Genomic DNA, 114,285 nt, shown 5'->3' on the forward strand with positions numbered 1-114,285 from the left:
GCTCGTCGCCGGAGGCAAGGCGATCGACGGCCCCGGCTCCTTCTTCGAGCCCACCGTGCTCGACGGCGTCGACGCCGAGATGGCCGTGTCGATCGAGGAGATCTTCGGCCCGGTCGTCGCCATCCAGCGCTTCAGCAACGAGGAGGACGCCGTCCGCCTCGCCAACGCCACCGAGTACGGCCTGGTCGGCTACGTCTTCACCGAGGACACCAAGCGCGGCCAGCGCATGATCGAGCTGATCGACACCGGCATGATGGGCCTCAACGTGGGCGTGGTCTCGAACGCGGCCGGCCCCTTCGGCGGCGTGAAGCAGTCGGGCCTGGGCCGCGAGGGCGGCGCCGAGGGCATCCACGAGTACCTCGAGACGAAGTACACGCTGATGCCGAACCCCTTCGCCTGAGCGGTGGAGCTCGAGAGCGACGGCCCTCTCGGGCCGTCGCCGCGACCCCAGCGCAGGGGCCCGTCCCGGGCCCCTGCTTCGAGGAGCTCGTAGGCGCAGGGCGTGTCAGGCGAGGTCGATGACGAGCTTGCCCCGCACGTGGCCGTCCATCAGGTGCTCGTAGGCCTCGCGGAACCGCTCGAGCGGGTAGCGCGCCTCGACCGGCACGAGCAGGTCACCGGATGCGGCCAGTCGCGCGAGCTCGTCGAGGGCGCCGGTGCGCTCCAGGTCGCCGGCGACACCGCGGGCGCCGTGCGCGCCCTTCGCAGCGATCGCGATGCAGCGCTCGATGGGCACGCCGACCTCCAGCGCGGCGGCGATGCCGTCGGCCCCGTGGCAGTCGAAGCACGCGTCGACCGGCAGCATCGCCTCGAGCCGCTCCGCGAGACCGTCGCCGTAGGCCACCGGCTCCGCGCCGAGCGAGCGCAGGAAGTCGGCGTTGCGCTCGCTCGCCGAGCCGATCACGCGTGCGCCCTTCCGCTCGGCGAGCTGCACGGCGAGCTGGCCGACGCCGCCGGCCGCGCCATTGATGAAGATCGTCTCGCCGCCGCGATCGAGCAGCTGCTCGACGCCGTCCCAGGCGGTGCGGCCGGCGACGACGAGGCTCGCGGCCACGCCCGCATCGAGGCCGTCAGGGATGCGAGCGAGCCGCTCGCGACCGGGCGCGACCGTGGTGAAGTCCTGCAGCGCCCGCGTGCGGGCCGAGCCGAACACGCGGTCACCCACGACCCATCCGTCGACCCCGTCGCCGACCTCGTCGATCGTGCCCGCGATGTCGTTGCCGACGCCCATGGGCGGCACGAGGCCGCGGCGCTCGGCGCCGGGGCCGGTGAAGATCTTCCAGTCGACGGGGTTGAGCGCCGCCGACTCGACGCGGATGCGCACCTCGCCCGGGCCGGCGTGGGGCTCCTCCGCCTCGCGCAGCTCGAGCACCTCTGGCCCGCCGAACCGATCCTGCATGATGCGCCGCATGCGGCCACGCTACCGAGCCGCGGCGGCGCGGCGGCTGCGCCGCCTGCTCGACGGTCGGCGGCCCGGCCGCGTCTCGATGCGTCGGCTGCGCCGCCTACTCGACGACGGTGGGGCGCTCCGGCGCGAGCAGCTGGTGGGCGGCGAGCTCGCGGTAGAGCGGGGACGACTCCAGCAGCTCCTCGTGCGTACCGGTCGCGAGCACCTGCCCACCGTCGAGCACCACGATCTGGTCGGCGTCGACGACGGTGGCGAGCCGGTGCGCGATCACGAGCGTCGTACGGCCCTCGCTCGCCACGTCCAGCGCCGCCTTCAGGGCGGCCTCGTTGCGGGCGTCGAGGTTGGCGGTCGACTCGTCCAGCAGCAGGATCGGCGTCGCCGCGAGCAGCGCACGGGCGATCGCCAGCCGCTGCCGCTCGCCGCCTGAGAGCAGCACCCCGCCCTCGCCGACCTCGGCGCCGAGCCCCGTGGAGGAGCGGCTGACGAGCGAGCCGAGGTTGACCGCGTCGAGCGCGGCCAGCAGCTGCTCGTCGCTCGCCTCTGGGGCACCCAGGCGCAGGTTCTCCCGCAGCGTGCCGGCCAGCACCGGCGCATCCTGCTCGACGTAGCCGATGCGCTCGCGCAGGCTGTCGCGGTCGACCTCGCGCACGTCGACGCCACCCACCATCACGCGGCCGCCGGTGACGTCGTAGAAGCGCTCGACCAGCGCGAAGGTGGTCGACTTGCCGGCGCCGGACGGGCCGACGAGGGCCGTGCGGGAGCCCGCCGGCACCTCGAACGAGATGCCCTCGAGCACGACGCGCTCGTCGTCGGCGGCGGGGTAGGCGAACGACACGTCCTCGAACGCGACCATGGGCGCGCCCGGCCGCACGGTCAGCGCCGTGACGGCATCCGCATCCGCTTCGCTCGGCAGTCGCGCGATCTCCTGAATGCGGCCGAGCGCGCCGAGCGCGACGCTGACCGCCGCGAGGGCGCCGGCGAGCTGGCCCAGCGGCATCACCATCAGGAACAGGAAGAGCAGGAAGCCCACCAGCTGCGAGATCACGATCTCGCCGGTGGCGACGCGCAGGCCGCCGACGCCCAGCACGACCAGGAACGACACGTTCACTGCGACGCCGAGGATCGGCACGACGAACGCAGAGATGCGCGCGACCCGCACGCCCGCGTGGAAGGCGTCGCCGGCGCGCGCGCCGATGCCCTCGACCTCGCGCTCGGTGGCGCCCGCGGCGCGCACGGTGCGCACGGCGCTGATCGCGCGCTCGAGCGCGCTGGTGAGGTGGCCGACCTGCTCCTGCGCCTTGCCGGAGGCGCGGCTGAGCAGCGGCATGACGACCAGCATCGCCGCGATCGCGACCGCCAGCACCAGCACCGTCAGCCCGAGCAGCAGCGGGTCGATGAGGAGCATCGCGACGATCGCGCCGACGAGCGTGAGGACGCCGCCGATCGACTCCACCAGGCCCTGCGTCAGCACCGCGCGCAGCAGCGTCGTGTCGCTGCCGACGCGGCTGACGAGGTCGCCGACGCGGCGGGCGTCGAACTCGCTGATGGGCAGCCGCAGCATCCGCGCCACCAGCGTGCGCCGCGTGAGCAGCACCACGTGCTCGCCCAGCACCTGCAGCAGGAAGTGCTGGAACCCGTCGCTCAGCGCACCGACGATCACTATCACCACGAGCAGCCACGGCAGCCACTCGAGCGGCTGCGTGTCCTCGACCCGGGCGATGACCTCCTGCACCAGCACCGGCTGCGCCAGTGCGAAGGCCGCGCCGAGCACCGACAGCACGATCGCCGCCGTCAGCAGCCCCTTCTTCGGGAAGAGGTAGGGCAGCAGCTCCCGCACACTCGCCCGCGGGCCGTCGTCGCCGCGCCGTCTGCCGAACATCCCTCGTCGCTCGCTCATCCCGCGCTTCCTCGGCGCATCCGCCGCGTCGTCCGTTGCGTCCACCGGCTATCGCTTGCCGTGCTTCTTGTGGACCGCCTGGCGCGAGACGCCGAGCGCGTCGGCGATCGCCTGCCAGGCGAACCCCTCCATTCTTGCGCGTCTGACGAGCGCCGATTCCTCCCGCTCGATCTCGCGGCGTGCCTCGGCGGCCACCGCCAGCTGTTCGAGGCTGCCGATGGGCCGCTCGCCCGACGCGGTGCGCTTCTCCATGTGTCAATGATGGTTGACAACGACGGATGCGTCAACCGTGGTTGACAGCACAGGGTGCGTCAGGAGACGACGACAGCCGGCCCTCTGCTGGTGGCACGGCCGCGATCGGCGACGCGATCGCGCCGGGTGCCGATCGCCCGCAGCGCCCACAGGATCGCGACGAGGTCGACGACCTCCTGCGAGAGCGCGCCCACGGTCGCGGGGATCACGCCGACCGCTGCCACCAGCATGAGTCCGACACTGATGACGATGCCGATCCAGATGCTCTGCAGCGCGATGCGCCTCGTGTCGCGCCCGATGCGCACCGCGCGTGCGGTGCGCGAGATGTCGTCGAGGGTGATGACGACGTCGGCCGACTCGCTCGCCGCGGTCGCGCCCTTCGCGCCCATGGCGACGCCGACATCCGCGGATGCGAGCACCGGAGCGTCGTTCACGCCGTCACCGACCATGATGACGGGTCGTCGCTCGACCGCCCGCACCGCGCGCACCTTGTCGGCGGGCAGGCACTCGGCCTGCACGTGCTCGATGCCGAGCTCGGCAGCGACGTGCCGCGCGGTCGGCCAGGCATCGCCGGTGAGCATCATCGTGTCGCCGACGCCGAGCTGCTCGAGCTCAGCGATCGTCTCGGCGGCGTTCTCGCGCACGCTGTCGCGCGCCACGATGCTGCCCGCGAAGCTGCCATCGATCGCCAGGTAGATCGCGAGCTCGCCCGCGGCCAGCTCGGTCGGCTCGGCCGAGGGCGCGCGTGCCCGAACGAACGCGAGCTTGCCGACGATCACCTCGCGCCCGTCGATCTGCGCCACGACGCCGGAGGTGGCGTGCTCGGATGCGGTGCTCGCGTCGCGCAGCGCCAGGCGGCGCTCGCGCGCGGCGCGCATGATCGATGCGGCGAGCACGTGCGAGGAGTACTGCTCGGCGGAGGCCGCGAGCGCGAGCAGCTCGTCGGCGTCGAAGCCGCCGGTCGGCCGCACCTGCTCGACGGTCGGGGTACCGGTGGTGAGCGTGCCGGTCTTGTCGAACACGATCGTGCGAGCGGCCGCGAGCTGCTCGAGCACGCCGCCGCCCTTCACGATGATGCCGCCGCGCGCGGCTCGACTCATGCCGCCCATGAACGCGACGGGCGCGGCGATCAGCAGCGGGCACGGGGTCGCGACGACGAGCACCTCGGCGAATCGCACCGGATCGCCCGAGGCCGCCCACGCGATGCCGGCGATGAGCAGCGCGACGACCGTGAAGGGAACCGCGTAGCGGTCGGCGAGCCGCACGACCGGGGCCTTGCTCTCAGCCGCCTCCGCGACGAGCGCGACGATGCGCTGGTACTGGCTGTCGGCCGCTGTCGCGGTCGCGCGGATGCGCACGGCCGTCTCGGCGTTCACCGAGCCGCTCAGCAGATCGTCGCCGGCGCGCAGCTCGACCGGCAAGCTCTCGCCGGTGAGGGAGGACTGATCGACGACGGCGACCGGGCTCAGCAGCTGAGCGTCGACCGGCACGAGCTCGGCCGGGCGCAGCAGCAGCAGGTCGCCCGCACGCACCTCCGAGACCGCGATGTCCTCGATCCCTCCGTCGTCGCCCAGGCGATGGGCGAGCTGCGGGGCGCGCTCGAGCAGCGCGGTGAGCTCGCGCCGCGCGCGCCCGGCCGCGTAGTCCTCCAGCGCCTCGCCGCCGGTGAGCATCAGCACGATGATGATCGTGGCGACGTACTCGCCCACCAGGATCGTGGCGACGATGGCGGTGACAGCGAGGATGTCGAGGCCCCAGTGGCCGCGCATGATGTCGCGGATCATGCCGACGGCCTGCATGGCGGCGACGATCACGCCCCAGCCGATGCACAGCCACTGGCTGACGGCCGGCGAGCCGGCGAGCCCGGCGGCCGCGGCGATCGCGGCGACGAGCAGCGTGATGGCGACGAGCGGATAGCGCCGGGTGGAGTCGCGTAGCCACTGCATGCTGTCATCCTCGCCCACGTCGTGCGCGAGCGACAATGACGTGCGTCAGGTATCGGCCGCTTCGGGGTTCGCGCGCGTGGGCGGCACGGTCTAGCGTGGTGTCTCGTGCCAGCACCTGTCATCGAAGCCACGGGCCTCACCAAGCGCTACGGCGACTTCACCGCCGTCGACGGCATCGACTTCGCGATCCAGCCGGGCGAGGCGTTCGGCTTCCTGGGTCCCAACGGCGCTGGCAAGTCGACCACCATGCGCATGATCGCAGCGACCTCGACGCGCACCTCCGGCGACCTGTCGGTGCTCGGCTTCGACCCCGCCGACCATGGGCCCGAGATCCGCGCGCAGCTGGGCATTGTGCCGCAGGCCGACCAGCTCGACGAAGAGCTGCGGGTGATCGACAACCTGATCATCTACGGCCGCTACTTCGGCCTGCCGGTGCCCTACGTGAAGCGCCGCGCCGAGGAGCTGCTGGAGTTCGCGCAGCTGACCGAGAAGCGCAGGTCCCGCGTCGACGGCCTCTCGGGCGGCATGAAGCGACGGCTGACGATCGCGCGCGGGCTCATCAACAGCCCGAAGGCGATGCTGCTCGACGAGCCGACCACGGGGCTCGATCCGCAGGCGCGGCACGTGCTGTGGGATCGCCTGTTCCGGCTGAAGGAGGAGGGCACGACGCTCGTGCTCACCACGCACTACATGGATGAGGCGGAGCAGCTCTGCGACAGGCTCGTGGTGGTCGACAAGGGCACCATCGTCGCCGAGGGCAGCCCCTCCTCGCTCATCAGGCAGTACTCCACCCGCGAGGTGCTCGAGGTGCGCTTCGGCTCGGCGCACAACGAGGCCGCATCGCAGGCCATCGAGGGCATCGGCTCGCGCGTCGAGGTGCTGCCCGACCGGGTGCTGGTCTACGCGGACGACGGCGAGGCGGCGATGTCGGCCGTGCACGAGCGGGGGCTGCGCCCCATCACGAGCCTGGTGCGCCGCTCGAGCCTGGAGGACGTGTTCCTGCGACTGACCGGAAGGTCGCTGATCGAATGAGCACGCTCGAGCAGCCGGTTGCCGACGTCGGCGGCGTCGATCACGCGCTGATCGCCAGCCGCGCGCGCGGCTGGGGCTGGTGGTTCGTCGCCGAGCACCGCATCCGCGCGATGCGCTCCTACGTCGCCTCCTGGATCGCGATCAGTGTCGGGTCCCCGTTCCTGTTCCTGCTCGGGCTCGGGCTGGGCCTCGGCCTGCTGGTGGACGCCAACCAGGGCGCCCAGGGCGTCGACGGTGTGCCCTACCTGGTGTTCATCGCGCCGGCGCTCTCGATGGCGACCGCGATGCAGACGGCCGCGCAGGAGAACACCTACGGGGTGTTCGGCGGCTTCAAGTGGTTCCCGATGTTCTTCGCCATGAACGGCACGCCGATCAGCGCAGCCCACATCGTGGTCGGCTTCCAGGTCTCCGTGCTCGTGCGGGTGCTGCTGCCGCTCGTGGCGTTCTCGCTCGTGATGGTCGTCTTCGGCATCGGCAGCCCGCTCGGGGCGCTGCTCCTGCTGCCGATCGGGCTGCTGCTCGCCGCCGCCGTCGGCTTCGCCGTGATGGCGTGGGTGTCGACCCAGACCGAGGACCGCGGGCAGCTCTCGTTCGTCGAGCGCTTCGTGGTCGTGCCGCTGACGCTCTTCTCGGGCACCTACTTCCCGCTCGAGACGCTGCCGGCCTTCCTCCACTGGATCGGCTGGATCTCGCCGCTGTGGCATGCTGCCGAGCTCGGCAGGGGAGCGCTGTACGGCGCCGAGCTGGCGCCGGTGATGGTGCTCGTGCACGTCGGCTATCTCGTGCTGCTCGCCGGCCTCACGTGCTGGCTCTCGATCCGCACCTTCCGGCGGAGGCTCGACAAGTGACCGGGCAGCGCGCGACCCAGCTCCACGCGACCGAGCTGCTCGAGGCGCCCGCACCGACGGTCCGCGGTCCGCTGCGCGGCATCTACGCGGGCAACACCCGCTCGGTGGTGGTGCGCGGGCTGCAGGTGATGGCGCGCACGAACTGGGTGGTCGTGCTGACGGGCTTCTTCGAGCCGGTCTTCTACCTGCTCTCGATGGGCGCCGGGCTCGGCGCGCTGATCGGCACCGTCGAGTTCTACGGCGTCGACGTGGAGTACGCCGCCTACATCGCGCCGGCGCTGATGGCGGTCAGCGCCATGAACGGCGCGGTCTACGACTCGACGATGAACGTCTTCTTCAAGATGAACTTCGCGAAGCTCTACCAGCAGATGCTCTCGACCTCGCTCGGCCCGCTCGACGTCGCGCTCGGCGAGATCCTGCTGGCGCTGTTCCGCGGCCTGCTCTACGCCTGCGGCTTCATGGTGGTGACGACCCTGATGGGTCTGAACCTCTCGTGGACGGCCGTGCTGGCGATCCCGGCCGCGCTGATCGTCGCCTTCGGCTTCGCCTCGTTCGGCATGGCGATCACGAGCTACATGAAGACGTTCCAGCACCTCGACTACGTCTTCTTCCTGATGATGCCGATGTTCCTGCTCTCGGCCACCTTCTTCCCCATCGAGGTGTACCCGCAGGGGTTCCAGTGGGTGATCCAGGCGATGCCGCTGTGGCACGGCGTCGACATGATCCGGCAGCTCACCACCGGCCTGATCCAGCCCTCGATCCTGATGCATCTGCTGTACTTCGCGGTGATGATCGTGCTCGGCCTGTGGTTCACGACCGCGCGCCTGCGCGCCCTGTTCCTGCGCTGACATTCCTGCGCTGACGCCCAGCCGGCGCGCCTAGGGTGGGCGCCATGGCGCGCGTCGTGATCTTCACCCCGGCTCCGATGCTGACCGTGACGGTCGAGGAGCACCGCGGTGAGCCCGACGTGCACTTCCACGTCGGCGGGCAGGGCGTCTGGCAGGCGCGCATGCTGGTGGCCCTCGGGGCCGAGGTCGTGCTGGTGTGCACGGTGGCGGGCGAAGCGGGGAGCATCACGCAGCACCTGCTGGCCGCTGAGGGCTTCCAGGTGGTCGCCATCGAGCGCGACGGCGTCAGCCCGGCCTACATCCATGACCGCCGCGGCGGCGAGCGGGAGGCGATCGTCGAGGCGCGCGGGGAGCCGCTCTCGCGCCACGCGCTCGACTCCCTGTACTCGGCGACCCTCCGCGAGGCGGCGGAGGCCGAGCTCGTGATCCTCTCCGGCCCGGACGGCGACGAGATGCTCGAGGCGGACGTCTACCGCAGGCTCGCCAGCGACATGCGCCAGCTCGGCCGGCCCGTGCTGATCGACCTCGCGGGCGATCGCCTGGAGTCCGCCCTCGAGGGCGGCGTGGACGTGCTGAAGGTGAGTCACGAGGAGCTGGTCGCCGACGGCCGCGTCAAGGACGGCGACGACGAGCAGCAGCTGCTCGCCGCCGCACGGGAGCTCGCCGAGGACATCGCGCTGGTCGCCGTGACGCGCGCCGAGGCGGGATCGATCGTGGTGGGCGAGGAGGGCGCGTGGCGCGTCGTCGCCCCCGAGCTGGAGCCGGTCGACACCCACGGCGCCGGGGACTCCTACACGGCCGGCATCGCCGCGGTGCTGGCCGCCGGCGGCAGCCACGCCGAGGCGGTGCGACTGGGTGCGGCAGCCGGCGCCGTCAACGCCACCAGACGGGGGCTCGGCACCGGTGACGCGGAGGCGATCCGCGCGATCGCCGAGCAGGTACAGCTGCAGCAGCTGGACAGCGACGAGCAGGGCGAGGACGACTGATGCGGGCACTGATCACCAACGACGACGGCATCGACTCCCCGGGGCTGGTGGCGCTGGCGGGCACCGCCGCGGCAGCGGGGCTCGAGGTGGTGATCGCGGCGCCGGCGCATGAGCACTCCGGCGCGAGTGCATCCATCATCGCCACGCAGGGCACCGCCGTCACCGCGGCCGGCGGCAAGGGCACGGTGCGCTCCGAGCGCCGCACGCTGCCCGGCGTCGACGGCGACGCCTACGCGGTGCACGCGGCGCCCGCCCTCATCACGCTGCTGGCCCTGCACGGCTCGTTCGGCGACGTGCCCGACGTGGTGCTCAGCGGCATCAACCGGGGCGCCAACGTCGGCGGTGCCATCATGCACTCCGGCACCGTCGGCGCCGCGCTCACCGCCGGGCAGGGCGGCGTGCGGGCGCTCGCCGTCTCGCTCGACGTGGGGCTGGTCGAGCAGGACGAGCAGCACTGGGGGACCGCCGCGACGGTCGCCGGCAGCGCACTCGCGCGGCTGCTGGGCGCGCCCGCCGGCACCGTGCTGAACCTCAACGTGCCCAACGTCGCGGACGCGGCCGCGCTGGAGCTGGTCGAGACGCGACTGGCGCCGTTCGGGATCGTGCAGACCACGCTGACGGAGATGGCCGGCGACGAGGTGCGGCTGTCGATCCGCGAGCACCGGGCCGACGACGCGCCGGGCAGCGACATGGAGCGGCTGGCAGCCGGGCTCGCGACGATTACGGCGGTGCAGACGATCGCGGAGCGCGGGATCTGACCCTCACGGGACCACCGGGACCACCGGGGCCACCGACCTCATCGGCCGACGACGCGCGGCCGGCCGCCCTTCTCGGGCGACCGGCCGCATCCGTCGTCGGTGTGAGCGCTGCGCTCAGCGCTCCATGTCGACGTCCTTCGTCTCCTTCGAGATGAGCAGCGCGATGAGCGTCAGCGCGCCCGCCGCCGAGAGGTAGACGCCCACCCAGAACGGGCTGCCGCCGCCGGCCGTCCAGAGTGCCACCGCGATGAACGGAGCGACTGCCGCGCCGATGATCGACGAGACGTTGTAGCTCACGCCCGAGCCGGTGTAGCGCACATTGGTGGGGAACAGCTCCGGCAGCAGCGCGCCCATCGGGCCGAACGTGAAGCCCATCAGCGACATGCCGATGATCAGCCACATGATGACGCCGAAGAACCCGCCGCCGGTCAGCGGCACCCAGAGCAGGCCGAAGGCGATGATCGCGAGCGTCACCCAGATGAGCAGCGTCCGGCGGCCGAAGCGGTCGGCGAGCGGGCCGGAGACGAGCGTGAAGATGCCGAAGAACACCACGCCCACGATGAGCATCAGCACGAAGGTGTTGTACGAGTAGCCCAGGCCCGGCACCTCGGCGTCCACCGGCGCGCGGCCGTAGGTGAGCGAGAACGCGGTCATCAGGTAGAAGAGCACGTAGGTCGCGAGCATGAAGAAGGTGCCCAGGACGAGCTCCTTCCAGTGGTCGCGGAACACGGTCGCCAGCGGCAGGCGCTGGATGGTGCCGGTGGTCTTCGCCTTCTCGAACGAGGTCGACTCGACGAGCTTCAGGCGCACCCACAGTCCGACGATCACCATCACGGCCGAGAACAGGAAGGGGATGCGCCAGCCCCACTCGAGGAACGCCTCGGAGGGCATGGAGGGGTCGTCGCTGGGCAGCGCCGCCGCGATGATGAGGAAGAGCCCATTGGCGATGATGAAGCCGATCGGGGCGCCCAGCTGCGGGAAGGTGCCGTACCAGGCACGCTTGCCGGCGGGCGCGTTCTCGGTCGCGACCAGCGCCGCGCCCGACCACTCGCCGCCGAGGGCGAAGCCCTGCGCGAGGCGCATCAGCACGAGCAGTGCCGCGGCGAACCAGCCGATCTGCCCGTAGGTCGGCAGCACGCCGATCAGGAAGGTGGCGATGCCCATCGTCAGCAGCGCGCCGACCAGGGTGAGCTTGCGGCCGTGCTTGTCGCCCAGGTGGCCGAAGACGACCGAGCCGATAGGGCGGGCGACCATCGCGGCGCCGAACGCGGCGAAGGAGGCCAGCAGCGCCGTGGTGTCGTCGCCGGTGGGGAAGAACAGGTGCGGGAAGACAAGCACGGCCGCGGTCGCGTAGACGTAGAAGTCGTAGAACTCGATCGTGGTGCCGATGAGGCTGGCGAAGATGACGCGGCCGCGGGAGTTGGCCGGCTGCTGCTGCGACGACGCGGCGGTCGCCTGAGATGCGGAGATGGACATGCGTGCTTCCTGAATGCGGTTCGCGCGCGATCGTGTGCGGGTGTGCTGCGCGCAGGGGAGCGGTCCGCTTGTGGCGGGCCGGCCGCGTCGGAGGCACCTTCGGCTCCGGTGGGACGACACTCCAGTGTAAGGGGTGTAGCACCCGACGGGCGCGGTCCAGTGCGGCCGGCCCGACGCATCCGCCCGCCTGGATCGGACGAGCGGATGCGTCGGGTCGGCTCAGCCGCGGAGCGAGCGGAGCGCCAGCGCCGCCTCGACGACCGCCTCGGCGGCCTCGCGCCCCTTGTCCTCCTTGGAGCCGGGGAGCCCTGCACGATCGATGCCCTGCCGCTCGTCGTCGAGCGTGAGCACGCCGAAGCCGACCGGCTTGCCCGTGCGCACGGCGACCTCGGTCAGCCCCATCGTCGCCGCCTGGGAGACGTACTCGAAGTGGGGCGTGCCGCCGCGGATGATGACGCCGAGCGCCACCGCCCCGTCGAAACCGTGCTCCAGCGCGGCCTGCGCCACCACGGGGAGCTCGAACGAGCCCGGCACCGGCAGCTCGGTCACGTCGGCGCCCATCTCGGCGAGCGCGCGCCGCGAGCCCTCGAGCAGGCCCGTGGCGATCTGCTCGTGCCAGCGGCCGTGCACGATCGCGATCCGCAGCCCGGTCGCATCCAGTCCGGCACCGTCGGGACGTCCTTCTCCAGCCATGGCTCAGCCCTCTCCCTGCTCGTCGTTCTGCATGATGACCTCTGGCAGCCGGTGACCCATGCGGTCGCGCTTGGCCTCGAGGTAGTGCTCGTTGTGCGCGCCGACGCCCACCAGCAGCGGCACCAGCTCCTGCACCTCGACGCCGTGGTTCTCGAGCGCCTCGCGCTTGAGCGGGTTGTTCGAGAGCAGTCGCACCGACTGCACGCCCTGCTGCCGGATGATCGCCGCGGCCGCGCCGTACTCCCGCGCATCGGCGGGCAGGCCGAGGGCCAGGTTGGCGTCGAGCGTGTCGAGGCCCTCCTCCTGCAGCTTGTAGGCGCGCAGCTTGTTGATCAGGCCGATCCCGCGCCCCTCCTGACCGCGCAGGTAGACGACCATGCCGCCGCCGTTCTGCTGGATCTGCTGCAAGGCGTCGTCGAGCTGCGGCCCGCACTCGCACTTGAGCGAGTGCAGCGCTTCGCCGGTGAGGCACTCGGAGTGCACGCGCACGAGCGCGCCGTCGCCGAGCTGGTCGCCGGAGATGATCGCCAGGTGGTCGGCGCCCGTCTGCCGGTCGCGGTAGGCGGCGACGCGGAAGGTGCCGAAGCGGGTCGGTACGTTCGTCTCCACCTCGAAGGAGACGCGCGCCGACTCCTCGTTCGCGCCGCCGCAGGCGGTGGGGATGCCGCCGGTGTCGAGGTAGTCGATCAGGTCGGCGATCGTGATCACCGGCAGGTCGTGCTCCTCCCCGAACGCGATCAGCGACGGCAGCCGGCGCATCTCGCCGGCATCCTCCACGAGCTCGCCGATCACGCCCACGGGAGAGAGGCCGGCGAGCTGCATCAGCTCGACCGCCGCCTCGGTGTGGCCGGGCCGCGAGCGCACGCCGCCCTCGACGGCGCGCAGCGGCACGATGTGGCCGGGGCGGCGCAGGCTCGTCGTATCGGAGTCGGGGTCAGCGAGCACGCGCAGGGTGTGCGCGCGGTCGTCGGCCGAGATGCCGGTCGACGAGCGGTCGGCGGCGTCGACGGTGATCGTGTACGCGGTCTGCCGCTCGTCCTCGTTCTCGAGCACCATCAGCGGCAGCCCCAGCTCGTCGGCGCGCTCGGCCGTGAGCGGCGCGCACAGGTAGCCGGAGGTGTGGCGCACCATGAAGGCGATCCACTCGGCGGTCGCCAGCTGCGCCGACATGATCAGGTCGCCCTCGTTCTCGCGGCCCTCGTCGTCGACGACGATGACGGGCCTGCGTTCGCGGAGCGCCTTCAGCGCGACGTCGATGGTGGTGATGCTCATCGGTTGCCCTCCAGCTGCAGCATGCGCTCGACGTGCCGAGCGACGATGTCGGTCTCGATGTTGACGCGCTCGCCCACGGCCCGGAAGCCGAGCGTGGTCGAGGCGAGCGTCTCGGGGATGAGCGAGACCTCGAACCACTGCTCGACCTCGTGTGCATCGCTGATGCCGGAGACCGTCAGCGAGATGCCGTCGACCGCGATCGAGCCCTTGGTGGTCACCAGCCGTGCGTGCTCGCCGTCGAGCGAGAAGCGCACGGTGCGCTGCCCATCGCCCTCGGTGATCGCGAGCACGGTGGCGGTGCCGTCGATGTGGCCCTGCACGATGTGGCCGCCGAGGCGGTCGCCCACCGCGGCCGCCCGCTCCAGGTTGACGCGGTCGCCGGGCCTGCGGTCGCCCAGTGTGGACATGTCGACCGAGACCTGCATGACGTCGGCGGTGAACGCATCCGCCGTCTGGTCGACGACCGTGAGGCACAGGCCGTTCACCGCGATCGAGTCGCCGTGGGATGCGTCGCTGACGGCCAGCGGGCCGCGCACGGTGAGGCGCCAGGCCGCTCCGTTGGGCTCGAACGAGACGATCTCGCCGAGCTCCTCGATGATGCCGGTGAACATCAGTGCTCGCCTTCTGTCGTGGCCTCGACCAGGAGGTCGCGGCCGAGCTGATCGAGCCGCGTGACCGTGAGGCGGCGCTGCTCGTCGATGGTGTCGACGCCGAGGGCGTCGATGGCGGTGCGCGGGCCCCCGAGGAGGGTCGGCGCGATGTAGACGGTGAGCCGGTCGGCGAGCCCGGCGCGGATGAAGGCGCTCGCGAGCGTCGGCCCGCCCTCGACGTAGAGGGACTGGATGCCGTCGGCGGCGAGGGCGGTGAGCTCGCGCTCGAGGTCGTGCCCGGCCGTGCGCAGCTGCCGGGGGTGCCGACGGAGCGCCGCCGCCTCGGGCACGACGCGATCGCCGAACACGACCGGGATCGGCTGCGGGGCGTCGTCGACGCCCTCGATGCGGGCGGTGAGCTTCGGGTCGTCGGCGAGCACCGTGCCGGTGCCGACGGCGATCGCGTCGTGGGCGCTGCGCTCGCGGTGCACGTGCGCGCGCGCCTCGGGGCCGGTGATCCACTGGCTGGTGCCGTCGGCGGCTGCGGCGCGGCCATCGAGCGACTGCGCCCACTTGACCGTCACGCGCGGGCGGCCGGTGTGCTGCACGAACAGCCAGTCGGCGATGAGCGCGTCGGCCTCCGGCACGTCGAGCCGGTCGACCTCGACGCCTGCCTCGCGCAGGCGGGTGGCACCGTGGCTCGACTCGTCGCCGGGGTCGGATGCGCCGTAGACGACGCGACCGATGCCGGCGTCGATGAGCGCGAGGGCGCACGGGCCGGTGCGGCCGGTGTGGTTGCAGGGCTCGAGGGTGACGACCGCCGTCGCACCCGTCGCCTCGCCGGCGGCGAGCCGCGAGAGCGCATCGACCTCGGCGTGCGGGCTGCCGGTGCCCCGGTGGAAGCCCTCGGCGAGCGTGCGGCCGTCGGTGGCGAGGATGACGGCGCCCACCTGCGGGTTGGTGCTGCGCGGTCCCTGCAGCGCGAGCTCGCGCGCGCGAGCCATCGCGCGGCGCTCTGCTGCGGTGATCCCCGACATCCGTCCCTTTCCGAACGAGCACGGGGAACGGAGGGTCGCCGGCGGACCCTGCGTGCGCCTCCCCTCCGGACTCTCACCGTCGGTGCTGGAATTCCACCAGCTCAGCCGATCGCCCTGCTCGTCCTGACGCAGGTCGCTCGGGTCGCGGACTCTCACCGCCGGTTCAGACTTGCACTGACCCCGGGCACGTTGCACTGCCACCCTACAACTCGGATGCGGGCACACCCATTCCCGGCCGGCGTGCGTCAGTCGAGCGGTGGCCAGGGGCGCGCGCCGGCCGGCGTGCCGCTCGCGACGCGCACAGCCCGGTGCTGCAGCACCGGCTCGCCCCGTTGCGTGCCCTCGCGAGTGCCGAGGTAGGTGAAGCCGGCGGCCTTCGCCACCCGCATCGAGCCGACGTTGCCGTCGTAGCAGCTCCAGTGCACCTCCGGCCACGTCAGGCAGCCCTCGGCGTGCCCGACCACGGTGCGCAGCGCATCCGCCATCAGGCCCCTGCCCTGCGCGGCCGGGTGCAGCCAGAAGCCCACTTCGCCCTCGAGGGTGCGCAGGCCGACGACGCCCGCGAGCGGGCCGCGCAGCGATTCGCGGATCGCCCAGACGCGCTCCTCGTGCTCGCCCCGCCAGCCGGCCGGCGCGAACTCGCGCACGAAGCCCTCGGCATCGGCGCGCGCATACGGCCAGGGCGTCTCGAGCCAGCGCCGCGCCTGCTCGGTCGTGCAGGCCTCGAGCACGCGGTCGATGTCGTCCTCGCGCAGCGCGGTGAGCACGACCTTGCCGCCCATCACCGGCAGCATCGGGCCCGCCAGGCGGGAATCAGCCGGCGCGGTCATCGCAGCCCCATGGCCTCCAGCGCGCGGCCGAGGGTCGCGTCGGCCACCTCGGCGGCGCGGTCGGCGTTGACGGCCAGCAGCCGGTCGAGCTCGGCCGGGTCTGCCAGCAGCTCGAGCGTGCGCTCGCGCACCGGTGCGAGCTCGGCGACCACCGCATCCGCCACCGCCGTCTTGAACACGCCGTAGCCCTGGCCGGAGAACTCCGCCTCGAGCGATGCCACCGGCGCGCCTGTCATGGCGCTGAGGATGTCGAGCAGGTTCGTCACGCCCGGCTTGGCAGCCTTGTCGGCGCGGATCGAGCCCTCGGTGTCGGTCACCGCCGAGCGGATCTTCTTCGCCGTCTTCGCCGGGTCGTCGAGCAGCCAGACGATGCCCTTGTCGTTGTCGGCCGACTTCGACATCTTCGACTCCGGGCTCTGGAGGTCGTAGATGCGGGCGCCGTCAGCGAGGATCTGCGGCTTCGGCACCGTGAAGGTCGTCCCGAAGCGCTTGTTGAAGCGCTCGGCGAGGTCGCGGGTGAGCTCGACGTGCTGCTTCTGGTCGTCGCCCACCGGCACCAGGTCGGCGTCGTAGAGCAGGATGTCGGCCGCCATCAGGATCGGGTAGGTGAACAGTCCCACCGACGCCGCCTCCTGCCCTCCCCTGGCGGTCTTGTCCTTGAACTGCGTCATCCGGCTGGCCTCGCCGAAGCCGGTGATCGTGCCCAGCAGCCAGGCCAGCTGCGCGTGCGCGGCGACGTGCGACTGCACGTAGAGGCACGAGCTGTCCGGGTCGATGCCGCCGGCGATGTACTGCGCGGCGAGCGTGCGCACCTGCTCGCGGAGCACCGCAGGCGACTGCGGCACCGTGATCGCGTGCAGGTCGACGATCGAGAAGAAGGCGTCGTAGCCCTCCTGCATCTGCCGCCACTGCTGCAGCGCGCCGATGTAGTTGCCGAGGTGGAGCGAGCCCGAGGAGGGCTGCATCCCCGAGTAGAGACGGGGCTGTGCCATGAGGTTCCTAGAGGTTGTAGTCGACGACGACGGGGGCGTGGTCCGACCAGCGGGTGTCGTATGAGGGGTAGCGGTCGACGCGGTACTCGCTCGCGACGGCCGCGAGCGCGGGCGATGCCATCTGGTAGTCGATGCGCCAGCCGGTGTCGGTGTCGAAGGCCTTGCCGCGCTGCGACCACCAGGTGTAGGGGCCGTCGACCTCCGGATGCGCGGCGCGGCCGACGTCGACCCAGCCGTGACCGCGACCGCGCACGCCGTCGACGCCGGTCACCATGCCGGTGCCGAAGAAGCGGTCGAAGTAGGAGCGCTCCTGGGGCAGGAAGCCGGCGCTCTTCTGGTTGCCGCGCCAGTTCTTGATGTCGAGCGGCGTGTGGCCGACGTTGAGGTCGCCCATCACCACGACGTGCTCGCTGTGCGCGCGCAGCTGCGGCAGCCGCTTGGCCATCGAGTCGAGGAAGCGGTACTTGTCGTCCTGCTTCGGCGTGCCCACCGCGCCCGAGTGCACGTAGGCCGAGACCACCGTCAGCAGCGTCTCGCCGATCAGGAAGTCGGCCTCGAGCCAGCGGCCCTTGGTGTCGAAGGTCTTCAGGCCGATGTCGGTGCGGTGCGCGATCGAGGGCTCGCGCGAGAGCACCGCGACGCCGGCACGGCCCTTCGCGGTGGCGGGGTCGTGCAGCATGTGCCAGCCGGGCACGAGCGGCAGCAGATCCTCATCCTGCGCGCGCACCTCCTGCAGCGCGACGATGTCGAATCCGCCGGACTCGAGCCACTCGCCCATGCCCTTGCGGAACGCGGCGCGGACGCCGTTGACGTTGACGGAGGCGATGCGGACCATGTCTTCGAGCCTACCGACCGCGGCCGACACCCTCGCGCGCTGCGGACGGCGACGGATGCGCGTGCCGGGGACGCTGCGCGCTGCCGGTCCCGTCAGCGGGCGCGCTTCGCGAGCCGCTTGTGCATCTTCACGGGATCGTCGCCGTCCTTGCGGCTCTCCTGCAGCTCGTCGAGCAGCTCGCGCGCGCGCTCGGGGGTGAGCCGGGCATCGATGCCGCCGCTCTGCACGAGCCGCGTGTAGGCGCGGCCGGTCGCCCCGACCGCGACGAAGGCGAGCACGAGCAGGAGGATCTGCATGATGAAGCCGAGCCAGATGAGGATGATGACGGGAGCGGCGATGCCGGCGAGCAGCGGGTTGTTCTCGACTGCGCCGAACAGCAGCGTGGCGACCAGCTTGAGCCCGAAGAACGCGACGGCGCAGACGACGGCGGCGGGAACGATCTGCTTGGCAGGCAGCCGCAGGCGCCCGCCGAAGCGGAACAGCAGCAGCACGATCGAGGTGTCGAGCACGAGCTGGACGGCGATGCCGACGAGCTGTGTCGCCCACCCGAAGCCGAGCGCCTCCACGAGCGCGGTCGCGAGCACCTGCACGCCGGCCGAGACGATCACCAGCACGCCGATCCCGACGCCGACGCCGAGGTCGCCGAGCTTCAGCAGCACGAAGTTCGCCGGCGGGTCGTCGAGGTCGAACATGGCGCGGAATCCCTCGCGGCTCACGGCGACCCACGCGATCGCTGTGAACAGGATCGACGCGGCCGCGATCGCGCCGGCCCAACCGACGATGCTCGACCCGGTCAGCGCCTCGACGTCGAGCGCGCCGCCCTCGCCCTCGCCGCCGATCAGGCCGGGGATCGAGCGCGAGATGGACTCGATCACCGCGGTGCGCAGCTCGACGTTGCCGCCCAGCACCGCCATGAAGATCGCGAACGCGACGAAGAGCGCGGCGAACAGCGACAGGAATGCCTGCAGCGTCATGCCCTGCGCGAGCACCGGCCCGCGCGTCGCGCTGTATCGCTGCCAGGCGCGCATCGGCCTGGAGTGCATGATCCGCTCGATCAGCTGCTTCATGACGGCCCCTCCGCTTCTTTCGCGATGGTCGGGTGGCCAGCGTAGTGTGGCCGCATGAGTGCGCTCTCAGGAGTCGGAGTCGGTCGCGGCATCGCCGTCGCGAAGGTGCTGAGGATGCCCGAGCCGCTGGCTCCGCCCAGCGACGAGCCGCTGGCGGCGGACGCCGACGGCGAGCACCAGCGGGTGCAGACGGCGCTGGCCGAGGTCGCCGCCGATCTGAGCGCGCGCGCCGCAGCCGCCGGGGGCGACGCCCAGCAGGTGCTGGAGGCGGCAGCGCTGATGGCGCAGGACCCGGCGATCCTCGACGATGTGCGCGCCCGCCTGGGCGGCGGCGCGAACGCCGAGAAGGCGACGTGGGATGCGTACGCGGCGTTCCGCGACATGCTCACCGAGATGGGCGGCTACATGGCCGAACGCGCCACCGACCTCGACGACGTCGCCCAGCGTGTCGTCGCGCAGCTGCGCGGGGTGCCCGCGCCCGGCGTTCCCGCCTCGGACGAGCCCTTCATCCTCGTCGCGCGCGATCTCGCCCCGGCCGACACGGCCACGCTCGACCTGGAGAAGACGCTCGCGCTCGTCACGCAGGACGGCGGGCCCACCTCGCACACCGCGATCCTCGCCCGCTCCAAGTCGCTGCCGGCGGTCGTGGGCGTCGTGGGTGCGCTCGACGCGATGGCCGACGGCCAGCTCGTGATCGTGGACGCGAAGGCCGGCACCGTCGTGCTCGACCCCGACGACGCATCCGTCACCGCAGCTCGTGCCGAGCGCGAGACCCGACTGGCGGCCGCCACGGCGCCCATCACCGAGGGCGCGCTGGCCGACGGCACGACGGTGCCGCTGATGGCGAACGTCGGCTCGGCGAAGGATGCGCCCGGCGCGGTGGCGCTGGGCGCGGAGGGCGTGGGGCTGTTCCGCACCGAGTTCCTCTTCCTGGGCGCCACCTCCGCCCCGACGGTGGAGGAGCAGACGAAGGCGTACACCGACGTGCTGCAGGCCTTCCCCGGGAAGAAGGTGGTCGTGCGCGTGCTCGACGCGGGCGCCGACAAGCCGCTGTCCTTCCTGAACGACGCGCACGAGGAGAACCCGGCGCTCGGCCTGCGCGGCATCCGTGCGCTGCGGGCGAGCGAGCAGATCCTGCGCGACCAGCTCACGGCCCTCGCCGCGGCGCAGGCGGCGACCGAGGCCGAGCTGTACGTGATGGCGCCGATGATCGCCGACCGCGAGGAGACCGAGTACTTCGTCTCGCTCGGCAAGGAGCTCGGGCTCGAGCGGGTGGGCGCGATGGCCGAGGTGCCGTCGATCGCGGTGCTCGCCGACCAGGTGCTCGAGGTGGCCGACTTCGTCTCCATCGGCACGAACGACCTGACCCAGTACACGATGGCTGCCGACCGCCAGCTCGGCAGCGTCTCCGCCATGCAGGACCCCTGGCACCCGGCGGTGCTGCGGCTGGTGAAGATGCTGGGGGATGCGGGCAGCTCGGCGGGCAAGCCGGTGGGCGTGTGCGGCGAGGCCGCCGCCGACCCCGGCCTGGCGGTCGTGCTCGTGGGGCTGGGCGTGACCTCGCTGTCGATGAGCGCGTCAGCGATCGCCGACGTGCGGGCGGAGCTGCTGACGGTCACACTGGACGAGGCCAAGGCGCGGGCGGCACGGGCGCTCGCCGCCACCTCTGCGGCCGCCGCCCGGCAGGCCGCCACGGTCTGATCCTCGGAGCCGCGTGACCTTCGGCACCACCTGACGCTCGGCGCCGCGTGACCTCAGCGCCGCCTGACCCTCAGCGCCGCCTGACCCTCAGCGCTTGCGGCCGCTCGCGCGCGCGAGCGCGACCGCGAACTGGCGCGCCCGCTCGCGCTCGCCCTCGATCGGCAGCACGACGCTCTCGAGCGCGACTGCGCCGACCTGCTTGCGCAGCCGCCGCCGCGCCCGCGCGCGGCGTGCGGCGCCCACGGCACCGCCGATGGCCGCGCCGATCAAGCCCAGCAGGATGCCCACCAGCACGCCGCCCAGCAGCCCGACGAGCGGGATCGGCCAGCCGTCGAGCCAGGTCTCCGTCCCCTCGAACTGCGGGATCGCCGGCGCCACCATGCCCCACAGCGGCAGCACGATCGGCAGCAGCAGCCACACACCCCCGATGACCGCGACGAGCAGCGCGAGCCACTGGATGGCAGCGAGCAGCGGCCACCACCAGGAGCCGCGCGCGCCGAGGTCGGTGCGGGCGACCGCTCGGTCGAGCTCCGACGGCAGCGCCTCGAGCGCATCCGCCGCATGCTCGTGGATCGCAGCGGCCCAGCCGTCGCCGAGCCCCGCAGCGGCTGCATCCGCATAGGCGCGCACCGCGAGCCCCGCCTGCGCGCGCTGCGCGGCGTTCATCGGCGGCATGCCGGTCCGGTGCACCTCGGCGTCTCGGCCACGGTCGCGGCCGAGCGCCAGGTGCAGCCGGCGCAGCGGATCGGGAGCCAGCCGCAGCAGCCACGCGGTCAGCGGCCAGCCGGTGACCTGCCCGGCGCGCTTGCGGTACGAGTCCGCCACCGCCTGCGCGACCGCGTCGACGTTCGCGGCGCGCGAGAGGCCGCGCTCGAGCTGCTGCACATCGGCGCCACGCATCTTGCCCGGCACGCCTGCGGCCTCGAGGCGCCCGGCGATGGACCGCACGTCTGCCGAGAGCCGCTGCGACGCCGCCTTGCGCTCCGCGGCGAAGCGCGCGATCAGTGCGCGCAGCGCGTCGACGCCGGTGCCCTCGGTCGCCGAGACCGGCAGCACCTGCACCCGCTCGAGCCCGTCGCGCCGCAGCAGTCCGCGCAGCGAGTCGACGACCTGCTCGACCTCGCCGGGCGGCAGGCGGTCGACCTGGTTGAGCACGGCGGCGGTGACGGATGCGTGCGTGGCCAGCGGCGCGATGAAGTCGCGGTGGATGACGGCGTCGGCGTACTTCTGCGGGTCGACCACCCAGACCAGCACGTCGACCTGTCCGGCGAGCCGCTCGGCGATCGCCCGGTGATCGAGGGCGACGGAGTCGAAGTCGGGCAGGTCGAGCAGGATGAGCGAGAGGTCCTGGCCTGCGGCGAACGGCACCTCCATCACGCGCCGGTCGCCGACCTGCAGCCAGTCGAGCAGAGCGGATGCGCCGCGCGGGTTCCACACGGCCGCGAGCGGCACCGAGGTGGTCGGCCTCCCCACGTGCGTGCGGGCGATCGGCTCGCCCGCCAGCGCGTTCATCAGCGAGGACTTGCCGGAGCCGGTGGCGCCGAAGAACCCCACCACGGTGTGCTCGCTCGAGAGCGCCCGCCGCTCTCCCGCGCGCTCGGCGATGCGCCGCACCTGCTCGAGCTCGTCGGTCGGCACGCGGCCGGCGCCCAGCTCCGCAGCCTCGGAGAGCGCCCCGAGCAGCTGGTCGACGCTCGGCTCGCTCATCGGTCGGCCTCGCCCGGGCCCAGCTCGCGGTGCTCCGTCGTCTCGCCCGGCGCCAGCTCGCGGATCTCCGTCGCCTCACCGTCGATGGCCGACTCGCCCTCGTCGTCGAGCGCCTCCGCCTCGACCAAGTCGCTCGGCAGCAGCGAGCGCGAGTGCTCGCCGGTGGACGTGCCGACGCCGGCCATCGCGGTCTGCAGCTCGATCGCGGCATCGCGCAGCGCGTCGCCGTCGGCGCCCGCCTCCACCGGCGCCAGCAGCGCATCCCAGCGGGCCGCCTCCGCATCCATCAGCACGTGCACGCGTGCTTCGAGATCCTGGCGAGCCTGCGCGGCCAGGCGACGCACCGCATCCTCCCCGAAGATCGTCTCGAGCAGCTTCTGGCCGACGACGGCCGAGCCGCCGGCGATGGCGAGCTCACCGCCGGTGAGGCCGCCGGTCGAGGCGAACACGACCACCATGAGCGCGACCGTGATGACGTTGAGCCCGAGCGACATCACGCGGGCCTTGGTGCGCTTGCCGGCGGCCTGCTCGGTGATTAGCTCGATGAGCCCCTGCTGCCACCCGCGCACGAGCCGCGAAGCCCGCTCGGGCAGCTCCGGCGACGGATGCGCGAGGTCGGCGCCGCTGGTGAGCTGCCTGCCGACCGCGCTCTGCCGCACTCGGCTCCATGCCTCGGACGCCGCGCGCCCGGCCTCGTCGACCATGACGGCGTGGAGCCCCGACTCGATCTCGTGCTCCACCTCGATCGCCGGTGCCGGCCGGCCCTGGAACCAGGCGGTGACCCTGTCGCGCGTCCGGGAGAACCAGGACTCGAGCGTGCGGAAGACGTCGGAGGTGCCGACGAAGTCCTGCCAGCGCGCGAGCACCTCGCCGCGCAGCAGCACGCCGTCGCGGGTCGCGTCGGCGACGCGCTCCGCCGCATCGCCGTGGACCGTCGAGATGGTCTCGCGCAGGTCGTCCGCGACCACGATCTGCTCGTCCCTCGCCTCGGCGACGGCGCGCGCGGTGACGCAGAGCCGCTCGACGGTGCCGGCGAGCGTGCGCCCGGCGATGCGGGCCCGCTCGGCGCGATCGCCGGCGATGGCGGTGAGCCAGCCGCGGATGCCCGCGACGGCCTGCTCGGGCAGCATGCCGCGGTCGTCGAGCTGTGACTCGGTGACGACGAACACCGGTGCGGTGCCGAGCCCGCGCAGCCCCAGCATCTGGCGGAGGTCGGCCTCGACCTCGGCCTCGGCTCCCGCCGGCACGCGGTTCAGCACCACCCCGACGGTGATGTCGCGCGCGGCGGCGTCGTCGAGCAGCTTCCATGGCACGGCGTCGGCGTAGCGGTTGGCGGTGGTGCCGAACAGCCACAGGTCGGCTGCCGCGAGCAGCTGGGCGGCCAACTCGCGGTTCTCGTCTGCGATCGAGTCGACGTCGGGCGCGTCGAGGATCGCCACGTCCCGCGGCACCCGCTCGTCGGCGACCAGCACCACCGAGCCGATCTGCGCGGCATCGGGCTCCTCGCCCGCCAGGTTCGAGGGCGCCTCGCGCACTGTGCCGGTCACGCGGGCAAGGCCGGGCAGGATGCGCGTGGAGGCGAACCAGGCGGCGTCGGCGGGGGAGTGCAGCAGGATCGGCTGCCGGGTGGTCGGGCGGATGACCCCGGTGCGAGTGACGGGGATGCCGACGAGCGCGTTCACGAGGGTCGACTTGCCCGCACCGGTGGAGCCGCCGACCACCGCCAGCAGCGGCGCCTCGAGGTTGCTCAGCCGCGGCTGGATGTAGTCGTCGATCTGCCGCACCGCGGATCTGCGCGCATCCCGCGCGGCATCGGCGCCCGCGACCGACAGCGGCAGCGCGACGCCGTCGAGCGCGCTCCGCAGGGCGTCGAGCCGGTCGAGCGCGGCGATCGTGGTGTCGTTCACGCGGCTAGTCTGCCGCACCGGCCGGAGCGGCCCCTCCGGCGTCGCCCTACCGCAGCGCGAGCAGCTCGACGCCGCCGAGCGCCAGCAGACCGAAGGCCACACCCCACACGACGATCGAGATGCACTGCCAGAGGATGACGGCGTTGCGCGAGGCACCGAAGGAGACCATCGCGCCGGAGGTGATCTGGCTGGGCAGCACCGTCTGGCCCAGCAGGCTCACGCCCGGCACGCCGAAGCGATCGAACATGCGCTTGAGGCGCGCGCGCCGGGGCGAGAGCTCGGCCCGCGCTTCGCCGCGCCCATGCAGCACCTTGGCGCGCGCAGCATCTGCCGCGAAGACGAAGCCGAGCATCGACACGGCATTGCCGGCGATCGCGGCGACGATCGCGACGACGGGGTGCAGGCCGACGAGGACGCCGATCGCTGCGCCGAAGTAGCTCTCGACGAAGGGGATCGCGCTGATGAGCATGATGCCGATCCACTGTGCCCAGGCGGGTAGGCCGGCGGCGAAGTCGGAGAGGGCTTCGAGCATGAGGGGATCCTTCGGTCGAGGTGGTGGCGTGCGGCGCGGAGATGACAAGTGCGCTTGACATGTCAAGTCTGCTTGTCATCCACGCATGTGTCAAGTACGCTTTCCACACATGGAGAGTCGTGTCCGCGCACTGCGGATGGAGCGGGAGCTGTCGCAGCAGGCGCTCGCGACGGCCATGGGCGTCTCGCGCCAGACGATCAACGCGATCGAGACCGGCCGCTACGACCCCTCACTCACCCTCGCCGTGCATCTGGCGCGGCACTTCGGGACCACCGTGGAGGAGCTGTTCGATGTCGACGCGTAAGCGATTCGGGATGTCGTGGTGGAACGTCGTGATGGCGGCCGTGACGCTCATCGCCGGTGTCATCATGGCGGTGCTCGGGCGATGGGTCGCCGCCGGCATCTTCCTGGTCGTGGCGCTCGCCATCGCGGGCAGCGCCGTCTACGCGCGATCGGGCCGGGCGAGCGACCTCACGCGGCTCAACGCGGCGGAGTACGTCGATGAGCGCGACCGCGCTGTCGGCACGCGGGCCCTTGCCATCGTCGGCGTCGTCGCGCTCCTGCTCACGATGACCGTCTTCGTCATCGGCATGGTGCTGCTCGAGCCCGGCAGCCCGATGTTCGTGGTGCTCACCGGGCAGGTGCTCGCGCTGGCGGTCGCGTGGGCGATCGCGAATGTCGTCGCTCTGCGGCGCTCGTAGTCGCCGCTGCTGACGAACAAGGCCGGATCCCCGAGAGGTCCGGCCTTCTTCGATGCGGCTCAGCTCAGAGCTTCACGCCCGAGATCATGGCCTGCTTGACCTCTGCGATGGCCTTGGTGACCTGGATGCCGCGCGGGCATGCATCCGTGCAGTTGAACGTCGTGCGGCAGCGCCACACGCCCTCCTGGTCGTTCAGGATGTCGAGGCGCACCTGGCTCGCCTCGTCGCGCGAGTCGAAGATGAAGCGGTGCGCGTTCACGATCGCTGCCGGGCCGAAGTACTGGCCGTCCGTCCAGAACACCGGGCACGAGGTGGTGCAGGCGGCGCAGAGGATGCACTTGGTCGTGTCGTCGAAGCGCTCGCGCTGCGCGATGGTCTGGTGGCGCTCCTTGTCGGGCTTGCCGGTGGCCTGCAGGAAGGGCTGGATCTCGCGGAAGGAGTCGAAGAACGGCTCCATGTCGACGATCAGGTCCTTCTCGAGCGGCAGGCCCTTGATCGCCTCGACGTAGATGGGCTTCGAGGTGTCGAAGTCCTTCACGAGCGCCTTGCAGGCGAGCCGGTTCTTGCCGTTGATGCGCATGGCGTCCGAGCCGCACACGCCGTGGGCGCACGAGCGGCGGAAGGCGAGCGAGGGGTCCTGCTCCCACTTGATGCGGTGCAGGGCGTCGAGGATGCGCTCGGTCGCGAACATCTGCACGTCGTAGTCGACCCAGCGCGGCTCCTCGTCGACCTCGGGGTCGTAGCGGCGCACGATGATCGTGACGGGGAAGCTCTGCGGCTCCTCGACCGGCTCGGGCTCGACCTGGCGCGCGGTGCCCTCGGCGGCGGAGTCGGCGGGGCTCGGGGTCGTACCGCCTGCGCTCACGGCCTGCGCGTCGGCAGTCGTCGCGTCGACCGCTGCCTCAGCCTGTGCACTCGGGTCGCCGGCCTCCGATGCGCCCTCGCTGCCGAGGCTGTGCTCGTTCTTCTGCTCGCTCTGGCTCATCAGTACTTCCTCTCCTGCGGCTCGTAGTGCGTGAAGCGCACGGGCTTCCAGTCCAGCCGGATCTCCTGCGGCAGGCCGATGTCGCCCGCGACTCGGTACGCCATCGTGTGCTGCATGTAGTTCTCGTCGTCGCGCTTGGGGTAGTCGTCGCGCATGTGGGCGCCGCGCGACTCCTTGCGGTTGAGGGCCGAGACGACCAGGATCTCGGCCAGGTCGAGCAGGAAGCCCAGCTCGACCGCCTCGAGCAGATCGGTGTTGAACCGGCGGCCGCGGTCGTGGATGCGCACGTTCGGGTAGCGCGTCCGGAGCTCGGCGATGTCGGCGAGGGCCCGCTGCAGCGTCTCGTCGGTGCGGAACACCTGGGCGTTGCGGTCCATCGTCTCCTGCAGCGCCTTGCGGATCTCGGCGACGTTCTCGGTGCCGGTGCCCTCGCGCAGCTGCGCGAGCAGCTTCACGACGCCGTCGGCGGCGTCTGCGGGCAGGTCGACGAAGTCGGCGGTCTGCGCGTACGCGACCGCGTTGTTGCCGGCGCGCTTGCCGAAGACGTTGATGTCGAGCAGCGAGTTGGTGCCCAGGCGGTTGGCGCCGTGCACCGAGACGCACGCGCACTCGCCGGCGGCGTACAGGCCCGGCACCACGGTCTCGTTGTCGGCGAGCACCTCGGCGTCGTTGTTCGTCGGGATGCCGCCCATCGCGTAGTGCGCGGTGGGGTAGACCGGCACGCGCTCGGTGACCGGGTCGACACCCAGGTAGGTGCGGGCGAACTCGGTGATGTCGGGCAGCTTCGTCTCGAGCACCTCGGCGCCCAGGTGGGTGCAGTCGAGGTAGACGTAGTCCTTGTGCGGCCCGGCGCCGCGGCCGTCGAGCACTTCCTGCACCATCGAGCGGGCGACGATGTCGCGCGGGGCGAGGTCCTTGATGGTGGGCGCGTAGCGCTCCATGAAGCGCTCGCCGGAGGCGTTGCGCAGGATCGCGCCCTCGCCGCGGGCGCCCTCGGTGAGGAGGATGCCGAGGCCGGCGAGGCCCGTCGGGTGGAACTGGTAGAACTCCATGTCCTCGAGCGGAAGGCCCTTGCGCCAGACGATGCCGACGCCGTCGCCCGTGAGCGTGTGCGCGTTCGAGGTGGTCTTGAAGATCTTGCCGAAGCCGCCGGTCGCGAAGATGACGGACTTGCCCTGGAAGACGTGGATCTCGCCGGTCGCGAGCTCGTACGCGACGACGCCGGAGACGCGCTTGGCCCCGTCGACCTCCGCCATCACGAGGTCGAGCACGTAGAACTCGTTGAAGAACTGCACGCCGTGCTTGACGCAGTTCTGGTAGAGCGTCTGCAGGATCATGTGCCCGGTGCGGTCGGCCGCGTAGCAGGCGCGGCGCACGGGAGCCTTGCCGTGGTCGCGCGTGTGCCCGCCGAAGCGGCGCTGGTCGATCTTGCCCTCAGCCGTGCGGTTGAACGGCAGGCCCATGTTCTCGAGGTCGTAGACCGCGTCGATCGCCTCGCGGGTCAGGATCTCAGCGGAGTCCTGGTCGGTGAGGTAGTCGCCGCCCTTGACGGTGTCGTACGTGTGCCACTCGTTGCTGTCCTCCTCCACGTTGGCGAGCGCGGCGGCCATGCCGCCCTGCGCCGCACCGGTGTGGGAGCGCGTGGGGTAGAGCTTCGTGATGACCGCGGTCGAGGCCTTCGGAGCCGACTCGATCGCGGCACGCATGCCGGCGCCGCCGGCGCCCACGATGACGACGTCGTGCTGGTGGTAGTGGATGCCGTCGGTGACGGAACTCTGATCAGCCATGTACTGGGGATCTCCGAATCGTGCTTAGAGCTCTGCGCAGAACGACGGCAGCAGCGAGAGGTCCGCGCCCTCGGGGCACGGGTTGAACGTGAACGTGATGAGCGTGCCGAGGATGATGAGGACCGCGGCCGCGATGCCGATCGCCCACAGGGCGACGGTGCGGATCGTGGGCTTGTGCACGTAGTCGTTGACGATGGTGCGCATGCCGTTCGAGCCGTGCAGGATCGCCAGCCACAGCATCAGCACATCCCACCACTGCCAGAACGGCTGGGCGAGCTTGCCGCCCACGAAGCCGAAGTCGACGGCGTGGATGCCGCCGGGGGTCCAGAGCAGGTTGAACGCCAGGTGGCCGAAGATCAGCACGACCAGCACGACGCCGGAGGCGCGCATGAAGATCCAGCCGGCCTTCTCGAGGTTCGGGCCGCGGCGGCCGGCGGAGCGGGCCGGGTAGGCGTAGTTCGGGTTCTCGATCGTCGCGGTCATCAGTGGCCCCCGTCCATCGGCGAGAACACGTTGATGAGGTGCGTCGGCGTGAAGTACAGCATCAGCACGGCGACGAGGCCCATCACGATCCAGAACAGCAGGCGCTGGTGCTTGGTCGCCCACGGCCACGCGTCGACCAGGATGATGCGCAGGCCGTTCATGGCGTGCAGCACGACGGCCCCGACCAGCACGACCTCGCCGAGGCCCATGATCGGGTTCTTGTACGTCGCCATCACCGCGTTGTACGCCTCTGGACTCACGCGGATCAGCGCGGTGTCGAGCACGTGCACAAGCAGGAAGAAGTAGATCGCCACACCGGTGATGCGGTGGAGCACCCACGACCACATGCCCTCATTGCCGCGATACAGCGTGCCGCTGAACGTGGTCCTCCGAGGACTGGGGTCGGGGAGGGTGAGGCTGCTCGATGTCTCAGACACGCGCGTTCCCTCCGTTGTTGGACCGGGCAAGGTCCCTCCATCCTATGCCCGCCGCGAACGCGGCCGGAGACCGCCGGTGACCCCGGCCCGGGACGGGCCGGGCAGCTGGTGCCGCGGCGGAGACCCGAGAGCGTCTCCGCTCCGAGCTCCAGCGCTCAGGCGCCGACGAGGCCGTCCGCGCCGCGGAGCGAGCGCCGCGCCGCAGCCTCGTAGTGGCCGAGCAGCTGGTCGATCACCGCTGGCCACGACCGGCCGAGCACGCGGCGGCGGCCGGCCTCACCCATCCGCGACCGCATGCCTGCATCGGCGACCAGACGCCCGACGGCGGTGCGCAGCGCGGATGCGTCGTCGGGCTCGAAGAGGAACCCGGTCGTGCCGTGGTCCACGAGGTCGATGGGGCCGCCGGCGCGGGGCGCGACGACCGGGAGGCCGCCGGCCGCCGCCTCCTGCAGCGTCTGGCCGAAGGTCTCCTCGGCGCCGGTGTGCACGAACAGATCCATCGCGGCGTAGGCGGCGCGCAGCGCGGTGCCCGAGAGCTGCCCGAGGAACACCGGTGCGAGCGGCGCCAGCTGCCGTCGCGTGTCGTGCATGCCGGGGCCGTCGCCGACGATCGCGAGCCGGATGCCGGGCAGGCCCGCGAGCGCGTGCAGCCGGTCGAGCCCCTTCTCGGGAGCGATCCTGCCGACGTAGCCGACGATCGTCTCCCCGCCTGGAGCGATCCGGCGGCGCAGGTTCGCCGCTGCTGGCCCTCTGCGGTTGTCGGGGTGGAAGCCGTCGAGGTCGACCCCGCGCGCCCAGCGGTGCACGCGCTTCACGCCCGCTGCTGCGAGATCGTCGAGTGCGGCGCTCGATGGGGCGAGCGTGCGGTCGGCGCTGTTGTGGATCAGCCGGATGATCTGCCAGGCGAAGGCTGCGCCGGCGCCGAGCCGGTTGCGGCGGGCGAAGCCGGCGACATCGGTCTGGTAGATCGCGACGCTCGGCAGCCCGATGCGCGCCGCTTCGGCGATGGCCTGGCCGCCGAGCATGAACGGGCTCGCGGCGTGCAGGATGTCGGGCTGGAACCGCGCCAGCAGGGCTGCGACCTGCGGGCTCGGCAGGCCGACGGGGAAGCGCCGGTAGGCGAAGGAGGGGACCTCGTGCACGGGCACGCCGCGGTAGTGCACCGGGGCACCGCAGCGGGGCGTGATGACGACGGCCTCGCGACCGGTGTCGACCAGATGGTCGAGCACGCGGCAGACGGAGGTGGTCACGCCGTTGACGGTCGGGAGGAAGCTCTCGGTCACGATCGCGACTCGCTCGATGCTCACGGACCCACGGTAGGACTGCCGCGTGGACGCAGCCGGGAGCAGCCGGTGAACGGCCGGTGAACGGGCGGTGAGGATCGGCTGGCTAGGCTCGCACCGTGGCGACCCTCGACGACTTCTACAGCATCATCCCTGCGGGTGGCACCGGCTCGCGACTCTGGCCGCTGTCGCGCGCGGACGCACCGAAGTTCCTGCACGACCTCACCGGCAGCGGCAAGACGCTGCTGCGGGCGACCTACGACCGGCTGACCCCGCTGTCGGGCACTGGCCGCACGATGGTGGTCACCGGGCGCGCGCATCGGGCGGCCGTCGAGGCGCAGATCCCCGAGCTCGAGGATGCCAACATCGTGCTCGAGGCCGATCCGCGCGACTCGACCGTGGCGGTGGCGCTCGCGGCAGCGATCCTGCGCCGGCGCGAGCCGGACGTGATCGTCGGCTCGTTCGCCGCCGACCACGTGATCGCCGACGAGCGCGCGTTCCGCCGGGTGACGGCCGAGGCCGTGGCCGCCGCGCGCGCGGGCTACATCGCCACGATCGGCATCACGCCGACCGAGCCGGCCATCGGCTTCGGCTACATCCGTGCCGGGGACAGCGTCGGCGTCGCGGACGCGCCGCGCGCGGCGATCGTGCGGGAGTTCGTCGAGAAGCCCTCGGCCCAGGTCGCGCAGCGGTATCTCGACGAGGGCGACTACCTCTGGAACGCGGGCATGTTCATCGCCCGTGCCGATGTGCTGCTCGCCGAGCTCGCGGCGGAGGAGCCGGAGCTCGCCGCGCAGATCGAGGAGCTGGCCGAGGCCTGGGACGAGCCGGCACGACGCGGTCCGGCGGTCGACCGCATCTGGCCGCAGCTGCAGAAGATCGCGATCGACTACTCGGTGGCCGAGCCCGCGGCCGCCCGCGGCCGCATGGTGGTCGTGCCGGGCGACTTCGACTGGGACGACGTGGGCGACTTCTCGGCCGTCGCGAAGCTGCACAACAACGGCCGCCGCGGGCGGCTCGCGATCCTCGGCAGCGAGGGCACGGTGCTGGCCGACTCGGCGAGCGGCATCGTGGTCTCGCAGTCGAAGCGCATCGTCTCGGTGGTGGGCATCCACGACGTGGTGGTGGTGGACACCCCGGATGCGCTGCTGGTCACCACGACCGACAATGCGCAGCGGGTGAAGCAGGTCGTCGACGCGGTGCGCCGCTCGGGCAACACCGACGCGCTCTGACGACCGCAGCGCACCGCCGCAGGGGCCGTGCGCCACGCGCGCACCCAGGGCCGGTTACGATTGCGCCACCGCACGAAGGAGTCGCCCTTGTCCCGCACGCTCGCTGTCCCCGCGCTCGCCGCCCTCGTCCTGCTCGCCGGCTGCGCCGCGCCTCCGCCCGCCGAATCCGGCGCTCCCGGCGATCCCGGTGCCGAGCAGTCGCTCGAGTGCGCGCAGATGGTCACGAACTCGGGCGGCCTGAACGACCGCTCGTTCAACGAGACCAGCTGGGCGGGCATGGAGCGCGCGCAGGAGGAGCTCGGCGTCGAGGTCAACGCGCTCGTCTCGACCACCGAGAGCGACCTCGCCCCGAACGTGGCAGCGGCAGTCGGCACCGGCTGCGGCTTCGTGCTGACCGTCGGCTACGAGCTTGTCGCCGCGACCGAGGAGCAGGCGGCAGCGAATCCCGACGTGCAGTTCGCGATCGTCGACGAGATCGTCGAGGCGCCGAACGTGCGCTCCATCGTCTTCGACACCGCGCAGGCGGCCTACCTCGCCGGCTACACCGCCGCATCCGTCACCGAGACCGGCATCGTCGCCACGTTCGGCGGCGGCAACCAGCCGCCGGTGACGCTGTTCATGGATGGCTTCGCCGCCGGCATCGACGCCTACAACGAGGCGAAGGGCACCCAGGTCGAGCTGCTCGGCTGGGACCCGGAGTCGCAGGACGGCACCTTCACCGGCGACTTCGAGAACGTCAGCCTCGGCCAGTCGCAGACGCAGGCGTTCATCTCGCAGGGCGCCGACGTGATCCTGCCGGTCGCGGGGCAGGTCGGCGAGGGCGCCTTCCGCGCCTCGCTCGACGCCGGCGGCGAGGCGCTCGTGATCTGGGTCGACAACGACGGCTATGACACGCTGCCGGCCGAGTTCCACCCGCTGCTGCTGACCAGCATCCTGAAGAACACGGAGGACGCCGTGGTCGGCGCCGTCGAGGACGCCGTCGACGGCACGATCTCGAACGAGCCCATCATCGGCACCCTCGACAACGGCGGTGTCGACATCGCGCCGTTCCACGACCTCGACTCGCGCGTCAGCGACGAGACGAAGGCCGAGCTGGATGCGCTGCGGCAGCAGATCATCGCCGGCGAGATCACGGTGGAGTCGCCCTCGAGCCCCTGAGCGGGACTCAGCAATTGCAACGATTGCATTGCGGTGTAACCGGCACGGCGCCCACGGGGCGGATGCGGCTCTATGCTCGACCCAACATGCGCTACGCCGCGCCGCGGCGAGCATCCTTTGCACTGGAGGAATCCCTTGAGGAAGACCACTCGATCCGCCCTCCGCGGCGGCGCGATCGCGCTCGGCGCGTCGCTGCTGCTCGCCGGTTGTGCCGCTGCGCCGGAGGCGCCCGCTGAGTCCGAGCCGACCGGCTCGGAGCCCGCGGCCACGGCCGACATCACGCCCTGCATCGTCTCCGACTCGGGCGGCTTCGACGACCGCTCGTTCAACCAGCTCGGCCTCGAGGGCCTCACCGCCGCGGCAGAGTCGCTCGGCGTCGAGCCCATCTCGGTCGAGTCGCAGTCCGCTGCCGACTACGCGCCCAACCTCTCGAGCGTCATCGACCAGGGCTGCAACATGATCGTCTCGGTCGGCTTCTCGCTCGCCGAGGCGACCGCAGCGTCGGCTGAGGCCAACCCCGACCTCAACTACGCGATCATCGACGACAGCTCGATCGATCTGCCCAACGTGCAGCCCATCGTGTACGACACCGCGCAGGCGGCCTTCCTGGCCGGCTACGCAGCCGCCTCCTACACCGAGACGGGCATCATCGCCACCTGGGGCGGCCTGCCGATCCCGCCGGTGACGATCTTCATGGATGGCTTCTACGAGGGCGCCATGTACTTCAACGAGCAGAACGGCACGGACGTGCAGGTGCTCGGCTGGGACCCCGAGGCGCAGGACGGCTCGTTCACGGGCGGCTTCGAGGCCGGCGTCGAGGCGAAGTCGATGGCTCAGACCTTCATCGGCCAGAACGCTGACGTGCTGCTGCCCGTCGGCGGCCCGATCTTCCTGTCGGCCGCAGAGGCGATCCGCGACCAGGGCGACGACTCGGGCATCGCGCTGGTGGGCGTCGACGCCGACCTGTACGAGACGTCGACCGAGAACGCCGACCTCTTCCTGACCTCGATCCTCAAGGGCATGGCGACCGGTGTGGAGACGGTCGTGAACCAGGCCGCTGCCGGCGAGTTCTCGAGCGAGCCGTACGTCGGAACGCTCGAGAACGAGGGCGTCGCGCTTGCGCCGTTCCACGACTTCGAAGACGTTGTCGACCCGGAGCTGCAGGCTCAGCTCGACGAGATCACGGCCGGCATCATCGCCGGTGACATCGTGGTCGAGTCTCCGTCCAGCCCGCAGCAGTAAGCACACATCGCGCGTGGGGGTCGGCGCCTGCCGGCCCCCACACGCGTGAGCGGCACCGGAGCGCGCGCTCGCGCGCATACCCACTAGATTCACTTGCGTCGTCACCGTCGTCGAAGGAAGGGCACATGACCCTCGAGCTCAAGGGCATCACGAAGCGCTTCGGCGCCCTCACCGCCAACGATCACATCGACCTCGAGGTGAACGCGGGCGAGATCCACTGCCTGCTGGGTGAGAACGGCGCCGGCAAGTCGACCCTCATGAACGTGCTCTACGGGCTCTATCAGGCCGATGAGGGCCAGATCCTGCTCGATGGCGAGGTGCAGCACTTCTCCGGTCCCGGGGACGCCATGCGCGCCGGCATCGGCATGGTGCACCAGCACTTCATGCTGATCCCGGTCTTCACCGTCGCCGAGAACGTGCTGCTCGGGCACGAGAAGGCGCTCGGCGGGCTCTCCGGCGCCAAGCAGAAGGTGCGCGAGATCTCCGACCGCTTCGGCTTCCACATCGATCCGGACGCGAAGATCGAGGACCTGCCCGTCGGTGTGCAGCAGCGGGTCGAGATCATCAAGGCGCTGTCGCAGGATGCGAAGGTGCTCGTGTTCGACGAGCCCACCGCCGTGCTGACGCCGCGGGAGACCGACGAGCTGATGGCGATCATGCAGCAGCTCCGCGACGAGGGCACTGCCATCGTCTTCATCACCCACAAGCTGCGCGAGGTGCGCGCGATCGCCGACCGCATCACGGTCATCCGCCTGGGCAAGGTGGTCGGCGAGGCGAGCCGCGAGGACTCCAGCAACGAGCTCGCCTCGATGATGGTCGGCCGTGCGGTCGAGCTGACCGTGCAGAAGAGCCCGCCGGTGCTCACGGACAACATCGTCGAGATCCGTGGGCTCACCGTGCTGGACGCCATCGGCCAGAAGGTCGTCAACGACGTCTCCTTCGATGTCCGCGGCGGCGAGGTGCTGTGCATCGCCGGTGTGCAGGGCAACGGTCAGACCGAGCTGACCGAGGCGATCATCGGCATGCAGCCGCGCACGACGGGTTCCATCAAGCTCAACGGTCTCGAGCTGCAGGGGAAGTCGGTGCGCGAGGTGCTCGATTCGGGCGTCGGCTTCGTGCCGGAGGACAGGACGGTCGACGGCCTCGTCGGCGACTTCACGATCGCCGAGAACCTCATGCTCGACCGCTACCGGGGCGAGCCCTTCGTCAGGGTCGGATCGATCGACCGAGCCGTGCGCGATGAGTTCGCGACGGAGAAGCTGGATGCCTTCGACATCCGAGCCCAGGGCATCGACACGCATGTCGGCACCCTCTCCGGCGGCAACCAGCAGAAGGTGGTGCTCGCCCGCGAGCTCGGCCGCCCGCTGTCACTGTTCGTCGCCTCGCAGCCCACCCGCGGTCTGGATGTCGGCTCGATCGAGTTCGTGCACAGCCAGGTCATCGCGAGCCGCGACGCGGGCATCCCCGTCATCGTCGTCTCGACAGAGCTCGACGAGGTGGTCGGTCTGGCCGACCGCATCGCGGTGATGTACCGCGGCGGCGTGGTGGGCGTCGTGCCGGCCGACACCAGCCGTGACACGCTCGGCCTGATGATGGCCGGCGAGCCTCCCGCGGCTGCACCCGCAGATCCGACCGACCCGAGCGAAGGAGCGGCAGCGTGAACGACACGCCTCGTGACGCCGACGATCCCATCGAGCCCGTCGAGCGAGACCGACCCGGCGGCTCGCCTGATTCCGGCGAGCAGCCCACGGTGGTGCACGCCCCGCAGGCGACTGCGGTCACCCCGGTGGCGACGGCGCCCGGCGCGACGGACGACCGCACCGTCGAGGACGACGACCCCTGGGGCAGCGCCTTCCGGCGCATCATGGGCGGCAACCTGGTCATGGCACTGCTGGCGATCTTCGCCTCGCTCGTCGTCGGCGGCATCCTGATCGCCGCGACCGACGAGCGCGTGCAGGCCGCCAGCGGCTACTTCTTCGCTCGCCCCGGCGACATGCTGGGGGCGATCTGGGATGCTGTCTTCGGCGCCTACTCGGCACTCTTCCAGGGCTCGATCCTCAACTTCTCGCGCCCTGAAGCCGGCTTCGCCACCATGATCAAGCCGCTCACGGACACGCTGAACTTCGCCACCCCGCTGATCGCCGCCGGCCTGGGCGTCGCGATCGCCTTCCGCGTCGGACTGTTCAACATCGGTGGCCGCGGCCAGATGCTGTGGGCCGCTGCCGCTGCCGGCTGGGTCGGCTTCAGCTTCCAGCTGCCTCCCGTGCTGCACGTGCTGGTCGCCATCGCGGTCGGCATCGTCGCCGGCGCGATCTGGGGCGCCGTAGCGGGTGCGCTCAAGGCGTTCACCGGCGCGCACGAGGTGATCGTGACGATCATGCTCAACTTCGTCGCGCTCTGGTTCATCACCTGGATGCTGCGCACCCCCGGGCTGCTGCAGAACCCCGCGAGCAACAACCCGATCTCTCCACCGATGCCGGATTCGGCGACCCTGCCGTCGATCTTCGGACCTCCGTTCATCCTGCACTGGGGCTTCGTGCTGTCGGTCGCGGCAGTGATCTTCTGCTCCTGGCTGATCAACCGCTCGAGCCTCGGCTTCCAGTTCCGGGCCGTCGGCTACAACAAGAGCGCCGCGCTGAACGCCGGCATGGACGTCAAGCGGCTGACCGTGCTCGCGATGGCCTTCGCAGGCGGCTTCATGGGCCTCGCCGGTGCGCAGCAGGTGACCGGGGCGGTCACCACCGGCTTCACCTCCGGCATCGACGCCGGCATCGGCTTCGACGGCATCACCGTGGCGCTGCTGGGCGGCTCCACCCCGTGGGGCACCTTCTTCGCCGGGCTGCTGTTCGGCGCGTTCAAGGCCGGCGGCTTCCGCATGCAGGCGGCCGAGGGCGTGCCGATCGACATCATCCTCGTCGTGCAGTCGTTCATCGTGCTGTTCATCGCTGCGCCCCCGCTGGTGCGCGCGATGTTCGGCCTGCCGCAGCCGGGCAAGAAGTCGCGCCGGCAGCGTCGTGACGAGGCCGCGCTGAAGGCGATGACGCAGCAGAAGGGAGCGCAGTCGTGACCACGCAGCAGCCCGCAGAGGTGCAGCCGGCGGCCGACGAGCGCATCGAGCTCGAGCGCGCCGTCGTCAAGCACTGGAAGGCGCCGATCTCCTACGCCGTGCTGACGGCCGTCTCGTTCATCCTGATGGTCCTGCTCGCCCGTGATGGCCTGGCGCGGCTGCGGCTGGCCTCCGGCGGCGACTTCTTCCAGATCCCGGATGCGCTGCTGCCGGTGCGCGCCACCGGCGTCGTCGTCGTCGTGCTGCTGGCGCTGCTGACGGCGTTCTCCTTCTGGGCGGCCGCGACGGTGCGGAAGGTCGGCGCCTGGCTGCCGGTCGTCTTCGGCATCGTGTTCGTGGTGGGCTTCCTCGTCTGGGCCGGCGCCGGCGCGATGATCCCGATCCCGGGGCTGCTGTTCGCCACCGTCGGGCTCTCCGTGCCGCTGATCTTCGGCGCCATGGGCGGCGTGATCTCCGAGCGCGCCGGTGTCGTGAACATCGCCATCGAGGCGCAGCTGCTCGGCGGCGCCTTCACCGGCGCCGTGGTCGCCTCGGCGACCGGCTCCACGATCGTCGGCGTGTTCGCGGCCATGGTCGCGTCGGTGCTCGTGTCGATGGTGCTGGCCGTGTTCGCGATCCGCTACTTCGTCGAGCAGATCATCGTGGGCGTGGTGCTCAACGTGCTGATCGCCGGTCTGACCAACTTCTTCTACTCCTCGGTGCTCACCGACAATCCCGCGCTCAACTCGCCCGATCGGCTGCCGCGGCTCAACATCCCGCTGCTCGAGAACATCCCGCTGATCGGTCCGGCGCTGTTCAACCAGACGGCGATCGTCTACGCGATGTACCTCATCGTGCCGCTCATCGCCTGGGGCCTGTTCAAGACCACGTGGGGCCTGCGGCTGCGCGCGATCGGCGAGCACCCGCTGGCGGCGGACACGGTCGGCATCAACGTGCCGCGGCTGCGGTTCTGGAACGTGTCGCTGGCCGGCGCTGTCGCCGGCCTCGGCGGCGCCTACTTCACGCTCGACTCGAACGGCGCCTTCACGCGAGAGATGACGGCGGGTCTGGGCTACATCGCCCTCGCGGCGGTCATCTTCGGGCAGTGGCACCCGATCAAGGCGACCGCGGCAGCGCTGCTGTTCGGCTTCGCCTCCGCGCTGCAGCAGACGCTCGGCGCGATCGGCTCGCCGGTCCCGAGCGAGTTCATGCTGATGCTCCCGTACGTGATCACCATCCTCGCGGTGGCCGGCTTCATCGGGCAGTCGAGGCCGCCCGCGGCGAGCGGCAAGCCGTACAGGAAGCAATGACGACGATCGACTGGGAGTCGCTGCACGCCCGCGCGGTGGAGGCGAGCGCGAAGGCCTACGTGCCCTACTCGCGCTTCCCCGTCGGGGCGGCCGCGCTCGTCGACGACGGTCGCGTCGTTGCCGGCGCGAACATCGAGAACGCCGCCTACGGCGTCACCCTGTGCGCGGAGTGCTCGCTCGTGAGCGAGATGGTGATGGGCGGCGGCGGCAAGCTCGTCGCCTTCGCGTGCGTGAACGGCTCCGGTGAGCGGCTGATGCCGTGCGGCCGCTGCCGGCAGCTGCTCTTCGAGCACGCGGCGCCGGGCATGCTGCTCGACACCGTCAGCGGCATCCGCACGATCGACGAGGTGCTGCCGGATGCCTTCGGTCCCCGGCAGCTGGACGAGTACGCAGAGCAGAGGGAGGCCGAGCACCGTGGCTGAGGCATTCGACGCGGTCGACATCATCCGCACGAAGCGCGACAGGGGCACGCTCTCGACCGAGCAGATCGACTGGCTCGTCGATGCCTACACGCGCAACTACGTCGACGACCCGCAGATGGCGGCGCTGGCGATGGCGATCCTGCTCAACGGCATGGACCGCCGCGAGATCCACGACCTGACGATGGCGATGATCGCCTCCGGCGAGCGGATGGACTTCTCCTCGCTCGAGGCGCCGACGGTCGACAAGCACTCCACCGGCGGCGTCGGTGACAAGATCACGCTGCCGCTCATGCCCCTGGTGGCGGCATTCGGCGCCGCCGTGCCGCAGCTCTCGGGCCGCGGCCTCGGCCACACCGGCGGCACGCTCGACAAGCTCGAGTCGATCCCCGGCTGGCGCGCCGAGCTCACGAACGACGAGATGCTCGAGCAGCTGCGCACCGTCGGCGGCGTGGTCTGCGCCGCGGGCGCGGGCCTGGCGCCGGCCGACAAGCGGCTCTACGCGCTGCGCGACATCACCGGCACCGTCGAGGCCATCCCACTCATCGCATCCTCGATCATGTCGAAGAAGATCGCCGAGGGCACCGGCGCGCTCGTGCTCGATGTGAAGTTCGGCTCCGGCGCCTTCATGCAGGAGTTCGAGCGGGCGCGCGAGCTGGCCATGACGATGGTCGAGCTGGGCCGCGACGCCGGCGTCGAGACCCGCGCGCTGCTGACCACCATGGACACGCCGCTCGGCCTCGCGATCGGCAACGCCAACGAGGTGCGCGAGTCGGTCGAGGTGCTCGCCGGCGGCGGCCCCGCCGACGTGGTGGAGCTGACCGTCGCCCTGGCGCGGGAGATGCTGGATGCGGTGGGCCAGCCCGACGCGGACGTCGAGGCGGCGCTCGCCGATGGCCGGGCGATGGACGTGTGGCGGAAGTTCGTCATCGCGCAGGACGGCGACCCCGATGCGGCGCTGCCGCAGCCGAACGAGACGCACACCGTGGTGGCGGAGGCCGACGGCGTGCTTGCCCGGCAGGACGCCCTGCCGTTCGGCATCGCCGCGTGGCGCCTCGGCGCCGGCCGCGCGCGGGCGAGCGACCCGGTCGTGCACGCGGCGGGCATCGACCTGCACGTGAAGCCCGGCGACGCCGTGCGCAAGGGCGACCCGCTGTGGACGATCGCTGCCGACGACGCCACGCGCATCCCGCGTGCGCTGGAGGCGCTCGAGGGTGCCTGGGAGCTCGCCGCGCCAGGCTCCTCGGTGGAGGTGCCGCCGATCGTCCGCGAGCGCATCGCCTGAGCCCCTGGGCGCACGATGAGGATTCGCCCAACCACGGCGAGCGCGCAGGTGGTTCGATGGTGCCATCGATGGAGGAGCAGGTCATGAGCGAGCACCAGTCGTACACGCCGCAGCCGAGCGAGCCCGCGCGATCCGTGCCGGCGGGCGCAGCCGGGAGCGGCGACGGCAGCGCGGAGCCGAAGACGCTGTCGATCGTGAGCCTCGTGCTGGGCCTCGCGTCGATCTTCCTCGGCATCTCGATCCTCGTGCCGATCGCCGGCATCGTCGTCGGCGTGATGGCGCGCAAGCGCGAGCCCGCCGGCCGGACGATGGCGCTGTGGGGCATCGGGCTCTCGATCGCCACGCTCGTCATCGGTGCGCTGCTGTGGATCATCGCGGGCGGCTTCATCATCGCCGCGCTCGGCCTGGCGGCCTCCGGCGCCTGAGCCGCGCCCGACGCCGCCGCTGCGGCATCCCGCCGTCCTCCGCGCGGCCACTCGTGCGCGGCAGCGGACCCGACACGCCTGCAGGTCGTCCGACCGATACGATCGAATCCCAAGGCATCCCGACGACGGAGGCGAGATGAGCCGGTACGAGGTCGACGGCGTCGACATCCAGACGCTGCCCAAGGTCAGCCTCCACGACCATCTCGACGGCGGGCTGCGTCCCCAGACCATCCTCGAGCTCGGCGAGGAGATCGGGCTGGAGCTGCCCGCCGACGACGCCGAGTCGCTGCGCGCGTGGTTCGCCGCGCAGTCGGACTCGGGCTCGTTGCCCGAGTACCTGAAGACCTTCGACCTCACGACGGCCGTCATGCAGACCGAGCACGGCCTGCGCCGGGTCGCGAAGGAGTTCGTGCTCGACCTCGCAGAGGACGGCGTCGTCTACGGCGAGATCCGCTGGGCGCCCGAGCAGCACCTGCAGCGCGGGCTCACGCTCGACCAGGCGGTCGAGGCCGTGCAGGCGGGGATCGAGGAGGCCATCGGCCTGGTCGCCAGCCACGGCGGGCGCATCCGCGTGGGCCAGCTCGTCAGCGCCATGCGGCACCTCGACCGCGCCGACGAGATCGCGCAGCTCGCCCTGCGCCACCGCCATGCGGGTGCGGTCGGCTTCGACATCGCCGGGCCGGAGGACGGCTTCCCGGCGTCGCGGCTGCAGTCCGCCTTCGACACGCTCGCCAAGGCGCATTTCCCAGCCACCGTGCACGCCGGCGAAGGGGCCGGCATCGACTCGATCGCCGACGCGCTCTTCAGCGGCCGCGCGCTGCGGCTCGGCCACGGCACGCGCATCGCCGAGGACATCGTGGTCGAGGAGGAGACCGACGACGCCATCGTCGTGCGGCTGGGCGAGATCGCCGAATGGGTGAAGGATCGCCAGATCGCGCTCGAGGTGAGCCCCTCCTCCAACCTGCAGACCGGCACGATCGCGCAGTGGGGCTCGGCGCTGACCGACCACCCGATCGACCTTCTGCACCAGCTGGGCTTCTGCGTCACCGTCAATCCCGACAACCGGCTGCAGTCGGGGACGACGCTCACGCGCGAGCTGGGCCTGCTGGTGGATGCGTTCGACTGGAGCCTCGACGACCTCGAGCAGGTGACGCAGAATGCCGCGGCCAGCGCCTTCTGCAGCTTCGAGGACTACGAGCAGCTCGCCGACGAGATCGCCGACGGGTACGACGCAGCACGATGACGCTTCCGCTCGATCAGGCGACCTTCTCGTCTGGGGTCCACGCCGCCGACTGGCGTGCCGCCGTGCGCGCCGCGGGGGTTGATCTGGTGACCGCCGGCGCGGTCGGCCGCGCGTACGTGGACGAGCTCGTGCAGCAAATCGAGCAGGCCGGCCCCTACTGCGTGGTCGCGCCGGGCGTCGCGGTGCCGCACGCGAAGGCCAGCGCCGTGGTGCGCCGCGATGCGCTCGCGGTGGTCGTGCTCGACGAGCCGGTCGCCTTCGGGCACACGCATCACGACCCCGTGCGCGTCGTCATCGGCCTCGCGGCCACGAGCTCCAAGCGCCACCTGCAGATCCTGTCCGAGCTCGCCAACGCCCTGGACGCATCCGGGGTCATCGACCGCCTCGCGGCGGCGGCCACCCGGGACGAGGCGATCGCCGCGCTGCGCGCCTGACGGCGTCGGGCCGCGCGCGCCTGATGAAGCGGGATGCGCCCCTCGGCGAGCCTGGGCCGAGCGCTCAGCCGGCCAGCGGCCGGGCAGCGGTGCGCAGCGCGCTGCCCTCCGGCGCGCTGCCCGGGTCGTGCCCCGTCTCGACCACGCGGTTGGCGTCGTCGACGAACACCACCGAGGGCGTGAAGGCGCGCGCCTCGGACGTCTCGAGCTGCGCGTAGGCGATCACGATCACCGTGTCGCCGACGTGCACCAGGCGCGCGGCCGCGCCGTTGATGCACAGGGTGCCGCTGCCGCGCTCGCCGGCCAGCGCGTACGTCGTCAGCCGTGCGCCGTTGTCGACGTCGACCACGTCGACCTGCTGGCCGGGGAGGATGTCGGCGGCCTCCAGCAGCTCCTCGTCGATGGTGATCGAGCCGACGTAGTGCAGCTCGGCCTGGGTGACCCGCGCCCGGTGGATCTTGCCCTGCAGCATCGTGCGCAGCATCCGCATCCCTCCTCGCGCCGGCGGCGCTCCGCCGACCAGTCTGTCGCACGCGGCGGCCGCCGCTGCACGGGCTACGCGAGCAGCGGTCGCATCGCCTCGGACAGCGCCTCGACGCGCTCACGGGCCGAGCGGATGCGCTGCGCGGGAGGGCCGTCGGCGCTCGTCGCGTCGATGTAGACCTTCACCTTCGGCTCGGTGCCACTGGGCCGCACCATCACGCGCGAACCGTCGTCGAGCGTGAAGCGCAGGATGTCGCCGATCTCGCCGTGCTCGGGCAGGGCGAGGTCGTCGGCGGCGGTCACCCGGGCACCGGCGAGCTCGGTCGGCGGCTGCGCGCGCAGCGCCGCCATGATCGCCGGGATGCGCGCGAGGTCGGTCACGCGCACGCTCACCTGACCGGACTCGAAGGCGCCGAACTCGCCGGCGAGCGCCAGCAGCTCCTCCGAGAGCGACGAGCCGCGCTCGTGCAGCTCGCTCGCGAGCGTCAGCAGGCGCACGAGCGCCGAGATGCCGTCCTTGTCGCGCACCGTGCCGGGGTTGACGAGGTAGCCGAGCGCCTCCTCGTAGCCGTAGGTCAGGCCAGGCACGCGCGAGACCCACTTGAAGCCGGTGAGCGTCTGCACGAACTCGAGCCCGTGCGCGTCGGCGATCACCCCCAGGCCGGGGGACGAGACGATGGAGGCTGCGAGCACGCCCTGCCCGCGCGCGGAGCGCGCGGCGTCCCAGCCCAGCAGCAGCCCGACCTCGTTGCCGGTGAGCATGCGCCAGCCGGTCGCGCCGTCGTCGGGCACCGCCACCGCGAGCCGGTCGGCGTCGGGGTCGTTGGCGACGATGAGCTCCGCCTGCTCTGCGGTGGCGAGCGCCATCGCGAGGTCGAGCGCGCCGGGCTCCTCCGGATTGGGGAAGTCGACCGTGGGGAAGGCGCCGTCCGGCCGCGCCTGCTCGGGCACCGGGATGACCGGCGGGAAGCCGGCCTCTGCGAGCACCGCCTCGACCGTCTCGAGACCCACGCCGTGCATCGGCGTGTAGACCACCCTGGGCCCGGTGGCCCCCTGCATGCCCTGATCCGCCTGGCCGACAGCGGCCGTGGCCTCGACGTAGGCCCGCCAGACGCCGTCGCCCGCCACCTCCGCCTCGCCGCGCGGGTAGTCGGCCACGGGCGTCGCGGCGGCCTGCTCGATCCGGGCGGCGATCTCGCCGTCCACCGGCGGCACGATCTGGCTGCCCTCGTCATCGCCGCCCAGGTAGACCTTGTAGCCGTTGTCGGCGGGCGGGTTGTGGCTCGCGGTCACCATCACGCCCGCGCTGGCACCCAGGTGCCGCACCGCGAACGCGGCGACCGGGGTCGGCAGCAGCCGCGGCAGCAGGATCGCCCGCACCCCGCGGCCGGCGAACACCTCGGCGGCGTCGCGCGCGAACGCCTGCGAGCCGAGCCGGCCGTCCCAGCCGATGACGACGGACGGATGCGGCTCCCGGTCCACGAGGAAGTCGGCGAGGCCCGCGGAGGCCTGCTGCACGACGACGCGGTTCATGCGATTCGGCCCCGGGCCCATCCGGCCCCGCAGCCCGGCCGTGCCGAACTGCAGTCGCCCGCTGAACGCATCCGCCACCTCGGCCCGGGCGGCCTGGTCGCCCGCCTCGGCGGCCGCGATGGTCGCCTCCAGCGCCGCGCGGGTCTCGCCGTCGGGGTCGCCTGCCGCCCAGGCGCGGGCCTGCTCGAGCGCGCTGCTCATGCCTCGTCGCCGATCGCCGCGACCACGTCGGCCAGCAGCCGGCCCAGGCGCCCCTCTGCCTCGCGGCCCGCCTCGATGACCTCCTGGTGCGACAGCGGCGTCGTCTGGATGCCGGCGGCGAGGTTGGTGATCAGGCTCAGTCCCAGCACCTCCATGCCGGCCTCGCGGGCGGCGATCGCCTCGAGCGCGGTCGACATGCCGCAGATGTGGCCGCCGATCGCCTTCGCCATCTGCACCTCGGCGGGCGTCTCGTAGTGGGGGCCGCGGAACTGCACGTACACGCCCTCGTCGAGCGACGCATCCACCGTGCGCGCCACGTCGCGCAGCCGCGGCGAGTAGAGGTCGGTGAGGTCGACGAAGGTGGCGCCCTCGAGCGGGGAGTCGGCGGTGAGGTTGAGGTGATCGCTGATGAGCACCGGCTGGCCGGGCTTCCAGTGCGGCTTGATGCCCCCGGCGCCGTTCGTGAGCACCATGACGGATGCGCCTGCCGCGGCCGCGGTGCGCACCGAGTGCACCACGCGGCGCACCCCGTGGCCCTCGTAGTAGTGGGTGCGGGCGCCGATCACGAGCGCGCGCCGGCCGTCGTCGGTGAGCACCGACCGGATGGTGCCGACGTGACCCTCGAGGGCGGGCTTCGAGAAGCCCGTCACCTCGGTGGCGGGGATCGTGTGCGTGGTCTCGCCGATCAGGTCGGCGGCCTTCGCCCAGCCCGAGCCCAAGGTGAGGGCGATGTCGTGCTGGTCGACGCCGGTGATGCGGCGGATGTCGGCGGCGGCCTGCTGGGCCACCTCGCGCGGGTCTGCTGGCGGGTCGAGCGGGTGCGTCATGGCGCCCACTCTAGGGCGCTTACGCTGAGGGGCATGGCTATGGGCGCGACCATCCACACCTTCGACGTGCAGCTCTCGGACGTCGATCGCGGCGTGTACGAGCAGCTGTCGCTGCGGGTCGCGCAGCACCCGTCGGAGACGACGGCCTTCATGGCCACGCGCCTGCTCGCGCTGTGCCTCGAGCACGAGGAGGGCATCGCGTTCGGCGAGGGCATCTCCGGTGCGGATGAGCCGGCGGTGCTGGCGCGCGACCTCACCGGCGCGCTGACCGCGTGGATCGAGGTGGGCGCGCCGGAGGCCGAGCGCGTGCATCGCGGCAGCATGGCCGCCGAGCGCACCGCCGTCTACACGCACCGCGACCCCGAGAAGGTCGCCGCCCGCTGGTCGGGCAAGCGCATCCACCAGGCCGAGGAGGTGCGGCTGGTCTGGTTCGACGAGGGGTTCATCGACGCCGTCGCCGGCGCGATCGCGCGGCGGACGACCATGTCGGTCTCGGTGATGGAGCGCGAGCTGTACCTCGAGGTGAACGGCACGAGCCTGTCGTCGACCGTCCACGAGCGGCGCGCCGGCTGACGAGGAACGCCTGCTGAATACCGGGACCCGGGACGGGTCCCGGCGCTGGGGTCGCGGCGGAGGGCCGAAAGGCCCTCCGCCTTGGAGCTCCACCGCGCGCGGATGCGGGATGATGGAGCGCGTGAGTGCATTCGAGCGCAAGCAGCGCGTAGTGATCATCGGCGGCGGACCCGGCGGCTATGAGGCGGCCCTGGCGGGCGCGCAGCTGGGGGCGCAGGTGACGCTCATCGAGCGCACCGGCGTGGGCGGCAGCGCCATCCTCACCGACGTGGTGCCCTCCAAGTCGCTCATCGCTACCGCGGAGTCGGCCGCGGCGATCCGCGACGCCAGCCAGCTGGGCGTGCAGTTCTCGGTGCGCGGCGACGCCGGCAGGCCGCAGAAGCCGGAGGTGGTCGTCAACCTGCGGGCCGTGAACCGCCGGCTGCTCTCGCTCGCCGCGAAGCAGTCGCTCGACATGAAGGCCGATCTCGAGAAGGCCGGCGTCACCATCGTGCAGGGCGAGGGGCGCCTGGACGGCCCCGGTCGCGTGGTCGTCTCGACCGGCAGGCAGGGCGACGACTTCGACGAGTTCGAGGCCGACACGATCGTCGTCTCGGTCGGCGCGACGCCGCGCCAGCTGCCCTCGGCGATGCCCGACGGCGAGCGCATCCTCACCTGGACGCAGCTGTACTCGCTCGAGGAGGTGCCCGAGCACCTGATCGTCGTCGGCTCCGGCGTCACCGGTGCCGAGTTCGCGAGCGCCTACAGCCACATCGGCGCAGAGGTCTCGCTGGTCTCCAGCCGCGACCAGGTGCTGCCCGGCGAGGACGCCGACGCGGCGCAGGTCATCGAGGACGTCTTCCGCCGGCAGGGCATGCGGGTGCTGTCGAAGTCGCGCGCCGAGAAGGTCGAGCGCACGGAGACGGGCGTCGTGGTGACGCTCACCGACGGCCGCACGGTGGAGGGCTCGCACTGCCTGATGGCGGTCGGCTCGGTGCCGAACACCGCCGGCATCGGCCTCGAGGAGGCCGGCCTGGAGATGGCAGAGTCCGGCCACATCCTGGTGAACCGGGTCGCCCGCACGAACCTGCCGAACGTCTACGCCGTCGGCGACTGCGCCGATGCCATGCCGCTGGCCTCGGTGGCCTCGATGCAGGGCCGCACCGCGATGTTCCACGCGCTCGGCGACGCCGTCACCCCGATCTCGATGCGCACGGTCGCGTCGAACATCTTCACGCAGCCCGAGATCGCCACCGTCGGCTGGACGCAGAAGCAGATCGAGGACGGCGTCGCGCAGGGCGAGGTCTACCGCATCGACCTCTCGACCAACGCGCGCGCCAAGATGATGGGCGTCGAGGACGGCTTCGTGAAGCTCTTCGCCCGCACCGGCTCCGGCACGGTCATCGGCGGCGTCATCGTGGCGCCGAAGGCCTCGGAGCTGATCTTCCCGGTCACGATGGCGATGGAGCACCGCCTGACCGTCGACCAGCTCGCACGGGTCTTCCCGGTGTTCCCGTCGCTGGCGGGCTCGATCAGCGACGCCGCGCGGGCGATGCACCGCTTCGACGCGGACTGACAGCAGCGCGCTGCGCCGCCCGCCGTCGGCACTCGGCGCGGGGGTGCGCCGAGCCCGCGCGCCGGCCTACGCGTCGGGCGCGATCGTCACCAGGTGGTGGCCGGAGGGCACCGTCTTGCCGACCGGTGCATCGATGGCAGCGACGGTGCCGTCGATGGGGGAGGACAGCGGCTGCTCCATCTTCATCGCCTCGAGCACGACGAGCAGGTCGCCGGCGACCACCCGGTCGCCCACCTGCACGGGAGCCTTGACGACTGTCGCCTGCATCGGCGAGACGATCGAGCCGGAGCCCGCTCCGCCGTCGAGGGCGCGGCGGGTGCGGCGCGGCGCCGGGCCCTTCGCGTCCTTCGTGTCGGAGAAGAGCCGCTTCGGCATCGACACGGCGATGCGCTTGCCGTCGCTCTCGACCACCACGGTGCGGCGCGCTTCCGGGCCGCCCAGCTCGCCCGGCTCGCCGCCCCACGCGGGGATGTCGTTGTCGAACTCGGTCTCGATCCACGACGTGTAGATCGAGAAGGGCGTGTTTCCCTCGGGGGCGAAGGCGGGGTCGTCGACGATCGCCCGGTGGAACGGCAGCACGGTCGGCAGCCCCTCCACCTCGAACTCCGCCAGCGCCCGGCGCGAGCGCTCGAGCGCCTCGGCGCGGTCGCGCCCGGTGACGATGAGCTTCGCGAGCATGGAGTCGAAGTTGCCGCCGATCACATCGCCGGCGACGACGCCGGTGTCGACGCGCACGCCGGGGCCGGTGGGCGCGCGGAAGATGCGCACCGGGCCGGGCTGCGGCATGAAGCCGGCGCCGGCGTCCTCGCCGTTGATGCGGAACTCGATCGAGTGGCCGCGCACCTCGGGGTCGTCGTAGCCGAGCTCCTCGCCCTCGGCGATGCGGAACTGCTCGCGCACCAGGTCGATGCCGGAGACCTCCTCGGTCACCGGGTGCTCGACCTGCAGGCGGGTGTTCACCTCGAGGAATGAGATGGTGCCGTCGGCGCCGATCAGGAACTCGCAGGTGCCGGCACCGACGTACTTCGCGGCGCGCAGGATCTCCTTCGACGCCCGGCGCAGCTCGGCGTCCTGCTCGGCGGTGATGAAGGGCGCGGGCGCCTCCTCGACGAGCTTCTGGTGGCGCCGCTGCAACGAGCAGTCGCGGGTGGAGACGACGACCACGTTGCCGTGCGCGTCGGCGAGGCACTGCGTCTCGACGTGGCGCGGCTTGTCGAGGTACTTCTCGACGAAGCACTCACCGCGACCGAAGGCGGCGACCGCCTCGCGGGTGGCGGAATCGAACTGCTGCGCGACCTCGTCGCGCGTGAAGGCCACCTTGAGGCCGCGCCCGCCGCCACCGAAGGCCGCCTTGATGGCCACCGGCAGGCCGAACTCGTCGACGAACTCGAGCACCTCCGCGGCGCCGGAGACCGGCTCGATGGTGCCCGGCGCGAGCGGTGCGCCGACCGACTCGGCGATGTGTCGCGCCGAGACCTTGTCGCCCAGTTGCTCGATCGCCTCGGGGCTCGGCCCGATCCAGATCAGGCCCGCCTCGATCACCGCGCGCGCGAACTCCGCGTTCTCTGCCAGGAACCCGTAGCCGGGGTGCACCGCATCCGCCCCCGAGCGCCGTGCGACGGAGAGGATCTTGTCGATCACGAGGTAGCTCTCGGCGCTGGTGGAGCCGTTGAGCGCGTAGGCCTCGTCGGCCAGCTGCGCGTGCTGGGCGTCGCGATCGGGGTCGGCGTAGACGGCGACCGACCCGAGGCCGGCGTCGCGCGCGGCTCGGATGATGCGGACAGCGATCTCACCGCGGTTGGCGATCAGGACCTTCGTGATGCGGGGCATGGTTCCTCAGCCTAGGCGTCCAAGCATGACGGATGCGTGCGGTCGGCACACAGAAGTCGCGGGTTCCGTTGCCGAATCCCACAGTCGCGCGGCATCGGGGGCGCATGCCGGCCTGGCCGGTCGCGGCGCGTGCGCTCTAGCATGAGCGGGTGGACGCGATGCTGGTGCTGCTCGCGGACTGGTGGTGGGTCGCCCCTGCCGGGGCTGGCGCGGGCGGTCTCGGCTGGGCCGTGCAGCGCGTGCGGGAGCCCGCCGGGCGTCGACTGGCGGTCGATGCGGCGCGCCATGATCTCCGTCAGGCGCAGCGCGCCGTCGTCCGCACGCGCGCGCAGGTGAAGGTGGCGAGCGCGGAGGTGCTGCGCACCCAGGCCGACCGCGAGAGCGGCCACGGCGGTGCCGGGGCGGTGCCGGAGGCGAAGCGGCGCCTGCAGCAGGCCCAGCGGCAGGGCAAGGCGGCGGTCGCCGAGCTGCGCGCGCGCCGCGCGTCGCTGGCGGCCGCCCGGGCGACGATCCCCGCCAGCTCGGCGCCGCTGGAGGCCATGCCGCTCGCGCGGCTGCGGGCGGAGCACGACGCGCTGACGCAGCGCTGGATCGCGTACGAGACCGACCCCGCGCAGGCGATCGAGTACCCGGCGATGAGCGATCCGTCGTCGCCCGTGCTGCGGGAGTTCCTGCGCCTGCAGCGGCAGGCGATCGAGCTGCGGCCCGCGACCACCCGCGTGCGCATGGCGCCGGCCGAGTTCGCGGCGTATCGCGACGCCGTGCGCGCGGCGGCGCGTGCGTTCGAGACCGCCGAGCGCAGCGCGCGCTCCGCGCAGAGCGGTACGGCCTTTCGCCGGGACGGCACCGACTGGAGCGCGCTCGTGCAGGATCTGCTCGAGACCGCGCAGGACGTGATCGAGCGCTCCGTCGACGGCTGGCAGCACGGCGGCCGTCGTCGTCGCCATCCCGACGCCTGACCCTCACGGGAATGCCCGCGGCGGCTCGACATCGCGATACCGCGGCGCAGCATGCCGTCCCCAGTTGGTGAGTGAGCGCTCACTCATCTATAGTCATCGACGTGAATCCCATCCCTCGGCTGAGCGCCGACGACCGGCGCGCCCAGATCATCGAGGCGGTGACGCCCGCCGTGCTCGAGCACGGGGCGGCGATCACGACCCGTCAGCTCTCCGACGCAGCAGGGGTCGCCGAGGGCACCCTGTTCAAGGCGTTCGGCGACAAGGAGTCGCTGCTGCTGGCGCTCGCGGAGTTCCACCTCTCGGTGCGCGAGACCGGCGAGTCCGGTCTGCCCGCGCTCGACTCGCTCGAGGAGGTGGTCGAGTGGACGCTGCGGGTGCTCGTCGACCGCATGCAGTTCGTCTTCCGGCTCGTGATGGCGCTCGGCCCGATCGGGCAGCGCGCCGCCGCCGGCGCCAAGGGCGAGTTCGAGGCGTCCAAGCATCGCCTGGCCGAGCGCTTCGTGCCCTTCCGCGACGAACTTCGGGTGCCGCCGGTGGTGGCGGCGGAGGTCGTGCGCACGCTGGCGTGGGCGGCCGCCTCCAACTGGGGTGAGCAGACCCCCGTGTCATCGGTCGATGACATCCTGCAGGTGCTCCTGCACGGCATCGTCCGCACCCAGACCGCGCCGAGCGCGGCCGCAGATCCGCTCCCCGCCGGCACCCCGGCATCCGCTCTCGAGGACCAGAAGGCCTGACCCATGCTCTGGAAGCTCATCGTCCGCTACGTGAAGCCATCCTGGCTTCCCCTCATCCTCGTCGTCGTGTTCCAGTTCGCGCAGTCGGTGCTGTCGCTCATGCTGCCGACGATCAACGCCGATATCATCAACGACGGCGTGCTCAAGGGCGACACCGACACCATCTGGCGCCTGGGCTTCCTGATGCTCGGCCTCAGCTTCGGCCAGGTCGCCGCCAACATCCTCGCCATCCTGTTCGGCTCGCGCCTCGCGATGCGCGCGGGCCGCGACCTGCGCTCGGACATCTTCCGCTCGGTGGGCGACTACAGCGAGCAGGATGTGCAGCGGTTCGGCGCGGCGAGCCTCATCACCCGCAACACGAACGACGTGCAGCAGGTGCAGATGCTCATCCTGATGAGCTGCACGATGCTGCTCTCGGCGCCGATGCTCGCGATCGGCGGCGTCATCATGGCGGTGCGCGCCGACGCGACGCTGGCGTGGCTGATCGCCGTCGCGGTGCCGCTGATGGTGATCGTGCTGGTCGTCCTGGTCACGCGGCTGGTGCCGATCTTCCGTCAGCTGCAGGAGCGCATCGACGCCATCAACAAGGTGCTGCGCGAGCAGCTCACCGGCATCCGGGTCATCCGCGCGTTCGTGCAGGAGCGGCGCGAGAAGCAGCGCTTCGCGGTCGCCAACGACGGCGTCACCGACGCGATGCTGCGCACCGGCAACATCTTCGTGCTGATGTTCCCGATCATCATGCTGATCGTCGAGTTCTCGTCGGTCTCGGTGCTCTGGTTCGGCGCCGGGCTGGTCGACTCGGGCGAGCTTGAGATCGGCACCATGATGGCCTTCCTGCAGTACCTCATGCAGATCCTGATGGGCGTCATGATGGCCACCTTCATGACGATCATGATCCCGCGCGCGGCGGTGTCCGCGAAGCGCATCGGCGAGGTGCTCGAGACCGAGTCGAGCATCGTCCGGGTCGCGCACGGCGAGGCGATGCCGACCCCCGGCACCGTCGAGCTGCGCGACGTGGTCTTCGAGTACCCGGGCGCTGACACGCCGGTGCTCGACGGCGTCTCGCTCAGCGCCGCACCCGGCGAGACGGTCGCGATCATCGGGTCCACCGGCTCCGGCAAGAGCACGCTGGTGAACCTGATACCTCGGCTGTTCGACGCCACCGGCGGCCAGGTGCTGGTGGGCGGCGCCGACGTGAAGGCGCTCGACGCCGAGACGCTGTGGCGCGGCATCGCGATCGTGCCGCAGCGGCCCTACCTGTTCGGCGGCACGGTCGCTTCGAACCTGCGCTACGGCAACGAGCAGGCCACCGACGAGCAGCTCTGGCGCGCGCTCGAGATCGCCCAGGCGGCGGGCTTCGTGCAGCAGATGGACGGCCAGCTCGGCGCCCGCATCGCGCAGGGCGGCACCAACGTCTCCGGCGGCCAACGGCAGCGGCTCTCGATCGCGAGGGCGCTCGTGGCCGAGCCCGACGTGCTGGTGTTCGACGACTCGTTCTCCGCCCTCGACCTCACGACGGATGCGCGCCTGCGGGCGGCGCTGACCGAGTCGGTCGGGCAGATCACCCAGATCGTCGTCGCCCAGCGCGTCTCGACGATCGTCGACGCCGACCGCATCGTCGTGCTCGAGGCCGGCAGGGTCGTCGCCACCGGCACCCATGACGAGCTGCTCTCGAGCAGCGAGACGTATCGCGAGATCGTCGACTCCCAGATGGCTGTGGAGGCCTGAGATGGCACGCGAGCAGCGGGACGACGCCGGCACGGACAGGGCTGAGAGGGATGGCGCAGTGAAGCAGAAGCTGACGCGCGAGGAGAAGATCGCGGCACGCAGGGCGCGGTTCGCGAAGCCGGAGCCGGAGCTCACCGAGGAGGAGCGCCTCGAGGAGGAGCTCGCCGAGGCCGCCCGCCGCGGCGCCGACGACTGGGGCCCGCCCCCGGGCAAGGCCAAGTCGTTCTGGTCCTCGGGCAGGCGGCTGCTCGGCCTCCTGCACCCCTACCGGTGGTGGCTGGCGCTGGTGTTCGCGCTGGGCTCGATCGGGGTCTTCCTGGTGGTGCTGGGGCCGAAGATCCTCGGCGAGGCGACGAACATCATCGTGCAGGGCTTCATCCAGCGGCAGATGCCCGCCGGCGCCACCCAGGCGCAGATCGTCGAGGGCCTGCGGCAGCAGGGCCAGGACGACTTCGCCAACATGATCGAGCGCATGCCCGATCTGCAGCCCGGCCAGGGCATCGACTTCGAAGCGCTCGGCGGCATCCTGCTGATCGTGCTCGGCATCTACCTGGTGGGCAGCCTCTTCCAGTGGCTGCAGGGCTACGTCATCAACCGCATCGTGCAGCGCACCGTGCAGGGCCTGCGGCGCGACGTGGAGCACAAGATCCACCGCCTGCCGCTGTCGTACTACGACCGCATGCAGCGCGGCGACCTGCTCTCGCGCGTCACGAACGACCTCGACAACGTCTCGCAGTCGATGTCGCAGTCGATGTCGCAGGTCGTCACCGGGCTCCTGACGGTGGTCGGCGTGCTCGTGATGATGCTCTCGATCAACGTCTGGCTCGCGCTCATCGCGCTCATCGCCGTGCCGCTGACCGGCATCATCCTGGGCGTCGTCATGGGTCCGGCGCAGGGGCTGTTCAAGGAGCAGTGGAAGCGCACCGGCAAGCTGAACGCGATCGTCGAGGAGGCGTTCGCCGGCCACGCGCTCGTCAAGGTGTTCGGCCGCGAGCAGGCCGTGCGCGCCCGCTTCGCCGAGCAGAACGACGCGGTCTTCGACGCCTCCTTCAAGGCGCAGTTCATCTCCGGGCTGGTGTTCCCGCTGATGACCTTCGTCGGCAACATCGGCTACGTGCTGGTCGCCGTCGCCGGCGGGCTGTTCGTCGCGGCCGGCCAGATCCTGGTCGGGGACGTGCAGGCCTTCATCCAGTACTCGCAGCAGTTCTCGCAGAACCTGGGCCAGATCGGCCAGACCATCACCATGGTGCAGTCGGGCGTGGCGAGCGCCGAGCGGGTGTTCGAGCTGCTCGACGCCGATGACGAGGCGTCGGATGCGGGCGGTGCCGTGCCCGAGGAGGGCTCGGGTCGCGTGACCTTCGAGCACGTGCGCTTCTCGTACTCGCCCGACAGGCCGCTCATCGAGGATCTCTCGCTCGAGGTCGAGCCGGGTCAGACGGTCGCGATCGTCGGGCCCACCGGTGCCGGCAAGACGACGCTGGTGAACCTGCTGATGCGCTTCTACGAGCTGGATGGCGGGCGCATCACGCTCGACGGCGTCGACACGGCGACGATGACGAGGGATGCGCTGCGCGCGCAGACCGGCATGGTGCTGCAGGACACGTGGCTGTTCGGGGGCACGATCCGCGAGAACATCGCCTACGCCCGGCCCGACGCGACCGAGGAGGAGATCCGCGCGGCCGCCGAGGCGACTTACGTCGACCGGTTCGTGCACTCGCTGCCCGACGGCTACGACACCGTCATCGACGAGGAGGCCTCCAACCTCTCCGCGGGCGAGAAGCAGCTCGTCACGATCGCCCGCGCCTTCCTGGCGCGGCCGAGCGTGCTCATCCTCGACGAGGCCACCTCGTCGGTCGACACCCGCACCGAGCTGCTGCTGCAGCACGCGATGGCGGCGCTGCGCACCGACCGCACCTCCTTCGTGATCGCGCACCGGCTCTCGACCATCCGCGACGCCGACCTCATCCTGGTGATGGAGGCCGGCCGCATCGTCGAGCAGGGCGACCACGACTCGCTCGTCGCTGCGCAGGGCGCCTACTGGCGACTGCTGAACGCGCAGTTCGAGCAGGCCGCCACCGACCTCGATCTGGAGGAGGAGCTCGCCGAGACCGGCGCGGTCCCGACGCAGCAGACCACCTGAGTTGAGGTTCTGCGTCCGAGTTGAGGCTCGCTCGGACGCAGAACCTCAACTCGCCGTCGGTGCGGGTCTACGCCGGCAGACGCATCCACGCGGCGAAGTCGTGCACGGCGACCCCCGCGAACGTCTCGCCGCGGTCGAGCGCGTCGACCGCGGCGGCGAGCTCCCGCTCGAGCACGGCGCGGCCGTCGTCGGCGAACGTCACGTGCGAGGGCAGCCCCGCCGTGGTCTCCACGCCGAGTCGCCACCGCGTGCCCTGCTCGGCCAGCAGCGCGCGCGCAGCAGCGCTGAGCGCCAGGATCGCCGGCGCCCGGTCGCGGTAGGCCATCAGCGTCACGCCGTCGGCCGCGCGGGCGATCGCCGCGAACGCGCTCGGGTGCTCAGCGGCGATCCAGGGCGCCATGTCGACCTCGACCGGCATTCTGGTCGCGATGGTCACGTCGCGCACGGCGCGCGCGAGTCCCGACAGCAGTCGCTCCTCACCGCCGACCCAGTCGTCGCGATCCCACGGCTCGATGTCCAGGTGCACGGCATCGAACATGCCATCGGCGGTGGCGCGGCGCATCCAGCCGACGGCATCGTCGCCGGGCCGAGCAGGCGGCTCGGCCCACGACGGGTCGCCGCCGAGCGCGGCAACGCGCACCCCGTGCTCTCGCAGCGCCGCCGCGCACGCGCGGGTCACGGGGTCCGGACCGGCCAACGGCACGCTCACGAACGCCTCGGTGACGCGCTCGCGCGCCGCGAACGCGCCGAGCGCGCCGGGGTCTGGGGGAGCATCCGCATGCACCCACACCCACATGGCGCGCGTCATCGCGTGAGCGCGGGCCAGGGGACGCCGAGCTCGCGAGCGAGCCGGCGCACAGCGGGGATGCTCATCCCGACCACCGTCGACGGGTCGCCCTGGATGCGATCGATGAAGGCGGCGCCGCGGCCGTCGATCGTGAAGGCGCCGGCGACCTCCAGCGGCTCGCCGGTGGCGATGTAGGCGTCGATCTCGGCATCGTCGATGTCGGGGGAGAAGTCGAGGTGCGTCGCGGTGGTGGTGCCCGCGGAATCCTGGATCCGCCCACCGTGCACCCGCAGCATCCAGTGCCCGGAGTGCAGCGTCGCCGAGCGGCCGCGCTGCGCCAGCCAGCGCTCGCGGGCGCGCTCGGGCGTGTGCGGCTTGCCGAGCATCGCGCCGCCGAGCTCGAGCGATGAGTCGCCGCCGAGCACCAGGCCGTCGAAGCCGGTGAGCGGGTCCTGGTCGAGCAGCGCCTCCGCCTTCGCGCGGGCGAGCAGCAGCACGTAGTCAGCGGGGGAGAGCGGTCCGTGCTCAGCCTCATGCGAGGCGATCAGGAAGTCCTCGTCGAGGTCGGTGGGGGTGACGATCGGCTCGATGCCCGCCTGGCGCAGGAGCGCGAGTCGGGCGGGCGAGGCGGAGGCGAGGATGAGCTGCACTCGACGATCCTCGCATCCGTCGGGTCAGCCCTGTGTCCCGAGATCTCAACGTGCGAGGTGTCCGTTCGCTGCACACCGTGCGCCGAGCACGCACCTCGCACGTCGAGATCGGCTCAGCGCTCGGCGACCACCTGCGGCACGTGCGGCGCGAGGTCGGCCAGCATCGTCAGCACCGCCTCGAGATCGGCGCGCGTCGCCACGGTCGACGCGCTCGCGCCGATGACCGCCAGCAGCGGCACGAGCGCCGCGGTGCGCGCATGCGCGCCCGGCACGGCCCGCCGCCACAGCGCCTGGAGCATCGCCAGCCGGGCAGCATCGACGCGCTGCTGCACGGCGCTCGCGGCATCGTCGTTCGCGGCCCACGCCCGCACGGCCCGCTCGAGTCCGTCCTCCGGCACCTGCGCGATGAGCGCGCCGAGCCGCGCGATCGCGGCGGATGCGTCCAGGCCGTCGACCCCGGCCGTGACAGCGTCGACGAGCTCGAGCTGGGCGCGCTCGTGCGCCTCCAGCACGGCCAGCCGCAGGTCGCCCGCGCCGCGGAAGTGGTGGTGGAAGGAGCCCTTCGTCACGCCGAGACCCGTGGCGAGCGGGTCGATGCGCACCGCTCGCTCGCCGCCGCTCGCCAGCGCAGCCAATCCCGCGCTGATCCAGTCGTCCCTGCTGGGCATGCCGACTCCCTTCCCCGAGGTGCGTGACCGGTAGCCACGCCCGCCGGCCGCGTCTCTCTGCACCCTCTTGCCATACCGTACCGTATGGTACGGTCGCGCCATGTCGTTGCTCCCCGATCCCATCTGGCCGGTCGTCGTGCTGGCGGCGATCAGTCTGTTCGACGCCGCGATCAGCTGGAGGCCCGTCGCGTTCATCGCCCGGTGCTGGGAGGACGTGCGCTTCCCGAAGCGCTGGTGGCGCTTGCTCGCCTGGCTGAAGGTCGCCGCCGGCGCCGGTCTGATCGCGGGCATCTGGGTGCCGTACCTGGGTCTGCTGACCGCCGCCTGCCTGGTCGCGTACTTCATCGTCGCGATCGCCGTCCACATCCGTGCGCGCGACTTCGGCCGCAACCTGTTCGTCAACGCCACCGGCATGCTGCTCATCTGCGTGGCCGTGCTGCTCTGGTCGTTCCTGCTCTGAGCGAGCGGCGGATGCGGGAGGATGGGCGCATGCCTGCACACCCCGCCTCCCTCGAGAACGGCCAGATCGTCGAGCTCACCATCGACAACGTCGCCCACGGAGGCCGCTTCGTCGGCCGCCACGGCGCCGTCGACGGCGAGCGCGGGCGCGTCGTGTTCGTGCCCGACACCATGCCGGGCGAGACCGTCAGGGCGCAGATCGTGGAGGTGAAGAAGTCGTTCGCCGTCGCCGTCGCGCTCGAGGTGGTCGACGCATCCGCCGACCGCGTCGAGCACGTCTGGCCCGAGGCCGCCATCGATCGCTCGCCCGCCGAGCGCGCCGGCGGTGCCGAGTTCGGCCACATCCGGCTCGCCCGCCAGCGCGAGCTCAAGCAGCGCGTGATCGAGGACGCGCTGCAGCGCACCGGCGGTATCACTCGCGACGTGACGGTGAAGGCCGCCCCCGGCGACGTCGAGCGCGGCGGGCTCGGCTGGCGCACGCGCGTGCGCCTGCACGTCGACGACCGCGGGCGCCAGGGCCCCTTCGCACCCCGCAGCCACGAGGTCGTGCCCGTCACGAGCCTGCCGCTGGCGACCGAGGGCATCCAGCTCTCCGCCCAGCTCGACCAGCGCCTCGGCGGCGTCACCGCGGTCGACTACGTCGAGTGGAGCGACGGCGAGGTCGACGTGATCGCGATGGAGGGCGCGCCCGAGCGCGGTCGCACCGACACGATCGTCGAGACGGTCGGCGAGCGCGAGTTCCAGCTCGACCGCTCGGGCTTCTGGCAGGTGCACCGCAAGGCGCCGCAGGTGCTGACGGATGCGCTGCGGCGCGTCATCGACGTCGACCGCGTCGACCCGGCGGGCTGGTCGCTCGACCTGTACGGCGGCGTCGGCCTGTTCGCCGCCACCATGGCTGAGACGCTCGGCGAGCGCACCCGCGTGACGAGCGTCGAGGGCGACGAGGTCGCGACCGACCACGCCAGCGAGAACCTCGCCGAGTGGCTGGGCGCGACCGCCGAGACCGGCCGCGTCGACCGCTGGCTGCGCGAGCTCGCGAAGCGCGCGAGCAGCGCGGAGCGCGAGCGCCTCGCGAACGGCCTGATCGTGCTCGACCCGCCGCGCGCCGGCGCCGGCCTCGATGTGATCGGGCAGATCGCCGACCTCGAGCCGGCGCAGATCGTCTACGTCGCCTGCGACCCGGTGGCGCTCGCGCGCGACGCGAAGCTGCTCGGCGAGCGCGGCTGGGAGATCGCCTCGCTGGAGGCGTTCGATCTGTTCCCGCACACCCATCACGTCGAAGCGGTGGCGGCCTTCCGCCGCAGCTGATCCCGGCGGCCCTCCGCCGCAGCTGATGTGACATCCGTCCTGTCGGAGACAGGACAGCTCACCCTGGGGCGCCGCCCGCGCCGTTCCTAGCGTCGAAGTCGACCCAATGGAACAGCCCAGGGAGGCACCGGATGACCATCGACATCGACACCACCGCAGAGACCGCACCGGGCGTGTTCGCCTCACGGGAGGCCCGCCGCCGCCGCCGGCTCCGGCGTCTCGGCACCATCGTGCTGGCAGCACTGCTCGCCACGGCGATCTGGGCAGTCGCCGTGCCGATCGCGGGCGTCACGCTCGTCGTCGGCTCCGGGCAGAGCGCCCAGCACGTCGGCCCGGCCAGCGTCGCGATCGTGTCGTTCGCCCTGGGCCTCGTCGCGTGGGCGCTGCTTGCACTGCTCGAGCGACTCGGGCCCGCCGGTCGGCGGACCTGGCAGGTCGCGGGCCTGCTCGTGCTCATCGTCTCGCTCGCCGGCCCGCTCGCCATGGGCGGCGCGCTGCCGGTGCTGCTGACGCTCGAGGCGATGCACCTCGTGGTCGGGGTCACCGTGATCCTCGGCCTCGCGCACCGCCCGGCCGATGCGTAGCGTGGGCGCGACGGAGGTGCCCATGCAGCACGACGCGACCCGCGTCCTGCCCCATCAGCAGCGCGTCCCTGGCCTCGAGCGCATCGCTCGCTGGCCGGGGGCGTGGTTCCCGACGCTCTGGCTGCCGATCCTGCTCGCGGGGCCCGTGATCCAGGCAGCGATCGACCTCGACTGGCCGCGGGCCCTCGCGCTGCTCGGCTTCGGGGCCGCCTACGCCGTGACGGTGCAGCTGCCGTTCCGGGACCGGTGGCGCTGGCATGCGGAGCTCGCCTTCGCGGGACTGATCGTGCTGTTCATCGCCTACTTCGCGATCTGGCAGCGCGACAGCGCCTTCCTCCACCCGCTGCTGGCGATCGGTGCGGCCGTCGCCATGCGGCCCCGGGTGGCGCTCGGGGTGGTCGTCGGCCTCACCGTCAGCGGTGCATCCGCGCTCGGCATCGAGCGGGGCTCGCTCGAGGACGGCATGCTGCTCGGCTTCGCCACGCTGATGGCGGGCGTGACGAGCTTCCTGGTGCGGCAGCTGATCGAGCTCGCCCGCCGGCTGCGCGGGCTGCAGCAGCGGCTGGCGGACTCCGCGGTCGCGCGGGAGCGCCTGCGCTTCTCGCGCGATCTGCACGACCTGCTCGGCCACACCCTCTCGGTCATCGTGGTCAAGGCGGAGGCGGTGCGCCGCCTGGCGCAGCGCGACCCGCGCGCAGCCGCCGGGCATGCCGCCGAGATCGAGACCGTCGGGCGCCACGCCCTCGCCGAGGTGCGGCAGGTGGTCGCCGGCTACCGGGCCGCCGGGCTCGCAGACGCCGTCGACACCGCGCGCTCCGCCCTCGCCACCCGCGGCATCGCGCTGCGGGCCGAGCTGCCGCAGACCCGGTTGGAGGACGAGGTGGATGCGCTGCTCGGCTGGATCGTGCGGGAGGGCACGACGAACGTCCTCCGGCATGCCCGCGGCGCGGGCAGCTGCCGGATCGAGGTGACCGCGCAGGGCGAGGTCGTGCGCATCGAGATCCGGGACGACGGCGAGGCCGCCGGCAGCACCGGCCGCGGGGACGGCAGCGGCCTCGACGGCCTGCGCGAGCGGGTCGACCGGTTCGGCGGCGTGCTCACGGCAGGCCCGACGCCGGATGGATTCCGCCTTGCCGTGACGGTGCCCGGCCGACCGGGGCCGAGCGATGCCGGCCCGACGCATCCGGAGCGTGCGTCGTGACCGCGCGGATCTCCATCCTGATCGCCGAGGACCAGGGGATGATGCGCTCGGCGCTCGCGAGCCTGCTCGAGCTCGAGGACGACCTGCGGGTGGTGGCGCAGGTCGCACGCGGCGACGGGGTGATCGCCGCCGCGCAGCGGGTGCGGCCCGACGTCGTGCTGCTCGACATCGAGCTGCCCGGCCGCAGCGGCCTCGACGTGATCGATGAGCTGCTGCGGGCGGTGCCCGGCGTGCGGGTGGTGATGGTCACCACCTTCGGCCGCCCCGGCTACCTGCGGCGCGCGATGGCGGCGGGAGCCAGCGGCTTCCTCGTCAAGGACGACCCGGTCGAGCAGCTCGCCGCCGCGATCCGGGAGGTGATGCGCGGCGGCATCGTCGTCGATCCGGCGCTGTCGGCGCAGGCGCTCGCGGCGGGGCCGGACCCGCTCAGCGAGCGTGAGCGGCAGGTGCTGGTGCGCGGTGCCGACGGTGCGACGATCGCCGACATCGCCGTCGGGCTGCACCTGTCAGAGAGCACCGTGCGCAACTACCTCTCGGCCGCGATCGGCAAGCTCGGCGCCCGCAACCGCAGCGAGGCGCTCGGCATCGCCCGCCGCAGCGGCTGGGTGTAGCCACGGTCGGCGCGGGCGGCGCGGGCGGCGAGGGCCGCGCAGGGTCAGCGCGCCTTCGTGACGCCGCCGGCGGCCTTCGCGACCAGCTGCGCCACGCCCGGCATCGCCGCCGCCTTCCAGATCGCTCGCTGCGCCTCGAGCTCGAGCCGCGTGTGCGGGGCGAACGTCGCCTGCGCTCGCCGCCCGCGCGCCTGCTCGCGCTCGACGATCGGCCGCCAGTCGCGCTCGAAGGCTGCCAGGCCCGCGGTGACGTCGCTCGGGTGCCTGGCGAACGCGAGCTCCTCCGCGAGCCGCTCGGCTCCGGCGATCGCGAGCGACGCGCCCTGGCCGGCCAGCAGCGACACCGCCGCGCACGCGTCGCCCAGCAGCACCGTGCGTCCTCGCACCCACGGCGCGACCACCGTCTGCGCCACCTCGTCGATGTACGGGTCGCGCACGGCGCGCACCGCGCGCCGGCCCAGCACGCCGAGCTCGGCGACCGCACGCCGGGCGTCCGCCGCGCCAACGCCCCGCAGCACCGCGAAGCCGGTCACGCCCTCCTCGCCGAGCGGCGCCACCACCAGCTGCCGATCGAGTTCGAGCTGCATCGCCACCTTGCCCTCGAGGTCGGCGTTCAGGGCTGCGTCGTCACCGATCCACGCCACCGCGAGCAGGTCGCCGACCGGCCGCACGAAGCCGCCCGCGGTGCCCCACACCAGCTGCCGCACGCGCGAACCCACCCCGTCGGCGCCCACCAGCAGATCGGCCTCCACGCGATCGCCGTCCGAGAGCAGCACCTGCACGTGCGCGCCGTCGTCGTGCACCGCCTCGACCTGCGTGCCCCAGCGCATCCGCACCCCGTCCGGCACGGCCTCGGCGAGCGCGGCGACGATCTGCGGCCGCAGGATGGTCATGTACCTGCCGGCGACCGCCTGCTCGACGAGCGCGATGGGCAGCCGCCCGCGCACGCGCCCCGACGCATCCACGCTCCGCAGCTCGTCGAAGTGCTCGGCGCGCGAGCGCAGCCGCGGCAGCAGCCCCAGCCGCTCGGCCGCGTCGTAGCCGGGCCCGAAGAAGTCGATGAGGTACCCGGATGCGCGGGGGCCGGGAGCGCGCTCGACGATCTCGACGGTCCAGCCGTCGAGCGCCAGCCGGCCGGCGAGCGCGAGGCCGGCGACCCCGGCTCCGGAGACGATCGCGTGCATCCGCCGACCGTACTCCTTTCGCCCTGGGCGCCGCTCAGCGCAGCAGGTCGAGCAGCGCCCGCTCGCGCGAGCCCCGCAGGCCGATGGTGGCGCCGGCCTCGAAGCGCTCGAAGACTTCCGGGTCGATGTAGCTCGAGCGGGCGACGGCGGGCGTGTTGCCGAGCGTCTCGGCGACCTCGTCGACGGCCGCCTTCACCGCGCGCCGCCGCGCCGCCTGCGTGCCGACGTCGCGCGCGCGGGCGAGCGCGACCGCGGCGACGATCGTGCCGTGCAGCGTGCGGAAGTCCTTCGCGGTGAACTCGCCGCCGGTCGCGTTCCGCACCGCCTGGTTGAGGTCGACGTCGCGCAGTGGGTGCGAGCCGCGCTCGTCGCGCCACGCCAGCAGCCGCGAGCGCCCAGAGCGCCCGGCCCGCAGCGCCTCGATGCAGCGCGCGAGCTCGCCGTCCTCGATCGTGACGTCGAAGCGCTGCCCCGACTTCGCGGGAAACCGCAGGCGCACCGCGTCGTCCGCGACGCGCGCGTGCCTGCACAGCAGGGTCATGAGCCCGTGCGAGCCGTTCTGCTCGGCGTAGGCGTCGCCGCCGGCGCGGATCGCGACCGCATCGAGCAGTCGCAGCGCCGCGGCCAGCACCCGCTCGCGCGGGAGCCCGTCGAGCGCGAGCTCTCGCGTGACGCGCCGCCGCATCGCGGGCAGCGCCTCGGCCAGGTCGAGCGCGCGCTCATGCTTCGCGCGGTCGCGGCGCTCGCGCCACTGCGGGTGGTAGAGATACTGCGTGCGCCCCGCGTCGTCGACGCCGATCGCCTGGATGTGCGCGAGCGGGTCGGCGGCGATCCACACGTCCTTCCAGGCAGGCGGCACCACGAGCGACTCGGCCCGCTCCCGGTCGGCAGCCGAGACGCGGCGCCCGCTGTCGTGCCGGTAGGCCCAGCCGCGCCCCGATCTGCGGCGCCGGATGCCCGCATCCGACCCCGGTTGCGCCCTCCGCAGCCTCGCCATGGCGCGATGCTATGCCGGTCGTCTGGATCCGAGCGGTGAGCCGGTGGCGAGGACGGCGGGGTGCCTCAGTCGCGCTTCCAGCGCACGCCGGTCTCGGTGCGCGACTTCGCCTGCCACTCGCTCTCGACGTCGAGCACGCGCCGGTGCTTGGTCTCTGCCCACTCCTCGGCCATGCCCGTCAGCACCGCCTCGACCGCGGCCGCCTCCTCCGCGGTCGGCGAGCCGCTGACGACGCGCATCATGGGCTCGTCGGATGCGTCGGCGTGCGTCGCGCTCATCGCGTCGTCCCGTTCGTGTCCACGGTCATCACATCGGGATGTTGCCGTGCTTGCGCTCGGGGCGCTGCACGCGCTTCGTGCGCAGGGCGCGGAAGGCGCGCGTGATCATCACGCGCGTCTCGGCGGGCTCGATGATGCCGTCGAGCTCGCCGCGCTCGGCGGCCAGGAACGGCGAGGCGACGTTGTAGGTGTACTCGCTCGCGAGTCGCTGGCGCACCTCGGCGACGTCGTGGCCGTCGGCCTCCGCCTGCTTGATCTCGTTGCGGTAGAGGATGTTCACCGCGCCCTGGCCGCCCATCACCGCGATCTCCGCGCTCGGCCAGGCGATGTTGATGTCGGCGCCGAGCTGCTTCGAGCCCATCACGATGTAGGCGCCGCCGTAGGCCTTGCGCGTGATGACCGTCACCATCGGCACGGTCGCCTCGGCGTAGGCGTAGAGCAGCTTGGCGCCGCGGCGGATGACGCCCGACCACTCCTGATCAGTGCCGGGCAGGTAGCCGGGCACGTCGACGACCGTGAGGATCGGGATGGAGAACGCGTCGCAGAAGCGCACGAAGCGCGCGGCCTTCTCGCCCGCCTCGATGTTGAGCGTGCCGGCCATGGCGTTGGGCTGGTTGGCGATCACGCCGACCGTGCGGCCCTCCAGGCGGCCGAAGCCGATCACGATGTTGGGTGCGTAGAGCGGCTGCACCTCGAGGAACTCGCGGTCGTCCATGAGCGTCTCGATGATCGCCAGCACGTCGTAGGGCTGGTTCGGCGAGTCGGGGATGATCGTGTTGAGGCGCCGGTCGGCGTCGCTGACGACCCGCTCGGCGGTGTGGTCGTAGGCGGGCACCTCCGACTGGTTGTTGTCGGGCAGGTAGGCCAGCAGCGCCCGCACGTAGTCGAGCGCGTCATCCTCGTCGGCGGCCAGGTAGTGGCTGACGCCAGAGACGGTGTTGTGGGCGCGGCCGCCGCCGAGCTCCTCGAAGCCGACCTCCTCGCCCGTGACGGTCTTGATGACGTCGGGCCCCGTGACGAACATGTGGCTCGACTTGTCGACCATGATCACGAAGTCGGTGAGGGCGGGGGAGTAGACGGCGCCGCCGGCGGCCGGGCCCATGATGATCGAGATCTGCGGGATGACGCCGGATGCGGCGGTGTTGCGGCGGAAGATCTCGCCGTACTTGCCCAGCGCGACCACGCCCTCCTGGATGCGCGCGCCGCCAGAGTCGAGCATGCCGACGATGGGCACGCCCACCTTCATCGCGTAGTCCTGGATCTTGATGATCTTCTCGCCCGCGACCTCGCCGAGCGAGCCGCCGAAGGTGGTGAAGTCCTGTGCGTACACGGCCACGCGCCGACCGTGCACCGTGCCGATGCCGGTGACCACCGCATCCCCGTACGGCCGGTTCGCCTCCATGCCGAAGGCGGTGGTGCGGTGCCGCACGTAGGCATCGAACTCGACGAAGGAGCCCTGGTCGACGAACTCCTCGATGCGCTCGCGAGCGGTCTTCTTGCCCTTGGCGCCCTGGCGCTCCTGGGCCCGGGCTTCCTTGTCGGTCACCGCTTCGCGGTGGCGCACGCGCAAGTCGGCGATGCGGTCGGCGGTGGAGGAGAGGGGAACTGCGGCCTCGGATGCTGGGGTCACGGTGTCGTCGGTCACGGATGCCACTCTAGAGGTCGCCGCATGCGCAGCCTTTGTGGACTCCCACAGCGTCTGCGGCCGAACCGCTGGCGATCCCCTCCATCCGATGCGCCTCCGGGGCTGTGCCGAGGCCTAGCCTTGAGCCATGCTCTTCCCCGGCGCCGCCCGCATCGCGAAGGTCGTCGAGCTCGATTCGATCGGTTCGACCTTCGATGCCGTCGACGAGCGCGCCGCGCACCTGACGACGTGGGCGACGCTCGACCAGCGCGCCGGGCGCGGCAGGCTGGGCCGCGAATGGGTCAGCCCCGCCGGCAAGTGCCTGTCGGCGACGGTGCTCGTGCACACCAGGCGGATGCGCGACGACGCCATCGCCTGGATGCCCCTCGCGGCGGGACTCGCGCTCGCGGACGCGCTCGACACCCTCGTGGGCGATCGGGCGGGGATCAAGTGGCCCAACGACGTGCTGATCGAGGGCAGGAAGATCGCCGGTGTGCTGTGCGAGCGGCGCAAGCACGCGGTCGCGGTCGGCTTCGGCGTGAACCTGACCCTCGAGCGCGACGAGCTGCCGACGCCGCAGGCCACGTCGCTGACGCTCGAGGGCGCGGAGGGCACGGCGCCGGTGCTCGCCGACGCGGTGCTGTGGCACATGCTGCGCTCGCTCGATGCGCTGCTGCCGGCCCTGGGCGGGGAGGGGCTGCACGCAGCGGTGGCCGCATCGCTCACCACCATCGGCCGCGAGGTGCGCGTCGAGCTGCCCGACGGCGAGCTGCTCGGCACCGCTGTGGGCCTCGGCAGCGCCGGCGAGCTGCAGGTGGCGTGCGGGGACGAAATCGTCGACGTGCGGGCCGGTGACGTCATCCACGTGCGCTGATGCGAGAGAATCGTCGGGTGCCAGCCGGCGAGGAGCGAATCATCGCGCGCATGCGACCGCATGGGCGTGCCCTCGTGGTGCCCGTGCTCGTGCTGTGGTTGTGCGTCGGCCTGGCGATGCTGCTGCTCGATCGGGTCGACTGGCCGTTCTGGAACATCGCCGTGCTCACCGTCGCCGCCATCGTCGTCGTGCTGCTGACCGTCGTGCCGACGCTCGCGTGGCTCTCGCGCGGCTTCACGTTCACCACCGAGCGCGTCATCATCCGCACGGGCTTCGGCGGCACCCGACGCGAGACCATGCTCGCCCGCGTGCATGACGTGACCGTGCGGCGGCGCGGGCTGCAGGCGCTGTTCGGTGCCGGCGACGTGCTGCTCTCGACCGGCGGGGACCGCGCCGTCATCCTCTCCGACGTGCCCGCCGCCCCGCTCGTGCAGCGGATGCTCTCCGAGCTGCTGGGCGCGCGCGGCATCGTCACCCCCGACGCCGGCGTCGGCGCCTGAAATACTCTCCGCATCGGCTGGTGCGGCACGCAGAAGGAGCTCAGATGAAGATCGCCGTGATCGGATGCGGTTACTTGGGTGCAGTGCACGCTGCCGCCATGGCGTCGCTCGGCTACGAGACCGTGGGCGTCGATGTCGACGAGGCGAAGATCGAGCGACTGCGCCGCGGCGAGCCGCCCTTCTACGAGCCGGGCCTGCCCGAGCTGCTCAAGGACGGGGTGGATGCGGGCACGCTGCGCTTCACGACCGACATCGGCGAGGCCGCCGGCAGCGACGTGGTCTTCATCGCTGTCGGCACGCCGCAGCGCGCCGGCTCCGATGCCGCCGACCTCACCTACGTCGACGCGGCGGTCGCGTCGCTCCTGCCGCACATCGGCCCCGGCACGCTGGTGGCGGGCAAGTCGACCGTGCCCGTCGGCACCGCGCAGCGGCTCTCCGAGCTGGTGACGGCGACGGGTGCTGCGCTCGCCTGGAACCCGGAGTTCCTCCGCGAGGGCTTCGCCGTCCAGGACACGCTCACCCCCGACCGACTGGTCTACGGCGTGGCCGACGGCGACGAGGCCGCCGTCGCACGGCTCGACGAGGTCTACGCCGGTATCCTCGCCAGCGGCACCGAGCGGCTGGTGATGAACTTCGCCACCGCCGAGCTCGTGAAGGTGAGCGCCAACGCCTTCCTCGCCACGAAGATCTCCTTCATCAACGCGATGGCCGAGCTGTCGGAGACCGTCGGTGCCGACGTGACCCAGCTCGCCGATGCGATCGGCCTCGACGCGCGCATCGGCCGGCGCTTCCTGAACGCCGGCCTCGGCTTCGGAGGCGGCTGCCTCCCGAAGGACATCCGGGCGTTCCAGGCTCGCGCCGACGAGCTCGGCCACGGCCGGTCGCTCGGCTTCCTGCGCGAGATCGACCAGATCAACCTGCGACGCCGAGACCGCATGGTCGAGCTCATCGAGGGCCAGCTCGCCGCGGTCGGCGGCGATCGGGTGGGCATGCTCGGCCTGGCCTTCAAGCCGAACAGCGATGACGTGCGCGACTCCCCGGCGCTGGACGTGGCGCGCACGCTGCAGGAGAACGGCCGCGTGGTGAAGGCGTTCGACCCGGAGGCGGCGGAGACCGCGCGCCGCTCGGTGCCGACGCTCGAGATCGTCGACTCGATCGACGAGGCGATCGCGGGGGCGGACGTGCTCGCACTCGGCACCGAGTGGCAGCACTTCCGCGACCTCGTGCCGGCGGAGGTCGCCGGCGCGACCACCGCGCGCGTGATCGTCGACGGCCGCAACACGCTCGACGCGCGCGCGTGGGCCGCAGCCGGCTTCACCGTCATCGGCCTCGGCCGCCCGGACACGGTGCCGACAGCATGATCGTCGGCGTGGTCGGCGGGGGACAGCTCGCCCGCATGATGATCCCGGCCGCGATCGAGCTCGGCGTCGAGATCCGCGTGCTCGCCGAGGGCGAGGGCATGTCCGCCTCGCTCGCGGCCACCGCCGTCGGCGACTACCGGGACGCATCCGTCGTGCTCGCCTTCGCCGAGGACGTCGACGTCATCACCTTCGACCACGAGCACGTGCCGCAGGAGGTGCTGCGGGCGCTCGTGGATGCGGGCGTCGCGGTGCACCCGGGCCCCGACGCGCTGCGCTTCGCGCAGGACAAGCGCCAGATGCGGGCGCGGATGGCCGAGCTCGGCGTGCCGCAGCCCGACTGGGCACCGGTGGATGCGGTGGGCGACCTCGAGCGGTTCCTGGCCGACCACGGCGGCGTCGGGGTCGTGAAGACCGCCACCGGCGGCTACGACGGCAAGGGCGTGCGAGTGGTGCGCTCGGCCGCCGAGGCGAGCGACTGGCTCGACGGCGCCGCGGCGGGCGGGCCGCGGCTGCTGGTCGAGGAGCTCGTGCCGTTCAGCCGCGAGCTCGCGCAGCTGATCGCGCGGCGGCCCTCGGGCGAGGCCGTGGTGTGGCCGCTCGTGCAGACGGTGCAGGAGCAGGGCATCTGCGTCGAGGTGCTGGCACCCGCGCCGCACGCGGCGAGCATCCAGCCCGTGGTCGACGACGTCGCCAGGGCGGTCGCGGAGGGCATCGGAGTCACGGGCGTGCTCGCGATCGAGATGTTCGAGACCACCGACGGCCGGGTGCTGATCAACGAGCTCGCCATGCGGCCCCACAACTCCGGGCACTGGACGATCGACGGCGCGGTCACGAGCCAGTTCGAGCAGCATCTGCGCGCAGTGCTCGACCTGCCGCTGGGCTCGACCGCGCTGCTGGCGCCGACGAGCGTGATGGTGAACGTGATCGGCGGGCCGGACTCCGGCTCCATGACCGACCGGTACGCATCCGCCCTCGCCGCCCATCCGGATGTGAAGGTGCACTCCTACGCGAAATCGGCCCGACCCGGTCGCAAGGTCGGGCACGTGACCGCCGTCGGCGACGAGCTGGACGAGGTCGCCTACCGCGCCCGCGCCGCCGCCGCGCAGTTCGACGCGTGAACGCGGATGCGGGACCCGGCGGGGCGGATCCGACACCCATAGGCGGCGGCCGTACCCTGGACGGCATGGCAGCGCAGGTCAGCATCATCATGGGCTCCGACTCCGACTGGCGGGTCATGGAGGCGGCGAAAGCCGTGCTCGATGAGCTCGGCGTCGCGTCGGAGGTCGACGTCGTCTCCGCGCACCGCACGCCGCAGAAGATGGTCGACTTCGCGCGCGGCGCCGCCGACCGCGGCGTGCGCGTCATCATCGCCGGAGCCGGCGGAGCAGCGCATCTGCCCGGCATGGTCGCCTCGATGACCCGGCTGCCCGTCATCGGCGTGCCGGTGCCGCTGGAGAAGCTCGACGGGCTCGACAGCCTCCTCTCGATCGTGCAGATGCCGGCCGGCATCCCGGTCGCCACCGTCTCGATCGGCGGCGCCCGCAACGCCGGCATCCTCGCCGCCCGCATGCTGGGTGCGTTCGACGCCGAGCTCGGCACGCGCCTCGATGCGTTCGCGGCCGAGCTCGAGCGCCAGGTGGACGGCAAGGCGCAGGCCTTGCGGGAGCGCGTGGCGACGGGCGAGCGCGCGGAAACGGGCGCATGACGCTGCTGGAGACCGGCACACCGATCCGCCACCCAGACTCGCGCCGCCCGGAGGTCATGCAGCGTCGCGGCTGGTGGCTCGTCATCATCGGGTTCCTGCTGCCCGGCAGCGCCCAGGTGCTCGCCGGCAGCAAGCGGCTCGGCCGCATCGGGCTCGTCGCCACCCTCGTGCTGCTGGTGCTGCTCGCGATCGCGGGCGTCATGTGGTTCGCCGCCCGCGGTGCGCTCATCACGATCGTCGGCAACTCGATCGGCCTGCTGGTGATCGAGGTGCTGCTGATCGCCTACGCCGTCCTCTGGCTCGTGCTCGGCCTCGACACGCTGCGGCTCGCCCGCCTGCGCAAGGTCACGGGCGGCGCGCGGGGGGCGATCGCGATCGTCGCCGTGCTTGCCACGGTCGTGCCCGCGGCGTTCGCCGGCTACGGGGCCACGCTGGTCGACGCCACCCGCGGCCTGGTGGGCAGCATCTTCGACTTCGCGCGGCCCGCCGTGGAGCCCATCGACGGCCGCTACACCTTCCTGCTGCTCGGCGGCGACGCCGGCGACGATCGCGTCGGCCTGCGCGCCGACTCGATGACCGCCGTCACCGTGAACGCGGAGACCGGAGCGGCGACGATGATCGGCGTGCCGCGCAACCTGCGCAATGCTCCCTTCTCGGAGGGCTCGCCGATGTGGGGGCCGTGGCCGGACGGCTTCGATTGCGAGTCGAGCGACTGCCTGCTGAACGGCACCTACACCTACGGCGAGGCGCACCCCGAGCTCTACCCCGACGCGGTCGCCAACGGCTCGAGCCCCGGCATCGAGGCGACCCGCGACGCGGTCGAGGGAGTCACGGGCCTCGAGCTGCAGTTCTTCGTGCTCGTCGACATGCACGGCTTCGCCGATCTCGTGGATGCGCTCGGCGGGATCGACGTCGAGGTGGCGGAGCGCGTCGCCCTGGGAGTGGACGGCGCGGAGCCCTTCGCCTACATCGAAGCGGGCCCCCAGCACCTCGATGGCGGGCACGCGCTCTGGTACGCGCGGTCGCGCTACCAGTCGAACGACTACGAGCGGATGGCTCGCCAGCGGCAGGTGCAGGAGGCCATCGTCACGCAGTTCACGCCGCAGACCCTGCTGACGAAGTACACGCAGCTCGCAGCAGCCGGGCAGGACATGGTCGAGACCGACATCCCCCAGTCGATGATCGGCTCGCTGAGCGAGCTGGCGCTGCAGACCAGGCAGATGGAGATCACGAACCTCGAGCTGGTGCCGGAGCAGGGTATCGACACCGGCGCCCCCAACTTCGACGCGATCCACGCGCTGGTGCAGCAGACGCTCGCGGAGGCGGACGCGCTGGTGCCGCCGAGCCAGTCGCCGGCGCCCTAGAGCTCGGCCTGGAGCTCCCACACCTGCCGGGCGGCGCCCTCCCAGGTGAACGCCTGCGCGCGGTCCTGCGCGTGCAGGGCGAGGCTCGCGCGTCGCTGGTCGTCGCCCAGCAGCTCTGCCAGCGCACCCGCCAGCTCGTGCGCGCCGCCCTCGACCGCGACGCTCGTGCCGCCGGCGATCTCATCCAGCGAGCGCGTCGCGGGATGCACCGTCGGGGTGCCGAGCGACCCGGCCTCCAGCAGCGACAGCCCGAGCGCATCCTGCTCGTTCGTGTGCAGGTGCGCGAGCGCCCGCCGGTAGACCGTGGCGAGGTCGGCATCCGAGAGGTCGCCGAGCATCACCAGCCGGCCCGCCGGGATGCCCGCCTCCACGGCGATGGCGGCGAGGGTGGTGTCATCCCACTCGACCGGGCCCGCGACGACGACCCGGACATCCGGCATCTGCGCGCTGACGATGGTCTCCACCAGCCGCTCGGCGTGCCCGCGCCCGCTCGGCTGCGTGAGCGCGAGCACGTACTCCTGGGGCAGGGTCAGCGCGCGCGCCGGCGGCGCTGCGGCCGCCGCGAGCAGTGCGGCAGAGGGCGCCGGCGGCACGACGCGCAGCCGCCCGGCGAGCTCGTCGTCGAGCAGCGAGAGATCCTCGGCGACCGCGGTGGTCGGCACCACGATGCCGTCGGCGCGGGCGAGGGCGCGCCGCAGCGCACGATCGAACCAGCGCTGCTTGCGCTCCGAGCGATCGGAGAAGGGCTGCAGCCCGTGCACGGTGACCGTGACCTGATCGCCCACCTCGCGCTCGCGGGGGAGCGGCGCCATCAGGCTCGTGGCGTGCACCAGGCCGCGCACCGGGATCGTGGTGATGCTGTGCAGCCACGCCTCGCGCAGCTCCCGGGCGGGCACGGCCGTCTGCCGCAGCTCGGCGAGACCGGGCAGCTGCGCCTTCGCGCGCGCCGCGCGGGCATCGGTGATCTTGGGCGAGATCCCGGCGACCTCGAAGCCCTCTGGCGCGGTGGCGATCAGGCCCCGGGCCATCTCGGCCGAGTACCGCCCGACCATCGTGACCGACTGCTCCGCGACCTCGTCGAGCACCACCGTGAGTCGATCGCTCATGCGTCCTGCCCGTCTCCGCGGCGGTTCACAGCGCGGCTCGTTCCTTCAGCGGCTCCCACCACGAGCGGCGGTCGCGGTACCACTGCACCGTCTCGGCGAGCCCCTGCTCGAACGGCACCTGCGGCGCGTAGCCGAGCTCGTCGGCGATCTTGGAGCTGTCGACGGAGTAGCGGAAGTCGTGGCCCTTGCGGTCCTCGACGTGCTGCACCGACGAGCCGTCGCGGCCGGTGGCCTCCAGCAGCAGCTCGGTCAGCTCGCGATTGCTGAGCTCGGTGCCGCCGCCGATGTTGTAGATCTCGCCCGGGCGGCCGCCGGCGAGCACCAGCGCGACCCCGCGGCAGTGGTCGTCCACGTGCAGCCAGTCGCGCACGTTCTCGCCGTCGCCGTAGAGCGGCACGGGCAGTCCGTCGATGAGATTGGTGAGGAACAGCGGGATGAGCTTCTCGGGGAAGTGGTACGGCCCGTAGTTGTTCGAGCAGCGCGTGATGCGCACGTCGAGGCCGTGCGTGCGGTGGTAGCTGCGCGCGAGCAGGTCGCTGCCGGCCTTCGACGCCGAGTAGGGGCTGCCCGGCTCGAGCGGGCATGCCTCATCCCACGAGCCCTCGGCGATCGAGCCGTACACCTCATCGGTCGAGACATGCACGAAGCGGCGGATGCTGTGGCGCAGTGCCGCGTCGAGGAGCCGCTGGGTGCCGACCACGTTGGTCTCGACGAAGACGGAGGCGTCGCGCACCGAGCGGTCGACGTGGCTCTCGGCGGCGAAGTGCACGATCGCGTCGACACCCGGCAGGATGCGGTCGAGCAGACCGGTGTCACGGATGTCGCCGTGCACGAAGCGGTAGTGCGGATGCTCGGCCACGGGGGCGAGGTTCGCCAGGTTCCCGGAGTACGTCAGCGCGTCGAGCACGGTGACGGACGCCCCCTCGAGCCCGGGCAGCCGGTCGTCGAGCGCCATCCTGACGAAGTTCGAGCCGATGAAGCCGGCGCCGCCGGTCACGAGGATCTGCACGTCTCGGGAAGCCTCTCGGTCAGTGGGGGGACCGGCCGAGTCTACCGCCGCTCGCGACCGGTGCGAGCGAGGCGCGGCCGCTATCGTGGCCAGGTGCGCGCATCTATCCCCTCTGCCGTGAGAGCGATGCGCTCGCGGGCGCGCGGCGCCGGCCTGCGCGCGCTCGGCGTCGCCCGCGGCACGGGCTTCTACGACGACGCGCCGACTGCGCGCACGGTCTCCGAGCTCGCCCGGCTGCGGCTGCACAACCTGGTCTCGCGGCGCGACGTGCGCGGCACGGGGGATGCCGTGGTCGTCATGACCACCGTGGCGCCGCGCATCCATCTCGTCTGGGCGGCGATCGAGTCGATCGCGCGCGGCAGCGAGCGCCCGCGCCGGCTGGTGCTGTGGCTCGACGACCCGAGCCTCGCGACGCTGCCGTCCTCGCTGCAGCGTCTCGAGCGGCGCGGGCTCGAGGTGCGGCACGTCGAGCCGGGCCTCGGCGTGCACACCAAGTGGTTCCCGCAGGTGGATGGGGGAGCCCCGCACCGATCGGCGATCGTCACGAGCGACGACGACCAGCTCTACCCGAGGGCGTGGCTCGCCGATCTGCTGGGGGCCGCCGCGCGGCATCCTGGCGCCGTGATCGCCCACCGAGCGCACCGGATCGAGGTCGAGGGCAGCGCACCGAAGCCGTACGTCGAGTGGCGGCCGGTGGCCCACACGCGGCCGAGCTTCGCCGGCTTCGGCACCTCGGTGTCAGGGCAGCTGCTGCCCGTGCAGCTGCTGGAAGCGCTCCGCGAGCGCGGCCGCGCGTTCCTGGAGCTCACGCCCACCGCCGACGACGTGTGGCTGCACGCGACGGCTGTGCGTGCGGGCATCCGCACGGCGCAGGTGCGCGAGGTGGCAGCGAACTACCCCTTCGTGCCGGGCACGCAGACCACCGGGCTCTACTGGCACAACGTCTTCGGCGAGGGCAACGACCGGCAGATCTCAGCCGCGCTCGGTGCGTCCGAGATCGAGCGCATCGCCGCCGACGACTGAGTCGCCCGGGCTCACCAGGTGCCCAGCAGCAGCACGAGGCGCAGCAGCACGACGTCGCGCGGGTCGCGGCGCAGCTGCGGTGCGATCCGCCACAGCGCCCGCCGCGAGGCGAGGTCGCTGCGGTCGAACAGCGGGGCCACGGCCGCGAGCCGGGCGCCGAGTGCGCCCTCGGCGAGCTCAGCGCTCAGCCGTGCCACCGCACCGCACTGCCGGCGGTACTCGCCGTTCGCGAGCTTCCCGCCGCGCACCGCTGCCTGCCGCAGGCCCACGTTCGCGCCGGTGGTGTTCTTGCCGTGCTGGCGGTAGTCGAGGGTCGACTCGTCGTCGATGTACCAGCTGCCGCCGGTGGCGCGCACGATGGCGTAGGCCAGCCAGTCGTGCGGCACCGAGGGGTCGATGCGAGCGGGGTCGGCCACCACCTCGCGGATGGTCGCGAAGGCGCGCGCGGACATCAGGAAGGTGCAGCCGGGCCCGGCCGACTCGAGCAGGAAGTCCAGCTCGCGCTGCGGCTGCGACTTGCGCAGCATCCGTGCGGCGGTGGCGTGCTCGGGGTCGGGCCCCCAGAAGGCGAGCACGTCGCTCGAGACGGCGTCGGCGCCGCGGGAGCCGAGCAGCGCCCACTGGCGCGAGAGCTTGTCGAGGTGCCAGAGATCATCCTGATCGACGAAGGCGACCGCGTCGGCGTCGGCGACGTCCGCCTCGCGGACGAGGCGCAGGAAGTTGCCGGGCGCGCTGCCCGAGCGGCGCGCCGGCAGCACAGTGACGCGCGGGTCGTGTGCGGCGGAGGCGACGATCGCCGCGGTGCCATCGGTCGATGCGTCGTCCGAGATGACCAGTCGCACCTCGACGCCCTGCTGGCCCAGCACCGTGCGCAGCTGCTCGTCGATGTAGCGCGCGCCCTGATGCGTGGCCATCAGCACGACGATCCGCGGCACCGCGGTCGCGCCGTCCTCGGCCATGGCTCAGCGACCGCGCTGCACGAGGGCGAGCAGCCGCTCGCGGTAGCGGGCACCGACCGCCGGCATGGCGAAGCGCTCGGCGGCCGCGGGTGCCGCGCCGCCCAGCTGCCGCACGCGCTCGTCATCGGCGATGAGCTGTGCGATCGTGTCTGCCAGCGCAGCGGGGTCGCCGGACGGCACGACCGCTGCGGCCCCGTCGACCGCGACGTCCGCCAGTCCTGGCAGGTCGCTGACGACGACAGCGCAGCCTGCGAGCATCGCCTCGAGCAGGGCGACGGGGAGGCCGTCCTGATCCCCGTTGCGGGCGATCACCGACGGCGCGACGACCACGTCGGCGCGCGCGTACTGCTCGGCGAGCGCCGCGCGGCCCTGCTGCCCGAGGAATCGCACCGGCAGGCCCCTCGCCTGGGCCTCGAGCGTCGCTCGGAGGGGACCGTCGCCGACCACCGTCAGCTGCCAGCCCTCCGGCAGGGTGCGCAGCGCGCCGAGCAGCACGGCGACGCCCTTCTTCTCGACCAGCCGGCCGACCAGCAGCAGGCGCAGAGGCTCCCCGGGCGCGCGGGGCACGCGGTCGACGGAGCTCGCGCCGATATCGGCGCCCATCGGCTCGACGCTGACGCCCTCCGGCGCGGCACCGAGTTCGACCACGCGCTCGGCCATGTCCTGGTTCATCACCGTGACGCCGGCGGCGCGGCCGAGCACCCAGCGCTTGACGCGGCGCATCACGCCGCCGTTCAGCGCGTACAGGTCGCCGCCGAGGGTGGTGACGAGCATCGGCACACGCCCGGCGAGCGAGCGCACCACGATCCCCTGCGGCACGATCCAGTGCACGTGCACCGCGTCCGGCTGGAACTCGCGCATCGCCCGGCGGGTGGCGAGCCACTGGGCCGCGAACAGCGAGGGGACCTGCAGCCAGAGCGATCGCCGCGCGCGCAGGTTCTCGAGGATCGCGCCGTGCGCGAGGGCCTCCCAGCGACGGGGGAAGTAGGCGTAGCGGCGCACGCGCAGCGCTCCGTCGGCCTCCTCGGCGGCGGCCTCGGGCACGCGGGGCACCAGCACCAGCACGTCGAAGGCCTCGGCCTCCTCCAGCGCCAGGTCGCGCACGAACGCGGGCGTCCCGTCACCGGCGCTCGCGGGGAACGTCGAGGCGACGACGAGCAGGCGGGGACGAGCGGCGGTATCCATCGCCACCATCGTCCCACGAGGGGCGCGGCTAGGCTTGCACCCGTGCCTGCCGCCGCTTCGAACGCCTCCCGACGTCGCGCTGCGCTGCTCCGGGCGGTGCGGATCGGCTTCGCGGTGGTGGTGGTCGCCTGCATCGCCTGGTTCGTGATCGCCTCGTGGTCCGACGTGGCGGCCGCGCTCGCCCAGCTGCACCTGGCCGTGGTCGCGGGCGCTGTGCTGGCAGCGATGGTGGGCATCTGCTTCGCGATGCTCTCGTGGCGCGCGTGCATGCGCGCGCTCGACGCGACCCTGCCCCTCGGCGCATCAGCCAGCACCTACTTCGTCGGTCAGCTGGCGAAGTACGTGCCGGGCAGTGTCTGGGCGGTGCTCGCGCAGGCGGATCTGGCGGCGAGGCACGGCATCGGCCGCAGCGTCACCGCGGCCGCCTCGCTCGCGCAGATGCTCGTCAGCGTGCTCTCTGGCATGCTCGTCGGCGGCGTCGGCCTGCTGCTCGCCGGCTCGGAGGTGCTGCTGACGTACTGGTGGATCGCACCGGCCAGCCTGCTGTGCGCTGTCGCGCTGTGGCCGCCGCTGCTGCAGCTGGTGCTCCGCCTCGCCGGGCGGGTCCTCCGCCGCGACGCGCTCCGCGAGGTGACGGTGCGACCCGCCCCGATGCTCGCCGCCACCGGCTGGTGCGCACTGATGTGGATCGCCTTCGGCGTCCACTTCGCGCTCCTCATCGCCCCGCTGGTGGATGACCCGGGCACGCTGCTGCTGGCTGGCTCCGCCTACGCGTTCGCCTGGGTCGCCGGCTTCGTGATCATCTTCCTCCCCGCGGGCGCCGGCGCTCGGGAGGGCGTGCTCGTGCTCGCGCTCGGCGGGGTCATCGGGGTGCCCGCGGCCCTCTCGATGGCGCTCGTGAGTCGCTTCGCGATGCTGCTCGGCGACGTGGTGGTCGCGGGCGTGGGCTGGCTCGGGCTGCGGCGGATGGGACTCAGGCCGCAGCCGACCGGTGCTGATGCTGCGGGTCCTCGGGGAACGTGACCCAGTTGCGCGTCGCACCGTAGCGATCGAGCTTGTCGAGCTCCAGCGAGTCCTCCTGCAGGGAGCGCGTGATGCGGATGAGGTCGGCGATCGCACCCATGGCGAACGACAGCAGTGCGCCGACGAACAGGAGCACGCCGAGCAGGATCGACTGCACGTGGTCGCCCGGGGTCTCCAGCCACACCAGCACCAGGTAGCGCACGAACGGGATCGCCCCTGCGATCGCGAACAGTGTGCCGAGCGTCGCGAAGAAGACGTAGGGCTTGTACATGAAGTAGGCGCGCAGGATCGCGAGGCCGGATTCGCGCATGTGCTGCCAGATGTTCTTGAACAGCCGTGATTCGCGGGTCTTGGCGTTGGTGGTGACCGGGATCGATGTGATCGCCAGGCGCTTGTTGCCGGCCTGGATGATCGTCTCCATGCAGTAGCTGAAGCGCGTGACGATGTTGAGCCGGATCAGCGCGTACTTCGAGTAGGCGCGGAAGCCGCTCGCGGCATCAGGGAGGTCGGTGCCCGCCGCCTGGTTGACGACCCAGCTGCCGAACCGCTGCATGGCCTTCTTGAACGGCGAGAAGTGCTCGATGGTCTGCGTCTGACGATCGGCCACGACGATCTCGGCCTCGCCTCGGAGCACCGGCTGCACGAGCTCGCCGATCATCTCCTGCGGGTACTGGTTGTCGCCGTCGGTGTTCACGACGATGTCGGCCCCGTGCGACAGCGCGTACTCGATCCCGTCGTGGAACGAGCGAGCGAGCCCCATGTTGCGGCGGTGGCGCACGAAGTGGCGCACGCCGTGCTCCCGGGCGACCTCGACCGTGCGGTCCGACGAGCCGTCATCGATCACCAGGATGTGGATCTCGTCGACCCCGGGGATCTCCTTCGGGATCGTCTCGAGCACCATCGGGAGCGTCTGCTCCTCGTTCAGGCACGGGATCTGGATGAACAGCTTCACGGGGCCCCTTTCGCGACACACGAGTCTACCGTCGATCCCCACGCGTGCTCGCTAGACTGCGCGGGGCAAGGCGCCCGAGATGAGGGGTGATGCTGTGCTGCGCGAGCGGATGCGTACGGTCGGCGAGCGGATGCGCGGTGCCGGAGTGCGCATGCACAGTGCAGCGGAGCTGATCCTGCGGGCGGTGGGCAGCCGCTGGACGACCGCGCTGATCCTGCTCTGGCTGGGTCTCGGCTCGGCCTGGATCGCGCTGACCGCCCGGATGGGCATGGTCTTCGACGAGGAATGGCACCTCGACTCGATCGCGGTGCACGCGCAGCACGCGCTGCCCTGGTTCCCGACCGAGGCGGCGCAGGAGGGTGTCGGCGCGACGAGTCGCAGCTCCTCCTACCTCTATCACTACCTGCTCTCGTTCCCAGATCGCTGGATGGCCGACGCCGGTGCCGCGGAGTTCGATCGCGTCATCGTGCTGCGGCTGCTGACCGTCGCGATGCACGTCGGTGCGGTGCTGTGCATGATCGGAGCAGTCCGCGCGGCCGGCGTCTCCGGCACGGTGGCGAACCTGGCGGGTGTGGCCTACGCGGCGCTCCCCGTCACCCCCTTCCTCGCCGCACAGGTCAACTACGACTCAGCGATGCTGCTGCTGGTCGCCGCATGCGGCTGGGTGGCGGTGCGCCAGTTCGCCGGCGGCGCGACCTGGCTCGGGGTGCTCGGCGCGGTCGCGCTGGGCCTCGCCGCGGTGCTCACGAAGTTCCACGCGGCGCCCATCGTGCTCGTGCTGCTCGCGTTCGTGGCGCTGGCGGTCATCCGCGGCCGCGCGCTGCCGGCGCGGCCGGCCCGCCGCCCCGGGATGATCGCCCTGGCCGCCCTCGCGCTCGTGACGCTCGTGCTCGTGGCGCTCTGCGTCGAGCGCTTCGTGCTCAACATCGTCGAGTACGGTTCCCCCTCGCCCGACTGCGCCGCGGTGCTGAACGAGCTGCGATGCTCGACGTACGGCGTCTGGGAGCGCAACAGGGAGGCGGATGCGGCCTTCGCCGACCTGCCGCTGTCGCTGAGCACCATGACGCAGTTCTTCTTCGACGAGTGGGTGCCGCGGCTGATGGTCTACCTGCAGGCCGTCTGGTATTGGTTCGCGCCGCCGGTCGTCTCCACCTTCGTCTCCGTCGCGATCCCGATCGCGGTGATCTCCGTCATCGCCATCGCCGCCGTCGTGTGGCCCACCGCGCCGCGCCTGCGCGAGCTGCTGCCGATCGTGCTCTCGAGCGTCCTGTACCTGGCGATCCTGTTCTGGCACAACTTCGGCGACTGGCGGGCGTTCGGCGCGCCGCTCGGCGTGCAGGGCCGCTACCTGCTGCCAGCCGTCGTGCCGATCACGGCGCTCGCGATGCACGGCGCCGCGGATTCTGTGCGACGAGCCCGCATCGGCGCACCGCTGCTGGCGCTGACGGCCATCGCCATGCTCCTGATCGCGACCCAGGGCGGTGCCGCGGCGTTCATCATCTCCGCGCAGCCGGGCTGGTATCAGCCTGGCGGCCCGCTCGAGGGCCTCACCGACAACGTGCGGCAGGTCGTCGACGTCTTCGTCGGCGCCGTGGCCGTGCCGTCGATCTGACGCGCCGCGGCGTCGGCCGTGGAGTCGAGCTGAAGCGCCGCGGCGTCGTCCGTGCCGTCGACCGCGAGGATCGGTCTCAGTCGGTGCCGAACGTGAGCACGTAGTACCAGTAGCCGTCGCTCGAGCGCGCGACGCCCACGCCGATGTGCTCCATCGATGCGCGCTGGATGTTGGCTGCGTGCGCGGGCGAGGCCAGCCACGCGGCCATCATGCGGTCGGGATCGGGGCGCTCGCCGCCCCACGTGCGGCCGACGTTCTCAGCCCACGAGCGCATGCCGCACGCGCGTGCCTGCACCGTCAGCGACGGGTTGTGCACGCCGCCGGACAGCTGGCGGGCCGCCATCTGGTTGGCCCAGCCCTGCGCCATCGCATCGAGGCACGCGTGCCGCGCGAGCCCCGGCAGCGGCGGATCCTGCTCCGCGCGGTTGGCGTCCACCGCGACGTCGATCGCGGATGCTGCCGCGAGGGAGTCGCAGTTGCGCAGCTGGGCTGCCGCGCTGCTCACCGAGGGCGGTCCGCCGAGCGCGACGACGTCCCTCGCCCCGACTCGGTTCGCATCGACGGCGACCGCATCGGTCGACGCGCACGGCGGGTTGGTCAAGTAGAGCGGGCTGCCCGTGGTGCCCGACAGGATCGCGCCGCCGAGCGCATCGGGGAAGTTCGCCCCGCTCGCGAGCAGCATCCGGCCGACGGGTGCCGTCGTGGTGAAGGCCTGGTTGACAGCGACGGCCGTGGCGTAGCGGTCGGAGCCGGCGATCCGCTCGACCGTGCGCCCCGTCTGGCGCAGCGCCGACTCGACATCGTTGCCGACCGAGGCTGACGAGCCGACGATGAGGAAGCGGGCTGTGCCGACGAGTCGTGCCGAGAGCTGCTGTTGGAAGTACGCGTCGGCGCCGGTCGTCAGTACGAGCCCGTGGCCCTCGCGGGCTGCGACTGCACCGGCGGCCAGGGCATCAGGGAAGTTCCGGCCGCTCGCCACCCAGACGTCGGCGGCCGGCACGCTCAGGCGCAGCCGGTCGAGCAGCCGCATCGACGTCTCCACCCGGTTGGCGCCGGCGATGCGCTCGATCCGAGCACCTGGCGCGAGCGCAGCAGCCTCCTGCTGCACGGCGCTCGAGATCGTGGGCTCGCCACCGACGAGCACGATCTTCGTGGGGGAGAGCCTGCGGATCTCGTTCTCGATCGACGGCGGGATGTCGTGCGACGGCGTCAGCAGCATGTGCGCGTCCTCGGCGGCGGCGACGGGCGCTGCGGCGAGTGCGTCCGGGTATGTCTGCCCGGAGACGAGGAAGACCGTGGCGGAGCTGCCCATCTCGCGGGACATCGCGGCACTCGCGGCGTAGCGGTCGGGTCCGTCGATGCGGTCCACCAGGCGTGAAGCCTGCGCAGGCTCGGCCGGAAGCAAGGTGGCGCCCAGGGCGACTGCTGCGATCGCGGCAAGGACGAGGGCAGCGTGTGAGCGCACTCCGGTGCGAGGGGAAGACACGAAACAAGCTCCGATGTTGGGTGGGGGACAGGAAGCATCTTGCCGTCCGTGCACACTCCGCGTCAATGAAAACTCCCGGCCGCACCCGCCGGATCCGATTCGACGGCGGTCGCGCACGGCATCCGCACAGCCGGTCGTGCACGACCCGTGTCGGTCGCGAGCGTGCGCGAGGATGCCGGCCCGAGCGAACCGCGAGGCGCGCAGTAGACTGTTGGCGCCGCGCTCGGCGGCACCAAGACGATTGGAGCGTCGATGCGCGGCATCATCCTGGCCGGTGGCTCTGGCACCCGGCTGTGGCCGATCACGAAGGGCATCTCGAAGCAGCTGATGCCCATCTACGACAAGCCGATGATCTACTACCCGCTGTCGACGCTCATGATGGCCGACATCCGCGAGGTCCTCGTCATCACGACGCCCGAGTACAACGAGCAGTTCCGCGCGCTGCTCGGCGACGGCGCTGCCCTCGGCATGGACATCCAGTACGCCGTGCAGCCCAGCCCGGACGGCCTCGCGCAGGCCTTCATCATCGGCGAGGAGTTCCTCGACGGCGAGTCCGCCGCACTGGTGCTCGGCGACAACATCTTCCACGGCACGGGCCTCGGCTCGAGCCTGCGCCAGCACCGCGACGTCGACGGGGGCCTGGTGTTCGCCTATCCGGTCTCCAATCCGCGCGCCTATGGCGTCGTCGAGTTCGACGACGACATGCGAGCGGTGTCCATCGAGGAGAAGCCCGAGCAGCCCAAGAGCAGCTACGCGGTCCCCGGGCTCTACTTCTACGACAACGACGTGGTCGAGATCGCCAAGTCGATCCGTCCGAGCGCGCGCGGCGAGCTCGAGATCTCGAGCATCAACGAGCACTACCTGAACGCGGGCAAGCTGCAGGTGCAGGTGCTCGACCGGGGCGTCGCGTGGCTCGACACGGGCACCTTCGAGTCGATGATGCAGGCGAGCGAGTACGTGCGCGTCATCGAGGACCGCCAGGGGTTCAAGATCGGCTGCATCGAGGAGATCGCCTGGCGCGCCGGCTGGATCGACGACGCACAGCTCGATGCCCTCGCGCAGCCGCTGCTGAAGAGCGGCTACGGCGAGTACCTGCGCGGTCTGCTCGCGCAGCGCTGACACTGCGGTCGCCCGTCGGCGATCCCGGCGACCTCCGTCCCCGATCACTTGAGAGTTCCATGACTTCCGTCCGCGAACGTGCCCGCGGCAGCGCGAGCACCGCGCCCCAGTACATCGCCGAGATCCAGGGACTGCGCACCATCGCGCTGCTGATGGTCGCTGCGTTCCACATCTGGTTCGGGCGCGTCTCCGGTGGCGTCGACATCTTCCTGATCATCTCGGCCTACCTCCTGACGAGATCGCTGACGAGCGCGGTCGAGCAGCACAGGGGCGTGCAGCTGGTGCCGTTCATCCTGCGGAAGTTCGCCAGGCTCCTGCCGGCTGCCGCGGCCGCGACGCTGCTCGCGCTGGCAGGAGCGCTGCTGCTGCTCTCCCAGCGCCACTGGCAGGACCTCACCGACCAGGCGCTTGCCGCGATCAGCTACACGATGAACTTCTGGCTGCAGAGCAACGCGGTGGACTACCTCGCGCAGGCGCGGTCGACCGCGAGCGTGTTCCAGCACTTCTGGTCGCTCTCGGTGCAGGGCCACATGTTCATCCTGTGGCCGATCATCCACGTGCTCGTGGCGCTGCTGTTCCGCGCCCGCGTGCGGCAGGCCCTGCTGGTCGCGTTCTCGGTGATCTTCCTGGCATCCTTCGCGTGGTCGGTCATCTCGGTCTCGGTCGACCAGCAGCTCGCCTACTTCGACACCTGGGGGAGGCTGTGGGAGTTCGCGGCGGGGTCGATCTTCGCGCTCATCGCGCCGTGGCTGCGGCTGTCGACCCGGATGAAGCACGGGATGACCTGGGTCGGGCTCGCGGCCGTGCTCGCGACCGGCTGGCTGCTCCCCGTGGAGTCCGCCTTCCCCGGCTTCGCCGCACTGTGGCCGGTCGTCGCGGCGGGGCTGGTGCTGCTCGCGGCGGATGCGCCCGGAGAGCCCGACTACGGCGGCAACGCCGTGCTGCGGCACCCCGTCCTCGAGCGGGCCGGATCGTACATGTACGCGCTGTACCTGACCCATTGGCCCGCCCTGGTGCTGTTCGCGGCAGCGACGGGCATCGAGCGACCCGACCCGCTGCAGGGGCTCGGCATCCTGGTGGTGTCGGGAGTGGCGAGCGTGCTGATCTACCACGGCGTGGAGCAGCCGGCGGCTCGGATGACCCGATCGGGCGCCGGCCGCAGGGGCTGGCTGCGCCAGCTCGTGGCGATCATCGTCTGCGTCGCGCTGGTCCTCGGCTCGGTGGTCGGCATCCGGGCATACCTGGAGCGCTCAGTGGAGGAGCAGGCGCAGCAGCAGACGAGCCTCGACCTGGCGACCATGGGCGCCAACGCCGATCCGGACGAGGTCTTCGAGACGGTCTACCCCGGGGAAGCGCTCAACGCCTCGTTCGCGCAGGAGCCTGGTGAGCCGTGCGCGGAGGACGACCCCTACCTCGCCGGCATCTGCCGGGACTGGGGCCAGCAGGTCTCGCCCGAGCGCTCGTTCGTCATCGTGGGCAGCTCGCATTCGGCGGCCATGTCGCCGGCGCTCATGGAGGTCATCGAGCAGCATCCGACCTGGCACGTGCGCACCTACACGTCGCCGGGCTGCTACTTCCACTGGCCCGCCGACAACGCGTGGCCCGAGGAGGTCGGCGCGTGCAGCAGCACCTGGCGGACCGCGATCGACTACATCCTGGCCACCTCGCCCGATGTCGTCTTCACCATCGCGTCGCTCACGCACCCGGACGGCGGTGAGGATCTCTTCACCACCGGCGGCGGGTTCGCCGGCTTTGTCGACTACCTGCACGAGCGCACAGGGACGCTCGTGGTGGGCCTGCGCGACAACCCGCGCGCGGACTTCAGCCCGCTCGAGTGCGCCGAGCGCGAGGGCTACACCAGCCCCGGATGCGCGTTCAGGGCGACGCTGCGAATACCGGGCCTGGCCGACTACGCGTCGAGCATCGAGGATGCGGGCGGGCTCTTCATCGACCTCAACGACCGCATCTGCCCGGGCAGCGTGTGCACGCCGGCGCTCGGCGGCATCGTGACGTTCGTCGACAACAGCCACATCGGCGAGGACTTCGCCAGGTCGCTCGCCGGGTTCTTCGCCGCCGAGCTCCACGCTGCCGCGAGGTGGTACCCGACCGATCCCTGGGGGTGAGGCCGGGCGCCGGCGTCAGCGCGGCTCGACGTGCACGCGCAGCGCCGTGCGCGCGATGCCGACGGATGCGCCGTCGTCGTCGACCTGGAACGTGACGGCGTCCTGCGCGCGAGCGAGCTCGCCGCCCGAGCGGCGCTCGAGCGAGACGCTCGTGACGTAGGAGCCGGCGCCCAGGTGCAGGTCGGGCATGGCGAAGCGGATGCGCGCCGGACCCGCGAGGCGCTTCGGGTCGAGTCCGAGCCGCTCGGTCGTGGTGAACAGGGCCGTCTGCCCGAAGCCGTTGGCGATCGAGACCCCGAGGCGCCAGTCCTCGATCGGATCGATCGCCGTCAGGTCGACCTCGAGGGTGACGTCGCTGCCCGCGTGCACGCTGCGGGTGGTGCTGCCGTGCTCGTCGACCAGGCGAACGGCATCGATCGTGACGCGCTCGAGCTGCTCCTGCGCCGCGACGTCGGCGACGTGCTCCTTGCGGGCGTCCTCGTACTCGCGCTGCGAGCGGAAGCCGCCGCGCAGCACCTCGACCGCCTCGATCGGCGGGCCGTCGAACACCATCGAGCCGCGCGAGAGCACGACGCCGCGCGTGCACAGATCGGTGATCTGGCTGAGCGTGTGGGTGACGAGCACGATCGTGCGCCCCTCGAGCTGGAAGGAGCGGATCTTCTCGAGGCACTTCTCCTGGAACGCCTCATCGCCGACCGCGAGCACCTCGTCGACGAGGAGGAGGTCGGGATCGACGTGCACGGCGACGGCGAAGGCGAGCCGCACATACATGCCGGAGGAGTAGAACTTCACCTGCTGGTCGATGAACTGCTCGATGCCCGAGAAGTCGACGATCGCGTCGAAGTACTGATCGGTCTGCCGCTCGGACAGGCCGAGGATCGATGCGTTGAGGTAGACGTTCTCGCGACCGGTGAGATCGGGGTGGAAGCCTGCGCCGAGCTCGAGCAGCGCCGCCATCCGTCCGCGTCGCTCGACCGTGCCGCTGGAGGGCTGGATGATGCCGCCGATCGTCTTGAGCAGGGTCGACTTGCCCGAGCCGTTCGGGCCGATGAGGCCGACCGTCGAGCCGCTGTCGATCTCGAGCGAGATGTGCTTGAGCGCCTCGAAGTGCTCGGCGTGCGCGCGCCCGCGAGCGGCGTTGACGATGCGCTCCTTCAGGCTCTTGTCCTTGCGCACGGTGAAGTGCTTCGACACGTCGTCGAGTCGCACGATGGGAACGCTCGTCATCACAGCTCCTGCGCGAAGTCGCCCTGCAGGCGCGCGAAGATGCGCTGCGAGACGTAGACGGCGAGCAGGCCGATGCCGGCGCTGATGAGCATGTTCATCCACAGCGCCGGCACGTGCGCCGTGGCGGCGCCCGCCTGCCAGAAGGCCTCCTGGAAGCCCAGCACGGTGAGCGTGACGGGGCTGTTCACATAGACCGGCAGCAGCCACTCGAAGGCCCCGCCCGCCAGGCGCTCCTCGACCATGCTGATGGAGTACAGGATGGGCGAGCCCCACATCACGAGCACGAGCACCACGTCGACCAGGTAGGCGATGTCGCGCAGGTACACGTTGATCGCCGACAGCGCGAGCGCGAAGGCCGCGCTCCAGATGATCGCCAGCACGATGGCTGCCGGCGCGTACAGCAGATGCATGCCGAACGTCATCACGCCGACTCCCGGCTCGCCGGTGTGCAGGCTCGCCGTGACGATGGCGGCGATGATCAGGATCGCGAGCTGGATGACCAGGGTGAACATCGCCGGGCCGATCGTCGCGAGCGGGAAGATCTCGCGCGGCAGGTAGACCTTCTTGATCAGGCCCGAGTTGACGACGATCGCGCTCGTGCCGGCTCCGACAATCTCCTGGTAGACGGTGTAGATCGCGAGGCCGGCGAAGATGTAGATGCCGAAGTTCTCGATCTGCCGCGCTGCGCCGAGGAACTCGCCGACGACGACGGCGTAGACGAACAGCATCGTCAACGGCCGCACGAGGCTCCACACGAAGCCGAGCTTCGAATCCTTGTAGCGCGCCTTGAGCTCGCGCTTCGTGAGGCGGCCGAGCAGCTCGCGGTACTGCCAGATGTCGCGCACCGAGGCGAGGAAGCCGCCGAAGCCGCTCGAGCGTGCGCCCGCGTGCTCCCACGGCTCGTCGGCCAGTCGCTGCGCGCGGCGGGTCGCGACGTCAGACATCGGTGCTCCTGCCCTGCGGTAGCCGCCTGTCCGGCGTTCGCCAGGCGGTCAGATGAACTGCGCCATCGTATCCCAGCGGGAGAGGGGGGCGGCACGGCGAGGGAGCGCGCCACGCCGCATCCGGCGCGTGCATCGGCCAACGGTTACACTTCAACGGAAACTTTAAGGTTGAATGCGGGGAACCACCATGCTCAGACGACGGCCGCTTGCCGCTCTGGTCGCTGTCATCGCCGTGCTGGCGGGCCTGATCACCGCGACGCCGCCTGCTCCCGCCGAGGCGGCGAGCGCTGCCGACTTCACCCCCGGCAACCTGATCTCGGACAAGAACTTCTTCGAGGGCGGTGCGCTGAGCACGACGCAGGTGCAGACCTTCATCAACCAGAAGCACCCGGGTTGCGCCAGCGGCTACACGTGCCTCGACACCTACGCGCAGTCGACCCCCTCCATCGCCGCCGATCAGTACTGCCGCGCCTACCAGGGCGTCGCGCGCGAGACGGCGGCGAGCATCATCGCCCGTGTCGGCCAGGCGTGCGACGTCTCGCAGCGCGTGCTGCTCGTGCTGCTCGAGAAGGAGCAGTCGCTCGTGACGCACCGCTCGCCCTCGGCGACCCGCTACGAGAAGGCCACCGGCTTCGGCTGCCCCGACACCGCGCCGTGCGACGCCTCGGTGGGCGGCTTCTTCTACCAGATCTACTACGGCGCCCGGCAGTTCCAGCGCTACGCGGACCACCCCGGCAACTACAACCACCGCGCAGGTGTGGTGAACAACATCCTCTACCACCCCAACGCGGCGTGCGGATCGAGCCGGGTGCTCATCCAGAACCAGGCGACCGCGGGCCTCTACAACTACACGCCGTACCAGCCCAACGCCGCGGCGCTCGCGAACCTCTACGGCACCGGCGACTCGTGCTCCGCGTACGGCAACCGCAACTTCTGGCGCCTGTACACCGACTGGTTCGGCGACCCCCGCGGCGGTCTCGTCGGCCCCTCGGTGGGCGAGCTGAACGCGAGCGCCACCTCCGAGGGGCTGCAGGTCAGCGTCAGCGGCTGGGCGTTCGACCCCGACATCACGGCGCCCTCCAGGGTGCACATCTACGCCAACGCGCCCTACCCGAGCGGCAGGAACGTCGGCACCCTGATGGCCGACCAGCCCTACACGGGCAGCGCACTGGCCAATCGTGAGAACCGCACCTCGGCCGGATTCTCCGGATCGCTCACGATGCCCAGCGGCACGACGCGCGTGTGCGCCCACGCGATCGATGAGACCGGCGACGGCAACACGATGATCGGCTGCGCCACGATCTCTCCCATCACCGGCTCCCCGATCGGCAGCTTCGAGAGCGCGCACGCCGTCGGCTCGACCGCCACGCTCCGCGGCTGGGCACACGACCCCGACACCACCGGGCCGATCCAGGTGCACGTCTACCGCGGCGGGCCGTACGGCACGGGCACCTGGGCCAAGTCGACGGCCGCCGACCTGGCGCGCCCGGACGTGCAGAGCTCGGTGCCGACAGCAGGCCCCGCCCACGGCTTCGCGATCCAGGTGCCGCTGTCGGCCGCCGGCGACACGTACTGCGTGCACGCCATGAACGGCGCCGCCGGCGGCGAGGTCCGGCTGCTCGGCTGCCACACCGCCGAGCCGCGCACCGGTCCGCCGCTGGGCAGCTTCGACTCGCTCGTGCGGGGTGCCGCGGGCGGCCAGGCCATCGCGGCGGGCTGGGCGCTCGATCCCGACACCGCCGCATCCACCGACGTGCGCGTCTCGGTCGACGGCCGCACCTTCGGCACGTACGCGGCGAGCGGCGCTCGCCCAGACATCGAGCGCGCGAATCCGGGCTACGGCGCCGCGCACGGCTTCAGCGTGCCGCTGCGGCTGGCAGCGGGCGACCACCAGGTCTGCATCACGGCGCTCGACCGCGTCGGCGGCCACGCGACCACGTCGCTCGGCTGCCGGTCGATCTCCGTCGCGGCAGGCGCGGCGCTGCCCGCGCCGGATCGCGTCGCGGGTGCGAACCGCTTCGGCACCTCGGTGGAGATCTCGCAGCGCTCCTTCCCGGGCACGGCACGCGTGGTCTACCTGGCGAGCGGCACGAGCTTCCCCGACGGCCTTGCCGCCGGTCCTGCCGCCGCGCACCAGGGCGGTCCCGTGCTGCTGACACCGCGCGACGCGGTGCCGCAGGACGTGCTCGCGGAGATCCAGCGGCTCCGGCCCCAGCAGATCGTGATCGTCGGCGGCGCGCCGTCGGTGTCGACGGCTGCCGAGGCGCAGGTGCGGCCGCTCGCGGCTGACGTCGTGCGGCTCGGCGGCGCGAACCGCTTCGAGACCAGCCGCATGATCGCCGAGCACGCATTCGACACGGCTGATGCTGTGTTCCTCGCGACCGGCCGGAGCTTCCCGGACGCGCTCGCTGCAGGTCCCGCCGCAGCACACCTGGACGGGCCCGTGCTCCTCGTGGACGGCAAGGTTGCCGCACCGGACGCCGCCACACGGTCGACCCTCGCGGCACTCGGCGCCGGCTACATCGGCATCGTGGGCAACGGCAACGCCATCTCCACAGGGATCGAGACCGCGGTGCGGACGCCTGGCGTCCAGGTGGAGCGGTTCGCGGGAGGCAACCGCTTCGAGACAGCCGCTGAGCTCGGGTCGCTCTTCCCCAGCGCCGACTCCGTGCTCGTGGCGAGCGGCGAGAGCTTCGCCGATGCGCTGCCCGGCGCCGCCGCAGCGGGCGCCTCGGGAGCGCCGCTGATGCTCTCGCACAGGACGTGCGTCCCGGTGCCGACCAACGACCGCATCGTCGGCTGGGACCCCTCGGAGGTGGTGCTGCTCGGCGGCACGCCGACGCTGGCGACCAGCGTCGCCTCGTACCGCCTCTGCCCCTGACGCGCGCCACCGACGGCCGGCCAGGGCATCCGTCCTCGTCCGGCCGTCGGAGCACCGGCGCCCGCAGCCGCTGGCGTCCGCGGACGGTCGAGGGTCAGGGGCGCCTGGTGCGCGCCGTGCGGACGGCCTTGCGGACCACCCGCACGCCGAGCGAGCGCACCCGTCCCAGCGGTCCGAGCGGGCCGAAGCGGCGCTCGATGCGCTCGAGCGCCGCCGTCGATCCGTCGATGCGCTCGGCGTGCTCGGCGCTGATGGTGATGGTGTCACCGCCGCGGAACGGCCCCGAGACGTCGTAGGCCGGGTCATGCGTCGAGAACAGGTCGAGCCTGCCGGCGCGGGAGCCGTTGACCGGGCGGATGCGGTAGCCGGCGGTCTCGACGGTGATGCGCTCGACGAGGAGGCCGGTGCCCTCCGCCGGGTCGAAGCGGATGCCGACGGTGCCGGAGGGCACCGTGCACTCGACGCGGAGCGGACCGCCGTTGGGGTGCGTGAACTGCGGCGCGCCCGCGTGCCGGTAGCCGCTGCCGGTGTCGAAGAAGACGGTCGAGTCGAGCGGACGCCCGCCGGCACGCGCGAGCACGTCGGCGAGCGTGTCGTGCGCGCTCGCACCCACGGCCTGGGCGACCGCCGCGATCGCCGCGCCGCCGATCTCGAGCTGCGTCGCGGCAGCTGCGCGGGTGATGCCTGAGCGGGCGCGCAGGCCGACGGGCGCCAGGCCCTGCAGCAGCACGGAGACCCACGCGGGGTGCTCGAGCTTGTCTCGCACCGGCTGCGGCAGGGTCGCGGCGACGTCGGCGAGACGCTCCAGTGCGGCGCGGCGGACCCACAGCGATGCGCCCGGTGTCGGTGCCGCCGGGCGACTGATGGGACGGCCCTCGCCTGCGACATCCAGTGCCGTCCGGCCACGGCGCGACGGGGTGCGTGCGAGGCTGCCGACCAGGCGCCTGCCGAGGGCGATCGGCGGCACGATCGCGCCCAGGGCGCGATCTGAGAGGAAGGCCGCAGCGGCGGCGCGGACTGCGGCGGCATCCGCTCCCAGCGCAGCATCGGCATGCGATCGGGCGATGCGCGCGTCCTCTGCCCAGCCCGGGCGAGGATCGTCGCCGAGCACCAGGAAGTGCTCGGCCTCGAGCTCCAGCGCCGCAACCATGGCAGGACCCGACCCGGGCGCGAGCACGCGCGCGCCGATGCGCTCCGCGGTGCGAGCCGCTTCGGAGCCGCGGTCGCCGGTGACGAGCGCGATCCGCTCCGGGGCGAGCGCCGCACCCCAGCCGGAGATCGCGGCCGCGGCGAGCGGACCCTCCAGCACGACGATCGCCGCGTCGACGTCGGCGGGCTCTTCGACGGGCTGGTCGAGCCAGACGGGATCCTGGAGCGTCACCCGCAGCCGATCGGCCGGCATGGTGCGGATCGCGTGGTCGAGCAGCTCCTCGCGCATCGACTCGGGCACGGCGGCGAGCAGCTGCCACAGCTCTGCCGTCGCGGCACCATCGGAGTGCGCGGTGAGCTCGTCCAGGCTCAGGTACAGCATCCGGCGCTTGAACACGGGGCAGCCCCGCTCCCGCACGAGTCGCGCCGCGAGGCCGATGATCGGGTTGGCGGAGAGGTGCTCCAGATCGGAGGTGTCCACCGCGACGGACCAGCGGAAGCCATGGTCCTCGAAGTAGCCGGTCTGCTCCATCTCGTGGAGGCGCACGGCATCTGCGTAGCCCTCGATCGGGGGCAGCGTGCGCCAGTAGTCGGCCCATGCAGGGTGACGCAGCACGCTCGAGCGGTAGGCCGTGAAGTAGCTCTGGATGTGGGTGCGCTCCGAGCGCGGGGCACTCGCGTCGGCATCGGGGTGCGCGGCGGCGTGCCGGGTGATGCCCCAGAGGTCGACATCCGTCGCCGCCATGGTGTCGAGCATGGGCCGCAGGGGGCGGAGCGGACCGAACACCGACGAGTTCGCGACGATCAGCTCGTCGAGCTCTGGGATCAGCGGCTCGAGCGCCTCGATGCCGGCCTTGAACGCCTCCACGTCGTAACCGTGGTTCTCGCGCACGAGCAGCGTGGCACCCATCCGCTCGACGCGCTCGCGTCCGGACTCGTCGAGCTCGCCGTTCACGACCACGACCGCGCGCTCGACCTGCGCGACGAGCGCGCCGAGGTAGTGCTCGTTCGCGGCATCGAGCCTGCCGTCCACGTCGTGGAAGGCCCAGACGAGCGCCCGTCTCGGCGAAGCCCCCAGCTTCATCCGACCCCCATCGCCGATCTGCATGCCTGAAGGTAGGTACGGCCGTACTGCTCGGTCGGTTCGAGGACGGCCGACTCGGCCCACTCGTTCCATGCGTTCACGAAGACGAGCCGGGCATCCGGTGAGCGATCGGCGACGGCGGCCGCGCAGTCGGCGAGCCAGCGTCGGAAGGTGTACGGATTCGTGCCGGTGAAGAGGTCGGGCTGCCACTGCCGCCGCGCGGTGTTGTCGAAGGTGACCATCGCACCCGGGTAGGCGTCATCGGGCAGGTCGGCGAGCCGCTCCGCGTAGCCCTGCACCATCGCGCGATAGCTCATCGCCCGGCCCTCGAACCGCGGATCCCACTGGTCCGCGGGGATCTCGGTCGCCACCCAGTCGAGGTTGTGCGGCGCGAAGCCGAGCGAGCCGTCGATGATGCCGAGCGCCCCCGCGTCGCGCAGGCTGCCCATCGCCGGGCCGACATCGACCTGCAGCAGCAGCAGCTCGCCGACGCCCTCCTCGCGGCAGCGCGCGCGCCAGCGCTCGACGGTGGCGACCGGATCGGGCAGCTGCGCGAGCTTGTAGACCGCCAGCACCGCCTTGCCGTCCGCACGCAGGTAGCGCGGATCGCGCAGCAGCGGCATGACGTCCTCGATGAACTCCTCGGCGGGCACGCTGTCGTACTCCTGCGCGATGAGCACATCGGCGTCGCCGCCGTCCCAGCGCCTGGTCCAGTTCTCGTTCGCCCACATGATGCACAGAGGCTGCTCGATGTCGCTCTCGAGCAGCCGCTCGATCGGCAGCTCGAGCAGGCGCTTGCCGGCGAACCAGTAGTAGTAGTACATGAAGCCCGCGATGTCGTGCTCGCGGGCGAGCTCGAGCTGCTGGGCGCGGACGTCGTCGAGCTCGAGCGAGTAGAAGCCCAGCTCGGTCGGCCGCAGCGGCACGTCATGCCCCGGGTAGATCGGGTGCGCCTTGACGACGTTGTACCACTCGGTGAAGCCCTTGCCCCACCAGCGATCGTTCTCGGCGACGCGGTGGAACTGCGGCAGGTAGAAGGGCACCAGGCGCGCTCGCGGCTGCGTGCACGGCGCGCCGGGAGATGCGGGAACCTCCGAGCGGGTGAGGATGCGCATGCCCGCTTCCTCGGAGAGCAGCCCGATCATGCGCTCGATCGCGTGCGCGCACGTGCCGTCGATCTGCCCGGCCTCGGGCTCGAAGTCCTCGCGCTCGAACCGGAATGCGCGCAGTCCCTGCAGGACGAAGCCGCGGATCCAGTACATCGAGCCGGCGGGGAAGCGCAGCGCCTCCGGGTCGAGCGGCATGCTCAGGCGCCGGTAGAGCCCGCGCACGAGCTCGAGGTCGCCGCCCCAGTGCTCGGTGCCGGCGATGCTGCCATCGGCCGTCACCACGGCGATGTCGGGGTCGGCGCGCATCGCCGACACGATCGTCGTCACGTCGTCGGATGAACCGAGCAGCGACTCGACGAACGATGCGCGCCAGGTCGCGCCGTCGCCATCGAGGGTGTCGTGCTCGGCACGCCACGCGCTCTGTTTGGTGTGCACCTTGAGCACGATCGGGTAGGGGTCGAGGATGCCGGCGTTGACGAGCTGCACGAGGGGCCAGATGTCGCGGCCGTGGTTCTCGACGGTCAGCACCTCGACGTGGCGCGCACCGGTCGTCCGCAGCCGGGATGCCTCGATCGGCGTGCCCGAGGAGTTCGTGATGTAGAGGTCGAAGGGCTCGTCGATGGCGGTGAGCCGCTCGAGCAGCTCATCGAGCAGCTCCGGGAAGTGGCAGTGCAGCACGACTGCGATGCCCGCGGGTTGGGAGACGGGAACCCTGGTGAAGCGCCAGGACACCGGGAAGCCGACGAAGCGGGAGGCGTCCATGCGCGCGGACCAGCGCTCGAAGGACGACGGCGCGGAGGGGTCGCCGGATTCGAGCGGCGCGCCGCGACGGCGCCCTCGCACGAGCGCCCTCGCCGCGCTGCCGCCGAAGCGAGCCAGCCGCTTCGCCCGTGTCGCCCACAGGCGCGGGTCCAGCGGATCCGTGCGCGAGGCTCGATCCTCGGCACGCTCGAGGGCGCCGCGGAGGTGGTCGTTCTGCTGGCGCAGCTGGATGAGCTCGTCGTCGCGATCGGGCTGGTGGTTCTCGGTCACCGGACCAGCCTAACGATCGCTCCGGGCGGTCGCCCCGTCCCGATTCAGCCGACGGTCGTGATCGCGACCGTGCGAGGCGCGCGCGGCGCGATCTGCTTGCGCAGCGGCCCGATCACGAAGATGACGAGCAGCATCATGCCGAACTCGATCCAGGGTCGGGATTCGGCGAGGCCCTGCATGAACAGCGCGACCCACAGCAGCAGCGGGATGGCGTTGAGCGCTCGCTCGCCCACCGGCGAGCGGTAGAGCGCGCCCAGGCAGTTCCTCGCCGCGCGGTACTGGAGACCGCCCCACAGCAGCAGGCCCACGATGCCGAGCTGCATGAACACATCCAGCCAGACGTTGTGCGCCTGCAGGTACACCGTGCCGTGCATCTCGCCGAGCTGATCGAACGGCGGCACCCACGGCATCCAGTACCCGAGGTAGCCGACCCCGACGACGGGGGAGGTGAGGCCGAGGTCGATCACGCGACCCCAGATGTCGAAGCGCCCGGTCATGTCGGCATCGCGGCCGAGGAAGTCGGTCACGAAGGCCCAGTTGGCCACGATCACCCCGACGCAGACCAGGCCCACGGCGATGGCGATGCCGAAGATGCGGTAGAACGTCGCACCGCGCCACCGCACCCACGAGACGACCAGGAAGGTCAGCACCGCGACCATGGCGGTGGCGAACAGCACGGTCGCGCTGCGCGTGACGATGTGGGCGAGCAGCGGCAGCGCCACCCAGACGGGCCACCAGCGGTCCAGGCCTGCGGCCGCCCGGCACCCGGCGAGCACGAGCGCGATCAGGGCGACCATGCCCAGCAGGTTCGCGTTGCCCATGATGCCCTGCACGCGCCCGCCCTCGAAGATGAGGCCGCTCGACCAATGGAACTCGGCGCTGGCATCGGGCGGGTAGTCCGCCCAGAGCGGGAACAGCGGGTGACGGAGCACGAGCGCGACGAAGGCCTCGAAGACGAACGAGGCGATCAGCAGCCCCTGCATCGTCCAGTGCGTGACGTCGAGGATGACCCGGTAGGGCAGCGATGCGATCAGCACCGCGCTCGCGATGGTGCCGAACAGGATCACCGAGCCGACGAGCGACCAGCCGGGCGCGATCGCCCAGATCGCCGAGACCAGCGCCATCGTGGCGAACGCCACGACCGAGACCGGCATCCGCCACAGTCGCACGCGCAGCAGCACGAGCTCGACGGCCACCCAGATGAAGGTGGCCAGCACGACACCTGCCCAGGCGGGATAGCCGATGACGTTGCGCACCGCATCCCCGCAGGCCGCGTTGGTGACGATCCACGCTGCGAGGATCGTCCTCCTTCTCTGCCCGGGCACCGCACCATCGTGCCACGGCTCGGCTCAGTGTGAGCGCTGATGCTCACGCAGGGGCGGCGCGCGCATGTGCGAGGATTGCTCGCCGCCATCGTCCAGCGAACAGGAGCCCCATGCGCGTCGTCGTCCTCGTGCCGACCTACAACGAGCGTGAGGCCCTGCCCGTGACGATGCATGACCTGCTGCAGGCTGCGCCGACGGTGGAGGTGCTCGTCATCGACGATGCGAGCCCGGACGGCACTGGTGAGCTGGCCGACGCGATCGCCGCCGCCGACCCGCGCGTGCGCGTGCTGCACCGCGCGGGCAAGTCGGGCCTCGGGGCTGCCTACGTGCACGGGATGCGCGTTGCGCTCGAGATGGGGGCGGATGCGGTGGTCGAGTTCGACGCCGACGGCTCGCACCCGGCCGAGGCTGTGCCGCGCATGCTGGCGGCGCTCGCGCACGGCTCCAGGGCGGGCGCCGATCTGGTGATCGGCTCCCGCTGGATGCCGGGCGGCGGCGTCGTCGACTGGCCCTGGCACCGGCAGGCGATCTCCCGCGTGGGCAATGTGTACGCGCGGGTGATGCTGCGGTCGTCGGTGCACGACATGACCGCCGGGTGCCGCGCGTACACGGCCGAGCTGCTGCGACGCATCCCCTTGGACGAGGTGCGCAGCCAGGGCTACTGCTTCCAGATCGACATGACACGGCGCGCGCTGGAAGCGGGTGCCAGTGTGGTCGAAGTGCCGATCCTGTTCCGTGAGCGCGAGCTCGGAGCATCCAAGATGACGTCCGACATCGTGGGCGAAGCGCTCGTGAGCGTCACGGGCTGGGCGGTCGGCCGGGCCTGGAGGGCAGTGGCCGAGCGCCTCGCGCGACTCAGGCGAACGCCGACTGCCCGCTGATCGCGCGGCCCACGATCAGCGAGTTCATCTGCGCGGTGCCCTCGTAGGTGTAGAGCGCCTCGGCGTCGGCGAAGAAGCGCGCGACGTCGTAGTCGGTGACGATGCCGTTGCCGCCGCACACCTCGCGGCACCACGAGACGACCTCGCGCATCCGCGTGGTGGCGTAGGCCTTGGCGAGCGCCGAGTGGGCATCCTCCTGCCGGCCCTCGTCGAGCATCCGCGACACCTGCACGCAGAGCGCGATCGAGGCGGTGATGTGCCCGAGCGACTTCGCCAGCAGATCCTGCACGAGCTGGTGCCCGGCGATCGGCTTGCCGAACTGCACCCGCTCGCTCGTGTAGCGCACGGCCGCCTCGTAGGCGCCGATCATGACGCCCACGGCGCTCCAGGCGACCTCGGCGCGCGTCAGGCGCAGCACCTTCGCGGTGTCGCGGAAGCTCGATGCCTGCTGCAGGCGCATCGCCTCCGGCACCCGCACGCCCTCGAGCACGATGTCGGCGTTCTGCACCATGCGGAGCGAGATCTTGCGCTCGATCTTGGTGGCTGAGAAGCCGGCGGCGTCGGTGGGCACGATGAAGCCCTTGACCTGCCCGTCCTCGGCGTCCTTCGCCCAGATCACGACGATGTCGGCGTGCGTCGCGTTGCCGATCCAGCGCTTCGCGCCGTCGATGACCCATTCGTCGCCCTCGCGGCGCGCGGTGGTGCGCAGGCCCTGCGCGGCGTCCGATCCCGAGAGCGGCTCGGTGAGGCCGAACGCGCCGATCACCGAGCAGTCGGCGAGCCTCGGCAGCCATTCGGCGCGCTGCTCCGGGCTGCCGGCGACGCCGATCGAGCCTGCCACGAGGCCGTTCTGCACGGCGACGAAGGTGGAGACGGATGCGTCCACGCGGCTCATCTCGAGCGCGACCCAGCCGCGGTAGACCGCAGAGTTCTCGAACCGGGCGCTCTCGGCCCAGCCCGGACCGACCACGCCGAGGCCGGCGAGGCCTGGGATGAGGTCGTGGGGGAAGGTGTCGGCGTGCCAGTGCTCGTCGATGACGGGGCGCACGTGCTGGTCCATGAACGCGCGGATCTCGGCGAGCGAGTCCTGCTCGGACTCGGTGAGGTCGGTGGCGAAGCCGAAGAAGTCGCTCGTGAGCGGTGTGAAGGTCATGCCGTCACGCTACGGCGGCGCCGCTGGTGCTGCCGCGCCGTTGGTACGCTCATGCCAATCTGCCGGGAGGAGACTGCGGCGTGTTTGTGTCGATCACCAATGAGCCGAGGCCCTACCCCTGGGGCAGCACGCGCCTGCTGGCGGAGTACCTCGGCCGCGCACCATCGGGCACGCCGGAGGCGGAGCTCTGGCTGGGCACCCACGAGGGCTCCCCGTCACGGGTCACCGACGGCGAGCACGCAGGTCTCGCGCTGTCGGCCGCGATCGAGGCGCTGGGCGGGCGGCAGCCCGCGATGCTGCTGAAGGTGCTGGCCGCGGGCGAGCCGCTCTCGCTCCAGGCGCATCCCGATGCTGCCCGCGCACGCGCGGGCTTCGACCGCGAGGAGGCCGCAGGCATCCCGCGGGATGCACCGCATCGCAGCTACCGCGACCCCTTTCCGAAGCCCGAGCTGATCGTGGCGGTGACGCCCTTCGAGGCGCTGAGCGGCTTCCGCCCGCAGCAGGACGCGCAGCGGGTGTTCGATGCGCTCGCGACGATCGACGCGCGCATCGCGCCGGTCGCCGAGCGGGTGCGCGCGGGCGACGCGCTCGGCTGGCTGCTCTCCGGTGATCCTGAGGTGGCGGCTGCAGTGGCTGCCGTGACGAGCAGCCGAGCGGCGATGGCAGCCGAGCTGCCCGTCGAAGCCGACACCGTCGCCCGGCTCTCGGCGACCCACCCGGGCGACCCTGGCATCCTCGTCGCGCTGCTGCTCAACCGCCTCTCGCTCGCGCCCGGCGAGGCGCTCTTCCTGCCGGCGGGCAACCTGCACGCCTACCTCGCGGGCCTCGGCATCGAGCTGATGGGGCCGAGCGACAACGTCCTCCGGTGCGGGCTCACGGCCAAGCACGTCGACGTGGCGGAGCTCCTCGCCGTGGTCGACTCGACGCCGCTGGTCGAGCCGCGACTGCCCGCGCAGGCGCTGGACGGCGCCATCGCGTACCGGCCGCCGGCGCCGTTCGAGCTGCGCCGCATCCAGGGCGAGCATCGCGTCGATGGGGGGAGGGGGCTGCTGCTCGCGGTCGCGCCGGCGCGGCTGACGGTCGACGGCGAGCCGCGCGAGCTCGCCGGCGCCGGGGCCGCCTGGATCGACAGCGACCAGCCGTTCACGGTGGCCTCGGCTGCCGCCTGGCTGGCTCTGGAGCGCGACACGCCGTAGGCTTCCCCTCCGCGGTGGTGGCGGCGACACGCTTACAATCCTCGACTTGACGCGGAGCGAACTACACCGGTGTAATTGGTGCAGCGCGGGCCCGGCCGGGGTCCCGCAGAAACCGGGGGAAGCCATGCGAGAGGGAGTGCAGCGCAGCACGACAGCGCGAGGCATCGAAGAGGGCGGGCTGCGTCGCGGCGTGCCGGGCGACTGGTTCGTCGACCCGATCATGCTGGGAGTGCCTGGCGTTCGCAATGAGGCGGACGACCACCCGCTGGGATGGCAGGCCGACGCGCTCTGCGCCGAGACCGATCCGGAGGCGTTCTTCCCAGAGAAGGGCGGCTCCACGCGGGATGCCAAGCGCATCTGCGACACCTGCGAGGTGCGCCAGCAGTGCCTCGAGTACGCGCTCGAGAACGACGAGCGCTTCGGCATCTGGGGCGGCCTCTCGGAGCGCGAGCGGCGAAAACTGCGCAAGCTGGCCTGAGTGGGCACAGTGCGCTCATAGGATGGGCGCGTGACTGCTGTCCTCACCCTGATGGTCCGCGACGAAGCGGACATCATCGCCGCGATGCTCGAGCATCATCTCGCCCACGGCATCGATCGGATCCTCGTGACGGACAACGGGTCCGTCGACGGCACCCGGGAGATCCTCGACGCGTACGCGCGCGTGGCCCCCGTGACCGTCTTCGACGACCTGGAGCATCGCAAGCAGCAGTCAGAGGTCGTCACCCGCATGGCTCGGCTCGCTGCTGCGGAGCACGGCGCGGACTGGGTCATCAACGCCGACGCGGACGAGTTCCTGCGGCCGGTCGACCCCGAGCTGACGCTCGGCCAGGTGTTCGCGGCGCTGCCGCGAGCCGTGGGCTCCTTCCGGGTTCCGGTCACCAACCTGGTCGGTCCGCTCGCTCGTCACGGCTCCGGCATCAGGCGGCTCGTCCACCGGGACGTGCGCAGCGATGAGCAGCTGCGCGCAGCCGGGCTCATCGCCCACCCGACGCGCAACGCAATCCACGTCGGCGACCCGGATGTCGAGGTCTCGCAGGGCAACCACGCCGTGTCGATCCCGGCGGGCGCCGAGCCCGACGACGCACTCGCGCTGGAGGTGCTGCACCTGCCGTGGCGGTCGATGGAGCAGATCGAGCGGAAGACGCGCAACATGGGCGAGGGCTACGACGCCAGTCCGGCGCTGCGGCCGTCTCCTCGGCACCACGGCATGCGCGACTGGCGTCGGATGCGCGCGGGGCTGCTGACCTCGTTCATCGCCGCACGCATGCCGCTGCCGGGAGAGCTCGACGGCCCCGGCTTCGAGCGCGACACCTCGTTGCGCGACGCGCTCGACGCGCTCGACGCGCTGCTGCCGGAGCTGCACACGGCCTCGCTCGACGACTCCGCGGATGCGCCGTTCGACGACGACGCGATCCTCGAGATGCGCGTGCAGGCGAGGGCGGCCGAGGCGCTTGAGCGCCTGGCGCTCGACGAGTTGACGAATGCCCGTCTCGACGCCGATGCGCTGCGCGAGGACCGCGACCGCATCGGCGTGCAGCTCGAGGGCACGAGCGGGCACGCGGAGCGATTGGAGCGCGAGCTCGAAGCGGCTCGCCTCGAGAGCGCGAACCTGCGACTCGAGCTCGATGCCCTGCGCCGGTCCGGTGCGCAGCGGGTCGCCGACGCCGCGCGCAGGGCGATGGGGCGCGTCAGCCGCGGCTGAGCCCGCCGATCGGGCGGCACACCGGGCCCAACCCCTGCCGTCGTGCGCAACGCCCCCTAGCCTTGCCGAGTGCATCCGAGGGTCTTCGTCGTGCTCGCGGCCAGCAGCGGCGCCGCGTACCTTCCGGCGACCCTCGCCGCGGTGGAGGCGCAGACCCTCGCACCTGAGCGGCTGATCGCGGTGGACGGCGGCTCCAAGGACGCCTCCCGCGCGGTGCTCGAGGGCTCGCGCGCACGCAGCGTGGTCGCGGCCTCGCGCCTGCCCTACGGACAGCTGATCGGCAAGGGAGTCGCCTCGTTGCCGCTGGCCGAGGACGGTGACTGGCTGTGGCTGCTCGCGCACGATGCGACCCCGCATCCACGGGCGCTGCAGGCGCTGCTGGCGCACGTCGACTCGCATCCGAGCGTGGCCGTGGTGGGCCCGAAGGTGATGCGCGCCGACGCCCCAGACCGCTTCGCCGAGTTCGGGGAGTCGATGACGCCCCTCGGGCGCAGCCTGCTGCTGCACGAGGGCGAGCTCGATCAGGGCCAGCACGACGACGACAGCGACCGGCTCGGCGTCGCCGAGACGGGCATGCTCATCCGCCGCGACGTGTTCGAACGGCTCGGAGGCTTCGATCCGGCGCTGCGCTCCATCGACGCCGGCCTCGACCTCGGCGTGCGAGCCAGGCTTGCGGGCCACCGCGTCGCCGTCGAGCCGCGTGCGCGGGTGCGCCGGGCCGGCGGACCGGAGCACTTCGACGCGCGCTCGGTGAGCGATGCGCAGCGCGTGGCAATCTCGCGAAGGGCGCAGCTGCACCGGCGGCTCGCCTATGCGAACCCCTTCGCGCTCGTGCTGCACTGGCTGCTGCTGCTGCCGCTGGGAATCGCGCGCACGATCGTGCACCTGCTCGCGAAGCGGCCCGCAGCAGTGCTCGCCGACTGGCGCGCGACGCTCACGACGCTGGTCGCGTTCGGCCCGACGGCACGGGCGCGGCGGCGGATCGCATCGGCGCGGAGGATGGGCTGGGCATCGCTGCGCCCGCTGCGCGCCTCCTGGCGCACGGTGCGGACGCAGCGCCGTGCGCTCGGCGATCCCGAGCGCATGCAGCTCGCGGCAGACGAGCGCGTGGGGTTCGTGGAGGGCGCCGGGCTGTGGGTCACGGCGCTCGCCGTCATCGTCGGCATCGTGCTGACACCGCAGCTGATCGGTGCCGCAGCCGCGACGGGCGGCGGGCTGCTGCCGCTCTCGGGCTCGCTCGGCGAGCTGTGGTCGAACACCTTGTTCGGTCCGCGCGACGCGCTGGGCGCGGTGACCGGGCCCAGCGATCCCTTCGTGCTGGTGCTGGCGCTGCTGGGCTCGCTCACGCCCTGGCACCCGTCGACCGCGATCGTGCTGCTGCTCTTCCTCGCTCCCGCCATCGCGTCGCTGACGAGCTTCTTCGCGGCACGACGGATGACGACCTCACGGTGGGCGCCGGCCGTCGCTGCTGCCCTGTGGTCGCTGTCGCCGCTGCTGCTGGCGCCCATCGTCGAAGGCAGGCTCGGCGCTGTGCTCGCGCACCTGGCCCTGCCGCTCGCGGTCGTCGGTCTCCTGCGGGCATCCGCATCCTGGCGGGCGGCCGGCGCCGCGGCGATCCCCGTCGCCGTCGTCGTCGCCGGCTCGCCGGTGCTGCTGCCTGCGATGCTGCTGCTCGGCATAGTGGCGGCAGCCATCAGCTGGCGACGGCCGCTGCGACCGCTCGCGGCGCTGCTCCCTGCCGCGGTGCTGTCCGCACCGGTCGCGATCGCCCGGTGGATCGACGGCTCGCCGCTGGCGGCGCTGGCCGATCCCGGCGTGCCGAAGCCGTCGGCGCCGCCGACGGCCGTGGAGGCCGCACTGCTCGCCCCTGACGCTTCGCTGGCGACGCTCGATGGCGTGATCGCGTGGCTCGCGCCGGGCGCCGACCCGGTGTGGTTCGCGCTCGGCCTGCTGGCGCCGCTCGCGCTCGCCGCGCTCGCAGGCGTGGTCCTGCGGCCGGCGAGCGCCTGGCCGTGGCTGCTGCTGGTGCTGGCGGGCTACGCGACGGCGGTCGCCTCGACACGGCTCGAGCTGACCAGCTTGGCCGGGGAGCCGGTGACCGTCTGGGCCGGCAGCGGCGCGTCGCTGGCGCTGGCTGCGCTCATCGCGCTCGCGCTCGTCGCGGTGGACGTCGACGACCGCCGAGGCAGCCTGCCGGCCAGTGTCGTCGTGCTCGCCGCGCTCGCGGCGGCCGTGCCGCTCATCGCGACATCCTTCCTGACGCCCGCGACCGTGATCGCGGCACCCGACCGCCGCATGCCGGCATTCGTCGATGCCGCGGCCGAGAACGATCAGCACATCGGCACGCTCGTGCTGCATCCGCTCGCACAGGGCGTGCTCGGCGTCGACGTCGAGCGCGGTCGCGGCGCAGCACTCGACGACGTCGCCACCGGCGTGCTCACGCGCGAGCACGCCGGTGAGGTCGAGCAGCAGCTCGCGCAGGCCGCTGTCGACCTGGCCGCCGGCGGCGACGTCGACGTCGCCGCCCTGCTCGACGACCAGGGCGTGCAGTTCATCCTGCTCGAGCAGGAGCGCGAAGGCGCAGCGGCGGTGCACGACCGGGCGCAGCGCTCGCTGGACGCGCGGGGCGACCTGCAGGCGATCGGCCAGACCGAGTCGGGGCTGCTGTGGCAGCGCGTCGATGCCCGGCCCGGCGAGCCGGCTGCGCCGGTCTCCTGGGCGGGCTGGCTGCTGCTGGGGCAGCTGGTGGCGCTGGGTGCCGCGGTCGTCGCCGCGCTGCCCTCGCTGCGCCGCGGCGCTCGCGTGCGCACCAGGCGGCTCGAGGGAACGGGGGAGTGGCAGTGAGCGACCGCGACAGGGAGCCGCTCGACGACTCGCAGGAGTTCGACGACGTCTCGCCCATCGATGAGGCCGACGCGCCGCGCGAGCACCGGCCGGCTCCGGAGGAGCTCGCCGTCGAGGCCGAGGCGCAGGCCGAGGCGGAGGCCGACACCGGCAGCGCGGGCGACATCGCCAGCGACGTCGCGCTCACCGACCGCGAGGCGGTCGCGAACGACGCCGCGCTGGCCGTCCGGCGCGTCGAGCGACGGGATGTCGTGCGGTGGAGCGCGCGTGCGCTGGCCGGCGTCGCTGCCGCAGCGCTCGGCGTCGGCGCGGTGCTCGGGGCCGGAGCACTGCCCGACGATGCCCGCGTGCGCGCCGAGGTGCCCGCGACCCAGGTGCAGCCGGCTTCGCCGCTGCAATCGCGCGTGTGCGCCGGCCCGGCGCTGCGCGTCGGCACAGCCGATGGCGAGGATGCGCTCGCGATCGCTGCCATCGCCGACCCCTCACTGGTGACCGGCAGCCTTGGCGGCGACGTGGAGCAGGCCGCGCTGCGCGTCACGGGCGCGGGCGACGTCCGCGGCGGCGAGTCGATCGTGCAGCGCAACGAGGCCTCGACGCTCTCCGCGGCGCAGAGCCTCGACATCGACGTCGACGCGGTGCGCGGGTTCGCGGCGAGCGAGTGCGCGGAGACGAGCCTGGACCAGTGGCTGGTGGGCGGCTCGACGCGCACCGGCCGGCAGACGGTGCTGACGATCGCCAACGCCTCCGAGGTCAGTGCGAGCGTCGACGTCACCGTCTACGGCGCGGAGGGACCGGTCGAGAGCGTCGGGTCGACCGGCATCGCCGTGGCGCCGGGTGCCGAGGAGGTGCTCGATCTCGCCGCCCTCGCCCCCGGTGTCTCGGACGCGGTGGTGCGCGTCGCATCCGTCGGCGCACCGGTCACCGCGCACCTGCAGCAGACCACCACGCGCGGGCTCGAGCGCGGCGGGTTCGAGACCATCGACCCGGTTCCGGCGCTGCTGACCACCGTGCTGCCCGGCGTGGCCGTGACCGAGCCCACAGGGCTCGAGACGCAGCCCGACTACGACGACACCGCGGGAGTGCTGCGGCTGCTCTCACCGCAGGGAGGCGACGTGCGCGTCGTGTTCCAGGCGAGCGACGGCTCCAGCATCGAGTCGAGCGGCACGCTCGAGGCCGGTCGGGTGACCGACTTCGACCTCGAGGAGCTGCCGGTCGGCACCCACGCGATCCGTGTCGAGTCCGATGCGCCCGTGGTCGCGGGCGCGCGCACCGTGGCCGTCGCCGGCGAGGGGCTCGATTTCGACTGGGTCGCCGGCGGACAGGCGCGCTCGGGCACCTCGGCGATCGCGGTGCCGTCGGGGCCGGCGGCGACGCTGCACGTCGTGAGCACCTCGGATGCTGACCAGGAGATCACGGTCGCGGGCGAGACCGTGCAGCTGCCCGCGAACGGCGTCCACGAGCAGCAGGTGGGCGGCGGCACGGTGGAGGTGAGCGGCGACGATCTCGTCCTCGCCCTCGAGTACCGCAGCCCGAGCCTCGTCGGCGGCTTCACGGTGAGCACCCAGGGCCGGGCGGCGAGCGGCGTGCTGGTGGTGCACTGATCCCGAGGAGCAGTGGTGCTGGAGCTCAGTGGTGCTGACACTCAGTGGTGCCGCCAGCGATCCGGCGCGACCTCCCAGGGATCGCGGCCGATGAGCTCGGCGGCGGCGCGGAAGACCGCGCCCTCGATGGCCACCTGGCGATGCCAGGGATCGTCGACGTGCACGCGCGGCAGCCGCTGCAGCGGGAGCCGGTAGATCGTGATCGTGCGCTGCTGCGTGTCGATCGCCCACTCCGGCACCTCGTCCAGGCGGTCGGCCAGCGCCCGCGGCGGCATGTCCGCCCAGCGGAAGCGCACGTCGCCGAGCTCTGCCGGCCACAGCGCGGTCACGTAGTCGGCCGCATCCGCCGCGATGTCCTCGAAGCGCGTCTCGCGCGAGGAGAGGAAGGGCAGCACGGGGCCGGCGACCGACGAGCGGATGTCGCGGCCGTGGCGCGATCCACGAGAGCGTTGGCGCGCGGGCATGCCGCCATCCTACGTGTCGCAGCCCCTTCCTCCACGGCGGGGATACCCTGGGGGCGATGGATGACAGGACGTGCTCGCGCCCCGGCTGCCGCCGATATGCGGACCGCACCGTCACGGTCGACTACGCGGCGCAGCTGCTCGTCGTCGGACCCCTGCAGCGGGCAAGCCGGCGGGGTGCGATAGAGGGCAGCTACGGCTTGTGCGAGCCGCACGCCGATCGTCATGCCGGCCCGACCGGGTGGCAGGTCGTTCGCTACGAGCCCGCGACCTCGACCGACACGTTCGACGAGTGAAAGAGGAAGCATGTCGCTGACGGACATCGTGAAGGCGTACGACGTGCGCGGCCTGGTCGACGGGCAGCTCACCGAGCCGGTCGTGCGTGCGCTCGGCGCCGCGTTCGCCGACGAGGTGGGCACCGAGGCGCCCATCGTGATCGGGCACGACATGCGCCCCTCGTCGCCGGCGCTGGCGGCGGCGGCGGCGGAGGGTGCGCAGACCCGCGGCGCGGACGTCGTGCTCATCGGGCTCTGCTCCACCGACGGCACCTACTTCGCCTCCGGCTCCCTGCACGCGCCCGCGATGATGTTCACCGCATCCCACAACCCCGCTGCCTACAACGGCATCAAGTTCTCGCGCGCGGGCGCGCGCGGGGTCAGCCTCGAGACCGGGCTGGCGAGCATCCGCGACGGCGCGCAGCGCTACCTCGACGACGGGCTCACCGAGGCGCCGCAGCGCGGCACGCTCAGCGAGCGCGACGTGCTCGCCGACTACGCGGCGCACCTGCGCTCGCTCGTCGACCTCCGCGGCATCCGCCCACTCAAGGTCGTGGTGGATGCGGCCAACGGCATGGGCGGGATGACCGTTCCCGCAGTGCTCGGCGAGGCCGCCGGGCTCAGCGCGCTGCCGCTGGAGGTCGTGCCGATGTACTTCGAGCTCGACGGCACCTTCCCGAACCATGAGGCGAATCCGCTCGACCCGACGAACCTCGTCGACCTGCAGGCCGCGGTGATCGAGCACGGGGCCGACATCGGGCTCGCGTTCGACGGCGACGCCGACCGCTGCTTCGTGATCGACGAGCGGGGCGGGGCCGTCTCGCCCTCCGCCGTCGCCGCGATCGTCGCCGAGCGCGAGATCCGCCGCGTGCAGGCGGAAGGCGAGCGCGACGTCGTCGTGATCCACAACCTCATCACCAGCCGCGTCGTGGCGGAGGTGATCGCCGATGCCGGCGCGACGCCCGTGCGCACGCGCGTCGGCCACTCGCTCATCAAGGACCGCATGGCCGAGACCGGCGCGGTCTTCGGCGGAGAGCACTCGGCGCACTACTACTTCCGCGACTTCTGGGGTGCCGACAACGGCATGCTCGCCGCCATGCACGTGCTGGCCACGCTTGGCGCCGATGCCGAGCCGATGAGCAGCCTGGCTGCCCGCTACACGCCCTACTTCGCCTCCGGCGAGATCAACTCCACCGTCGCCGACGTGCCCGCCGCGTACACGCGCATCGTCGAGGCGTTCGCGGGGCGCGGCGAGTTCGACGAGCTCGACGGGCTCACCGTCACGGCGCCCGGCGGCGCCTGGTGGTTCTCGGTGCGGCCGTCGAACACCGAGCCGCTGCTGCGGCTCAACGCCGAAGCGGAGACCGAGCCGGCCATGATCGCGATCCGCGACGAGGTGCTCGGTCTCATCCGGGGCTGAGCCGCTGGGATGCCCCGGATGCCGATCGTGCAGCGAACGCCGAAGTAGCCTTACCCTCATGTCGCATTCCGTCACCAAGGCCGTCATCCCCACCGCAGGGCTCGGCACCCGATTCCTGCCGGCGACCAAGGCGCTGCCGAAGGAGATGCTGCCGGTGGTGGACAAGCCGGCGATCCAGTACGTCGTGGAGGAGGCCGTGCGCGCGGGCCTGCCCGATGTGCTGTTCGTCACCGGTCGCAACAAGAACGCGCTCGAGAACCACTTCGACCGCGCGACCGAGCTGGAGGCGATCCTCCAGAACAAGGGCGACGCGCAGAAGCTCGCGCGCGTCGCGGAGTCGACGGACCTCGCCAACGTGCACTACGTGCGGCAGGGCGACCCGAAGGGCCTCGGGCACGCGGTGCTGCGCTCGAAGGCGCATGTGGGCGGCGACTCCTTCGCGGTGCTGCTGGGCGACGACATCATCGATGGCCGCGACCTGCTGCTGGAGCGCATGCTGGAGGTGCACGACGTGCGCGACAGCTGCGTGGTCGCGCTGATGGAGGTCGATCCGTCGCAGGCGCACATGTACGGCATCGCCACGGTGGAGGCGACCGAGGAGGATGACGTGGTGCGGGTGCGCGGCCTGGTCGAGAAGCCGGAGCCCGGCACCGCGCCGTCGAACCTGGCGATCGTGGGCCGCTACGTGCTCAAGCCCGAGATCTACCCGGTGCTCGAGCAGACCCCGCCGGGTCGCGGCGGCGAGATCCAGCTGACGGATGCGCTGCTGACGATGGCCGACGACGACCAGCTCGGAGGGGTGCACGGCGTGGTCTTCCGCGGCCGCCGCTACGACACGGGCGATCGGCTCGACTACATCAAGGCCAACGTGCGCCTGGCGGTCGAGCGAGAGGACCTGGGGCCGGATCTGCGCGCCTGGCTCACGGAGTTCGTGGGCACCTTCGAGCGCTGAGCCGCCAGCGCGGCCTGGTGCCGTCGATGGCGGCGCGACAGTACGCTGGATGCCATGAGCAAGCTCCTTGTGACCGGCGGCGCCGGGTTCATCGGATCGAATTTCGTGCACTACGTGGTGGCGAACACCGACCATGACGTGGTGGTGCTGGATGCGCTGACCTACGCGGGCGACCGCGCGACGCTCGCGGGTCTGCCGGAGGATCGTGTGCGGCTGGTGGTCGGTGACATCGCCGATGCCGAGGTCGCCGACGGCCTGGTGGCCGAGGCTGATGCGGTGGTGCACTACGCGGCGGAGTCGCACAACGACAACTCGCTGTCGGATCCGGGCCCGTTCGTGCACACGAACCTGGTCGGCACGTTCACGCTGCTGGAGGCCGCGCGCCGGCATGGCACGCGATTCCATCACATCTCCACCGATGAGGTGTACGGGGATCTGGAGCTGGACGACCCGGCGAAGTTCACGCCGGAGACGCCCTACAACCCGTCGAGCCCGTACTCGTCGACGAAGGCCGGCTCCGATCTGCTGGTGCGCGCCTGGGTGCGCTCGTTCGGGCTGGAGGCGACGATCTCGAACTGCTCGAACAACTACGGCCCGCGCCAGCATGTGGAGAAGTTCATCCCGCGGCAGATCACGAACGTGATCGACGGGGTGCGGCCGCGCCTGTACGGAGCGGGCGAGAACGTGCGCGACTGGATCCACGCGGATGACCACTCCTCCGCGGTGCTGCGGATCCTGGAGGCGGGCAGGACGGGCGAGACGTACCTGATCGGTGCCGACGGGGAGCGCAACAACCTCGAGGTGGTGCAGGCGATCCTGCGGCTCATGGGTCAGGAGCCGGATGCCTTCGATCACGTGAAGGACCGCGCCGGGCACGACCTGCGCTACGCGATCGATGCGACCAAGCTGCAGCAGGAGCTGGGCTGGGAGGCGTCGTTCACCGACTTCGAGGCCGGCCTCGCCGACACCATCGACTGGTACCGGGCGAACGAGGACTGGTGGCGGCCGCAGAAGGCCGCCGCCGAGGCGAAGTACGCGCAGGCCGGGCACTGAGCCGGCCGGCGAGGGGGAGGCGCTGATGGAGACGGGCAAGCAGCTGCGCATGCGCGAGACGCCGATTCCGGGCTTCCTGGTGATCGACCTGCCGGTGCACGGCGACAACCGGGGCTGGTTCAAGGAGAACTGGCAGCGCGAGAAGGCGCTGGCGCTGGGACTGCCCGACTTCGGACCGGTGCAGAACAACATCTCCTTCAACGAGCAGCCCGGCGTCACCCGCGGCATCCACGCCGAGCCGTGGGACAAGTACATCTCGGTCGCCTCCGGGCGCGTGTTCGGCGCCTGGGTGGATCTGCGCGAGGGCGACTCCTTCGGCGCCACCTTCACGATCGAGATCGATCCCTCGATCGCGGTGTTCGTGCCGCGCGGCGTGGGCAACGCGTTCCAGGCGCTCGATTCCGACACCGCCTACTCCTACCTCGTCAACGCGCACTGGTCTGCCGAGGCGCAGGGCGAGTACACGTTCTTGAACCTCGCCGACGAGACCGCCGCCATCGACTGGCCGATCCCGTTGGCGCAGGCCGAGCTGTCGGAGAAGGACAAGGCACACCCGCGCTTGGCGGACGTGACGCCGATGCCGCCCCGCAAGACCCTCGTGCTGGGGGCGAACGGGCAGCTCGGTCGCGCCCTGCAGCAGCAGTGGGCGGGCAGGAGCGATGTCGACTTCGTCGGCCGCGACCGCGTCGACCTCGCTGATCCCGCCGCGCTGGAGCAGATCCGCTGGTCGTCCTACGACACGGTCGTCAACGCCGCGGCCTACACCGCCGTCGACGCCGCCGAGACGCCGGAGGGCCGCAGCGCTGCGTGGGCGATCAACGCAGCCGCGCCCGCCAGGCTCGCCGCGATCGCCGCTCAGCACCGCCTCACGCTCGTGCACGTCTCCAGCGACTACGTCTTCGACGGCACGCGCGAGCTGCACGACGAGCAGGAGCCGTTCTCGCCCCTGGGCGTCTACGGCCAGTCGAAGGCCGCGGGCGATCTGGCGGTCGCGACCGCACCCAGGCACTGCATCCTGCGCACCTCCTGGGTCGTGGGCGAGGGAAAGAACTTCATCACCACCATGGCCTCGCTCGCCGAGCGCGGCGTCGATCCGAGCGTGGTCGGCGATCAGGTCGGCCGGCTCACCTTCGCGAGCGAGCTGGCGCGCGCCATCGACCACCTGCTGGCGGTCGGCGCCCCGTCCGGCACCTACAACGTCTCCAACGCGGGTGAGCCGCTCAGCTGGGCCGCGATCGCGCAGCGCGTGTTCGCGCAGGCGGGGCACGAGCCGGGCCGGGTGACCGCTGTCACGACCGAGCAGTACTACGCGGGCAAGGACGGCATCGCCCCGCGGCCGCTGCGCAGCGCCATGGATCTCGGCCGGCTCGAGGCCACCGGCTTCGTGCCCCGCGATCAGCTCGAGATGCTCGACGCATACGTCGACTCGCTCGCCGGCGCGTGAGCATGGGTCGCGCGCTCGTCGTCGGCGGCAACGGGTTCCTCGGTGCCCACCTGGTCGACGCGCTCGCGGCCGACGGCTGGCAGGTCGACGTCTTCGACCGGTTCTCCACCGCGCCCCGCTACCGCGCGAGCGCACCGCGCGCGCTGCGCGGCACGTTCTCGGCCGGCGACGCGATCCGCGAGGCGGTCGCCGGCCACGACCTGATCATCCACGCGCTGTCGGCGACCACGCCCGCGCAGGGGCTCGGCGGTCCGCAGGCCGACGTCCAGGCGAACCTGCTGCCGACGCTCGACCTGCTGGGGGAGGCGGTGCGCACCGGCGTGGGCCGGGTGCTGTTCATCTCCTCCGGCGGCACCGTCTACGGCTCGGCCGAGGGCGCGGTGCCGGAGGATGCGCCGCTGCTGCCGATCTCGCCCTACGGCATCGGCAAGGTGGCGATCGAGCACTACCTGCACTACTTCGCGATCGAGCACGGGCTGCCGTCGGCGGTGCTGCGCGTGGCGAACCCCTACGGCCTGCGCGCCGATGCGACGCTGCCGGAGTTCGGCCTCGTCAGCGCCCTGCTGCGGGCGGCCGCGGCGGACGGCCGCGCCACGCGGCTGGGCGACGGCTCGATGGTGCGCGACTACCTGCACGTCGACGACGTGGTCGCGCAGGTGCGTGCGGTCGTCGCCGATCCGGCCTTCAGCGGACCGCTGAACATCGGCAGCGGGGTCGGTCGCAGCGTGCAGCAGATCATCGAGCAGGTCCGCGCCACCACCGGTGCCGCACTGCCCGTCGACGAGCGCCCGGCGCCCGCGTCGTTCGTCGAGCACATCGTGCTCGACACCTCCCGCTTCGCGACGACGTTCGGGCAGCTGCTGGCCGTACCGCTCGCGGAGGGGATCGAGCGCACCTGGCGCGACTGGCGCCGCTGAGCTACCGCAGCGGCAGCGCGCCGCCCTCGGCCATCGCACGCTCGAGCGGTTCGGCGAGGCTGCGCGCGTAGCTGCCGGTCAGATGCCCGCGGTCGCGATAGACCTGCACGCCTGCGACGATCGCGGGGCAGCGCGTCTCGCCGCAGATCGCGTCGTTCAGATCCACCTCGAGCGCGCGCGGCTCGAGCTCGAGCCCCGCCGTCTGCCCCGTGCCGCCGCCGGCCAGTCCGGCGGCACGGTCGAAGGAGCATGCCTGCGGCGAATCCGGCTCATTGGCGACGCAGTCCTCGATCGCGAAGCGCGCCGATGGGGTGTCGCGCATCACCACGACCTGACCGCCCCGGTCCAGCACAGCGCCCCAGGCATCGGCCATCCCGCGGCCGAGCGCCGCATCGGCGGCGGGGCCCTCGAGGACTGTGCCGTTCCACATCTGCGTCGGCGCGTTGCTGGTGAGCACCAGCGCCGGCTGCTGCTCCTCGAGCACCTGCGCGACGGCCTCGTTCCAGTGGGTGCAAGCGCTGTACGGCGCGGCGATCCCGTACATCGCGACCGGTGCGTCGGTGAACGGGCATCCCGCCTTCGTCATCGCCATGACGCGCCAGCCGTGCTGCTGGGCGAGCTCCTGCACGGTCGGCACCCACTGCGTCGCGTGCGAGTCGCCGACCACCACCACGAGCGGGCCGGCGTCGCCCCAGCTGCACGCGACGGCCTCCACGACCGATCCCTCGACGTGACAGCCTTCTGCGTAGGTCGCCGGCAGGTCTGCCTGCAGCTCGTCTGGCGCCGGAACGTACCCGTCGCGCTCGAGGTCGGCCACCGCATCCGCCGTGCCGTCCTCGGGGACAGCGGCAGCGCCGGCCGAGACCGCCGCAGGCCCGGGGTAGTCGGGCACGTGGGCGTTGGCGGGCGCGATCACCCGCATCGATCCCGCGACCATGAGGGTGACGGCGAGGCAAGTCGCACCCAGCAGCAGACCGCCGCGCACCGTAGCCCAGGGCAGCCGCGGGCTTCGCTTGCGCAGCGGTTCCTCGACGAAGCGGTAGGTGAGCCAGGCGAGGGCCAAGGTCGCGAGCACGAGCAAGAGCGAGCGCCAGGAGAGCAGCTCGACAGGCTTGTCGTACGGGTTGGAGAGGACGATGAGCGGCCAGTGCCACAGGTAGACGGAGTAGGACACCGCGCCCATCCACTGCACCGCGCGGCTGCCGAGCAGCCGGTGCACCAGGCCTTCGCTGTCGGCGCTGCCGGCCCACAGCACCACCGCGGTCGCGAGCGTCGGCCACCACGCGATCGTGCCGGGGAACGGCACCGAGGAGTCCAGCAGCGGGAACGAGGCGAGGGCGACCGCGAGCGCGGCGGCGGCGATCCAGCCCGCACCGCGGATCGCCAGCGCGGGCAGCACCGCGACGAGTCCGCCGAGAGCCAGTTCCCACAGGCGGGTCGGCGTGACGAAGTAGGCGGATGCCGGGCTCGCGACCGTCCACCACACCGACAGAGCAGCGGAGACCACGATGACCGTCACGATGATCGCGCCCGAGGTCAGCCGACGGCTGCGGCCGAGCCGGACCGCCAGCACGGCCGCCGCAGCCATGAGGAACGGCCACAGCAGGTAGAACTGCTCCTCGACGGCCAGCGACCAGTAGTGCTGGAACGGCGACGGCGGCTCGAAGCTCTGCAAGTAGTCGGTCGAGCCCTGCGCGAAGCGCAGGTTGACCGCGTAGAGCGCTGACCAGAGCGCGTCGCCGGCGAGCTCGGTGCGGCGGGTGGCGGGGAGCACGGCCCAGCCGACCGCGAGCGTCGCCACGAGCACGAGCGTCGCGGCGGGCAGGATGCGCCGGCTCCGGCGCGACCAGAAGTCGACGAGGGTGGCGCGGTCGAGCCGGGGGCGCTCGACCAGCCAGCGGGTCATGAGGTAGCCGGAGATGACGAAGAAGACGTCGACGCCAACGAAGCCGCCGGGCAGCGCATCCTTGTCGAGGTGCCAGACGAGCACGGCGAGGACGGCGATGGCGCGAAGTCCCTGAATGTCGCGGCGGTGTGCGCGAACGGGAGCGGCGGCGGGCACCCGACGATTCTACGAGCGCGAGCGTCCTGAGCATGCACGCAATCGCCGCGAGCACGGCATTCTCAAGCGCCGCGCAGCCGCGAAGGCGCGCTCGGCACCGCGCCACCGGGGTGGGAGAATGGCGGGCATGACCGACACCGCCCCCCGCATCCTCGAGCACGATGTGCGCGACCTCGGCCTGGCCGAGGCTGGCCGCCACCAGATCCGCCTGGCCGAGCACGAGATGCCGGGCCTGATGGAGCTGCGCCGCCGATACGCCGATGCGCAGCCGCTCGCCGGCCAGCGCATCGCCGGCAGCCTGCACATGACCGTGCAGACCGCCGTGCTGATCGAGACCCTCCTCGCCCTGGGCGCCGAGGTGCGCTGGGCGAGCTGCAACATCTTCTCCACACAGGATGAGGCCGCCGCCGCGATCGTGGTCGGCGACGGCACGGTCGAGGCGCCGAACGGCGTGCCCGTGTTCGCCTGGAAGGGCGAGACGCTCGAGGAGTACTGGCGCTGCACGAACCGGATCTTCGACTTCGAGGACGGCCCCACGCTCATCCTCGACGACGGCGGCGACGCCACGATGCTCGTGCACCGGGGCCGGGATGCGGAGCTCGTGGGTGCTGCGCCCGTCACGCCGGCGGGCGCCCCTGACGAGCTGCACGTGATCGATGCGCTGATCGCGACCACGCTCGCCGACGACCCGCAGCGCTGGACCCGCATCGCAGCGCAGCTGCGCGGCGTCACCGAGGAGACCACCACCGGCGTGCACCGGCTCGAGCAGCTCTTCGCAGACGGCACGCTGCTGTTCCCGGCGATCAACGTCAACGACTCCGTCACGAAGTCGAAGTTCGACAACCGCTATGGCATCCGTCATTCGCTGCCCGACGGGCTCAACCGCGCGACCGACGTGCTGATCGGCGGCAAGACCGCCTTCGTGGTGGGCTACGGCGATGTCGGCAAGGGCGCGGCGGATGCGCTGCGCGGCCAGGGCGCGCGAGTCATCGTCAGCGAGGTCGACCCGATCTGCGCCCTGCAGGCGGCGATGGACGGCTTCCAGGTCGCCAGGGTCGAGGATGCCCTCGAGACCGCCGACATCTGGATCACCACCACCGGCAACGAGCACGTCATCACGGTCGAGCACCTGCAGTCGATGAAGCACCTCGCGATCGTCGCCAACGTCGGCCAC

102 protein-coding genes and 1 riboswitch (1 of these 103 only partly in view) are annotated in these 114,285 nt (G+C 71.9%); of the genes, 56 read left to right on the forward strand and 46 right to left on the reverse strand.

Features of this window, described 5'->3' with window-relative positions:
• Positions 1-400, forward strand: a 400-nt coding sequence (locus BM288_RS08300; protein ID WP_143103068.1) for an aldehyde dehydrogenase family protein, incomplete at its 5' end; no start/stop codon positions are given.
• A gap of 105 nt (positions 401-505) precedes the next feature.
• Here the strand turns inward: BM288_RS08300 and BM288_RS08305 are convergent.
• From BM288_RS08305 to BM288_RS08320, 4 genes are all read right to left on the reverse strand, one after another.
• Entirely contained in the window at positions 506-1,411 is a 906-nt protein-coding gene (locus BM288_RS08305) for an NADP-dependent oxidoreductase (RefSeq protein WP_092917879.1), read from the reverse strand.
• 94 nt (positions 1,412-1,505) lie between these two features.
• A complete protein-coding gene (locus BM288_RS08310; RefSeq protein WP_092917881.1) occupies positions 1,506-3,305 on the reverse strand; it encodes an ABC transporter ATP-binding protein in 1,800 nt (599 codons plus the stop codon).
• A 48-nt stretch (positions 3,306-3,353) separates the two neighbouring features.
• Positions 3,354-3,557 carry a transcriptional regulator gene (locus BM288_RS08315; RefSeq protein WP_092917883.1) on the reverse strand — a complete coding sequence of 68 codons (204 nt, stop codon included), beginning with the start codon at positions 3,555-3,557 and terminating at the stop codon, positions 3,354-3,356.
• Positions 3,558-3,616: 59 nt separating this feature from the next.
• Positions 3,617-5,503, reverse strand: coding sequence for a heavy metal translocating P-type ATPase (locus BM288_RS08320; RefSeq protein WP_092917885.1), 1,887 nt, complete (start codon positions 5,501-5,503; stop codon positions 3,617-3,619).
• Positions 5,504-5,608: 105 nt separating this feature from the next.
• Here BM288_RS08320 and BM288_RS08325 point away from each other — a divergent pair, with 105 nt between their 5' ends.
• From BM288_RS08325 to surE, 5 genes are read left to right on the forward strand one after another with little or no spacing between them, the layout of a single operon-like run.
• Complete coding sequence (locus tag BM288_RS08325) at positions 5,609-6,535, forward strand: ABC transporter ATP-binding protein (RefSeq protein WP_092917887.1); 927 nt, start codon at positions 5,609-5,611, stop codon at positions 6,533-6,535.
• A complete protein-coding gene (locus tag BM288_RS08330) occupies positions 6,532-7,383 on the forward strand; it encodes an ABC transporter permease (RefSeq protein WP_092917889.1) in 852 nt (283 codons plus the stop codon). Before BM288_RS08325 ends, BM288_RS08330 begins: the two co-directional genes overlap by 4 nt.
• Positions 7,384-7,418: 35 nt before the next feature.
• Positions 7,419-8,231: an ABC transporter permease gene (locus tag BM288_RS08335; RefSeq protein WP_318255518.1), complete on the forward strand. Its 813-nt coding sequence runs from the start codon at positions 7,419-7,421 to the stop codon at positions 8,229-8,231.
• A gap of 44 nt (positions 8,232-8,275) precedes the next feature.
• Positions 8,276-9,217, forward strand: a complete 942-nt coding sequence (locus tag BM288_RS08340; protein WP_092917891.1) for a 1-phosphofructokinase family hexose kinase — start codon at positions 8,276-8,278, stop codon at positions 9,215-9,217.
• The gene (gene surE, locus BM288_RS08345) at positions 9,217-9,975 is read left to right on the forward strand and encodes a 5'/3'-nucleotidase SurE (protein WP_092917893.1); all 759 of its coding nucleotides are present in this window, start codon (positions 9,217-9,219) and stop codon (positions 9,973-9,975) included. The genes BM288_RS08340 and surE overlap by 1 nt, the downstream gene beginning before the upstream one ends.
• A 114-nt stretch (positions 9,976-10,089) precedes the next feature.
• Here the strand turns inward: surE and BM288_RS08350 are convergent, their stop codons facing one another.
• The 9 genes from BM288_RS08350 to BM288_RS08390 form a co-directional block, all read right to left on the reverse strand.
• Positions 10,090-11,451, reverse strand: a complete 1,362-nt coding sequence (locus tag BM288_RS08350; protein WP_092917895.1) for an MFS transporter — start codon at positions 11,449-11,451, stop codon at positions 10,090-10,092.
• Positions 11,452-11,670: 219 nt separating this feature from the next.
• A complete protein-coding gene (ribH, locus tag BM288_RS08355) occupies positions 11,671-12,144 on the reverse strand; it encodes a 6,7-dimethyl-8-ribityllumazine synthase (protein WP_092917897.1) in 474 nt (157 codons plus the stop codon).
• Between the two features lie 3 nt (positions 12,145-12,147).
• Positions 12,148-13,416 (reverse strand): 3,4-dihydroxy-2-butanone-4-phosphate synthase, encoded by a 1,269-nt coding sequence (ribB, locus tag BM288_RS08360; RefSeq protein WP_092917899.1) that lies wholly within the window; start codon positions 13,414-13,416, stop codon positions 12,148-12,150.
• Complete coding sequence (locus tag BM288_RS08365; RefSeq protein WP_092917901.1) at positions 13,413-14,027, reverse strand: riboflavin synthase; 615 nt, start codon at positions 14,025-14,027, stop codon at positions 13,413-13,415. The genes ribB and BM288_RS08365 overlap by 4 nt, the downstream gene beginning before the upstream one ends.
• Positions 14,027-15,043, reverse strand: a complete 1,017-nt coding sequence (gene ribD / locus BM288_RS08370; protein ID WP_092917903.1) for a bifunctional diaminohydroxyphosphoribosylaminopyrimidine deaminase/5-amino-6-(5-phosphoribosylamino)uracil reductase RibD — start codon at positions 15,041-15,043, stop codon at positions 14,027-14,029. Before ribD ends, BM288_RS08365 begins: the two co-directional genes overlap by 1 nt.
• 49 nt (positions 15,044-15,092) lie before the next feature.
• Positions 15,093-15,234: riboswitch (FMN riboswitch) on the reverse strand.
• A 54-nt stretch (positions 15,235-15,288) separates the two neighbouring features.
• A complete protein-coding gene (locus BM288_RS08375; protein WP_092917905.1) occupies positions 15,289-15,873 on the reverse strand; it encodes a GNAT family N-acetyltransferase in 585 nt (194 codons plus the stop codon).
• A complete protein-coding gene (gene trpS, locus BM288_RS08380) occupies positions 15,870-16,865 on the reverse strand; it encodes a tryptophan--tRNA ligase (RefSeq protein WP_092917907.1) in 996 nt (331 codons plus the stop codon). The genes BM288_RS08375 and trpS overlap by 4 nt, the downstream gene beginning before the upstream one ends.
• A gap of 7 nt (positions 16,866-16,872) precedes the next feature.
• Positions 16,873-17,700: an exodeoxyribonuclease III gene (locus BM288_RS08385; RefSeq protein WP_092917909.1), complete on the reverse strand. Its 828-nt coding sequence runs from the start codon at positions 17,698-17,700 to the stop codon at positions 16,873-16,875.
• Positions 17,701-17,792: 92 nt separating this feature from the next.
• The gene (locus BM288_RS08390) at positions 17,793-18,767 is read right to left on the reverse strand and encodes a YihY/virulence factor BrkB family protein (RefSeq protein WP_092917911.1); all 975 of its coding nucleotides are present in this window, start codon (positions 18,765-18,767) and stop codon (positions 17,793-17,795) included.
• 54 nt (positions 18,768-18,821) lie between these two features.
• On the opposite strand from BM288_RS08390, the gene ptsP reads away from it, so the two are divergent.
• Positions 18,822-20,468 (forward strand): phosphoenolpyruvate--protein phosphotransferase, encoded by a 1,647-nt coding sequence (gene ptsP, locus BM288_RS08395; protein WP_092917913.1) that lies wholly within the window; start codon positions 18,822-18,824, stop codon positions 20,466-20,468.
• An 87-nt stretch (positions 20,469-20,555) separates the two neighbouring features.
• On the opposite strand, the gene BM288_RS08400 is transcribed toward ptsP, so the two are convergent.
• The 3 genes from BM288_RS08400 to BM288_RS08410 are packed head-to-tail and all read right to left on the reverse strand — an operon-like array spanning position 20,556 to position 24,614.
• Positions 20,556-22,175, reverse strand: a complete 1,620-nt coding sequence (locus BM288_RS08400) for a GTPase family protein (protein WP_092917915.1) — start codon at positions 22,173-22,175, stop codon at positions 20,556-20,558.
• On the reverse strand, positions 22,172-24,082 hold the full coding sequence (locus BM288_RS08405; RefSeq protein ID WP_092917917.1) for a dynamin family protein: 1,911 nt from the start codon (positions 24,080-24,082) through the stop codon (positions 22,172-22,174). The genes BM288_RS08400 and BM288_RS08405 overlap by 4 nt, the downstream gene beginning before the upstream one ends.
• Before the next feature lie 46 nt (positions 24,083-24,128).
• Positions 24,129-24,614, reverse strand: coding sequence for a hypothetical protein (locus BM288_RS08410; protein WP_092917919.1), 486 nt, complete (start codon positions 24,612-24,614; stop codon positions 24,129-24,131).
• A 109-nt stretch (positions 24,615-24,723) separates the two neighbouring features.
• On the opposite strand from BM288_RS08410, the gene BM288_RS08415 reads away from it, so the two are divergent.
• Positions 24,724-24,918 carry a helix-turn-helix transcriptional regulator gene (locus BM288_RS08415; RefSeq protein WP_092917921.1) on the forward strand — a complete coding sequence of 65 codons (195 nt, stop codon included), beginning with the start codon at positions 24,724-24,726 and terminating at the stop codon, positions 24,916-24,918.
• A complete protein-coding gene (locus BM288_RS08420) occupies positions 24,905-25,315 on the forward strand; it encodes a hypothetical protein (protein WP_143103069.1) in 411 nt (136 codons plus the stop codon). The genes BM288_RS08415 and BM288_RS08420 overlap by 14 nt, the downstream gene beginning before the upstream one ends.
• Before the next feature lie 64 nt (positions 25,316-25,379).
• On the opposite strand, the gene BM288_RS08425 is transcribed toward BM288_RS08420, so the two are convergent.
• The 5 genes from BM288_RS08425 to BM288_RS08445 all read right to left on the reverse strand — a co-directional run bounded on the left by BM288_RS08425 (position 25,380) and on the right by BM288_RS08445 (position 30,314).
• Positions 25,380-26,180, reverse strand: a complete 801-nt coding sequence (locus tag BM288_RS08425; protein WP_092919011.1) for a succinate dehydrogenase iron-sulfur subunit — start codon at positions 26,178-26,180, stop codon at positions 25,380-25,382.
• A gap of 119 nt (positions 26,181-26,299) precedes the next feature.
• Positions 26,300-28,087 (reverse strand): succinate dehydrogenase flavoprotein subunit, encoded by a 1,788-nt coding sequence (gene sdhA, locus BM288_RS08430; protein WP_092917925.1) that lies wholly within the window; start codon positions 28,085-28,087, stop codon positions 26,300-26,302.
• A gap of 24 nt (positions 28,088-28,111) precedes the next feature.
• Positions 28,112-28,570, reverse strand: a complete 459-nt coding sequence (locus BM288_RS08435; RefSeq protein WP_092917927.1) for a succinate dehydrogenase hydrophobic membrane anchor subunit — start codon at positions 28,568-28,570, stop codon at positions 28,112-28,114.
• Positions 28,570-29,007 (reverse strand): succinate dehydrogenase, cytochrome b556 subunit, encoded by a 438-nt coding sequence (gene sdhC, locus BM288_RS08440; RefSeq protein ID WP_404799696.1) that lies wholly within the window; start codon positions 29,005-29,007, stop codon positions 28,570-28,572. The genes BM288_RS08435 and sdhC overlap by 1 nt, the downstream gene beginning before the upstream one ends.
• Positions 29,008-29,162: 155 nt before the next feature.
• Entirely contained in the window at positions 29,163-30,314 is a 1,152-nt protein-coding gene (locus BM288_RS08445) for a glycosyltransferase family 4 protein (protein WP_177220317.1), read from the reverse strand.
• A 95-nt stretch (positions 30,315-30,409) separates the two neighbouring features.
• Between BM288_RS08445 and BM288_RS08450 the strand changes: the two genes are divergently transcribed.
• From BM288_RS08450 to BM288_RS08500, 11 genes are all read left to right on the forward strand, one after another.
• Positions 30,410-31,522, forward strand: coding sequence for a mannose-1-phosphate guanylyltransferase (locus BM288_RS08450; protein ID WP_092917931.1), 1,113 nt, complete (start codon positions 30,410-30,412; stop codon positions 31,520-31,522).
• Between the two features lie 87 nt (positions 31,523-31,609).
• Positions 31,610-32,680, forward strand: a complete 1,071-nt coding sequence (locus BM288_RS08455; RefSeq protein ID WP_318255434.1) for a BMP family lipoprotein — start codon at positions 31,610-31,612, stop codon at positions 32,678-32,680.
• Between the two features lie 135 nt (positions 32,681-32,815).
• Entirely contained in the window at positions 32,816-33,922 is a 1,107-nt protein-coding gene (locus BM288_RS08460; protein ID WP_318255435.1) for a BMP family lipoprotein, read from the forward strand.
• 125 nt (positions 33,923-34,047) lie between these two features.
• Entirely contained in the window at positions 34,048-35,583 is a 1,536-nt protein-coding gene (locus BM288_RS08465) for an ABC transporter ATP-binding protein (protein WP_092917935.1), read from the forward strand.
• The gene (locus tag BM288_RS08470; protein WP_318255436.1) at positions 35,580-36,989 is read left to right on the forward strand and encodes an ABC transporter permease; all 1,410 of its coding nucleotides are present in this window, start codon (positions 35,580-35,582) and stop codon (positions 36,987-36,989) included. Before BM288_RS08465 ends, BM288_RS08470 begins: the two co-directional genes overlap by 4 nt.
• A complete protein-coding gene (locus BM288_RS08475) occupies positions 36,986-38,278 on the forward strand; it encodes an ABC transporter permease (protein ID WP_318255437.1) in 1,293 nt (430 codons plus the stop codon). The genes BM288_RS08470 and BM288_RS08475 overlap by 4 nt, the downstream gene beginning before the upstream one ends.
• Positions 38,275-38,700, forward strand: a complete 426-nt coding sequence (locus tag BM288_RS08480; RefSeq protein ID WP_092917937.1) for a cytidine deaminase — start codon at positions 38,275-38,277, stop codon at positions 38,698-38,700. Before BM288_RS08475 ends, BM288_RS08480 begins: the two co-directional genes overlap by 4 nt.
• Positions 38,693-39,982, forward strand: a complete 1,290-nt coding sequence (locus tag BM288_RS08485; protein WP_318255438.1) for a thymidine phosphorylase — start codon at positions 38,693-38,695, stop codon at positions 39,980-39,982. The genes BM288_RS08480 and BM288_RS08485 overlap by 8 nt, the downstream gene beginning before the upstream one ends.
• Positions 39,983-40,065: 83 nt before the next feature.
• Positions 40,066-40,407 carry a DUF4190 domain-containing protein gene (locus tag BM288_RS08490; protein ID WP_318255439.1) on the forward strand — a complete coding sequence of 114 codons (342 nt, stop codon included), beginning with the start codon at positions 40,066-40,068 and terminating at the stop codon, positions 40,405-40,407.
• 136 nt (positions 40,408-40,543) lie between these two features.
• Positions 40,544-41,650 (forward strand): adenosine deaminase, encoded by a 1,107-nt coding sequence (locus BM288_RS08495; protein WP_092917941.1) that lies wholly within the window; start codon positions 40,544-40,546, stop codon positions 41,648-41,650.
• Positions 41,647-42,084 carry a PTS sugar transporter subunit IIA gene (locus tag BM288_RS08500; RefSeq protein ID WP_092917943.1) on the forward strand — a complete coding sequence of 146 codons (438 nt, stop codon included), beginning with the start codon at positions 41,647-41,649 and terminating at the stop codon, positions 42,082-42,084. Before BM288_RS08495 ends, BM288_RS08500 begins: the two co-directional genes overlap by 4 nt.
• 64 nt (positions 42,085-42,148) lie before the next feature.
• Here BM288_RS08500 and panD read toward each other — a convergent pair whose 3' ends face one another.
• The 3 genes from panD to BM288_RS08515 form a co-directional block, all read right to left on the reverse strand.
• A complete protein-coding gene (panD, locus tag BM288_RS08505) occupies positions 42,149-42,568 on the reverse strand; it encodes an aspartate 1-decarboxylase (RefSeq protein ID WP_092917945.1) in 420 nt (139 codons plus the stop codon).
• Positions 42,569-42,639: 71 nt separating this feature from the next.
• Positions 42,640-44,301, reverse strand: a complete 1,662-nt coding sequence (locus BM288_RS08510) for a phospho-sugar mutase (protein ID WP_092917947.1) — start codon at positions 44,299-44,301, stop codon at positions 42,640-42,642.
• The gene (locus BM288_RS08515) at positions 44,298-45,128 is read right to left on the reverse strand and encodes a purine-nucleoside phosphorylase (protein WP_092917949.1); all 831 of its coding nucleotides are present in this window, start codon (positions 45,126-45,128) and stop codon (positions 44,298-44,300) included. Before BM288_RS08515 ends, BM288_RS08510 begins: the two co-directional genes overlap by 4 nt.
• Positions 45,129-45,161: 33 nt before the next feature.
• Here BM288_RS08515 and BM288_RS08520 point away from each other — a divergent pair, with 33 nt between their 5' ends.
• Complete coding sequence (locus tag BM288_RS08520) at positions 45,162-45,701, forward strand: YaeQ family protein (protein ID WP_092917951.1); 540 nt, start codon at positions 45,162-45,164, stop codon at positions 45,699-45,701.
• A gap of 112 nt (positions 45,702-45,813) precedes the next feature.
• A complete protein-coding gene (locus BM288_RS08525) occupies positions 45,814-47,256 on the forward strand; it encodes an NAD(P)H-quinone dehydrogenase (protein WP_092919017.1) in 1,443 nt (480 codons plus the stop codon).
• Between the two features lie 66 nt (positions 47,257-47,322).
• Here the strand turns inward: BM288_RS08525 and BM288_RS08530 are convergent, their stop codons facing one another.
• The gene (locus BM288_RS08530; protein WP_092917953.1) at positions 47,323-49,086 is read right to left on the reverse strand and encodes an acetyl/propionyl/methylcrotonyl-CoA carboxylase subunit alpha; all 1,764 of its coding nucleotides are present in this window, start codon (positions 49,084-49,086) and stop codon (positions 47,323-47,325) included.
• Between the two features lie 149 nt (positions 49,087-49,235).
• Here BM288_RS08530 and BM288_RS08535 point away from each other — a divergent pair, with 149 nt between their 5' ends.
• From BM288_RS08535 to BM288_RS08550, 4 genes are all read left to right on the forward strand, one after another.
• Positions 49,236-50,045, forward strand: coding sequence for a hypothetical protein (locus BM288_RS08535; RefSeq protein ID WP_092917955.1), 810 nt, complete (start codon positions 49,236-49,238; stop codon positions 50,043-50,045).
• A gap of 101 nt (positions 50,046-50,146) precedes the next feature.
• Positions 50,147-50,779, forward strand: coding sequence for a TetR/AcrR family transcriptional regulator (locus tag BM288_RS08540; protein WP_177220318.1), 633 nt, complete (start codon positions 50,147-50,149; stop codon positions 50,777-50,779).
• Between the two features lie 3 nt (positions 50,780-50,782).
• Entirely contained in the window at positions 50,783-52,507 is a 1,725-nt protein-coding gene (locus tag BM288_RS08545) for an ABC transporter ATP-binding protein (protein WP_092917959.1), read from the forward strand.
• Between the two features lies 1 nt (position 52,508).
• Positions 52,509-54,647, forward strand: coding sequence for an ABC transporter ATP-binding protein (locus BM288_RS08550; RefSeq protein WP_092917961.1), 2,139 nt, complete (start codon positions 52,509-52,511; stop codon positions 54,645-54,647).
• A gap of 67 nt (positions 54,648-54,714) precedes the next feature.
• Here BM288_RS08550 and BM288_RS08555 read toward each other — a convergent pair whose 3' ends face one another.
• From BM288_RS08555 to BM288_RS08565, 3 genes are all read right to left on the reverse strand, one after another.
• Complete coding sequence (locus tag BM288_RS08555) at positions 54,715-55,455, reverse strand: hypothetical protein (protein ID WP_092917963.1); 741 nt, start codon at positions 55,453-55,455, stop codon at positions 54,715-54,717.
• Complete coding sequence (locus tag BM288_RS08560) at positions 55,452-56,084, reverse strand: Maf family protein (RefSeq protein WP_092917965.1); 633 nt, start codon at positions 56,082-56,084, stop codon at positions 55,452-55,454. The genes BM288_RS08555 and BM288_RS08560 overlap by 4 nt, the downstream gene beginning before the upstream one ends.
• A gap of 113 nt (positions 56,085-56,197) precedes the next feature.
• A complete protein-coding gene (locus BM288_RS08565) occupies positions 56,198-56,752 on the reverse strand; it encodes a TetR/AcrR family transcriptional regulator (RefSeq protein ID WP_143103070.1) in 555 nt (184 codons plus the stop codon).
• A 100-nt stretch (positions 56,753-56,852) separates the two neighbouring features.
• Between BM288_RS08565 and BM288_RS08570 the strand changes: the two genes are divergently transcribed.
• The 5 genes from BM288_RS08570 (at position 56,853) to BM288_RS08590 (ending at position 60,915) form a co-directional block, all read left to right on the forward strand.
• Positions 56,853-57,212: a DoxX family protein gene (locus BM288_RS08570; RefSeq protein ID WP_092917969.1), complete on the forward strand. Its 360-nt coding sequence runs from the start codon at positions 56,853-56,855 to the stop codon at positions 57,210-57,212.
• Between the two features lie 29 nt (positions 57,213-57,241).
• A complete protein-coding gene (locus BM288_RS08575; RefSeq protein ID WP_092917971.1) occupies positions 57,242-58,519 on the forward strand; it encodes a class I SAM-dependent RNA methyltransferase in 1,278 nt (425 codons plus the stop codon).
• A gap of 131 nt (positions 58,520-58,650) precedes the next feature.
• Complete coding sequence (locus tag BM288_RS08580; protein ID WP_092917973.1) at positions 58,651-59,103, forward strand: DUF6069 family protein; 453 nt, start codon at positions 58,651-58,653, stop codon at positions 59,101-59,103.
• A gap of 22 nt (positions 59,104-59,125) precedes the next feature.
• On the forward strand, positions 59,126-60,304 hold the full coding sequence (locus BM288_RS08585; RefSeq protein WP_177220319.1) for a sensor histidine kinase: 1,179 nt from the start codon (positions 59,126-59,128) through the stop codon (positions 60,302-60,304).
• Positions 60,301-60,915, forward strand: coding sequence for a response regulator transcription factor (locus BM288_RS08590; protein ID WP_318255442.1), 615 nt, complete (start codon positions 60,301-60,303; stop codon positions 60,913-60,915). Before BM288_RS08585 ends, BM288_RS08590 begins: the two co-directional genes overlap by 4 nt.
• Positions 60,916-60,959: 44 nt before the next feature.
• On the opposite strand, the gene BM288_RS08595 is transcribed toward BM288_RS08590, so the two are convergent.
• From BM288_RS08595 to BM288_RS08610, 4 genes are all read right to left on the reverse strand, one after another.
• Entirely contained in the window at positions 60,960-62,099 is a 1,140-nt protein-coding gene (locus tag BM288_RS08595) for an FAD-dependent monooxygenase (protein ID WP_092917977.1), read from the reverse strand.
• Between the two features lie 34 nt (positions 62,100-62,133).
• Entirely contained in the window at positions 62,134-63,096 is a 963-nt protein-coding gene (locus tag BM288_RS08600; protein WP_092917979.1) for a DNA topoisomerase IB, read from the reverse strand.
• A 65-nt stretch (positions 63,097-63,161) separates the two neighbouring features.
• Complete coding sequence (locus BM288_RS08605; RefSeq protein ID WP_092917981.1) at positions 63,162-63,374, reverse strand: acyl-CoA carboxylase epsilon subunit; 213 nt, start codon at positions 63,372-63,374, stop codon at positions 63,162-63,164.
• A 28-nt stretch (positions 63,375-63,402) separates the two neighbouring features.
• Positions 63,403-65,019 carry an acyl-CoA carboxylase subunit beta gene (locus BM288_RS08610; RefSeq protein ID WP_318255443.1) on the reverse strand — a complete coding sequence of 539 codons (1,617 nt, stop codon included), beginning with the start codon at positions 65,017-65,019 and terminating at the stop codon, positions 63,403-63,405.
• A gap of 127 nt (positions 65,020-65,146) precedes the next feature.
• Between BM288_RS08610 and BM288_RS08615 the strand changes: the two genes are divergently transcribed.
• The 6 genes from BM288_RS08615 to BM288_RS08640 all read left to right on the forward strand — a co-directional run bounded on the left by BM288_RS08615 (position 65,147) and on the right by BM288_RS08640 (position 70,802).
• On the forward strand, positions 65,147-65,872 hold the full coding sequence (locus tag BM288_RS08615) for a biotin--[acetyl-CoA-carboxylase] ligase (RefSeq protein ID WP_092917983.1): 726 nt from the start codon (positions 65,147-65,149) through the stop codon (positions 65,870-65,872).
• A 17-nt stretch (positions 65,873-65,889) separates the two neighbouring features.
• Positions 65,890-66,372, forward strand: coding sequence for a PH domain-containing protein (locus BM288_RS08620; RefSeq protein ID WP_177220320.1), 483 nt, complete (start codon positions 65,890-65,892; stop codon positions 66,370-66,372).
• Positions 66,373-66,416: 44 nt separating this feature from the next.
• Positions 66,417-67,733: a UDP-glucose dehydrogenase family protein gene (locus BM288_RS08625; protein WP_092917987.1), complete on the forward strand. Its 1,317-nt coding sequence runs from the start codon at positions 66,417-66,419 to the stop codon at positions 67,731-67,733.
• Entirely contained in the window at positions 67,730-68,851 is a 1,122-nt protein-coding gene (locus tag BM288_RS08630) for a 5-(carboxyamino)imidazole ribonucleotide synthase (RefSeq protein ID WP_092917989.1), read from the forward strand. The genes BM288_RS08625 and BM288_RS08630 overlap by 4 nt, the downstream gene beginning before the upstream one ends.
• A 65-nt stretch (positions 68,852-68,916) precedes the next feature.
• A complete protein-coding gene (purE, locus tag BM288_RS08635; RefSeq protein ID WP_092917991.1) occupies positions 68,917-69,438 on the forward strand; it encodes a 5-(carboxyamino)imidazole ribonucleotide mutase in 522 nt (173 codons plus the stop codon).
• On the forward strand, positions 69,435-70,802 hold the full coding sequence (locus tag BM288_RS08640; protein ID WP_092917993.1) for an LCP family protein: 1,368 nt from the start codon (positions 69,435-69,437) through the stop codon (positions 70,800-70,802). The genes purE and BM288_RS08640 overlap by 4 nt, the downstream gene beginning before the upstream one ends.
• On the opposite strand, the gene BM288_RS08645 is transcribed toward BM288_RS08640, so the two are convergent.
• Both BM288_RS08645 and rfbB (BM288_RS08650) read right to left on the reverse strand, forming a co-directional pair.
• Complete coding sequence (locus BM288_RS08645) at positions 70,799-71,908, reverse strand: glycosyltransferase family protein (protein WP_092917995.1); 1,110 nt, start codon at positions 71,906-71,908, stop codon at positions 70,799-70,801. The two genes, BM288_RS08640 and BM288_RS08645, sit on opposite strands and share 4 nt — an antisense overlap.
• Before the next feature lie 25 nt (positions 71,909-71,933).
• The gene (rfbB, locus tag BM288_RS08650; protein ID WP_092917997.1) at positions 71,934-72,917 is read right to left on the reverse strand and encodes a dTDP-glucose 4,6-dehydratase; all 984 of its coding nucleotides are present in this window, start codon (positions 72,915-72,917) and stop codon (positions 71,934-71,936) included.
• A 93-nt stretch (positions 72,918-73,010) separates the two neighbouring features.
• Here rfbB (BM288_RS08650) and BM288_RS08655 point away from each other — a divergent pair, with 93 nt between their 5' ends.
• A complete protein-coding gene (locus BM288_RS08655; RefSeq protein WP_143103071.1) occupies positions 73,011-73,940 on the forward strand; it encodes a glycosyltransferase in 930 nt (309 codons plus the stop codon).
• Between the two features lie 11 nt (positions 73,941-73,951).
• On the opposite strand, the gene BM288_RS08660 is transcribed toward BM288_RS08655, so the two are convergent.
• Both BM288_RS08660 and BM288_RS08665 read right to left on the reverse strand, forming a co-directional pair.
• The gene (locus BM288_RS08660) at positions 73,952-74,899 is read right to left on the reverse strand and encodes a glycosyltransferase (protein WP_092918001.1); all 948 of its coding nucleotides are present in this window, start codon (positions 74,897-74,899) and stop codon (positions 73,952-73,954) included.
• 3 nt (positions 74,900-74,902) lie between these two features.
• Positions 74,903-76,084 (reverse strand): glycosyltransferase, encoded by a 1,182-nt coding sequence (locus tag BM288_RS08665; protein WP_177220321.1) that lies wholly within the window; start codon positions 76,082-76,084, stop codon positions 74,903-74,905.
• Positions 76,085-76,126: 42 nt separating this feature from the next.
• Between BM288_RS08665 and BM288_RS08670 the strand changes: the two genes are divergently transcribed.
• Positions 76,127-77,107 carry a lysylphosphatidylglycerol synthase domain-containing protein gene (locus BM288_RS08670; RefSeq protein ID WP_177220322.1) on the forward strand — a complete coding sequence of 327 codons (981 nt, stop codon included), beginning with the start codon at positions 76,127-76,129 and terminating at the stop codon, positions 77,105-77,107.
• On the opposite strand, the gene BM288_RS08675 is transcribed toward BM288_RS08670, so the two are convergent.
• Complete coding sequence (locus BM288_RS08675) at positions 77,058-78,059, reverse strand: glycosyltransferase family 2 protein (protein ID WP_092918005.1); 1,002 nt, start codon at positions 78,057-78,059, stop codon at positions 77,058-77,060. The genes BM288_RS08670 and BM288_RS08675 overlap by 50 nt on opposite strands.
• 79 nt (positions 78,060-78,138) lie before the next feature.
• Between BM288_RS08675 and BM288_RS08680 the strand changes: the two genes are divergently transcribed.
• Positions 78,139-79,671 (forward strand): hypothetical protein, encoded by a 1,533-nt coding sequence (locus BM288_RS08680; protein ID WP_092918007.1) that lies wholly within the window; start codon positions 78,139-78,141, stop codon positions 79,669-79,671.
• A gap of 76 nt (positions 79,672-79,747) precedes the next feature.
• On the opposite strand, the gene BM288_RS08685 is transcribed toward BM288_RS08680, so the two are convergent.
• Positions 79,748-81,040 carry a cell wall-binding repeat-containing protein gene (locus BM288_RS08685; protein WP_092918009.1) on the reverse strand — a complete coding sequence of 431 codons (1,293 nt, stop codon included), beginning with the start codon at positions 81,038-81,040 and terminating at the stop codon, positions 79,748-79,750.
• A gap of 369 nt (positions 81,041-81,409) precedes the next feature.
• On the opposite strand from BM288_RS08685, the gene rfbA reads away from it, so the two are divergent.
• On the forward strand, positions 81,410-82,276 hold the full coding sequence (gene rfbA / locus BM288_RS08690) for a glucose-1-phosphate thymidylyltransferase RfbA (RefSeq protein WP_092918011.1): 867 nt from the start codon (positions 81,410-81,412) through the stop codon (positions 82,274-82,276).
• Positions 82,277-82,335: 59 nt separating this feature from the next.
• Complete coding sequence (locus BM288_RS08695; protein WP_092918013.1) at positions 82,336-84,399, forward strand: acyltransferase family protein; 2,064 nt, start codon at positions 82,336-82,338, stop codon at positions 84,397-84,399.
• Positions 84,400-84,414: 15 nt separating this feature from the next.
• Here BM288_RS08695 and BM288_RS08700 read toward each other — a convergent pair whose 3' ends face one another.
• Together BM288_RS08700 and BM288_RS08705 are read right to left on the reverse strand one after the other, a co-directional pair.
• Complete coding sequence (locus BM288_RS08700) at positions 84,415-85,626, reverse strand: ABC transporter ATP-binding protein (protein WP_092918015.1); 1,212 nt, start codon at positions 85,624-85,626, stop codon at positions 84,415-84,417.
• On the reverse strand, positions 85,626-86,570 hold the full coding sequence (locus tag BM288_RS08705) for an ABC transporter permease (protein ID WP_092918017.1): 945 nt from the start codon (positions 86,568-86,570) through the stop codon (positions 85,626-85,628). The genes BM288_RS08700 and BM288_RS08705 overlap by 1 nt, the downstream gene beginning before the upstream one ends.
• A gap of 187 nt (positions 86,571-86,757) precedes the next feature.
• Between BM288_RS08705 and BM288_RS08710 the strand changes: the two genes are divergently transcribed.
• Positions 86,758-89,451 carry a cell wall-binding repeat-containing protein gene (locus BM288_RS08710; RefSeq protein WP_092918019.1) on the forward strand — a complete coding sequence of 898 codons (2,694 nt, stop codon included), beginning with the start codon at positions 86,758-86,760 and terminating at the stop codon, positions 89,449-89,451.
• A 94-nt stretch (positions 89,452-89,545) separates the two neighbouring features.
• On the opposite strand, the gene BM288_RS08715 is transcribed toward BM288_RS08710, so the two are convergent.
• Genes BM288_RS08715 through BM288_RS08725 form a run of 3 tightly spaced genes read right to left on the reverse strand, consistent with a single transcriptional unit; the run spans position 89,546 to position 95,150 of the window.
• The gene (locus BM288_RS08715; RefSeq protein ID WP_177220323.1) at positions 89,546-91,684 is read right to left on the reverse strand and encodes a rhamnan synthesis F family protein; all 2,139 of its coding nucleotides are present in this window, start codon (positions 91,682-91,684) and stop codon (positions 89,546-89,548) included.
• Positions 91,681-93,825, reverse strand: coding sequence for a glycoside hydrolase family 99-like domain-containing protein (locus BM288_RS08720; RefSeq protein ID WP_092918023.1), 2,145 nt, complete (start codon positions 93,823-93,825; stop codon positions 91,681-91,683). The genes BM288_RS08715 and BM288_RS08720 overlap by 4 nt, the downstream gene beginning before the upstream one ends.
• A gap of 44 nt (positions 93,826-93,869) precedes the next feature.
• Positions 93,870-95,150, reverse strand: coding sequence for an O-antigen ligase family protein (locus BM288_RS08725; protein ID WP_092918025.1), 1,281 nt, complete (start codon positions 95,148-95,150; stop codon positions 93,870-93,872).
• Positions 95,151-95,260: 110 nt separating this feature from the next.
• On the opposite strand from BM288_RS08725, the gene BM288_RS08730 reads away from it, so the two are divergent.
• Complete coding sequence (locus tag BM288_RS08730; protein WP_092918027.1) at positions 95,261-96,031, forward strand: polyprenol monophosphomannose synthase; 771 nt, start codon at positions 95,261-95,263, stop codon at positions 96,029-96,031.
• Here the strand turns inward: BM288_RS08730 and BM288_RS08735 are convergent.
• A complete protein-coding gene (locus BM288_RS08735) occupies positions 96,006-97,184 on the reverse strand; it encodes an acyl-CoA dehydrogenase family protein (protein WP_092918029.1) in 1,179 nt (392 codons plus the stop codon). The genes BM288_RS08730 and BM288_RS08735 overlap by 26 nt on opposite strands.
• A gap of 80 nt (positions 97,185-97,264) precedes the next feature.
• Here BM288_RS08735 and manA point away from each other — a divergent pair, with 80 nt between their 5' ends.
• The 5 genes from manA (at position 97,265) to BM288_RS08760 (ending at position 104,527) form a co-directional block, all read left to right on the forward strand.
• Positions 97,265-98,380: a mannose-6-phosphate isomerase, class I gene (manA, locus tag BM288_RS08740; RefSeq protein ID WP_177220324.1), complete on the forward strand. Its 1,116-nt coding sequence runs from the start codon at positions 97,265-97,267 to the stop codon at positions 98,378-98,380.
• A 220-nt stretch (positions 98,381-98,600) separates the two neighbouring features.
• A complete protein-coding gene (locus BM288_RS08745; protein WP_177220369.1) occupies positions 98,601-98,858 on the forward strand; it encodes a WhiB family transcriptional regulator in 258 nt (85 codons plus the stop codon).
• A 30-nt stretch (positions 98,859-98,888) separates the two neighbouring features.
• Positions 98,889-100,082: a glycosyltransferase family 2 protein gene (locus tag BM288_RS08750; RefSeq protein ID WP_092918035.1), complete on the forward strand. Its 1,194-nt coding sequence runs from the start codon at positions 98,889-98,891 to the stop codon at positions 100,080-100,082.
• Between the two features lie 69 nt (positions 100,083-100,151).
• A complete protein-coding gene (locus tag BM288_RS08755; protein ID WP_092918037.1) occupies positions 100,152-102,926 on the forward strand; it encodes a glycosyltransferase family 2 protein in 2,775 nt (924 codons plus the stop codon).
• Positions 102,923-104,527: a DUF5719 family protein gene (locus BM288_RS08760; protein ID WP_092918039.1), complete on the forward strand. Its 1,605-nt coding sequence runs from the start codon at positions 102,923-102,925 to the stop codon at positions 104,525-104,527. Before BM288_RS08755 ends, BM288_RS08760 begins: the two co-directional genes overlap by 4 nt.
• 41 nt (positions 104,528-104,568) lie before the next feature.
• Here the strand turns inward: BM288_RS08760 and BM288_RS08765 are convergent, their stop codons facing one another.
• The gene (locus BM288_RS08765) at positions 104,569-104,991 is read right to left on the reverse strand and encodes a hypothetical protein (protein WP_092918041.1); all 423 of its coding nucleotides are present in this window, start codon (positions 104,989-104,991) and stop codon (positions 104,569-104,571) included.
• A gap of 56 nt (positions 104,992-105,047) precedes the next feature.
• Between BM288_RS08765 and BM288_RS08770 the strand changes: the two genes are divergently transcribed.
• Genes BM288_RS08770 through BM288_RS08795 form a run of 6 tightly spaced genes read left to right on the forward strand, consistent with a single transcriptional unit; the run spans position 105,048 to position 111,049 of the window.
• Positions 105,048-105,284 (forward strand): DUF3499 family protein, encoded by a 237-nt coding sequence (locus BM288_RS08770; protein ID WP_092918043.1) that lies wholly within the window; start codon positions 105,048-105,050, stop codon positions 105,282-105,284.
• A gap of 10 nt (positions 105,285-105,294) precedes the next feature.
• Positions 105,295-106,683 (forward strand): phosphomannomutase/phosphoglucomutase, encoded by a 1,389-nt coding sequence (locus tag BM288_RS08775; protein ID WP_092918045.1) that lies wholly within the window; start codon positions 105,295-105,297, stop codon positions 106,681-106,683.
• A 58-nt stretch (positions 106,684-106,741) separates the two neighbouring features.
• On the forward strand, positions 106,742-107,635 hold the full coding sequence (galU, locus tag BM288_RS08780; RefSeq protein ID WP_092918047.1) for a UTP--glucose-1-phosphate uridylyltransferase GalU: 894 nt from the start codon (positions 106,742-106,744) through the stop codon (positions 107,633-107,635).
• A gap of 54 nt (positions 107,636-107,689) precedes the next feature.
• Positions 107,690-108,688 (forward strand): dTDP-glucose 4,6-dehydratase, encoded by a 999-nt coding sequence (rfbB, locus tag BM288_RS08785; protein ID WP_092918049.1) that lies wholly within the window; start codon positions 107,690-107,692, stop codon positions 108,686-108,688.
• A 25-nt stretch (positions 108,689-108,713) separates the two neighbouring features.
• Complete coding sequence (locus tag BM288_RS08790) at positions 108,714-110,132, forward strand: sugar nucleotide-binding protein (protein WP_092918052.1); 1,419 nt, start codon at positions 108,714-108,716, stop codon at positions 110,130-110,132.
• Between the two features lie 2 nt (positions 110,133-110,134).
• Complete coding sequence (locus BM288_RS08795) at positions 110,135-111,049, forward strand: NAD-dependent epimerase/dehydratase family protein (RefSeq protein WP_092918054.1); 915 nt, start codon at positions 110,135-110,137, stop codon at positions 111,047-111,049.
• A 1-nt stretch (position 111,050) separates the two neighbouring features.
• Here the strand turns inward: BM288_RS08795 and BM288_RS08800 are convergent, their stop codons facing one another.
• Positions 111,051-113,111 (reverse strand): acyltransferase family protein, encoded by a 2,061-nt coding sequence (locus BM288_RS08800; protein ID WP_092918056.1) that lies wholly within the window; start codon positions 113,109-113,111, stop codon positions 111,051-111,053.
• 118 nt (positions 113,112-113,229) lie between these two features.
• On the opposite strand from BM288_RS08800, the gene ahcY reads away from it, so the two are divergent.
• Positions 113,230-114,285, forward strand: the 5' portion of a protein-coding gene (gene ahcY / locus BM288_RS08805) for an adenosylhomocysteinase (protein ID WP_404799698.1). Its footprint extends 390 nt past the window's final position; 1,056 of the gene's 1,446 nt are visible here — the first part of the coding sequence; it begins with the start codon at positions 113,230-113,232; its stop codon lies off the right edge, out of view.

Source organism: Agrococcus baldri (genome assembly GCA_900114805.1).
Classification (GTDB): Bacteria; Actinomycetota; Actinomycetes; order Actinomycetales; family Microbacteriaceae; genus Agrococcus; species Agrococcus baldri.

What these genes read in the sequence shown, in the direction of transcription:
- ribD (WP_092917903.1), bottom strand. Translation starts at nt 15,043, where the DNA reads ATGTCGGGGATCACCGCAGCAGAGCGCCGCGCGATGGCTCGCGCGCGC.
- sdhA (WP_092917925.1), bottom strand. Translation starts at nt 28,087, where the DNA reads ATGGCTGATCAGAGTTCCGTCACCGACGGCATCCACTACCACCAGCAC.
- galU (WP_092918047.1), top strand. Translation starts at nt 106,742, where the DNA reads ATGTCGCATTCCGTCACCAAGGCCGTCATCCCCACCGCAGGGCTCGGC.
- BM288_RS08595 (WP_092917977.1), bottom strand. Translation starts at nt 62,099, where the DNA reads ATGCACGCGATCGTCTCCGGAGCCGGGGTCGCCGGCCTCGCGCTCGCC.
- BM288_RS08480 (WP_092917937.1), top strand. Translation starts at nt 38,275, where the DNA reads ATGACGACGATCGACTGGGAGTCGCTGCACGCCCGCGCGGTGGAGGCG.
- BM288_RS08600 (WP_092917979.1), bottom strand. Translation starts at nt 63,096, where the DNA reads ATGGCGAGGCTGCGGAGGGCGCAACCGGGGTCGGATGCGGGCATCCGG.
- BM288_RS08680 (WP_092918007.1), top strand. Translation starts at nt 78,139, where the DNA reads ATGAGGGGTGATGCTGTGCTGCGCGAGCGGATGCGTACGGTCGGCGAG.
- rfbB (WP_092918049.1), top strand. Translation starts at nt 107,690, where the DNA reads ATGAGCAAGCTCCTTGTGACCGGCGGCGCCGGGTTCATCGGATCGAAT.
- BM288_RS08525 (WP_092919017.1), top strand. Translation starts at nt 45,814, where the DNA reads ATGGAGCGCGTGAGTGCATTCGAGCGCAAGCAGCGCGTAGTGATCATC.
- BM288_RS08615 (WP_092917983.1), top strand. Translation starts at nt 65,147, where the DNA reads ATGCTCTTCCCCGGCGCCGCCCGCATCGCGAAGGTCGTCGAGCTCGAT.
- ribH (WP_092917897.1), bottom strand. Translation starts at nt 12,144, where the DNA reads ATGGCTGGAGAAGGACGTCCCGACGGTGCCGGACTGGATGCGACCGGG.
- BM288_RS08565 (WP_143103070.1), bottom strand. Translation starts at nt 56,752, where the DNA reads ATGCCCAGCAGGGACGACTGGATCAGCGCGGGATTGGCTGCGCTGGCG.
- BM288_RS08435 (WP_092917927.1), bottom strand. Translation starts at nt 28,570, where the DNA reads ATGACCGCGACGATCGAGAACCCGAACTACGCCTACCCGGCCCGCTCC.
- BM288_RS08660 (WP_092918001.1), bottom strand. Translation starts at nt 74,899, where the DNA reads ATGGCCGAGGACGGCGCGACCGCGGTGCCGCGGATCGTCGTGCTGATG.
- BM288_RS08350 (WP_092917895.1), bottom strand. Translation starts at nt 11,451, where the DNA reads ATGTCCATCTCCGCATCTCAGGCGACCGCCGCGTCGTCGCAGCAGCAG.
- BM288_RS08695 (WP_092918013.1), top strand. Translation starts at nt 82,336, where the DNA reads ATGACTTCCGTCCGCGAACGTGCCCGCGGCAGCGCGAGCACCGCGCCC.
- BM288_RS08500 (WP_092917943.1), top strand. Translation starts at nt 41,647, where the DNA reads ATGACGCTTCCGCTCGATCAGGCGACCTTCTCGTCTGGGGTCCACGCC.
- BM288_RS08490 (WP_318255439.1), top strand. Translation starts at nt 40,066, where the DNA reads ATGAGCGAGCACCAGTCGTACACGCCGCAGCCGAGCGAGCCCGCGCGA.
- BM288_RS08310 (WP_092917881.1), bottom strand. Translation starts at nt 3,305, where the DNA reads ATGAGCGAGCGACGAGGGATGTTCGGCAGACGGCGCGGCGACGACGGC.
- BM288_RS08645 (WP_092917995.1), bottom strand. Translation starts at nt 71,908, where the DNA reads ATGAGCGATCGACTCACGGTGGTGCTCGACGAGGTCGCGGAGCAGTCG.
- BM288_RS08315 (WP_092917883.1), bottom strand. Translation starts at nt 3,557, where the DNA reads ATGGAGAAGCGCACCGCGTCGGGCGAGCGGCCCATCGGCAGCCTCGAA.
- surE (WP_092917893.1), top strand. Translation starts at nt 9,217, where the DNA reads ATGCGGGCACTGATCACCAACGACGACGGCATCGACTCCCCGGGGCTG.
- BM288_RS08330 (WP_092917889.1), top strand. Translation starts at nt 6,532, where the DNA reads ATGAGCACGCTCGAGCAGCCGGTTGCCGACGTCGGCGGCGTCGATCAC.
- ptsP (WP_092917913.1), top strand. Translation starts at nt 18,822, where the DNA reads ATGAGTGCGCTCTCAGGAGTCGGAGTCGGTCGCGGCATCGCCGTCGCG.
- BM288_RS08495 (WP_092917941.1), top strand. Translation starts at nt 40,544, where the DNA reads ATGAGCCGGTACGAGGTCGACGGCGTCGACATCCAGACGCTGCCCAAG.
- BM288_RS08580 (WP_092917973.1), top strand. Translation starts at nt 58,651, where the DNA reads ATGACCATCGACATCGACACCACCGCAGAGACCGCACCGGGCGTGTTC.
- BM288_RS08775 (WP_092918045.1), top strand. Translation starts at nt 105,295, where the DNA reads ATGTCGCTGACGGACATCGTGAAGGCGTACGACGTGCGCGGCCTGGTC.
- BM288_RS08390 (WP_092917911.1), bottom strand. Translation starts at nt 18,767, where the DNA reads ATGAAGCAGCTGATCGAGCGGATCATGCACTCCAGGCCGATGCGCGCC.
- BM288_RS08745 (WP_177220369.1), top strand. Translation starts at nt 98,601, where the DNA reads ATGCTGGGAGTGCCTGGCGTTCGCAATGAGGCGGACGACCACCCGCTG.
- BM288_RS08700 (WP_092918015.1), bottom strand. Translation starts at nt 85,626, where the DNA reads ATGACGAGCGTTCCCATCGTGCGACTCGACGACGTGTCGAAGCACTTC.
- BM288_RS08410 (WP_092917919.1), bottom strand. Translation starts at nt 24,614, where the DNA reads ATGCTCGAAGCCCTCTCCGACTTCGCCGCCGGCCTACCCGCCTGGGCA.
- BM288_RS08790 (WP_092918052.1), top strand. Translation starts at nt 108,714, where the DNA reads ATGGAGACGGGCAAGCAGCTGCGCATGCGCGAGACGCCGATTCCGGGC.
- BM288_RS08765 (WP_092918041.1), bottom strand. Translation starts at nt 104,991, where the DNA reads ATGCCCGCGCGCCAACGCTCTCGTGGATCGCGCCACGGCCGCGACATC.
- BM288_RS08665 (WP_177220321.1), bottom strand. Translation starts at nt 76,084, where the DNA reads ATGGATACCGCCGCTCGTCCCCGCCTGCTCGTCGTCGCCTCGACGTTC.
- BM288_RS08420 (WP_143103069.1), top strand. Translation starts at nt 24,905, where the DNA reads ATGTCGACGCGTAAGCGATTCGGGATGTCGTGGTGGAACGTCGTGATG.
- BM288_RS08555 (WP_092917963.1), bottom strand. Translation starts at nt 55,455, where the DNA reads ATGACGCGCGCCATGTGGGTGTGGGTGCATGCGGATGCTCCCCCAGAC.
- BM288_RS08545 (WP_092917959.1), top strand. Translation starts at nt 50,783, where the DNA reads ATGCTCTGGAAGCTCATCGTCCGCTACGTGAAGCCATCCTGGCTTCCC.
- BM288_RS08605 (WP_092917981.1), bottom strand. Translation starts at nt 63,374, where the DNA reads ATGAGCGCGACGCACGCCGACGCATCCGACGAGCCCATGATGCGCGTC.
- rfbA (WP_092918011.1), top strand. Translation starts at nt 81,410, where the DNA reads ATGCGCGGCATCATCCTGGCCGGTGGCTCTGGCACCCGGCTGTGGCCG.
- BM288_RS08640 (WP_092917993.1), top strand. Translation starts at nt 69,435, where the DNA reads ATGACGCTGCTGGAGACCGGCACACCGATCCGCCACCCAGACTCGCGC.
- BM288_RS08415 (WP_092917921.1), top strand. Translation starts at nt 24,724, where the DNA reads ATGGAGAGTCGTGTCCGCGCACTGCGGATGGAGCGGGAGCTGTCGCAG.
- BM288_RS08530 (WP_092917953.1), bottom strand. Translation starts at nt 49,086, where the DNA reads ATGCCCCGCATCACGAAGGTCCTGATCGCCAACCGCGGTGAGATCGCT.
- BM288_RS08465 (WP_092917935.1), top strand. Translation starts at nt 34,048, where the DNA reads ATGACCCTCGAGCTCAAGGGCATCACGAAGCGCTTCGGCGCCCTCACC.
- BM288_RS08625 (WP_092917987.1), top strand. Translation starts at nt 66,417, where the DNA reads ATGAAGATCGCCGTGATCGGATGCGGTTACTTGGGTGCAGTGCACGCT.
- trpS (WP_092917907.1), bottom strand. Translation starts at nt 16,865, where the DNA reads ATGGCACAGCCCCGTCTCTACTCGGGGATGCAGCCCTCCTCGGGCTCG.
- BM288_RS08375 (WP_092917905.1), bottom strand. Translation starts at nt 15,873, where the DNA reads ATGACCGCGCCGGCTGATTCCCGCCTGGCGGGCCCGATGCTGCCGGTG.
- BM288_RS08705 (WP_092918017.1), bottom strand. Translation starts at nt 86,570, where the DNA reads ATGTCTGACGTCGCGACCCGCCGCGCGCAGCGACTGGCCGACGAGCCG.
- BM288_RS08795 (WP_092918054.1), top strand. Translation starts at nt 110,135, where the DNA reads ATGGGTCGCGCGCTCGTCGTCGGCGGCAACGGGTTCCTCGGTGCCCAC.
- BM288_RS08585 (WP_177220319.1), top strand. Translation starts at nt 59,126, where the DNA reads ATGCAGCACGACGCGACCCGCGTCCTGCCCCATCAGCAGCGCGTCCCT.
- BM288_RS08320 (WP_092917885.1), bottom strand. Translation starts at nt 5,503, where the DNA reads ATGCAGTGGCTACGCGACTCCACCCGGCGCTATCCGCTCGTCGCCATC.
- BM288_RS08365 (WP_092917901.1), bottom strand. Translation starts at nt 14,027, where the DNA reads ATGTTCACCGGCATCATCGAGGAGCTCGGCGAGATCGTCTCGTTCGAG.
- BM288_RS08715 (WP_177220323.1), bottom strand. Translation starts at nt 91,684, where the DNA reads ATGAAGCTGGGGGCTTCGCCGAGACGGGCGCTCGTCTGGGCCTTCCAC.
- BM288_RS08730 (WP_092918027.1), top strand. Translation starts at nt 95,261, where the DNA reads ATGCGCGTCGTCGTCCTCGTGCCGACCTACAACGAGCGTGAGGCCCTG.
- BM288_RS08630 (WP_092917989.1), top strand. Translation starts at nt 67,730, where the DNA reads ATGATCGTCGGCGTGGTCGGCGGGGGACAGCTCGCCCGCATGATGATC.
- purE (WP_092917991.1), top strand. Translation starts at nt 68,917, where the DNA reads ATGGCAGCGCAGGTCAGCATCATCATGGGCTCCGACTCCGACTGGCGG.
- BM288_RS08510 (WP_092917947.1), bottom strand. Translation starts at nt 44,301, where the DNA reads ATGAGCAGCGCGCTCGAGCAGGCCCGCGCCTGGGCGGCAGGCGACCCC.
- BM288_RS08710 (WP_092918019.1), top strand. Translation starts at nt 86,758, where the DNA reads ATGCTCAGACGACGGCCGCTTGCCGCTCTGGTCGCTGTCATCGCCGTG.
- BM288_RS08515 (WP_092917949.1), bottom strand. Translation starts at nt 45,128, where the DNA reads ATGACGCACCCGCTCGACCCGCCAGCAGACCCGCGCGAGGTGGCCCAG.
- BM288_RS08520 (WP_092917951.1), top strand. Translation starts at nt 45,162, where the DNA reads ATGGCTATGGGCGCGACCATCCACACCTTCGACGTGCAGCTCTCGGAC.
- BM288_RS08385 (WP_092917909.1), bottom strand. Translation starts at nt 17,700, where the DNA reads ATGGTCCGCATCGCCTCCGTCAACGTCAACGGCGTCCGCGCCGCGTTC.
- BM288_RS08400 (WP_092917915.1), bottom strand. Translation starts at nt 22,175, where the DNA reads ATGAGCGAGCCGAGCGTCGACCAGCTGCTCGGGGCGCTCTCCGAGGCT.
- BM288_RS08305 (WP_092917879.1), bottom strand. Translation starts at nt 1,411, where the DNA reads ATGCGGCGCATCATGCAGGATCGGTTCGGCGGGCCAGAGGTGCTCGAG.
- ribB (WP_092917899.1), bottom strand. Translation starts at nt 13,416, where the DNA reads ATGAGCATCACCACCATCGACGTCGCGCTGAAGGCGCTCCGCGAACGC.
- BM288_RS08340 (WP_092917891.1), top strand. Translation starts at nt 8,276, where the DNA reads ATGGCGCGCGTCGTGATCTTCACCCCGGCTCCGATGCTGACCGTGACG.
- panD (WP_092917945.1), bottom strand. Translation starts at nt 42,568, where the DNA reads ATGCTGCGCACGATGCTGCAGGGCAAGATCCACCGGGCGCGGGTCACC.
- BM288_RS08575 (WP_092917971.1), top strand. Translation starts at nt 57,242, where the DNA reads ATGCCTGCACACCCCGCCTCCCTCGAGAACGGCCAGATCGTCGAGCTC.
- BM288_RS08550 (WP_092917961.1), top strand. Translation starts at nt 52,509, where the DNA reads ATGGCACGCGAGCAGCGGGACGACGCCGGCACGGACAGGGCTGAGAGG.
- BM288_RS08570 (WP_092917969.1), top strand. Translation starts at nt 56,853, where the DNA reads ATGTCGTTGCTCCCCGATCCCATCTGGCCGGTCGTCGTGCTGGCGGCG.
- BM288_RS08735 (WP_092918029.1), bottom strand. Translation starts at nt 97,184, where the DNA reads ATGACCTTCACACCGCTCACGAGCGACTTCTTCGGCTTCGCCACCGAC.
- BM288_RS08770 (WP_092918043.1), top strand. Translation starts at nt 105,048, where the DNA reads ATGGATGACAGGACGTGCTCGCGCCCCGGCTGCCGCCGATATGCGGAC.